Raw genomic sequence first — 114,223 nt, forward strand, 5'->3', positions numbered from 1 at the left:
CGAATAAATCTTTCCAATTCTTCCCACGTATGTTTACTATTTGAACGCATAAAAACTCCCCCAAAAGTAGTTTTACTTTTTCAGCGTCTACTTTAGGGGGAGCATATCAATTTAGTTACTTGGTCTTTTTTTGTTGCGTAAACTCACATCGTGCTTCATACAGGTGACTTTGTTGAGGTGGCTGAAGTTGAAGATGAGTGGGTTGACATTATGGAGCAATCACGCGAATCATTCTTACAAGTAGCTTTAACAGTTGCGCCAGGTAATCATGATGAGTATGCTTTATTTTATGGTGATTCTCAGCTTGAAACGAAATTTAAAGAGCACATTAATGTTCCTGCAGAAAAAGACATGACCATGTTATCTCAGCAACATACCCATTACTATTTGTTCTATCTGATGAAAACTTCTCAAATGGTGTATTAGAAGAAGTAGAAACAACAGAAGTTGATGGTGTAACGTATTACAATAATCCAGAAGGAACAGTATTCTTATTACCAAATACAGGTGGTACGAAGGGATATGATGATATTTATAGTAAAGGTTTAGATCATGTTCTTAATGTACGTCCACGCTTAGACTGGATGACTGAAGAAGATGCTGAATACTACAACAACTTATTTGCGTTTAGGAACCAACCACAACAATCTGAAAGTATCGGAACATCTCATTCAAACAACCGTGACTCAGCGATTCAAAACTTTGCTGTTTATACAATCGAAGGAAAAGAATTACAAGTAGAGTTGTATCAAATTCAAGGTGAATTATTAGAAGGCGAAGAAAGAACGGTTGAATTAGTTTATAGCTTTGGTATTACTAAAGACTCTGAATAATTAAATCGTAAATAGCCCTCTGTCAACTGGCAGAGGGCTTTAATTATTTTATTTAAACAGTCCAGGCTAGTTTATTTAAGAAATCGACTACTGAAGCCTGAAATTCTTTGTATTCTTTACTAATGGTAATCACATGAGTGCTTTCTGGAAAGGATTCAAATGTTACATCGGCATTCACTAAAGCGTTTTTTAAATCAACCATCGATTGTGGGTCGATTAATTCATCTTTTTGGGATTGGGCAATATAAAAGGGAATGGTTATCTTGTCTAAATTGTTTCGCGTAACTTGATTGAACGCTTCGATTTCTTCCAATTGCACAAGCACTTCCGATTTAACAGTTTCCATTTCATCAGCAATCGTTTGTGGATCTAAACCATTTTTTTCTTTTTGCAGTTCAGCCGTTTTTAAAAAATATCTGTGCACACGACTGCCTTCATTATTATGGTCCGTTATATTAGAGTTGAAAACACCTGCGCCAACAGTGGTTATTTGGTCTATCGCAGCTCGAGTAGCAAAAGCACCACCTAAAGATAGGCCTAAAATAGCGACTTCAGGATAGCCTTCCTCATGTAAGAATTCCACTGCTTTTTTTACATCTTCATACCATTGTTCAGGGTTAGACGCGAGAATATTTTCCATACGATTCGTACCATGTCCGGTTAAATTAAAGCTGTATACGGTATAATTTTCTTTTTGAATGGCACGTGCTGTACGACGGATATCCGCAATACTACCTGTATACGCATGAAGAAGTAGGACAGCACGTGAGCTTTCTTTAAAATATAATTCTGAATCTGACATATGAACGTCCTTTCAATATAAATAAATAACTATATATAAACAGTTTAACATAAATGGGGCATAAAAATTGAACCGCATTGCTGTGGGAAGACAAAAAGGCGGTTCAATGTGATATTTATTTAAAGGATACTTTTTCACCTGCTTTTAAGATTTGGCAATCGATATCGGAATTGATTTGATCCTTAAAGTTTTGTGGATTTTGTTGGATAGGTGGGAAAGTATTGTAATGGATAGGTACCACGATCGATGGTTTGACGAATTCGTTGGCCGCATATGAAGCATCATCGACGCCCATTGTATAATGGTCTCCAATTGGAATGAATAATACATCAATGGGACCATTGCGGTCTGCGATTAATTTCATATCGCCAAATAACCAAGTATCTCCTGTGTGATAGATTGTTTTATCCGCGATTTTTAGTATGAGCCCGGTTGCCACTCCCATATAATGGACTTGGCCTTCTTCTTCGTAACTCGAGCTATGATGGGCTTGAACGAATTTTACGCTTCCGAATGAATAGTCTCCGCTTCCTCCCATGGTGTTAATTCCTTTTTCGGATAGAAAATTAGCCACTTCAAAGGGGGCAATAACCGTAGCATGATTACGTTTAGCAATTGAAACAGTATCGCCTAGGTGGTCGTTGTGGCCGTGGGTCAGTAAAATAAAATCTACTTCAATCTCATCGGCCTTTAAATCGCTCAGGTCATTGCCAGTAATAAAAGGGTCGATGATCGTACGGATGCCGTCATGTTCAATTAAAACACACGACTGACCATGAAAGCTAATCTTCATAGGGATGCTCCTTAATATTTATTTTAGTGCATTAACGATAGCTTCATTAAATGCAGGTAAGTCTTCTGGTGTTCGACTTGAAATAAGTCCGGATGGGTCAATGACGACTGCTTCGTCAAAGAAATTAGCACCAGCATTTTTAACATCAACAGCAACTTGTTTAACGGCGGTGACATTGCGACCATTTAACACTCCGGCATTAACCAGTAATTGTGGGCCGTGGCATATTGAAAAAATTGGTTTTTGGTGTAGAGCGAAGTGACGAGTAAAGTCTAAAAAGCGGTCGTCTTTACGTAATTGGTCTGGTGAAAAACCACCAGGGATAAGCAATGCGTCAAAATCGGCTGGATCAACTTCATCGATTCCTTTGTCGATTGTAACAGTTGCTTCACCTTTTTTACCTTCAACGCTTTCTCCTGCTGTAAAACCGATGGTTGTTACTTCGTGACCGGCCTCAACTAATGCTTCTTTAGGAGAAGTGAATTCTACATCTTCAAATAATTTTGTAATAACAGTTGCGACTTTTGCCATATAAAAAACCTCCAGTTTTTTTGGTTATAATTAGTATAGTTAAAATATTTTTATGAGGCAAAGAAAATGCTTACTAGGATGCCTGTAGTCTATAAATAAAGTTTAATAACAATATTATTATTTTTATATAAAAGGCTTGACAAAAATAAAATTTGTATTTTTTTTATAGTCTGCTATACTGTTAACACACACAATATATAGTGGGTAAAAGTTATGAAAACCCTATATATTGTAGATAAAGCTTTGTTATAAGCGTTTTAAGAGGAAGGTTAATATGGAACTAAAAACAAAGAAAACCATTGAGTGGAATAAAGACCAGTTAAATGAAGCAATCAAAAGCTTTTCGCAAGTTCATCCGATTGAAGAGGATATGCAAATCACACATAGTGGCATATCACGCTTAGTTATGTTGGATCGTTATGCGTTTAAAGATACCACCAAAGGAACGTTACAAGTTGGAGATTTAGTTGTATTAACGGTTAAAGATGATCCTCAGTACCCAGCTCGCGGTGTGGGAATTGTTCAAGCTCTTGATGACAACCAAGTTCAAATTTGGGTTGAAGAAGCTTATAGAGCATCATTAGAAAATCCAGAAGAACTCGAAACAGGTTTAGTTGTCCGTGATATTGAAACAATTGATAAGCCATTAGAAGTCTATTATGAGCAAATCGCTAAACGTAATGCCACAGGTTTATCTGAAATTGAAGCGACAGAAGATAAGCAAGCAGAGTCTTTTGATGCCTTTTATCGCGAACTTTCTGAAACGAATTTTGTTCCCGCAGGTCGTGTTTTGTATGGAGCTGGGTCTAATACCGATGTGACGTATTTTAACTGTTATGTAATGCCGATGATTCCTGACTCAAGAGGTGGTATATCTGATCACCGTAAAGAAGTGATGGAAATTATGAGCCGGGGTGGTGGTGTTGGAACAAACGGATCAACATTAAGACCGCGTAATACACTGGCACGAGGTGTTAATGGTAAGTCATCCGGTTCTGTTTCTTGGTTGAATGACTTAGCTCAGTTAACACACTTAGTTGAGCAAGGTGGCTCACGTCGTGGAGCTCAAATGATTATGTTAGCTGATTGGCATCCAGATATCATTGAGTTTATTATTTCGAAAATGCAAAACCCGCGTATTTTGCGTTTCTTAATTGAGCAAACAGATGATGAACAAATTATTCGCTTAGCAAAAGAGAAGTTGAAATTTACAGCTCTTTCAATGTCAGAAATTAATATGTATGAAAATATTGTTCGCTACAAGTCAATTCCTGGATACGGTGGTTTTGATGAAGCGGTTATTGAAGATGCTCAACAAAAATTAAAAGATGGCGGAACTTATTCAGTCCATAATCCAGAGTTTTTAACAGGCGCTAATATTTCCATTACATTAACCAATGATTTTATGGAAGCTGTTGAAAATGATGGCGATTGGGAACTGCGTTTCCCAGCTGTAGAAACGTATAGCCAAGCTGAAATGGCAGCCTATAATGCCGAGTGGCCAGAAGTAGGCGATGTTCGTGAGTGGGAAGAAAAAGGCTATGAGGTTCGCGTTTACCGAACAATCAAAGCCCGCGAATTATGGAAGTTAATTAATATTTGTGCGACTTATTCAGCTGAACCAGGTGTTTTCTTCATTGACAATGCCAACAATGATACAAATGCTAAAGCCTATGGACAAAAAGTAGTTGCAACCAATCCTTGTGGTGAGCAACCCCTAGCTCCATATTCAGTATGTAACTTAGCAGCGATTAACTTAGCTCAAATGGTTAACAAGGAAACACACACAGTTGACTACGATAAATTAAAACAAACGGTTCGTACAGGGGTTAGAATGCAAGATAATGTTATCGATGCAACGCCTTATTTCCTTGAAGACAACCGTAAACAAGCCTTAGGCGAAAGACGAATTGGTTTAGGTGTTATGGGTCTGGCTGACTTATTAATCTACACTGAACATCGCTATGGATCACCTGAAGGCAACAAAATTGTCGACAAAGTCTTTGAAACCATTGCTGTAACAGCTTATGAAACGTCAATTGAGTTAGCTAAAGAACGTGGATCTTTCCCGTTCTTATTAGGTGAAACAGAAGACCAAACACAACAATTACGTCAAGCCTTTACAGAAACAGGCTATGTCAGCCGCCTGCCTCAACACGTAAAAGATGGCATTCTTGAGCACGGAATCCGCAACTCCCACTTATTAACTGTTGCACCAACGGGAAGTACAGGAACAATGGTGGGTGTTTCAACAGGTCTTGAGCCTTACTTTGCCTTTAAATACTACCGTAGTGGTCGTTTAGGTAAATTTATCGAAGTGAACTCTGAAATTGTTCAAGAGTACTTAGATAATCATCCAGAAGCAGATGCTAATAATCTACCTGACTACTTCGTTTCAGCAATGGAATTATCACCAGAGGAACACGTGGACGTACAAACTACTATTCAACGTTGGGTGGATAGCTCTATATCTAAAACAGTTAACGCACCAAAAGGCTATACGGTGAACCAAGTAGCTGGTATTTACGAACGCCTATACAAAGGTGGCGCTAAAGGTGGAACGGTTTATGTGGACGGCTCGCGTGACTCGCAAGTTTTAACACTTGATGCAGAAGAAAATGAAATTGACAATAAGATTACTTTATTTGATGTAGAAGACGCACGGGTTGTATCTGATCCGGAAGAACTACGTCAACTTGTTAACCAAGCTCACAGCGAACACTATCTACAACAAGGCCATACAGACGATGTTGTCTACGGCTCAGAAGTTGGCGATACCTGCCCAATTTGCCGTACCGGGATTGTTGAAGATATTGGTGGCTGCAACACTTGTACCAATTGCCAAGCCCAATTAAGATGTGGCTTATAATAAATATCACTGCAAAAACCGCCATAAACGTTAATTTAAACGTTTATGGCGGTTTTATAATTTTGTCTTAATCTTTACTGATCAATGTGTGCTTTTTATAATATTTGCGAATCAGCGGTGATATGACTGGATCTAAAATGATATAAAAGATAGCATTTCCAACGGCATGAGCCAAGTCGAAAGAAACACCTCTTAAATAATAAGCCCAAAAATTATTAATGCCATAAATTTGGACACTAAAAATGGAAATAATAAAACCATATAGTAGGCCTATCAAAAAAGCATAAGCTGCAAAAAAGATACGGTTGTATTTATTTAGAGGGCGGTAAAAATGTTTAGCAATGAGCCCTGTAAAACCAATCAAAATTATATAGGTCACAATTTGAGCGATTGTCCAAGGCCCCATCCCAAGCAGCGTATTGGACAAAATAATCGATAAAACAGCCACAATGACCCCGTCAATAGCCCCGGTGTTTAATGTAATCAACAAAATAATAACGGTCATCGGCTGAACATTAGGGATAAATTGAAAAGCAATTCTGCCAACATAGGCTAAGGAAATAAATATCGCTAAAATTGCGATACGTTGGACTGAAAATCTCTGCCGTGATCTACTCAAATGGAGCCAGACTCCAGTCAACAATATCATCAGCTTTCAGTTCTAATTCAGCCGCTCCAACTTCTGCCATTTCTCCATTGACATCAAACAACCAATATAAGCCAGCATCAGGATCTTGCTCGTAGCCTTCAATAGAAGTGATGAAACCATCTTCATCAACCACATCAAAGTTTTCTTTCATAATATCTAATAACATGGCTCCTTCTTCAATGGTGATTTCTTTTGAAGATTCAAAATCTTCACCAGGAACAGATAAATTGATGGTGACGGCAAGCGCATCTGCATCCGCGTCGGCTTCAGATGATGCTTGTGTGCTTTCGACGGAAGTGGCTACTTCCTCAACAGATTCAGCTTCTTGAGTGGTGTTAGCACATGCGGCTAAAATAAAAACGCTACTGAACAATAAAAAACTTTTTTTCATTACTTTTCCTCTTTTCTTATGATAAAAACAAAAAAACTAGGCACTGAGGCCTAGTTAAATACAATGTGACATTTTGCCTCGAAATGACCACATAAAAAGTCTAATATTTTTCGACCTGACTCCAGTCAATCGACTGATTACAGTGGCGGGACCGTATTGGGATTAAACCAAACTTCCAAAAAATATAAGACATTCGATTAAATTTATATATCTATCATAGCAAATTCCAGAAGGCTTGCAAGACCAAAGTTGAACTGAGGATAATTGTGTGAAGAAATCTCTTGTATGCTATGCTATAATAGTGAAAGCAATCAACACTTAGGAGGCACTCATTCGTGACGAATCAAACAAATAATAAAACATTTTTTGTAACAACACCTATTTATTATCCAAGTGGTAAACTCCACATTGGTAATACTTATTCAACCGTTTTAGCAGATGCTATTGCACGCTACAAACGTCTAATGGGCTTTGACGTTTTCTTTAATACAGGAACTGACGAACACGGTCAAAAAATTGAACAAGCTGCAGAAAAATTAAATAAAGATCCCAAAACCTATGTCGATGAAATGGCAGAAAGCATTAAAGAATTATATGCTTTAATGGATATTTCTTATGATCGTTTTATCCGGACAACAGATGAAGCACATGAACTGGCAGTTCAAAATGCTTTTGAACAACTGTTAGAACAAGGAGATATTTATTTAGGGGAGTATTCAGGTTGGTATTCTGTCAGTGATGAAGAGTATTTTACTGAAAGTGAAATGCAAGAGGTTTACCGTGATGAAGCAGGTAATATGACAGGAGGTATTGCGCCAACTGGTAATGAAGTGCAGTGGGTGAAGGAAGAATCTTACTTCTTTAGAATGAGCCGTTATGCAGACCGATTGATGGAATATTATGAAGCGCATCCTGATTTTATTGTTCCTGAGTTCAGAAAAACAGAGATGATTAATAACTTTATTAAACCAGGTTTAGAAGACTTGGCTGTTTCGCGAACAACATTTTCATGGGGTGTTCCTGTAAAATCGGATCCTAAACATGTCGTTTATGTATGGATTGATGCCTTGATTAATTATATTACGACGCTAGGATATGGGACGGATAATACAGAAAATTACGAGAAATTCTGGCCAGGTGACTTACAAATTATTGGGAAAGATATTACGCGTTTCCATACCATTTATTGGCCAACATTGTTAATGGCATTAAATGTTCCAATCCCTAAACAAATTTTAGCCCACGGATGGCTTGTGATGAAAGATGGGAAAATGTCTAAATCTAAAGGAAATGCGATTTATCCAGACGTTCTTATTGACCGTTATGGTTTGGATGCAACGCGCTACTACTTACTAAGCGAAATGTCGCAAGGTAACGATAATGTCTTTACACCTGAAGACTTTGTTAAGCGAACAAACACCGATTTAGCTAATGATTTAGGGAATCTATTAAATCGTACAATCGCTATGATGAATAAATACTTTGATGGTCATATACCGACTGATTTATCTGAACATGATGCGACCGTTGTGGACTCTGAGTTTGAAAACTTTATCACAGATCGCTTAGAGCGTTACCACCAAGCCTTTGATGACTTAAAAATTACCTATGCAACTGAACAAGTAATGGAGATTGTTTCAAGAGCCAATAAATACATTGATGAAACAACGCCATGGGTATTGGCTAAAGATGAAGCGCAACAAGGGCAATTAAAATCAGTTATGTACCATCTGGCGGAAAGTCTCCGCATTATTGCACATATCTTGCGTCCGTTCTTAACGCAGGCACCAACGGAAATATTAAGCCAATTAGGTCTGAAAGAACAAATGGACTTAAATATGGTTGAATTAGCTTGGGGCGGTATGCCTGAGACTGCCAAAGTGATTGAAAAAGGTGTCCCTATTTTCCCTCGTTTGGATGCTGAAGAAGAAGTTGCTTTTATAGCAAGTCAAATGAATGCGGGTAAAGGCGTAAAAGAAGAAGCAGTAGATGAAGCCTGGGATCCAAATGATACTGAACTTCTGTTTGAAGAAACTGAACATGTTGACTTTGATGGATTTATAAAAGTAGAAATGAAAGTTGCAGAAGTTATCGACGTTGTTCCAGTTGAAGGATCAAATAAATTACTGAAATTCAGATTGGATGCTGGCGATAAAGGACATCGTCAGATATTATCTGGTATTGCGAAATTCTATCCGGATCATGAAGCCTTAATTGGGAAAAAATTATGTATTGTGGCTAATTTAAAGCCAAGAAAAATGATGGGGCACGTTAGTCAAGGAATGATTTTATCAGCTGAAAAAGATGGTCAGTTAAGCCTTGTCTTCGCACCACAAGACATGCCGAATGGCGCTTTATTAGGATAATACAAACAAAGCCTTGGAAGGATCCGAGGCTTTGTTTATTTATTAAATCTTAAGGGTAGAATTATAAAATGAAATTGCATAAAATGAAAGCACAGTGGACAGCAGTGGTATTTATTATGATGAAGGAGAATGAATGTGAAGTTATTTGATACCCACACCCATTTAAATGCGGAACAATTCGATGGGGTTGAAGATCAAGTGGTCCAAGCCGCTTTAGCTAATGATGTGGCTTATATGGCGGTCGTTGGTTTTGATTATCCAACGATTAAAAAGACATTGGCATACAGTGAACGATATGCCAATGTCATTAGTGTTATCGGATGTCATCCGACCGAAGCCAAGCATTTTGATGCGGATTTTGAAAAACAATTAAATGAATGGCTTGAACTACCTAATGTCTATATGTTAGGTGAAATAGGTCTGGATTATTATTGGGATACATCAGCTAAATCCGTTCAAGAAAAAGTATTTCGCCGTCAAATAAATATCGCTAAAGAACACAATTTACCGATTACCATCCATAATCGAGATGCGACTGCTGATGTCTATCGTATTTTAAAGGAAGAAGGTGTTCCTAAGGCTGGTGGAATTATGCATAGTTTTGGGGGGAGTCCCCAAGAGGCTTCGCAGTTTTTAGACTTAGGGATGCATCTATCATTTTCAGGTGTTTTAACCTTTAAGAAAAGTGAGGATGTCCGTCAAGCGGCTCAATTAGTCCCCTTAGATCGGTTGTTAATTGAAACGGATGCCCCTTATTTAGCTCCTGAGCCTAAGCGGGGTAAGCAAAATGAACCTGCCTTTGTGCGTTATACAGCCGAACGCTTAGCGGAAGTTAAAGGCATAGCTATAGAAGAATTAGCGGCTATTACAACAAATAATGCCTTTGATTTATTCAAATGGTATCCAGAACTAGGTCGCCAAAATGGATAATCAATCAGTCATTGTCCCTGAGGAAGTCATTGTTGTTGAAGGTAGAGATGATAGTAAACGTTTGATGGAAGTTTATGGTCAAAAGATTAAGTTAATTGAAACAGGCGGTTCAGCGATTGATTCAGAGACGATTCAAAGAATTCAACAAGCAGCGGAACAATTTGGCGTCATTGTATTCACTGATCCTGATATCCAAGGGCAAAGAATTAGGCAAATCATTACGCAGTCCGTACCGAAGGTCAAACAAGCCCATCTGAGTAGAGATGATGCGAGGCCTAATTCTTTGTTAAAAAGTTTGGGCGTTGAACATGCGAGTGATGAAAGTATTAAAAATGCCCTGGCGGATGTAGCCACTCCTTCTGATGGGCATGTACAAAAGGAACTGACCACACGAGAGTTAATGCAATTAGGCTTGACCAACCACCCCAAGGCAGCCCAGAGACGGCAGGCTGTAGCAGACCGATATCGTTTAGGGCATGTCAATACTAAACAATTACAAAAGCAACTAGCCTTATACCAGGTAGATTATGTTGATTTGGCTAAGTTTATTAAGGAGTTGAATGAATGTGATGAGAGATGACAGACCGATTTCCAATCCTAATCGTACCATTGAAATCATGAAGCAATATGATATTAAAATGAAAAAAAGTTTAGGGCAAAACTTTCTCGTAGAGCCACAGATATTAAGTAAGATGGTCGATGTAAGTCAAGTTAACGAAAAGTCCACGGTCATTGAGATTGGTCCAGGAATAGGTGCTCTAACAGAGTTTTTAGCTCAAAAGGCAAAAAAAGTGCTAGCTTTTGAAATAGATCAACGGTTTGTAGATATACTAGCAACGACTTTGAGCCCGTATGATAATGTTGAAGTTTTTCATCAAGATATATTGAAAGTAGATTGGACCGCTGAAGAGTTCTCATTTCTCCAAGCAGAAGAAGACTTAGTTGTGGTTGCTAACTTACCTTATTATATTACGACACCTATTATCATGAATCTGATTGAGAGCCAATTACCATTTAAACGGTTGACAATGTTAATGCAAAAAGAAGTGGCTGAGCGAATGACAGCACAAGTGGGGACAAAAGCTTATAACTCATTAACTATTGCGATTCATTATCAAATGGATGCCAAAATCTCCTTTATTGTGCCTAAAAGCGTGTTTATACCCAAACCTAATGTGGACTCGGCTGTTCTAATTTTAGAACGACGCCAACATCCAAGAGTTGAAATTGATAATATAAATACTTTTCAAGCTTTTGTGCAAGCTGCCTTTACCCAAAGAAGAAAAACGATTTGGAATAATTTGCGTCATTATTATACAAGTGCCAATCAAGAAATAGAACTAGCGGATCAATTTATTGAAGCGGAAATTGACCCACAAAGGCGATCTGAAACATTATCTATTGAAGAATTCGCACATTTATATAAGATAATCACTAAATAAATAAAAAAATGATGAGAATACAACATAAGTCTTGCGGGCCATGCTCTTTTATGATATCCTTGATAATTTTATAATTTTATGTTATAGTATTAGTAAGAGGTGAGGGCATGCCAAAAGATTTGGTTGAAATTAAAACTTATCTAGATGATAAAGTTGGTCAAGAAATCGTGGTTACTGTTCAAATGGGTCGTAAGAAGAGAAAAGAAAGACGAGGCATTTTAGAAGAAACGTATCGTTCTGTTTTTGTTGTAGCGCTAGACCAAGATGAGAATGCATTTGATCGTGCTTCTTATAGTTATCGTGACATTTTAACAAATGCTATCGAACTGCAATTTATTTAATTTATTATTTCTGAGCATTTAAATACGACAGCTTTTAAGGCTGTCGTATTTTTTGTCGTTATTTATAGTTAGTATTGATTAATCGTGTAAGCTAGCCATTCCGTCAGCTAAAACTTTTTTAAGTGTATTCGCAGATAATTCCATCTTAGCTTGTTCTTGTTCATTAAGCGGTATTTCAATAATCCTTTCAATTCCGTTACGGCCAATAATGGCTGGAGCCCCGATATAAATATCTTCTTGGCCATATTGTCCGTCTAAATAGACTGAAAGTGGGAAAATGGACTGTGTATCAGCGAGAATGGCATGGCAAATCCGTGCGAGAGCAACGGCGATCCCGTAATAAGTTGCTCCTTTTTTCTCAATTATTTCGTATGCGAGATCACGGACTTTGAAAAAGATATTCACTAAGGCTTCTTCATCTGTGTCGGGATTATCCTTAATCCATTCATAAATTTGTAAGCCACCAATATTGGCATGGGACCAAACGGGGAATTCTGTATCTCCGTGTTCCCCTAGAATATAGGCGTGGACATTACGGGCATCCACATTGACAATTGAAGCTATTTCTTGGCGGAAGCGAGCGGTATCTAAAGATGTTCCAGAACCAATGACGCGTTCTTTTGGAAAACCACTAAATTTCCATGTCGCGTAAGTTAAAATATCAACAGGATTTGTGGCAATTAAGAAAATACCGTCAAAGCCTGAATCGACGACATTCGTGACAATCCCCTTAAAGATACGAAGATTTTTGTTAACTAAATCGAGCCGTGTTTCACCTGGTTTTTGAGCAGCTCCAGCCGTAATCACAACAATATCAGCGTCATGGCAATCACTGTAATCAGCTGAATAAATATATTTAGGATTCGTGAAAGCTAACGCAGAAGATAAATCTAATGCATCACCCACTGTTTTGTCTTTATTAATATCGATGATACCTATTTCGCGACCAATATCTTGTGTGACTAAAGCAAAGGCAAAACTTGAGCCGACTGCGCCGTCTCCAATAACGATGATTTTGTTTTTGGAACTTTGTTTGCTAATTTCCATGCCATCACTCCTATAAATTTGTTAAGTATAGTATACCATACAGCTTGTGAAGAATAAAGCAAAGAATAAACAAAAATAAACATCTGTTTGATAGTTATAATAGTGAATTTTTAATTAATATATAACAGTTTCTTGGTTACAATGATACAGATAAAATTTTGTAAATTTATAGAAAATGTAAAAAAGCTACCGAAACGATTTGCTTCTCAATCAGAAAAATTATGGTATAATTAACACTCGAGAAAACAATGCTAGGGTGAATTGAGTGAAGTTAATAATTGGATTAGGTAATCCAGGTGAGAAATACGATGGAACAAGACATAACATTGGGTTTGCGGTTATAGATGAATTGTTAAGGCAAAAACAACTAACCATGACAGACCAAAAATATCGCGCCGATTATACAATCTGGCGAAATAACAATGAACGTATTTATTTGTTAAAACCATTTACCTATATGAATTTATCTGGAGAAGCCGTTTTACCTTTTATGTCCTATTTCGGCATTGGGATGAAAGATATTATCGTCGTTTACGATGACTTAGATTTAGCAGTAGGCAAAATACGATTAAGACAATCAGGCAGTGCCGGTGGTCATAATGGAATGAAAAGTATTATTGAAATGTTGGGGAGCGATCAATTCAACCGCATTCGGATTGGAATAGGTAGGCCGCAACACGGATGGAAAGTTGTTGACCATGTGTTGGCTCCTTTTACGAAAGAAGACCAAGTTTCTGTGAATTCAGCAGTTGAACAAGCTGTGAGTGCTTTATCAGACTGGGCAGATGGAGCGAGTTTTATATCTTTAATGAATCAATACAATTAATTAAATAATTTTTAGAACTAACTGAGGGGTCATCTTTTGAGCCCTCTTCGAGTTGTTTGTAAGTATAGAATAGGAGCGTTTTTGTGGAAAGTTTGTATCAGTTTCCTTTTAAAGAGACAGTTCAATCAATCAATCAACACTTGCATGATGAGCATGCGCAACTTGTAACGGGCATAGATGGGAGTGCCCGTTCTGTTTTGCTTACCCAATTATTTCAAGCAGACCCTAAACAATTTATCGTTGTTGTACCCATTGCAACAGCGTTAAATCAAATGTATGAGGATTTACAAAACATGCTTCCGGATACGCCTGTTTTAGTGTTTCCAGCAGAAGAATCGCCTGCGATTGAATTTTCAGTCTCATCATTTGATAATCAAGCAAAAAGGATTGAAGTGTTAGAAACATTGGATTCCGGTCATCCGTGTATTGTTTTAACTTCGGTTGCCGGTATACGTAAACGTGTGACCTCCTTTCAAACTTGGCGCCAAGAAATCGTTGAGTTGACATTAGGAGCTGAGATTGAACGGAATCTATTAGAACAAAAACTAAATTTATTTGGCTATAAACGTCAAACAATGGTTCAATCGCCAGGAGAATATAGTGTTCGGGGGAGCATTGTAGACTTTTATCCCCTAGATTTAGAAAATCCTGTTCGGTTAGATTTTTTTGACGTTGAATTAGATTCGATTCGTATGTTTGATAGTGAAACCCAACAATCCTTAGAAAACATTGATAAATTAACATTGAAACCCATCAAGGATTTAATTTTTCCGTTAAATGAGCAACAATCGTTGTCGCATGAATTAAAAAAACTTTTAGATAAGCAATTAAAGAAAATTCAAGACGAAGAAATCCGTTTAAATGTTGAACGTGGGATGAAAGAACAGCTTGAGCTGCTTGATCAAAGTGAACCTCTAAAATATCCGGATGCTTATGTGAGTCTCTTAAAGTATAAAGACCACTCCATTATTGACTATGCACAAGGGTCTTTAAATTTAATTATGTTGGAATTTGATAAAATCCAACAACAAGAGCGACTATTAGCTGATGAAGACCAGTTCTGGATTGAACATGAAACGTCGATAGGAACACTTATGCCAGGGATGGAATTACGTCATCGCGCCGTTGAACTCATTCGAAGCATAGCGGTGCCGAAAATTTATTTATCGACCATCCAAAGAGGATTTGCTTATGTGACTTTTAGTCAGCTGTACCACTTCCAATATCGGAGTATGAATCAGTTCTTTAACCAATTGCCTTTAGTAAAAACAGAAGTAGACCATTGGTTGAGACAAGAGAAAATGATTCAAGTTGTCGTTAATTCGCATCAACGAGCGATTAAAGTGCAACAACTATTTGAAGAAAATCAAATTTTACCTGTGAATATCCAAGCAGGTAAAGAACCTTTAGACGCCCATATCAACCTAGTGGTGGGGCAACTAGCGAGTGGTTTTGAACTACCGCTAGAAAAATGGGTTGTATTAACAGAAAAAGAGTTATTTAATCAAATAAAACGTAAAGTACCAAAACAACAAAAATTAACGAATGCCGAAAGAATTAAATCCTACAGCGAACTTGAGGTAGGAGATTATGTCGTCCATAACAACCACGGTATTGGGAAATACACGGGAATGGAAACCATGGAAATTAATGGGGTCCACCGAGACCTATTGGCGGTTGAATATCAAGATAATTCACGTTTGTTAATTCCAATTGATCAAATTCATTTGATTCAAAAATATGTTACCTCTGAAGCAAAAACACCTAAATTAAATAAATTAGGTGGGACAGAATGGGCTAAAACAAAACGTAAAGTTGCTAGTAAAATTGAAGATATTGCAGATGAATTAATTGAGTTATATGCTAAACGTGAAAGTGAAAAAGGCTATGCCTTTAGTGAAGATACTCCTGAACAAATTGAATTTGAAAATGCCTTTGAATACGTTGAAACAGATGACCAATTAAAAAGTACAGCCGAAATTAAGAAGGATATGGAAAGAGCGCGTCCGATGGACCGCTTGTTAGTTGGAGACGTAGGTTATGGAAAAACCGAAGTGGCGATGCGGGCTATTTTTAAAGCGGTAATGGATGGTAAGCAAGTAGCCTTTTTAGTACCAACAACGATTCTAGCTCAGCAACATTATAATACGATTGTCCAACGCTTTGCTGAATATCCATTTGAGATTGGGCTCTTAAGTCGTTTTGTCAGTAGAGCTAGACAAAATGAAACGATTAAAAACTTAGAGTCAGGCTTTTGTAATATTGTTGTCGGCACACACCGCTTATTATCGAAAGATGTTGTTTTTCAGGACTTAGGTCTTTTGGTGGTGGACGAAGAGCAACGGTTTGGTGTTAAACATAAAGAAAGACTAAAACAGTTAAAACAAAGTGTGGATGTGCTCACGTTAACAGCGACCCCTATTCCAAGGACATTGCATATGTCGATGATTGGTGTTCGTGATTTATCTGTTATCGAGACGCCACCGAATAACCGTTATCCTGTCCAAACGTATGTGTTGGAAAGAAATGAAGTGGCAGTGAAATCTGCTATTGAAAGAGAATTAGCTCGTGGTGGGCAAGTCTTCTACTTATATAATCGTGTTGCAACCATTGATCAAAGAGCGATGGAAATAAGTGATTTGGTGCCAGAAGCCCGCGTCGGTGTTGCCCATGGTCAAATGAATGAACTTGAACTAGAAACCGTGTTAATGGACTTTATTCAAGGCAATTACGATGTGCTAGTCACAACAACAATCATAGAGACAGGGGTAGATATCCCCAATGCTAATACTTTATTTATTGATAATGCCGATCATATGGGCTTATCAACCTTATATCAATTGCGTGGGCGGGTTGGACGGACGCATCGAATTGCTTTTGCTTATTTAATGTATGAACCGAATAAGCAATTAAGTGAAGTGAGTGAAAAGAGACTTAAGTCTATACGTGAATTTACGGAATTAGGATCAGGTTTTAAAATCGCCATGCGGGATTTATCTATTCGTGGGGCTGGGAATTTGCTTGGAAAACAACAATCTGGCTTTATTGATTCCGTCGGTTTCGACTTGTATTCACAAATGCTTAAAGAAGCGGTTGATATTAAACGCGGGAATAAGCATGTAGACAAAGTGACAAAGGGACATCAATTAGAGTGGGATGTTGCATTTGATGCTTACCTACCTTCCTTCTATATTGAAGACGAGCGGCAAAAGATTGCTTTATATAAGTCGATTCAAAATATTGATTCGATTGAATCTTATCGTGATTTACAAGATCAGTTGATTGATCGCTTTGGTGAGTTTCCTGATGAAGTAGCGAATTTATTGGAAGTCGCTTTAATTAGACACTTTGGGCAAGAAGCAGGTATTATGCATATTAAACAACAGGGAGTCTGGTTGAATGTAACCTTTACTCCTGAAGCGAGTTCGTTTTTCGTAGGACCAAATATTTATGAAGCCTTGCAAAATGTGCCAACCAAAGTGAAAGTCAATTATGATAATGATGTCTTAAGTGTTAAATTGCTGATTCAAGGTAAAGCCGTTGACCAATGGTTGAGTGATTTAAATAAATTTGCCCAACAAGCAGATGCAATTATTAACAAAACAGTAGAAAACGAGGTGATATCATGAGACTCGACAAGTTTTTAAAAGTATCCCGTATTATAAAAAGACGTACAGTTGCTAAAGAAGTAGCTGACCAAGGAAGAATTACAATTAATGGCAAAGTGGCAAAATCAAGTTCTGAGGTAGCTGTATCAGATGAGTTAGCGATTCGTTTTGGTAACCGATTATTAACAGTAGTAGTTAATGAATTGAAAGATACAACTAAAAAAGATGAAGCCGAAAATATGTATACCATTCTTTTAGAAGAAAGATTAAATGATGAAGTATAATATTATTTGGAAAAAAGTTAGTGCTTGCTAGATATTTAAGCAGTTTATTGATATACTCGATTATGAATGGGAGGTGAGCGTTTTGGACAATCATTATGAACAAAAGTATGCTAAAAAAGAAAAAATTATTCACTTAGATCGTCAAAAAAACCAGCGGATACCAGATGGACAATCGAATCAGAAAAAAGCTCACTCACTTCGTGGGGTTGCCAAAGTGTTGTTTTATATTGGACTGTTAGTTGTCCTAAGTCTATTTGTTGTTCCTTTATATAAGACTTATGAGCAGTCTCAACTGGCTCAACAGCACTATGAACAAGCGTTAAGCGATAACCAAAAAGCTATCGAACGATATCAAGCGGTAAGTAATGAATTTCAGTTATTGCAAAACCCTGAATATCTAGCAGAAATTGCACGTAGAGACTATTACTATTCAAAACCGAATGAAATCATTTTTGATTTAGGAGATAGCAACCAAACCAATCATTCGATTTTTAATGAAAGCATTCCAGAGTAATGTTTAAAAAAAGTTAAGGCTTGACCTTAGCTGAACAATATCTCATAATACAAGAAACCGAATACTTAAGGAGGAAATTAGGTTATATGTCAGTCGAAGTAGGGCAAAAGGTTCAAGGCAAAGTAACAGGTATTACAAATTTTGGGGCGTTCGTTGAGTTACCCGACAATAAATCAGGATTAGTTCACATTAGTGAAATCTCGGACAGTTACGTAAAAGATATTAATGATGTCTTAACAATGGGACAAGAAATTGAAGTAAGAGTATTATCAATCGCTCCAGATGGAAAAATTAGTTTAAGTTTAAGACAAGCGAATGAGTCTAGTGAGAGTAAGTCAGCTCCTCGAACAAATCGAGATGGATTTCAATCGCAAGCCAACCATAACCGTAAACCTAAATTTGAATCCAAAGATAATAATTACAACCAAAATAAATCATTTAAACCATCTACTAGACCATCGAATTCAGATAACTATTCTAAGCCGAAGGAAACACCGAAAGCGGATGATTTCGATGCGTTAATGAGTAGCTTCTTAAAAGATAGTGAAGATCGCCTATCGTCATTACGTCGTAACACTGAAGGGAAACGCGGGGGACGTGGCGGGCGTCGTAATTAATACTTAAGGGTATTTCTGATTCTGAAATGAATTTTTCATTTCGGAGTCTTTTTGTTTAGCTTTTTTTATTTATTCAGCTAGATGATGCGTATAGAGTAGGAGTAGATGTAATGGATACATTAATACATCAAATTTCAAATCAATTAAAACAAAATCCGACATGGACAAAGTCTAATACAGCGATTCTAGCTATTTCTGGTGGCGTTGATTCCATGGCTTTGTTAGAGGTATTTATTCAGCTGAATAAGGCGCTTGAAGGGAGCAATAAGCAGTTGGTCGTTGCTCACTTTGATCATAATGTCAGAGAGGATAGTTATCTAGATGCAGCTTTTGTGCAGAAAAAAGCCGAAGAAGCAGGTTTAATTTATTTTGTGCAAAAGTGGAAAAACCCCGCTCAAAAGGATTTTGAAGCTAGGGCACGTCGTGCGAGATATCGTTTTTTAGCAGAAGTTGCTCGCTCAATGGACACTAACATTGTTGTAACTGGCCATCATTTGAATGATCATATTGAAACAATAATGATGCGGTTCGTCAGAGGGACGTCTATTCGCGGTATCCGTGGCATCCAATCGGAACAACAATTACCAGTTAAAATCGATCGTTTTGGAAAAGCGCTGAATCTTCATTTAATACGACCATTTCTAGATGTGTCTAAAGAAGAACTCTATCGCTTTGCTAAGCGCGAACAGATAAACTTTCGTGAAGATTCAAGTAATCTGAATCCTATCTACTATCGTAATAGAGTCAGACATGAGTTAATGCCTCTATTAGAAAAAGAGAATCCAAATGTACTTAAAAATATCCAACGCTTGGTTGAACAGGCAAATATTAGTTATCAATCCCATTTGTATGATTTTTGGGAGGAAGAATTATATTGGTTAAAAAGGCTGAATAAGAAGGAGTGGCAAATTCACATTCCATTTCTTGAGCAGTTAAATTCGGCTAAGCAATGCATTTACTTAACGATATTTTGTGAGGAGTTATTTATTAAAGAATACCCTCAATTAAGTAATGATGTTCCTAGTTTGTTAAACCAAATGATTGAGAAAGAACAAAACGCTAATTATAGCATTCAACTTGGAAGTAATTGGGTGGCTGTTAGAGAATATGACACCATCTATATTCGACAAGATCAGCCTACTCTAGTCTATTCACAAGAGGAAACTCAACTTCAGACAATCAATCACTGGTATCCATTAGGAGAAGGCTATCAATTGGGCTTTTTCCAAGAAGATGAAGTAACCGAAGCGATGTATGAAATGGCTGATGCTCATTTAACTGTTGAATTAAGTGCTGATGAAAAATTTGATTTTTCAATTCGACATCGTAGAGCGGGTGACTTTATGCGTTTGGGGACTGTACAAAATCCTTTCCATAAGAAAATTAATCGTATTATGATAGATAATAAAATTCCTAAAAGCATTAGAGAATCTAAATGGCTCTTATTAAATAAGAAAGATATCATATGGTTAATACCTGATACAAAGTCGTTATTGTATCAATCTCAACAAACTGATACAATAAACTATGTGTTTTTATTCCAACCAATTTTTGATTAAAAATATGCTTCAACTAGAAGCATGAATAAAGGAGAAAAAATGTTAGATAAGGATATTCAAAAAGTTTTAGTCACAGCTGAAGAGATTAAAGAAGCAACAAAACGTTTAGGGGAACAATTAACTAAAGATTATGAAGGAAAAGAAGTAGTTGTCGTAGGGATTTTACGTGGCGCTGCTTTATTTATGGCGGATATTATTCGCGAAATGGATACTTATCTAGAAATTGATTTTATGGATGTTTCGAGCTATGGTGACGCTTTTGTATCCTCAGGGGAAGTAAAAATTCTAAAGGATTTAGATACACCGGCAGAAGGCAGACATTTTTTAATTGTGGAAGATATCATTGATACGGGTAGAACCTTAAGGTATATTGTAGATTTATTAAAATATCGTAAAGCGGCTTCCGTAAAGGTGTGTACTTTATTAGACAAGCCAGAACGTCGATTGGTAAAAGATTTAACAGCAGATTACGTTGGAATACAAGTTCCTAATGAGTTCGTAGTCGGCTATGGACTTGACTATAAACAGAAATATCGTAATTTACCATATGTTGGGGTTTTAAAACCAGAAATTTATGAAGAGACGGCTGAATAGCTTTTTGCTTCTTAACTATGGTAAAATAGCCTAGATGCAAAGTAATTATTTTAAATAAATTAAAATGAGTAGGAGGGAGATATTACTCATGCAGAACCCAAATCCAAATCGTAATTTTTTTGGTGGAACACTATTTTATATCTTGATTTTTCTAGCGATTGCTGGGATATTTCAAATATTTGTGGGCGATTTTAATTCCGCCGTTCGTGTTGAAGAAATATCATCGACGGAATTTATTGAAAACTTAAATGATGGTGAAATTGATAATTTTACGATTCAGATTGGCTCAGGAGCCTATAATATTACGGGAGAATATGTAAGTAGCACTTCCGTTAATGAAGAAGAGGAGAATTTCTTCCAAATTTTCCAAGGATCTAATGCCAACAGACAGTTTGAAACCCGAGTGCTAGGTAACGATACGACCTTAGCGTATATTACCCAAGTCGCTTTAACGACAGAAACCGAGTTTGAAACTTTGTCTGAATCAAGTGCAGGCCTATGGCTTAGCATCATACCTTTTCTAATCTTAATGGTTCCCGTCTTTTTCTTAATGTTCTCCATGATGCAATCTGGTGGAGCAGGCGGAGGAAAAGGTGTCATGAATTTTGGTAAAACCAAATCAAAAGATGTCTCTAAGCAAAAAGTTAAAGTTCGCTTTGATGACGTTGCTGGAGCAGAAGAAGAGAAACAAGAATTAGTTGAAATTGTTGAATTCCTTAAAGATCCTAAACGTTTTACCGCTTTAGGTGCGCGTATACCCGCTGGTGTCCTTTTAGAAGGGCCTCCAGGGACAGGGAAAACCTTATTAGCTAAAGCTGTAGCCGGTGAAGCGGGGGTTCCATTCTTCAGTATTTCTGGTTCTGAATTCGTTGAAATGTTTGTCGGTGTGGGTGCGAGCCGTGTACGTGATTTATTTGAAAATGCGAAAAAGAATGCCCCCGCCATTGTATTTATTGATGAGATTGATGCAGTAGGTCGTCAACGTGGCGCTGGAATGGGTGGCGGTCACGACGAGCGTGAACAAACACTTAACCAACTCTTAGTTGAGATGGATGGTTTCGAAGGTAACGAAGGTGTTATTGTTATCGCGGCAACCAACCGTTCTGATGTTCTTGACCCAGCTTTACTGCGTCCAGGACGTTTTGACCGTCAAATCTTAGTGGGGAATCCTGATGTTAAAGGCCGTGAAGCGATTCTAAAAGTGCATTCACGCAACAAAAAATTAGCCAATGATGTTGATTTGCGTGTCATTGCACAACAAACACCAGGCTTTTCAGGTGCCGATTTAGAAAACTTATTAAACGAAGCAGCTTTAATTGCGGCTCGTTTTGATCGAACAGAAATTACTGCTGTTGATGTGGATGAAGCGCATGACCGTGTTATCGCTGGTCCAGCTAAGAAAGATTCAGCCATTTCAGAAAAACAACGTAAAACAATTGCTTATCACGAAGCAGGGCATACTGTTGTAGGAATGGTTTTAAGTGAAGCGAGAACCGTACATAAAGTAACCATCGTTCCACGTGGACGTGCAGGTGGATATGCGATTATGTTACCTAAAGAAGATCGCTTTATTGTGACTGAAAAAGAACTTTACCAACAAGTGGTAGGCTTACTAGGTGGACGTGTAGCTGAGGAAATTGTCTTTAATGCCCAATCTACCGGTGCAAGTAATGACTTTGAGCAAGCAACACAAATTGTTCGTAGTATGGTAACCGAATATGGGATGTCTGATAAATTAGGGACCATCCAATATGAAGGTAATCAAAAAGTGTTTGTCGGACGTCAATATGGCCAAAACGCGCACTATTCTGAACAAGTGGCTTATGAAATCGACTTAGAAATCCGTCGCATTATGGGCGAAGCATTGGACGAAGCCTATAAAATTATTGAAGCCCATCGTGAACAATTAAATATCATTGCTGAAAAACTTCTTGAAGTTGAAACATTAGATGCGCGTCAAATTAAGTCTTTATTTGAAACAGGCAAAATGCCAACGTTTGAAGAAGATGATAACAATGAACCAATCGAAGATGCGGATACTTTCGAAGAAGCGAAAGAAAAAGCTGAACAAGAAGAGTTAGCTGATCGCCGTGATGATGATAACGATGATGACTTACCGCCAACAGGCACATCAAGTGAAGAATTGTCTGGGTCGAAAGTAAGGAAAACGCTCGAAAATGATGAGCCGATTATTTCTGAGAAAGATTCTGAATAAGATGGATATAGAATAATTAATAACAAACGTTCTGTTAAAGCATGCAAGTGCCAACTCTAGCAGAACGTTTGCTTTTTGTTTACAAGATGGCGAATTTAATTATATTTATTTAAAGGAGAAATTTATGACTGATAAGTTACTAAAGGCTTTGGCTTTTGATAAGCAAATCCGTGTGTATGTGCTGGATGCGACACAAATGGTTACCGAAGCACAAGAAAGACATCAAACTTGGCATACTGCAACAGCGGCTCTAGGAAGAACGTTAGTAGCAACAACGATTCTAGCTGGAACTTTAAAAGGTGAAGATCGTATGACAGCTGAAGTTTTAGGAAGTGGTCCAGTAGGACATATCATTGCGGATGGAAATGCGAAAGGTGATATCCGCGGATATGTTGCAAATCCAGAAGTTGCCTTGGAGTTAAATGCTGATGGCAAATTAGATGTAGCTGGAGCGGTAGGTTTACCAGGTTCATTGGTTATTAGAAAGTATATTAGTGATACTGAACCTTTTAGTGGACAGGTTCCGTTAATTAGTGGTGAATTGGCTGAGGACTTTACTTACTATATGGCCCTATCTGAACAGACCCCTTCATCGATTGGCTTAAGTGTGTTGGTTAATCCAGATGAATCTGTCAAAACAGCTGGAGGTTTTATGCTTCAAGTCATGCCGGGGGCAACAGAAGAAACCATTTCAACTTTAGAAGCTCGTTTGGAAAAACTAGGTCGTTTTTCAGATTTGCTTGAAAAAGGTTTAACGCTTGAAGAATTATTAATCGAATTAGTTGGTGAAAACCAATATGAAATTTTAACAGAAATGCCGGTTCGTTTTTATTGCGACTGTAGTAAAGAACGCTTTGCTAAAAGTTTAATGACCGTAGGACGTGAAGAAATTGAAGCTATGATTCGTGAAGACCACGGAGCAGAAGTAGTGTGTCATTTCTGTAACGAACATTATCAATTTAGTGAAGCAGACTTACAAGAGCTAATCAATTAATCATCCATAAATTGTCAATGGATAAGTAAATATGACTTTTAATCTTATGTCAGTTAAAATATAATAAAGTGGAATGCCTTTAAATTGCAGAGGAGTGAAAAGATGACAGAACATCATGAAGAATTAAACGATCAGCTGATTGCCCGTAGAGAGAAAATCGAAAAGATGCTAGCCGAAGGAGTCCAACCCTTTGCATCTGGTTTCCAAAGAACCCATCTTTCAATGGACCTTCATCAAGAATACGACCATATAGAAAAAGAAGACTTTTCAGATGGAGAAGACCGTATTCGTGTAGCCGTAGCAGGAAGAATAGTCTCCAAGCGTGGCAAAGGTAAAGCTGGCTTTGCCCATTTACAAGATATGCAGGGACGAATTCAAATTTACGTCCGTCAAGATACCGTTGGAGATGAAATGTATCCTTGGTTTAAAGTGGCAGACTTAGGTGATATCGTTGGAGTTAATGGCTATTTATTTAAAACAAATACAGGAGAATTATCCGTAAGGGCAGAAGAATTTGTGCCTTTAACGAAAGCTTTACGTCCTTTACCTGATAAATTCCATGGCTTAACAAATATTGAACAAAAATATCGCCAGCGTTATTTAGATCTCATTAGTAATGAAGATAGCCATGATCGTTTTGTTAAACGTTCTAAGATCATTAGTGAAATTAGACGTTACTTAGATGATCAAGGCTACTTAGAAGTGGAAACCCCAGTACTTCATAATTTAGCTGGTGGTGCGAATGCCCGTCCATTTATTACCCATCATAATGCTTTAGATATGGAATTATACATGCGTATTGCACTTGAGCTTCACTTAAAACGTCTTGTTATTGGTGGCATGGAGCAAGTGTATGAAATCGGCCGCGTTTTCCGTAATGAAGGGATTGATACTACCCATAATCCTGAATTTACCATGTTAGAAGTTTATACAGCTTATACTATTTATACTGATATTATGGATTTAACCGAAGGGTTGATTCGCACGGTTGCTGAGCGTGTCTTAGGCAAAACTGTTTTGGAATATGATGAACATCAAGTTGATTTAGGACAAGCTTGGCATCGTGTTCACATGGTCGATTTAATTAAAGAAGTAACGGGTGTGGATTTTTGGCAAGAGATGTCATACGAAGAAGCTAAGGAATTGGCTAAAGCCCACCGTGTAAAAGTAGATGATCATGACTATTCAGTTGGGCATATTATTAATAATTTCTTTGAAACATTTTGTGAAGAGAAGTTAATCCAACCAACCTTTGTCTTTGGTCATCCAGTAGAAATCTCGCCTCTAGCGCGTAAAAATGAAGAAGACCCTCGCTTTACAGATCGCTTTGAGTTATTTATTGTAGGGGATGAATATGCTAATGCCTTTACAGAGTTAACCGATCCAATTGATCAAAGAGAACGTTTTGAAGCGCAGATGGCTGAAAAAGATGCCGGTAACGACGAAGCACATCCAATTGATGAAGACTTTATTGAAGCGTTAGAGTACGGCTTCCCGCCAACTGGAGGACTAGGTATCGGAATTGATCGCTTAATTATGTTATTAACCAATTCACAATCAATCCGTGATGTTTTACTATTCCCAACTTTAAGAAATAACTAAAAATAAATATTTAATTATCAATTATAGAAGGGAGGTTTTAAGATGAAATTCGAAAGAAAAGACGATGCACTTGTTGCCCACGACGAAAACGGAAAATTAATTGCTGAAATCACCTTCCCGCCAACTTCTGATCCGATGATTGTTAATGCGAACCACACCTTTGTCGATCCTAGCTTAAGAGGTAAAGGTATTGCAGGGCAGTTAGTTGACGCAATGGTTGAAGAAATGAAAGCTGAGGGCAAAAAGATTAAAGCGACTTGCCCTTATGTAGTTGATAAATTTAATGATGAACCAGATAAATATGACTTTATTAATGCAGACCGTTAATAAAATCATAAGTGTATAGGTAATAGAAGTCATTGCTTAGAAAAAAATGTTTTTGTTCTGGTTAAATGGTTGACGAGAAACAAAAAACATGTTATAGTAACCAAGGTGTTTTTATTGACAGATCCCTGATATTCAGTCGTGCTGACTGCTATAGGAGCGCCCGGTCAGAGCAATGGACTTCATTGCCTATCTTTTTAAACAAAAATGACACACTTGGATGTGTGGACTAAGAAACAACGAGGGAGGAGGACACTAAATGCCTACTATTAATCAATTAGTAAATAAACCACGTAAATCAAAATCAACGAAATCAAATTCACCTGCGTTGAATAAAGGATATAACAGTTTCAAACGTACACAAACTGATACTTTATCTCCTCAAAAACGTGGTGTTTGTACTCGTGTGGGTACGATGACACCTAAAAAACCTAACTCAGCTTTACGTAAATACGCTCGTGTTCGTTTATCTAACTTAATGGAAGTAACTGCTTATATTCCAGGTGTTGGACACAACTTACAAGAACACAGTGTTGTATTAATTCGTGGTGGTCGTGTTAAAGACTTACCAGGGGTACGTTACCATATTGTTCGTGGTGCGTTAGATACAGCTGGCGTTAACAACCGTAAACAAGGACGTTCTAAATACGGAACTAAAAAACCTAAATAATAAATAACTTATATTGAATTACTAAATTTTCGAAAGGAGGATTTTTTATGCCTCGTAAGGGAGCCGTTCCAAAACGCGAAGTTTTACCAGATCCGATTTATAACTCTAAATTAGTAACCCGTACAATTAACCGTATCATGGTTGATGGGAAACGTGGTAAAGCTGCAACTATTTTATATGCTGCATTTGATATTGTTCGTGAACAAACTGGACAAGATCCAATGGAAGTATTCGATCAAGCAATTGAAAACATTATGCCATTACTAGAAGTTAAAGCTCGTCGTGTAGGTGGGTCAAACTACCAAGTACCAGTTGAGGTGCGTCCAGACCGTCGCTACTCATTAGCTATTCGTTGGTTAGTAAACTATGCACGTCTACGTGGAGAAAAAACTATGGAATTACGTTTAGCACGTGAAATCATGGATGCTTCAAACAATACTGGTGCTTCAGTTAAAAAACGTGAAGATATGCATAAAATGGCAGAAGCTAACAAAGCCTTTGCACATTACCGCTGGTAAGATTTATAATGGTACTGTCAGCTTAATTAGGCTGGCAATGTCAAACATTGACATCTACTCAATTATATGAAAGAGGGGTAAACTTAGATGGCAAAAAGAGAATTTTCTCTTGAAAGAACACGTAATATTGGTATCATGGCCCACATTGATGCCGGTAAGACGACAACTACTGAACGTATCTTGTACTATACAGGTCGTATCCATAAACTTGGTGAAACTCACGAAGGTGCTTCACAAATGGACTGGATGGAACAAGAACAAGAACGTGGAATTACCATTACATCTGCAGCAACAACTGCTCAATGGGATGACCACCGTGTTAACATTATCGATACTCCTGGACACGTGGACTTTACTGTAGAAGTAGAACGTTCTTTACGTGTGCTTGATGGAGCAGTTGCTTTACTTGATGCCCAATCAGGTGTAGAGCCTCAAACTGAAACTGTATGGCGTCAAGCAACGACTTACGGTGTTCCTCGTATCGTTTTTGTAAACAAAATGGATAAAGTAGGTGCAGATTTCTTATATTCTGTAGGTACTATTCACGATCGTTTACAAGCAAACGCACACCCAGTTCAAATCCCAATTGGTGCTGAAGATAACTTTACTGGAATCATCGATCTAGTTGAAATGAAAGCTTATAAATACAATAATGACGAAGGAACGGATATTGAAGAAATTGAAATTCCTGCAGATTACCAAGAACTAGCTGAAGAATGGCGTGGTAAATTAATCGAAGCAGTAGCTGATACTGATGAAGATATTATGATGGCCTATTTAGAAGGTGAAGAAATTGATGTTGAAACACTAAAAGCTGGAATTCGTAAAGCAACTATTAGTGTTGATTTCTACCCAGTATTCTGTGGTTCAGCCTTCAAAAACAAAGGTGTTCAATTACTATTAGATGGTGTTATTGATTACTTACCATCTCCATTAGATGTACCACCAATCGTTGGTACTGTTCCTGGAACTGGAGAAGAATTAGAGCATCATGCAGATGATTCTGAAGCCTTTGCTGCTTTAGCGTTTAAAGTAATGACTGACCCATTCGTAGGTCGTTTAACATTCTTCCGTGTGTATTCTGGTACTTTAGAAGCTGGATCATACGTACTAAACGCAACTAAAGATAACCGCGAACGTGTTGGACGTATTTTACAAATGCACGCAAACTCTCGTCAAGAGATTCCAGTTGTATATTCTGGGGATATTGCAGCAGCTGTAGGATTGAAAAACACAGGTACAGGTGACACTTTATGTGACGAAAAAACACCTGTTATTTTAGAATCAATGGAATTCCCTGAACCAGTTATTAACGTAGCTATCGAACCGGATTCTAAAGCTGACCAAGATAAAATGTCTATCGCTTTAGGTAAATTAGCTGAAGAAGACCCAACATTCCGTGCTACAACTGACCATGAAACAGGTCAAACCATTATTGCTGGTATGGGTGAGTTACACTTAGATATCATTGTTGACCGTCTAAAACGTGAATTTAAAGTTTCTGCTACTGTTGGTGCGCCGCAAGTTTCGTACCGTGAGACATTCCGTGCTTCAACACAAGCTGAAGGTAAATTCGTTCGTCAATCAGGTGGTAAAGGTCAATACGGTCACGTATGGATTGAATTTACACCTAACGAAGAAGGTGCTGGTTTTGAATTCGAAAATGCTATCGTTGGTGGGGTTGTTCCTCGTGAATATATTCCTGCGGTCGAAGCTGGTTTGAAAGATGCATTAGAAAATGGTATCTTAGCTGGATTCCCTATGGTTGATATTAAAGCTAAACTTTATGATGGTTCATATCACGATGTCGATTCATCTGAAACTGCCTTTAAAGTTGCAGCATCAATGGCGTTGAGAGCAGCTGCTAAAACAGCGCAACCAACAATTTTGGAGCCGATGATGGCTGTGGAAGTAACTGTACCTGAAGAATATTTAGGTGATGTTATGGGACACATTAGCTCACGTCGTGGTAGAATTGAAGGTACTCAAGCCAGAGGTAATGCACAAATCGTTAAAGGTATGATTCCATTATCTGAAATGTTTGGTTATGCAACAACACTACGTTCAGCAACACAAGGACGTGGAACGTTCTCAATGACATTTGATCACTATGAAGATGTTCCAAAATCTATTGCTGATGAAATTATTAAAACTTATGGTGGTAAATCTGAAGCGTAGGCTTGAGAGTTGAACACAAAAATATTTGTAAGGCAATAACTCTTTCTTAAGATTGAATTTTAATTAAGAGATAAGTATAATATAAGGTGATAGATTGTTATAAATCTATAGCCTTAGACAAATTTTTAGGAGGAATTATCTAAAATGGCAAAAGAAAAATTCGAACGTACGAAACCGCACGTTAACGTTGGTACTTTAGGACACGTTGACCACGGTAAAACGACTTTATCTGCAGCAATCGCAACTGTATTAGCTAAACAAGGTCACGGTGTTGCTCAAGACTACGCTTCTATCGATAACGCACCTGAAGAAAAAGAACGTGGAATCACAATCAATACTTCACATATCGAGTATGAAACTGAAAACCGTCACTACGCACACGTTGACTGTCCAGGACACGCGGACTACGTTAAAAACATGATCACTGGTGCTGCTCAAATGGACGGCGCAATCTTAGTAGTTTCTGCAGCTGATGGTCCAATGCCACAAACTCGTGAGCATATCTTATTGGCTGGTCAAGTAGGGGTTCCTTACTTCGTAGTATTCTTAAACAAAGTTGACATGGTTGACGACGAAGAATTATTAGAATTAGTTGAAATGGAAGTTCGTGATTTATTAACTGAATACGACTATCCAGGTGACGACGTTCCTGTTATCGCTGGTTCAGCTTTAAAAGCTTTAGAAGGCGAAGCAGAATACGAAGAAAAAATTCTTGAATTAATGGCTGCGGTTGACGAGTATATTCCAGAACCACAACGTGACACTGACAAACCATTCATGATGCCAGTTGAGGACGTATTCTCAATTACTGGTCGTGGTACAGTTGCTACTGGTCGTGTTGAGCGTGGTACAATTAAAGTTGGAGATGAAGTAGATATCGTTGGTATCGCTGATGCAATCTCTAAATCAACTGTAACTGGTGTTGAAATGTTCCGTAAATTATTAGACTACGCTGAAGCAGGAGATAACGTAGGTACTTTATTACGTGGTGTTACACGTGAAGATATCCAACGTGGTCAAGTTTTAGCTAAACCAGGAACAATCACTCCACATACTAAATTTACAGCTGAAGTTTATATCTTATCTAAAGAAGAAGGTGGACGTCACACGCCATTCTTCTCAAACTACCGCCCACAATTCTACTTCCGTACAACTGACGTAACTGGTGTTATCGAGTTACCAGAAGGAACAGAAATGGTTATGCCTGGTGATAACATTGCAATGACAGTTGAATTAATTCACCCAATCGCGATTGAAGATGGAACTAAATTCTCAATCCGTGAAGGTGGACGTACTGTTGGTGCTGGTGTTGTTTCAAGCATCGTCGGTTAATCTTAACTTAATCAATTTTATACCAAAGCGAAACTTACATCGCTTTGGTATTTTTTTTCGAAAAAATTTGATTAATTTCAACTTTATTCAATTGAATGATATAATCAATTGAAAATATTATATATGGAGGGTTGGCAAATGGAAATTCAGGAACTATTCCGAACGTTTATCGCTGCATTACCTGGGATTTTAGGTGCCTTGTTACTGCTAATCATTGCGATTGTGTTGGCGCATGTCATAAAAGGATTGACCATCAAAGGTTTAAATAAAATAGAATTTGGTCAAAAATTACAAGAATGGGGTGTTTCGAAAAACGATCAAGAAAGTATTACTTTTCTAGAGACAATTGGAACCTTTATGTATTTCCTTGTAGTTTTAATATTCTTGCCGTTTGTACTGAATGGGTTGAATTTATCGGGAGTCGCAGATCCTATCGTAAGTATGTTTAATCGCTTCTTTCAATTTATTCCTAATATCATTGCTGCGATTATTATTTTAATTGTAGGTCTTTATTTTTGTCGTTTTGTTAGAAATTTAGTTCAGAATCTATTTGAAGGCTTAAATATTGATAAATGGTACGCTAAAGTCACTGGACAAGTGATTGAAGGAGAAATCCATGAAACACGCTTAGCAGAAGTGTTAGCCAATGTTGTCTATGTATTGATATTTATTCCGATCTTAACTGTAGCTTTAGAAACTTTAGGTATTGAAAGTATTTCAACACCGATTATTAGTGTTTTAAATCAAATATTGGCTGCGATACCAAATATTTTAACAGCCTTAGTTTTGGTTGTGCTAGGAGCTTTTATTTCTAATCTTGTCGGTGATTTGCTCGAAAGTCTCATTCGCACGTCAGGCATTGATCGTTATTCAAACTATTTGAATTTTAAAGGTGAATCTCATTTGCGGATTTCTACCGTAGCAGCTCAAATTATAAAAACAATTTTATTAATTTTCTTTGTGGTAGAAGCTTTAAATGTCTTGCGTTTAGAAGTGTTGAATACGATTGGCACAGCTGTAATTTCATATATGCCTCTTGTGATTAGTGCGATATTTATTTTAGCAATTGGTATTATTGGCGGGAATATATTAGCTGACTTTTTAACAAAAGTGTCAGGTAGTAAGGTTTTTGGAGAGTTTGCCCGCTATGCCATTATTGTCTTGTCTATTTTTATGACTTTGGATCAATTACAATTTGCTCAAACAATTGTCAATTCGAGTTTTATTATCATTTTAGGCGCGATTGCGGTAGCTTTCGCCCTTGCCTTTGGAATTGGCGGAAGTGATTTTGCTGCTAGACAGTTAGAGAAAGCGGATAAGGCGCTTGAAGAGGTTGAAGAAGAGCCCGTAACTGAATTAATTGAAGAAAGACAGCAAAAAGAGTTAAAATAGAAGTAAATTTAACGAAAGAATGTGATTAAATGAAATTTATTTTGATCATCGTATTCGCTGTAATAGGTTTCGTAATGTTTCTACCGTCAGGACCGATTAACGGTTTGATTGGTTTGTTTATAGGAGCAGCTATCGGGGGAGCCTTTAGTTTAACTGGCAGAAATAAGAAGCAATAATGAATAGAGAAAACCCACTAAAACATTCACCTGCTTTAAGGTGATGAAATTAGTGGGTTTTTTATGAATATTAAAAGCCGATTCCTAATTCTGATTTCAACTTAAGAAATTCATCGTAGGTCATGCATTCTACATCACTCTCGCTAGTCACTTGTTCTTGTGTGGGTGCGAAAGTTGTCTGTAATTCGAACGAATCAGAAACAGATAATCTGTAAATTCAGGATCGAGTATTGATTGGGGATCTGCATTTGAACGGTAATAGGCAACTTGGTCTAAAAGCGTTTTATCTGGAAAAGTACAAGAGCTGTATTCTATTTCCCAACGATAGCCAAGAATTCAGTGTAAAAAGCTTCTTGTTGATTATCAGCGATAGAGTTAATAAAATAAGTCCCTCTAATATTGAATTCCAACTTCTTCAGTTAAGGCGTTAAATTCTTCGGTGGTCATGTATTCAATCTCACTCTCGGCTGGTACGCGTTCATCTGTAGGAGCGTAAGTTGATGTAATTTCAATTAATTCAGGTAAAGATACTGAAATGCCTAGTGTTTCTCCAGACTCTTCGGTTTCTTCATTTGGTATAGTCAATGTAACGTTTTGTGTGACGACTTGCTCGTTAGGGTTAATAACGAATTCGATTGTTAACTCTGATTGGTCGTTAGGAGTAATTATAGATGAACCAATAAATTCGCTTAATTGATCACCAGTTAAGACAGCACTAGCTGTCACAACGCCTCCGTCATTCGTATAGTTAATTTCTGTAGGGAGTTCTAAAAACGAATCGATAGACTGTAATTGTTCCGTTATTTCAACATCCTCTGGTGTTTGTTCAACAAGACGTCCGTTAGTTGCTTCTTCAAGTGCTTTCAGTTTATCAGAAAATTCAGGATCCATACTTAACAAAAACTCTTCGCTTGCTCGGTAAAATCCAACTTGATCGACTAACATTCTATCAGGATATGTATAGGCGATGTAATCAACTTCTCCTTCGGCATTGAGAAATTCCGTTAGGTATGCTCCTTGGGTATTATCTATAATAGAACGAATGGAAGTTGTCCCTCCGAAAGTAATATTACTTTCAGTTATATAAGCATCGACTTCTTGAAATTGCGATAAGACATAATCAACATATTCTTCATCACTTCTATCCCCTTGTTCAAAATCAAGGTTTGATTGGGCGAAAATGGTCAATGGTTCAGACATGTGACTGGATGTTAAAGAGTTCAAAGTAGAAAAACCAATACTTCCAAGACTTACAATACTTAGAAACGAAACAACTACCTTTTTCATGAAACTCGCCTCCATAATTTTGTTAATTATATTTTCAGTATACATGAAATGGTCTCCTTATCAATAAAAGTGACTTAACAGAAATAAAAAAGAATTTTATCTTCTATATATATAGTAGAAAACAGCTATTAAAAAGCATGGGAAAATCCTCAGAAATAATTTTCAAAAAAATAGATATTTCCCTTGCAAGATATAAAGTTTTTCGTTATAATAGTCGTTGTGCCTAAAGAACTATTTGTGCGCAAATTTTTAGGTATATCCCCTCTATTTTACTGAGGGACAGCTATGAAGCGAGAGGTTGTGACACGCTCGGACGAGTTGCCAAGAGGGTGTTGTTAGAAATTCTTGTGGAGCAAGTCATGTTACAAATTTGACGAAGGAGGAAAACAAATGGCAAAACAAAAAATTCGTATTCGTTTGAAGGCTTATGAGCACCGTGCTTTAGACTTATCAGCGAATAAAATTGTAGAATCGGCAAAAAGAACAGGAGCAAAGATTGTAGGTCCAATTCCATTACCAACAGATCGTTCGCTCTATACAGTTATTCGTGCAACACATAAGTATAAAGATTCTCGTGAGCAATTCGAAATGCGTACTCACAAACGTCTAATCGATATCGTAGACCCAACTTCAAAAACAGTTGATGCGTTAATGAAATTAGACTTACCAAGTGGCGTTGACATTGAAATTAAATTATAAAAATTAAAAATATAGGAGGTGTACTCATGACCAAAGGAATCTTAGGTAGAAAAGTAGGTATGACACAATACTTCACTGAAAATGGTGAATTAATCCCAGTAACAGTAATTGAAGCTACTCCAAACGTAGTTTTACAAGTTAAAACAATGGAAAATGATGGTTACGAAGCAGTTCAAGTTGGATATCAAGAATTACGTGAAGTGTTGACAAACAAACCTGCAAAAGGTCATGTAGCAAAAGCAAATGCTACTCCTAAGCGCTTCATTCGCGAATTTCGTGATGTCGAGCTAGGAGATTACGAAGTAGGACAAGAACTAACAGTGGAAACATTCACTGCAGGTGACATCGTGGATGTCACGGGTACATCAAAGGGTAAAGGATTCCAAGGTGTTATTAAACGTCATGGTCAATCACGCGGCCCAATGTCTCATGGTTCTAGATTCCACCGTCGCCCAGGTTCAATGGGTATGGCGTCAGATGCTTCTAAAGTATTCAAAGGCAAAAAACTAGCTGGTCAAATGGGTGGCGAACGTACAACCATTCAAAACTTAGAAGTAGTAGCAGTGGATCCAGAAAACAACATTATTCTTGTTAAAGGAAATGTACCTGGAGCTAAAAAATCATTAGTTGAAGTTAAACAAGCAATTAAAACAGTTAAATAATGGAAGAGGGGAGGAGCGAGAAGATGCCAAAAGTTACATTATTCAACCAAGATGGATCATCAGTAGAAGAAGTAGAATTAAATGAAGCAGTATTCGGTATTGAACCAAATGAAGCAGTAATCTTCGATGCAGTTATTATGCAACGTGCGTCATTACGTCAAGGGACACACGCTGTTAAAAACAGAAGCGCTGTTCGCGGAGGCGGCCGTAAACCATGGAGACAAAAAGGAACAGGTCGTGCACGTCAAGGTTCAATCCGTTCACCACAATGGGTTGGAGGTGGAGTTGTCTTTGGTCCAACACCTCGTTCATATGGTTATAAATTACCACGTAAAGTTCGTCGTTTAGCTTTACAATCAGTACTTTCACAAAAAGTTGCTCAAGGCGACTTAGTATTAGTAGATAGCTTAACATTTGAATCTCCAAAAACTAAAGAATTCAAAGCAGTATTAAGTAACTTATCTATCGATGCTAAAGTGTTATTGATTTTAGAAGGCGACAATAACAATGCATACTTTGCAGCACGTAACTTACCAAATGTTAAAGTAATTGACGACAACAATGTCAATGTTTTAGATTTAGTAAATTACGATAAAGTATTAATTACCAAAGCTGCACTTTCTACAGTAGAGGAGGCTTTAGCATAATGCAACTATCTGAAGTAGTATTAAGACCTGTTATTACGGAACAATCCATGTTAGGCATTGATGAGCGTAAATACACGTTTGAAGTTGATCGTCGTGCAAACAAAACACACATCAAACAAGCAGTTGAAGCTATGTTTCCAGGTGTAAAAGTTCAAAAAGTTAACACAATTAACGTTGACGGAAAAGCTAAACGTATGGGTCGCTATACAGGCTTTTCACGTAAATACAAAAAAGCAGTCGTAACATTAACTGAAGATTCAAGTAATATCGAATTATTCGGAGAAACTGAATAATACCCCAAATAACTAATATAGGAGGGAAAAATAGTGGCAATCAAACATTACAAACCGATTACTAACGGTCGTCGTAATATGACTGGCTATGATTTCTCTGAAATCACAACGAATAAACCAGAGAAGACTTTATTAGACCACCAAAAACAAAAAGCAGGTCGTAATAATCAAGGTAAAATCACTGTTCGCCATCAAGGTGGCGGTAACAAACGTGCTTACCGTATTATTGACTTTAAACGTAACAAAGATAACGTTATTGGAACCGTAGCAACTATCGAATACGATCCAAACCGTACAGCAAATATTGCTTTAATCCACTATGAAGATGGAGTTAAAACATATATCCTTGCACCAAAAGGCTTAAAAGTTGGCCAAAAAATTGAATCTGGCGAAAATGCTGACATTCAAATTGGTAATGCATTACCTTTATTAAATATCCCTGTAGGTACTGTTGTTCACAATATCGAATTAAAACCTGGTAAAGGTGGACAATTAATCCGTTCAGCAGGTACAAGTGCTCAAGTGCTAGGTCACGAAGGTAAATATACCCTTATCCGTCTACAATCAGGTGAGGTTCGTATGATTTTATCTACTTGTCGTGCAACAGTAGGGACTGTTGGTAATGAGCAACATGAATTAATTAACATTGGTAAAGCAGGTCGCTCTCGTTGGTTATCTAAACGTCCAGCAGTTCGTGGATCTGTAATGAACCCTAACGATCACCCACACGGTGGTGGTGAAGGACGTGCTCCAATTGGACTTCCATCACCAATGTCACCATGGGGTAAACCAACTCTTGGTAAGAAAACTCGTAAAACTAACAAAAAATCAAGCAAGCTAATTATTCGTTCACGTAAAAAATAAGTCGTATAATTAGATAATTTTGAAGGGAGGCTACACTGTGAGTCGTAGTTTGAAAAAAGGACCTTTTGTCGATGATCATTTGATGAAAAAAGTTGAAGAACAACAAAATAACTCAAAGAAACAAGTCATTAAAACATGGTCACGTCGTTCTACAATTTTCCCTAATTTCATTGGGTTAACAATTGCTGTATATGACGGACGTAAACATGTACCAGTGTACGTGCAAGAAGATATGGTTGGACATAAATTAGGCGAATTTGTCCCAACTCGTACATATAAAGGTCACGCAAGTGACGATCGTAAAACACAAAGACGCTAATAAGAGGAGGGAATAAAGATGACAGAACAAATCACATCTGCAAAAGCAATTGCTAAAACCGTACGAATTGCTCCTCGTAAAGTTCGTTTAGTAGCTGATCTTATTAGAGGTAAACAAATCGGTGAAGCTATTTCAATTTTAAAATTCACTCCAAATGCGAGTGCACCAGTAATTGAAAAAGTTTTAATGTCTGCAATAGCAAATGCTGAACATAATTATGATTTAGATATTGAAAGCTTATACGTAAGCGAAATTTATGTGAATGAAGGACCCACTATGAAACGCTTCCGTCCAAGAGCAAAAGGTTCTGCTTCACAAATTTTAAAACGCACTAGCCACATCACAGTTGTGGTATCAGAAAAAGAGGAGGTTTAATAAATGGGTCAAAAAGTACATCCGATTGGGATGCGTGTTGGCATCATCCGTGACTGGGATGCTAAATGGTACGCTGACAAAAACTATGCAGATTTCTTACATGAAGATATTAAGATTCGTGAGTATCTATATACTAAACTTTCTGATGCTTCTGTTTCGACAATTCAAATTGAACGTGCAGCTAATCGTGTCGTTATTTCAATCCATACTGCTAAACCAGGAATGGTTATCGGTAAAGGTGGATCTGAAGTTGATGCAGTTCGTGCTGAGTTAAACAAATTAACTGGCAAGAAAGTACACATCAATATCGTTGAAATTAAAGAGCCAAATCTAGATGCAAGATTAGTTGCTTTAGATATTGCTAACCAATTAGAAAACCGTGTTGCTTTCCGTCGTGCACAAAAGCAAGCTATCCAAAGAACAATGAAAGCTGGAGCTAAAGGAATTAAAACTCAAGTTTCAGGTCGTTTAAATGGTGCAGATATGGCACGTACAGAACACTATTCAGAAGGAACTGTTCCATTGCATACATTACGTTCAGATATTGATTATGCATGGGAAGAAGCCGATACAACTTATGGTAAATTAGGAGTAAAAGTTTGGATTTGTCGTGGGGAAATCTTACCTACCAAATCGAATGCTTAGAAAGGAGGGAACTAATCAATGTTAGTACCTAAACGTGTAAAACACCGTCGTGAGTTCCGTGGGAAAATGCGCGGAGAAGCAAAAGGTGGAAAAAATATTGATTTTGGAACTTATGGTTTAAGAGCGGTTGAATCAAAATGGATTACAAACCGTCAAATTGAAGCTGCACGTATCGCTATGACTCGCTTCATGAAACGTGGTGGTAAAGTGTGGATTAAAATCTTCCCTCACAAATCCTACACAGCTAAAGCTATTGGGATTCGTATGGGTAAAGGTAAAGGGGCACCTGAAGGTTGGGTAGCACCAGTTAAACGCGGAAAAATTTTGTTTGAAATTGATGGGGTATCAGAAGAAGTGGCACGCGAAGCATTACGTTTAGCTTCTCACAAATTACCTATCAAAACTAAATTCGTTAAACGTGAAGAATATGGTGGTGAATCGAATGCAAATTAATGAAATCAGAGAACTTACCACTGCAGAAATGGTTGAGAAAGAAAAAGAATTCAAAAAAGAATTATTTAATCTTCGATTCCAATTAGCAACAGGTCAGTTAGAAAACACTGCCCGCTTACGTCATGTACGTAAATCAATTGCTCGTATCAAGACTGTCTTGCGTGAGCAAGAATTAGCTAAGTAATCTAGCAAGGGAGGCAAATTAAAATGACTGAAGAACGTAATAAACGTAAAGTATACCAAGGTCGGGTAGAATCAGACAAAATGGATAAAACCATTACAGTTGTTGTAGAAACACGTAAAACACATCCAATTTATGGTAAACGTGTAAAATATTCTAAAAAATATAAAGCACACGATGAAAATAATAGTGCTAAAGTAGGCGATATCGTTCGTATTATGGAAACACGCCCATTATCTAAGACGAAACGCTTCCGCTTATTAGAAATTGTTGAAGAAGCAATTATTATCTAATTAAACCAGCTAAGTTCGGAAGGAGGAAAATCAAATGATTCAAACAGAAAGCCGATTGAAAGTCGCTGATAACTCTGGCGCCCGTGAAGTCCTTGCGATTAAAGTATTGGGTGGTTCTGGACGTAAAACAGCTAATATTGGTGACGTAATTGTTGCGTCCGTAAAACATGCAACACCAGGTGGGGTTGTCAAGAAGGGTGACATCGTAAAAGCTGTCATTGTTCGTACTAAAACAGGAGCTCGCCGCAAAGATGGATCTTATATTAAATTCGATGAAAATGCATGTGTCATTATTCGTGATGATAAGAGCCCTCGCGGTACGCGTATCTTTGGACCAGTTGCACGTGAATTACGTGATAACAACTACATGAAGATTGTTTCTTTAGCTCCAGAAGTTCTGTAATTAATAACGAAGGAGGAAAGTATTCATGCGTATCAAAACAGGCGACAAAGTACAAATTATTGCAGGGAAAGATAAAGGCCAACAAGGAACTGTATTAAAAACTTTTCCTAAGCAAGATAAAGTAGTTGTTGAAGGGATAAACATTGCTAAAAAGCATACAAAACCAACACAAACAGCTACAGGTGGAATTGAAGAATTTCCAGCTCCAATTCATGTATCAAACGTTAAATTAGTCGATCCTACTTCAGGTGAACCAACACGTGTAGGTTATCGAATCGAAGATGGTAAAAAAGTTCGTTTTGCTAAAAAATCAAACGAAACTATTAACTAATTAACGAAGGGAGGATATTATTAATGGATAGTCGTTTAAAGGAAAAATATACTAACGAAGTATTACCAAAATTAGTTGAACAATTTAACTACAGTTCAGTAATGCAAGTACCAAAAATTGATAAAATTGTTATCAACATGGGTGTTGGTGATGCTGTATCTAATGCGAAAAACTTAGATAAAGCTGTTGATGAATTAACATTAATTTCAGGACAAAAACCAATCGTTACTCATGCGAAAAAATCAATTGCTGGATTCCGTTTGCGTGAAGGAATGCCAATTGGTACGAAAGTAACATTACGTGGAGCAAGAATGTATGACTTTTTAGATAAATTAATTAGTGTTTCATTACCTCGTGTACGTGATTTCCAAGGTGTGAGCAACAACTCATTTGATGGCCGTGGTAACTATACGTTAGGTGTGAAAGAACAATTAATTTTCCCAGAAGTATCATATGACAATGTAGACCGTGTTCGCGGTTTAGATATTGTTATTGTTACAACTGCTCAAACAGACGAAGAATCACATGCTTTGTTAAAAGAACTTGGCATGCCATTTAAAAAATAATTAAGGAGGCGAATCTACTGTGGCAAAAACATCAATGGTGCAAAAAAACAAACGCAATCCGAAATTTAAAGTACAAGAATATACTCGTTGTGAACGTTGTGGACGTCCGCACTCAGTTTACCGTAAATTCAAGCTTTGCCGTATTTGCTTCCGTGAATTAGCATATAAAGGTCAAATTCCAGGTGTAAGGAAAGCAAGCTGGTAATTTCAACTTAAAAATATAAAGGAGGTAAAATCCGAATGGTTATGACAGATCCAATCGCTGATTTTTTAACAAGAATCCGTAATGCAAGTAGCGTAGGACATAAAACAGTTTCTTCACCTTCATCTAATATGAAAGTTTCCATCGCTGAAATTTTGAAACAAGAAGGTTTTATCAAAAATTATGAAGTGACTGAAGATGACAAACAAGGAGAAATCAAAATCTTCTTAAAATATGGTCGTAATAATGAAAAAGTTATTACTGGTATTAAACGAATTTCTAAACCTGGATTACGTGTTTACGCTAAAACCGAAGATTTACCAAAAGTACTTAATGGCTTGGGAATTGCAATTATTTCAACATCAACTGGTGTTGTAACAGATAAGCAAGCTCGTCAAGCAGGTATTGGTGGAGAAGTATTAGCATACGTTTGGTAATCCAAACATTATTCATATAAAATAAGGAGGTGCAGCCCTGTGAGTCGTATCGGAAGAAAACCAATCGAAATTCCAGAAGGCGTAACCATTGAAATCGACGGTCATACAGTGACTGTTAAAGGACCTAAAGGCGAATTAACTCGTACTTTACATCAAAACATTGCATTAGAGTTAGAAGACAATACTTTAACTCTAACTCGTCCAGATGATTCAAAAGAAAACCGTTCATTACATGGAACAACACGTTCACTTGTATCGAATATGGTTGAAGGTGTATCAAATGGATTTAAGAAAGAATTAGATTTAATCGGTGTTGGTTACCGTGCTCAAAAACAAGGCGATAAATTAGTTTTAAACGTTGGTCTTTCTCACCCAGTTGAATTTACTGGATCAGAAGGTGTAGGTATTGAAGTACCATCAAACACGAAAATTATCGTTGAAGGATTTGACAAAGAAAAAGTTGGTGCATTAGCAGCCAATATCCGTGCCGTACGTCCACCAGAACCTTATAAAGGGAAAGGTATTCGTTACACAGACGAATTTGTACGTCGTAAAGAAGGTAAGACAGGTAAATAATCGAATTCGATTAATCTATCTGATATTAAACTAATATAAAGAGGTGACAATTGTGATTACTAAACCAGATAAAAACAAAGTACGTTTGAAAAGACACCAACGTGTCCGTAATAAAATCTCTGGTACTGCTGAGCGCCCACGCTTGAATGTATTCCGTTCGAATACACACATCTACGCTCAATTAATTGATGACGTAGCGGGTGTGACGCTAGCAAGTGCCTCTAGTAATGAAGCATCAATTGAAAAAGGAACGAAAGTTGAACAAGCTGCAGCTGTAGGTAAATTAGTAGCTGAACGTGCAGTCGAAAAAGGCTATAAAGTTGTAACATTTGATCGTGGTGGATATGTATACCATGGTCGTGTACAAGCCTTAGCAGACGCAGCACGTGAAAACGGCTTAGAATTTTAGGAAAAGGAGGACACCGATTCATGGAAATTATCAATGCAGAAAATTTAGAAAATCTAGAAGAACGCGTTGTTGCCATCAACCGTGTAACAAAAGTTGTTAAAGGTGGACGTCGTTTACGTTTCTCAGCATTAGTGGTTGTTGGAGATCGTAATGGTCACGTTGGTTTTGGTACAGGTAAAGCTCAAGAAGTACCAGAAGCAATCCGTAAGGCTGTAGAAAATGCTAAGAAAAATCTAATTACTGTACCAATGACTGGAACAACAATTCCACATGAAGCTATTGGAGAATTTTGTGGCGGTCGTGTATTATTGAAACCAGCTACTGCAGGTTCTGGAGTTGCTGCTGGAGGTCCTGTCCGTGCCGTTGTTGAATTAGCTGGATTAGCTGATATTACATCTAAGTCATTAGGATCAAACACACCAATTAATATGATTCGTGCAACAGTTGATGGATTAATGCAATTAAAAGTTGCTGAGGACGTAGCTGCTTTACGTGGCAAAACTGTAGAAGAATTATTAGGATAAGGAGGACGAGAGCATGGCAAATTTAACTATTAAATTAACTAGAAGCTTAATCGGTCGTCCAAAAAATCAAATTGAAACTGCTAAAGCTTTAGGTTTAACTAAAACAAATAAATCAGTAGTAAAACCTGACAATGATGCAATTCGTGGTATGATTAAAACGATTGTTCATTTAGTAGAAGTAGAAGAAACAGAAGCTTAATTTTGAATTTTAAATAAGGAGGTGCCAATGCATGAAACTTCATACACTTCAACCTGCAGAAGGTTCACGTAAAGAACGCAACCGTGTTGGTCGTGGACAAGGATCTGGTAATGGTAAAACAGCCGGTCGCGGACAAAAAGGTCAAAAATCACGTTCAGGCGGTGGTGTACGTTTAGGTTTTGAGGGTGGACAACAACCTCTATTCCGTCGTATTCCAAAACGTGGATTTAATAATATTAACCGTAAAGAATATGCGATTGTTAATTTAGATGTATTAAATCAATTTGAAGATGATACAACAGTTACACCAGCTTTATTATTAGAAGCAGGGATTGTTAAAAAAGAACTATCAGGAATTAAAATTTTAGGTGAAGGTCAACTTGAAAGAAAATTAACTGTACAGGCAGCTAAATTCTCCAAAAGCGCGGAAGAAGCAATTACTGCCGCTGGTGGAACAATCGAGGTGATTTAATGTTTACCTTTATTAAAAATGCATTTGCTGTTAAGGATATTCGTAATCGTATTTTCTTTACACTTTTCATTTTTGCTATTTATAGATTAGGTTCTCATATCCCCGTTCCTGGTGTTGATCCAACTGCCATCCAGACTTTTGCAAGTAGTGGGTTATTTGGCTTATTGAACACCTTCGGTGGAGGAGCTTTATCAAGGTATTCTATCTTCGCTATGGGGGTTTCTCCATACATTACAGCTTCGATTATTGTTCAGTTATTGCAAATGGATATTATTCCAAAATTAACTGAATGGGCCAAACAAGGTGAAGTTGGTCGTCGTAAACTCAACCAAGTAACAACATATACAGCTATTGTCTTAGGTTTTGTACAATCAATTGGATTATCAGTTGGATTTAATCAATTATCTGGGTTAGGTCTTGTAATTAATCCAGGTACAACGACTTATTTGACGATTGCTTTAGTCTTAACGGCTGGTTCAATGTTCTTAATCTGGTTGGGTGAACAAATTACACGTAATGGTATTGGTAATGGTGTATCAATGATTATCTTTGCTGGTATCGTTGCAGAAGTTCCAAAAGACTTTTATGGATTTTTCCAGACGAGTTTAAAAAATGCAACAGGCCAAGAATTAATCAATAATATCTTGATTTTAATTGGCGTCATTGCGATTTTAATCATCTTAATTGTTATTGTTGTTTTAATGGAACGTGCACAACGTAGAATTCCGATTCATCACTCAAAACGAGCTTCGGGAGCTAAACATACAGCGCACTTACCATTAAAAATTAATTCAGCAGGTGTTATTCCCGTTATTTTTGCAACTTCATTCTTATCAACACCGTCAACAATTATGGGATTCTTTAATTGGTCTGATCAAGGTGGTTGGCGTGAAGTCGTGTTTAATATCTTTAATCTACAACATCCTTATGGAGCTGTATTTTATACAATCTTATTAATCGCCTTTACTTATTTCTATTCACTGATTCAAGTGAACCCAGAAAAAGTTGCTGAGAACTTGCAAAAACAAGGAGCATATATTCCTAGTGTTCGTCCTGGTAATGACACTGAGAATTTCCTTACAACCTTAATTAACCGATTAAGTGGTGTAGGTGCCTTGTATTTAACACTAATAGCAGTATTGCCATTAGTCTCTGGATTTATTTGGGAAGTTCCAATAAATATTTCACTAAGTGGTACAAGTTTACTTATCGTTGTTGGTGTTGCCATTGAAACAGCTAAGCAAATCGAAGGACGTATGGTTAAACGTCGTTATGTCGGTTTTCTTAATCTTTAGTACTTAAGCTTTGAACAAAGGAAGGTATAATGATGAATATTTTAATAATGGGTTTGCCGGGTGCTGGTAAAGGTACACAAAGTGAACTAATCGTCAATGACTACCATGTTAAGCATATTGCTACGGGGGACATCTTTAGAGAAGCGATAAAAAACGAAACACCGCTTGGAAAAGAAGCAAAAGCTTATACTGATCAAGGAAATCTTGTTCCGGATGAACTAACGAATGCTATCGTGCGTGAAAGACTCGCTCAAGATGATATCAAAGAGTCTGGCTTTATGTTAGATGGTTATCCACGTACATTAGGACAAGCTGAAGCACTTGATCAAAATCTCACTGATCTTCAGACGAAGATTGATGCTGTGATATTTATTGATGTCGATCAAGAGGTTTTAAAAGATCGCCTCAGTGGGCGTATCATTTGTCGTAATTGTGGTGCAACTTATCATAAGATTTATAACCCGCCGAAAGAGGCAGGCATTTGTGATAATTGTGGGGCCAATGATTTCTATCAACGTGAAGATGATAAGCCTGAAAAAGTTGCACACCGTATTAATCTTCAAATGGAATCCATTCAACCAATTCTTGATTATTATTCAGAACATGGCTTATTACACAAAATTGATGGTAATCAATCGATTGAAGATGTTTTTCGTTCCATCCGTAATATATTAGGATAAAACTCATATTAATGTGTATAAAAGGAGGAAGTTAGAATGGCTAAAGATGATGTTATTGAAGTTGAAGGTACAGTCATTGAAACTTTGCCAAATGCTATGTTTAAGGTCGAATTGGAAAACGGACACGAAATTCTTGCACATGTATCAGGTAAAATTCGTATGAATTATATTCGAATCTTACCAGGAGATAAAGTAACGATTGAACTCTCTCCATATGACTTAACACGTGGTAGAATTACGTATCGTTTTAAATAGTCATTCCAATATTTTTGAGGAGGGTTATAAATGAAAGTTAGAGCATCAGTAAAACCGATGTGTGAAAAATGCAAAGTTATCCGCCGTAATGGTAAAGTAATGGTAATTTGCGAAAATCCAAAACACAAACAACGTCAAGGATAATTTAAAAGGAGGTGCTGTAAAGTATGGCTCGTATAGCAGGAGTAGATATTCCACGTGACAAACGTGTTGTCATCTCATTAACGTATATTTTTGGTATTGGTAAGAAAACAGCAAGCAAGATTTTAGCTGAAGCAGAAGTTTCTGAAGATACTCGTGTACAAGATTTGACTAACGATGAATTAGACCGCATTCGTAGTATTATAGATACTTACCGTGTTGAAGGTGACCTTCGCCGTGAAGTAAGTCTTAATATTAAACGTCTACAAGAAATTGGATCTTACCGCGGAATGCGTCATCGTCGTAACTTACCCGTTCGTGGACAAAACACAAAAAATAATGCTCGTACCCGTAAAGGTCCGAAAAAATCAGTTCAAGGTAAAAAATAATAGAGGGAGGTTGACAGTTTAATGGCAAGAAGACAACAAACTCGCAGACGTCGTCGCGTAAGAAAAAATGTTGAGCGTGGTGTTGCGCATATTCGTTCTACATTTAACAACACAATTGTGATGATTACGGATGTTAATGGTAATGCAATTTCATGGTCATCAGCTGGATCATTAGGATTCCGTGGATCAAAGAAATCAACTCCATTTGCTGCCCAAATGGCTTCTGAAGTAGCCGCTAAAGGTGCAATCGAACATGGTATGAAGACCGTTGAAGTAACCGTTAAAGGTCCTGGTTCAGGTCGTGAATCTGCTATTCGTTCATTACAAGCAACTGGTTTGGAAGTTACTGCAATTCGTGATGTAACACCTATTCCACATAACGGATGCCGTCCTCCAAAACGTCGCCGTGTATAATAATCAGCACTATTTGTTAAATGACAGTGATGCTGCTTGATTATCATTGAAAGAAACGTTTTGAAAGGGGATTACAATCAATGATCGAAATTGAAAAGCCAGAGATAAAAACAATTGAAGTCAGTAACGATTCGAAATTTGGTAAAATTGTTATTGAACCACTAGAGCGTGGTTATGGAACAACCCTTGGTAACTCATTACGTCGTATTTTATTATCTTCATTACCTGGAGCGGCTGTTACAAGTATTCAAATTGATGGCGTGCTACATGAATTCGCTACAGTAGAAGGTGTAGTGGAAGATGTCCCAACCATCATCTTGCAACTAAAACAACTTGCATTGAAGCTTCATACGGAAGAAGATAAAATAGTGGAATTAAATGTCACAGGTCCTAAGACAGTTACAGCTGCTGATATTATTCATGATAATGAAGTACAAATTTTAAATCCTGATTTACATATTTGTACATTAGCAGACGGAGCTGAGTTGAATATGCAACTAAATGTCTCTAATGGTCGTGGTTATGTTCGTAGTGAGCATAATAAGCGCGATGATATGCCAATTGGTGTTTTACCAATCGATTCAATTTATACACCGATTAAAAAAGTAAACTATCAAGTTGAAAATACGCGTATCGGACAAAAAAATGCATATGATAAATTAACCTTAGATATTTGGACAGATGGATCCATAAGTCCTGAAAAATCTTTAAGTCTTGCAGCTAAAATTTTAACCGAACATCTTAACATATTCGTTAATTTAAGTGATGAAGCTCGTCAAGCTGAAATCATGGTTGAAAAAGAAGAAGCTGAAAAAGAAAAAATGTTAGTAATGACAATTGAAGAACTAGACTTGTCTGTACGTTCTTACAACTGTCTAAAACGTGCTGGAATTAATACAATTCAGGAATTAACTAATAAATCTGAAGCAGAAATGATTAAAGTACGTAATCTTGGACGTAAATCGCTAGATGAAGTGAAACAAAAATTAGCGAACTTAGACTTAACCTTACGTCAAGACGATTAATAATTTAGAGAGTAAAGGAGGAAGCTGAATATGGCATACCGTAAACTAGGACGTACAAGTTCACAACGTAAAGCACTTTTACGTGACTTAACGACTGATGTAATTGTTTATGAACGTATTGAAACAACAGAAGCACGTGCTAAAGAAGTACGTAAATTTGTTGATAAAATGATTACTTTAGCTAAAAAAGGTGATTTATCTGCGCGCCGTCAAGCAGCAAGCTTTTTACGTAATGAAATTGCTGATGCTAGAATTGAAGACGACGAAGTTGTTATTGAGCGTGTATTAAATCGCTTGTTTGATGACTACGCAACGCGTTACGCTGATCGTAATGGTGGTTACACACGTATACTTAAAAAAGGACCAAGAAGAGGCGATGGCGCTCCAATGGTAATTTTAGAATTAGTATAAAATAAAAGACGATACTGCATAAGATATCACTTTTAAGATGGAGAGTGTTACGATTGATAAGAAAATTCTTATTGGTCTAGCTCTGAGCACAGCTATTAGACGAATGTAATAGCTTTAGATTGAGACAAATCATAGACTTTGTCTCAATCTGTGTGCTATTCATCATAAAAGTGTTTTTTATTTTTAAGTAAGTTGTTTCTTGTAAAAAGAAACAATTTATTTAAAAGTTAAAATTCACATCTTAAGGAGTTAGAAAATGGCAGAACCAATTATAAAAGTAAATAATCTCTCTTTTTCTTATGTCGATGGTGAAGATGATGCATTGCGTAATGTGAGTTTCGAAGTTAATAAGGGTGAATGGATTGCGATGGTTGGACCAAACGGGTCAGGGAAATCAACCTTAGCCAAGATGCTCAATGGCTTATTAATTCCTGATACCGGTGAAATTTATATCAATCAGCTCTTATTAAATGAAGATACGGTTTGGGATGCGCGTCGAGCGGTTGGTATGGTTTTTCAAAACCCCGATAATCAGTTTGTCGGTTCAACGGTTGAAGATGATGTAGCTTTTGGTTTGGAAAATGCTGGAATCATGCGTGAAGAAATGATTGTGAGAATTCAAGATGCACTTGAACAAGTTCGTATGTCCGATTTCTTGAAAAAAGAACCTGCCCGTCTTTCAGGTGGCCAAAAACAAAGAGTAGCATTAGCTAGTGTTATTGCTCTTAGACCAGATGTTATTATTTTAGATGAAGCGACATCTATGCTAGATCCTCAGGGGCGGATGGAAGTCATTGAAGCGATTATTAAGTTAAAAGAAACATATAATTTAACACTTATTTCTATTACACATGATATTGATGAAGCGAGTCGTGCAGACCGTATTATGGTCATGAATAAAGGGGAATTAGTTCAATCGGATACCCCAGCTTCTATTTTTTCGCTCGGAAATGAACTTGTTGCAATGGGATTAGATGTACCTTTTGCCCAAAAACTTAAAGAAGCATTAGCTAATAGGCAAGTCGATATTCCACAAGGCTATTTAACAGAGGAGGCGTTGTATTCATGGATAACAACATCGTATTTAAACAAGTAAATTACACTTATAATGCCAATACACCTTTTGAATTTCCTGCCTTGAAAAATGTTAATCTGACCATCCCAGCTAATCAAGTAACAGCGATTATCGGCCATACAGGCTCAGGGAAATCAACCTTACTCCAACATTTAAATGTTTTAGTTAGACCAACTTTAGGATCCGTTATTATTGCAGGTGAAGAAGTAACGGCAGAATCTAAACATGATTCTTTGAAAGCTTTGCGTAAAAAAGTAGGTGTGGTATTTCAGTTTCCTGAAGCACAGCTTTTTGAAGAGACGGTGTTAAAAGATGTGATGTTTGGGCCTTTAAACTTTGGTGTAACAGAGGAAGAAGCAGAACGCATTGCTGAGGAAAAATTATCCTTGGTAGGTATAGATCCTGCTTTATACAAACGGTCTCCTTTCGATTTAAGTGGAGGTCAAATGCGAAGGGTTGCGATTGCGGGCGTTTTAGCTTTGGAACCGGAAATCCTTGTTTTAGATGAGCCGACAGCTGGGTTAGATCCTTTAGGACACGTCCAGATGATGGAAATGTTTATGGAATTACAAGCCAATGATCAACTAACCTTAGTCATTGTCACCCATCAAATGGAAGATGTTGCTAGATACGCTGATCATGTGATTGTGATGGAAAAAGGAACGGTTGTTCGGCAAGGACCGCCTAGTGAAATCTTTGCTGTTTCCCAGTGGTTAGAAGATAGGCAATTAGCCCTACCTCAGTCCATTCAATTTTTAAACCGTTTAGCACAAGATGTTATTTTACCTGATTATAAAGAGCAACCACCACTGACTGTTGATGCTTTAGCTGATTTTATTGTGGCAGCTAAAAAAAGTCAATTAGGAAGGGAGGAGCGTTAAGATGTTGGATAAAATGTTGTTAGGTCGTTATATCCAAGGTAACTCATGGGTGCATCGCCTAGATCCAAGGACGAAACTTCTGGCGAGTTTCTATTTTATTATTATCATTTTCTTAGCCAATAACTGGGTGACCTATGCGCTTTTAACTTTATTTACTTTATTAGCACTCTATTTAAGTGATATTCCATTGAAGTTTTTTGTTAATGGTGTCAAACCCATGATATGGATTATCTTATTTACGGTTGTATTCCAAATGTTATTTACGACAGGTGGAACGGAATATTTTCGTTGGGGACCGATTGTTATTAGTTCTTTAGGGATCACCAATGCGGTTTATATTTTTATACGTTTAGTTTTAATTATTTTTATTTCAACCTTGCTTACTCTAACAACGGCACCTTTAGAATTAACAGATGGGATTGAACATCTGTTTAGACCTTTAGCCCGTTTTGGTTTTCCAGCTAACGAACTCGCCCTAATGTTATCTATAGCCTTACGCTATGTTCCAACATTGATGGATGAAGCAACGAAGATTATGAATGCTCAACGCTCACGAGGCGTCGAATTTGATCAAGGTAATTTAATTGATCGAATGAAATCAATTATTCCCATTCTAGTCCCACTGTTTGTCAGTGCCTTTAATCGAGCGGAAGAAATGGCATCGGCTATGGAAGCTAGAGGCTACCGTGGGGGAGAAGGCAGAACCAAGTATCGTCAATTAAAATATCACTCGGGGGATGCCCTTGTTTTGTTGGTCATGATCGCATTAACAGCAATCTTGTTCTTATTACGATCATAAGAATTTCATTAATAGACAAAATCATATAGGAGTCGTTTAAATGGCTAGATTTGCAGCAAAAATTGAATACGATGGCACGTCCTATGTAGGCTATCAAGTCCAACCAAATGGTTGGACCATTCAAGCTGCTATTGAAGAAGCTTTAGTTAAAATGGCGAAATTGCCCAAGGGTGAACATATTCCTACTTCCAGTTCAGGCCGAACAGATTCGGGTGTCCATGCACTGGGTCAAGTCATTCATTTTGATTATCCTGCTCCAATTAAAGCCGATAATATAAGACGTGCTATGAATAGCTTGTTAGACCCATCGATCCGTTTTTTAGAAGTGGTCGACGTTAACGATGATTTTCATGCACGATATAGTGCGACAGCCAAGCAATATATTTACCGGGTGGATACCCAGCAATACCCCGATCCCTTCAAGCGGCTCTATAGCTTACATCATCCCTATCGTTATGACTTGGAGAAGATGTCAAGGGCTTTAGAATCAGTTGTAGGCGAACATGATTTTACCAGCTTTTGCTCAACAAAAACAGATAAAGAAAATAAAGTGCGCCATATTTATGAAGCTGATATTACAGAAGATAAAGAGAATTCAGAACTCCAATTTCGCTTTTATGGCAATGGTTTTTTATATAATATGATTCGTATTCTCGTAGGTACAAGCTTACAAATCGGCAATGGTCTTAAACCAGAAAATGAACTGCAACGCCTTTTAGAGGTTAAAAACCGAAAGGAAGCTGGACCAACTGCCCCTCCTCAAGGTTTGTACTTACAATTTGTTGAATATAAAAACAATCCTTTTAGGAATAAATAATTTTTAGAGGTGCCAAATGTACATACGCAAAACACGTATTGAAGAAGTAGAAACAGTTGTATCCATTTTTGATTTTGGTAGAAGCATTCAACGCGCAACCGGTAATCATGACCAATGGAATAATGGTTATCCAAATGCTGAAGTGGTCATTGACGATATAGCAAAAGGCCAAAGTTATGTTTGTGTTTCTGACGCAGCAGAAGCAGATTTATTTCCGGAAGAAACGCTATTAGCCACTTTTTGTCTGCAAGAGGGCATAGATCCCACCTATACAAAAATAGATGGCGCTTGGTTAAATGACGAACCATATGTGACCATCCACCGTATCAGCACCAATGGAAAACTTAAAGGCGCAGGCCGTAAAGCAGTTCAATGGGTGATGGAACAACACAACAATGTGCGTACTGACACACATGAAAAAAACACCCTCCTTCGCCGCCTGGTAGAATCACTTGGCTTCAGTTATTGCGGAGTCATCTATCTAGCGGACGGTAGTCCTCGTGTAGCTTACCAATCTTACCGCCCTTAAAATAAATAGCTCTACAAATCAAATAGATGAGTATAGCATCCGAATGTTTAATGCCAGTGGAACCAACTTGGAACACTAACATAAGCAATTCGGATTTTTTCGATAAATTTTTCTTTAATTACGCAAAATATAAAATTATAATATTCGAATAAGATTGCATACTATTAGGGATTTGTTTAAAAACGTGCTACACTTTTATAAATGAAGACTAGAAGTTTATTGAAAGAAGATGATTGGATGTTAGAAAGTTTTGATTTTAAACAGGAAGCAGGTAACTATGATTCCTTTAAGCGGTCAGAACTTGGAGAGAAGCTTGACCGCTTACAACGAATCGTTTCGAATTTAGATATACCGGTTTTAATATTAGTGGATGGATGGGAAAGTTCAGGTAAAGGCTTTGTCATTAATGACTTAACACGTGAATTAGATCCTCGTTTTGTCCGCGTAGAAGTATTTGAAGAAGCAACCGATGTTGAAAAGAAACATCCAAGTGTTTGGCGTTTCTGGCAAAAAATCCCAAGTCATAATGAAATCGCTATCTATGACCGTAGTTTTTACTACCAAGTATTTAATAAAGATAAACGAACCAACAAAATGTTAAAGCAAAGAACACAAGAGTTACTAAATCTAGAAAAAATGCTTTTAGATGATGATACAATCGTCATAAAATTCTTTTTAAATATCTCTGAAGCTACCCAGGAAAAACGAATTAAAAAGTTAGAGAAATCAGAAAACCGCTCATATTTATTAAGCGATGAAGATTATGAACAAAACAAGCATTATGAAGAACATCAAATGTGGTTTGATAAAGTACTAAAAGCAACCGATTTACAGGAAAGCCCTTGGCATATTATTAATGCTGAAGATCGTAAAGTGGCCTCAAAAGAAGTTTTGGCTATAACACTTGATAAAATCAATGCTGGAATCGAACGCATAACGAGAGAACGTAAAGAAACGCAAGCGGTTAAACGTGATTTTTCTTTAGAAAAAGATCAACTCTCATTAGTCAATCTAAGTCAATCCATTTCAGATAAAGATTATGACAAGCAATTAGAAAATTTACAACAAGAGGCGGCAGAACTGGTTTACAAATGTTATTTAAATAACACTGCCATTATACTCGCTTTTGAAGGTATGGATGCAGCAGGTAAAGGTGGGGCAATTAAGCGACTCACTCGTTATATTGACCCACGTAGTTATAAAATACATGGGATTAAAGCACCAAATACCATTGAAAAAGACCATCATTATTTATGGCGCTTTGAACAAAATTTTCCAAAAGATGGCGATATGGTTATTTTTGATCGATCTTGGTATGGACGTGTCCTGGTCGAACGTGTTGAAAATTTTGCCACTCAAAAAGAATGGGAAAGAGCTTATGACGAGATTAACCAAATGGAAAAAGTTCAAACAGACCATGGTTCCATCGTAATGAAGTTTTTCTTAGTCATCGACAAGAATGAACAAAAAGAACGGTTTGAAGATCGTGAAAATGAAATCGACAAAAATTATAAGATAACAGATGAAGATTGGCGTAATCGAGGCAAATGGGATGCTTATTATGATGCATTTAATGAAATGCTTCAAAGAACAAATACAGAAAATGCCCCTTGGTTTGTTATTGCTGCAAATGACAAAAAATTCGCTCGTATTCAAGTGTTAAAACATTTTATTGAACATATCAAAGCACATATTTCAAAAGAAGATAAGAAAGGAGCCAGAGTGAATGTTTGATTTGTCAACTTATGAATTAAATAACGGTCTATTTATTCCCAAAATTGGCTTTGGAACTGCAAGTTTAGACGGTGAACGAGATGCAACTGAAATAATTCGTTACGCCTTAGAGGTAGGTTATCGTCATTTAGATACAGCTCAGTCTTATAATACTGAAAAAAATGTTGGGCAAGCACTTATAAAGAGTGGCTTGAAAAGAGAAGATGTCTTTATTACAACTAAAGTGCATCCCCATCATGTAACCTACGACTTAGCCAAGCAATCGATTGAGGAGTCATTGGAGGCCTTACAGTTAGAATATATTGACCTATTGCTTATTCATTGGCCCAATCCAGCTGCCTATCGTCAAGCTGATGCTTGGCAAGAGGCTAATCAAGAAACTTGGCGTGCAATGGTTGAAATGTATCATCTAGGCAAAGTGCGTAGTATCGGTGTTTCAAATTTTATGATTCATCATTTGGAGTCATTAATTGCGGGCAGTGATGTACTACCGACTGTGAATCAAGTGCTACTCGCTCCAGGTTGTAAGCAAGATGAATTGGTTCAATTTTGTAAAGCAAAAAATATTCAACTAGAAGCCTATAGTCCCTTAGGTTCAGGAAAAATATTTAGTAATGAGAAGGCTCAAGCTATTGCAGACCGTCACCAGCGTTCAATTGCACAAATAGCCATCCGTTGGTCATTGCAACATGAGTTTCTACCGATACCGCGTTCGTCTAAAGAAGAACACATAAAAAATAATTTTGAGGTGTTTGACTTTGAATTAAGTCAAGATGATATGAATGTGTTAGATCAATTAACTGGCGTTGCTGAACAAGCAAATCCAGACACTGTCGGACATTAGTGACATTTATTATCTCTAAATTTAATATGACAAACATAGTTTTTTTGCGTGAAATAAGGTACAATTAAAGCTTGGCCGATTAAGTAAAAGACAATAATTTCTAAATTGAAGGTGAAAAAAATGGTAACCATAAATGATATTGCAAAACAAGCGGGGGTTGCCAAGAGTACTGTATCACGTTATTTGAATGGTGGATCCATCAGTAAGCGTACAGCTGCTAAAGTCGATAAAGTAGTGAAAGAGACTGGGTATATACCCAATAGTTTTGCACAAAGTTTAAAAGCAAAAGAAACTAAAATGATTGGTGCTATCGTCCCGAGACTCGATTCTTATTATTTGAATTCTGTTATAGATGGGGCAGATACCTATTTATATAATAATGGCTACCGCTTAATGTTTTTCCACACACAGATGAACGATCGCCGTTCCGAGGATGCCATGCGTCTATTTATAGCAAATAAAGTCGATGGGATTATTTATTTTGGGGATAAGATTGACGAAGATAATCCAGCTTCCAAATTAAAATCGCCTCCTATTGTTACGAGCCAGCAATTTGTTGATGAGCAGTTATACAAAATTCAAGTTCAATCAGCTGAATTAATGGCGGACTATTTGTATGAAATGGGGCATCGACGTGTAACCTTTGTTGATGGTGGTGATCATTCCTTGGATTTTGATATTGCCACACAGTTTAAAAAAGCTTTCTTTAATTATAAAGGCACTTTTTGGCAGGAAACCCGTTTTGATTTTGAAGATCGTGAAAGTATTAGCAGTCTTTTAGCCGATAGCCCACGATTAATTGTCTGCTCTGATGATATTTTGACCTTAACACTTATGAAAGAATGTTTAGACCGTGGAATTGACATTCCCAAAGACATTAGTTTTGCTAGTTTCGGCAACCATCCAACAGCCGAAATATTTTATCCAGGTTTAACAACCGTACACTATCCATATTTTGAATTTGGAGAGCATCTGGCAGCAGAACTCCTTAATATTATTCAAAATAAAGATTCAGAGCACAACGAATATGAGAATCCACAACTCGTAGAGCGTCAATCCATCTTATACATCAGTGAAGATTAAAATAAATATCACTTTATTAAATACCATTTATTAGTAATTTTTCCCAAAGCTAGTAAATGGTTTTTTTTATTTACCGCATTTTATAAGAAAACGAAATCATTTAAAAAATTACAAATACATATTGGAAAGATTAGAAAATAATGATAAAATGGTGAAAGATTATTATTTATTCAAAGAAATGCTAGAAAAGAGAAAGGATAATCTAATATGCAATTATTACAGCAACTCACGCAACAACTCATTAATGGTTTAGCATTAGGGAGTATCTATGCATTGGTCGCCTTAGGTTATACCATGGTTTATGGTACGATTCGACTAATCAACTTCGCACATGGCGATATCTTTATGATGGGGGCTTTCTTTGGTTATTATTTAGTAACCGTCCTACAAATGAATGTCTTTTTATCAATGGGATTGGCAATGATTTTTTGTGCGATTTTAGGTGTTATTATTGAAAAAGTAGCTTACAAACCTTTACGAAATTCAACACGAGTCGCTGCTTTAATTACAGCTATAGGGGTTTCTTACTTACTACAAAATTTGATGGTTTATTTCATTGGACCTGAAGTACGAGCCTTTAATAGTGATTTTCCGAATATGATTTTCCGGATTGGCAACTTGATTATTTCTTCTAAGCAAATCTTTGTTTTTGTCACAACACTGGTTCTTGTTGTTGTTTTACAACTGATTGTTCAGAAAACAAAAATGGGGAAAGCCATGCGTGCGGCAGCTGTGGATGGCGAAGCTGCACAACTGATGGGAATCGATGTTGACCGGGTTATTTCATTTACCTTTGCGCTAGGATCAGGTTTAGCGGGAATTGCCGGTGTGCTAGTAGGAGTGTATTATAATTCAGTTTCTCCTTTAATGGGAGTCGGTTACGGTTTGAAAGCTTTCGTCGCAGCCGTTATTGGCGGGATTGGTAGTATTCCAGGAGCCATGGTTGGGGGATATTTAATTGGGTTATTAGAATCCTTTGTAACCTTTTTAGGTTTATCCACTTATCGAGATGCTGTGGTGTATGGCTTATTAATTGTCATCTTACTAATATTACCAGCTGGATTGTTTGGGAAAAATGTGAAAGAGAAAGTGTAGGGGATTTCGATGGAACGATTTCATAAACGTAACTTTGCCTGGGCTTTTTTGATTATAGTTGTTTTCTTTGTCTTGTATTATTTAGTTGAATCCAAAGTCATCAACAATTATTATCAAATAACGCTTGTTTCAATTATGCTTAATATCATTTATGCCACTGGTTTGAATTTGGTTCTAGGGATAGCAGGTCAATTTTCACTCGGTCACGCCGGCTTTATTGCGATTGGTGCTTACAGTGGCGCTATTTTTGCTAAGCAGTTTGATAACAGTTTTGCTGGTTTACTGGTGGGGATGTTAGTCGGGGTGATTATTTCGATTGTTGTGGCTTTAATTGTTGGGATTCCTACTTTGCGATTAAAAGGCGATTATTTAGCGATTGCAACACTGGGAGTGGCAGAAATCATCCGTGTTATTATCAATAACATGCGATCGATTACCAATGGTCCAGCTGGGATTAGTAATATTCCAACCATTACTGAATGGCATATTGTGTATGTCTTTTTGGTATTAACGACCATTTTTATTTTAAATTATGTCTACAGTAGTGCTGGCCGAGCGACGTTTTCAATTCAACAAGATGAAATTGCCTCTGAGTCCATGGGAGTCAATGTCACCAAATATAAAGTATTGGCTTTTGTTTTAGGAGCTGTGACGGCTAGTATTGGAGGCTCTTTGCAAGCAACTTTCTTGGGAATTATTACCCCTGGTGAGTATACCTTCAACCGGTCAATTGATGTTTTAATCATTGTTGTATTCGGCGGTATTGGCTCTTTTACAGGAACATTTCTAGCAGCTATCTTGCTTGGTTTAATTAACTTAGTTTTACAAGACTACGGTCAACTACGGATGATTATTTATGCCCTAGTTTTAATCTTAATAATGGTATTTAGACCAGGTGGTCTAATGGGAACTAATGAATTCCGCTTTGGCTCTTGGGCAACGAATTTATTTTCTAAAAGAAATAAGGAGGCAGCTAAATGAGTCTTTTAAAAGTAAATGAATTAACTAAAAACTTTGGTGGATTAGCAGCTGTTTCCAATGTTTCGCTGGAAATAAACCACAATGAATTAGTCGGTATCATTGGTCCGAATGGGGCTGGTAAAACAACCTTCTTTAACTTAATTACTGGTGTATATGAGCCGAGTGAAGGACTGATTGAATTAGAAACGTCAAGCGGAGTCAAAACTTTGAATGGCATGAAACCTGATAAAATTAATGGTTACGGCATTGCGAGAACCTTTCAAAATATTCGTTTATTTAAAGATCAAACTGTTTTACAAAATGTTTTGGTAGCCATGCATCGTGAAAAAGGGAATTCAATTTTATCCAGTTTAATTCGTAGTGCAGCCTTTTATGAAACAGAAGACCGCTTGCGTCAAGAAGCAATGGAACTCTTAGAAATTTTTAACCTTGGGGCGGTAGCCAATGAAAAAGCACGTAATTTGTCATACGGCCAGCAGCGCCGCCTTGAAATTGTCCGTGCTCTAGCAACTAATCCAACTGTTCTATTCTTGGATGAGCCTGCAGCCGGTATGAATCCGAATGAAACAGTAGAGCTAACGGATTTGATTGCGCAAATTCGTCAACAATTTAATTTAACGGTTGTCTTGATCGAACATGATATGTCATTAGTTATGAAAATATGTCAACGGATTTACGTACTCGAATATGGTCGCCTAATTGCACAAGGTACTCCTACTGAAATTCAGAAAAATCCTGATGTTATTAAGGCTTACTTAGGAGGGGACTTGTAATGTTATCGATTAATAATTTAGTAGTGAACTATGGTATGATTAATGCAGTAAGAGATGTAACTTTTGAAGTCAACCAAGGTGAAATTGTTACTTTAATTGGCGCTAACGGAGTAGGTAAAACAACGATTTTACGTACCATTTCAGGTTTAGTTAAATCTGCCAGTGGAGAAATTATTTATGAAGGTGAAAATATAACTACATATTCACCACGAAAAATCGTTGCTTCCGGTATTGCACATGTTCCCGAAGGGCGTCATGTCTTTAAAGGGATGACCGTTTTGGAAAATCTAGAGATGGGGTCCTTTTTAAGAAATGATAAAGAGGGCATCCAAGAAGATATTGACCGTGTTTTTGATCATTTTCCGATTCTAAAAGAGCGAGTTAATCAAGATGCCGCAACTCTTTCGGGCGGCGAACAGCAAATGTTAGCGATGGGGCGTGCTTTAATGGCTAAACCTCGTTTAATCTTGTTGGATGAACCATCAATGGGATTAGCACCTTTATTTATTAAAGAGATTTTTAATATTATTGAACTGATTAAGTCGGAAGGGACAACTGTTCTGTTAATCGAGCAAAATGCGAAGATGGCTTTAACTGTGGCAGATCGGGGTTATGTTTTAGAAACTGGGAAGATTGTCTTAAGTGGAACTGGAGAAGAATTGCTGAATAGTGATGAAGTTCAAAAAGCTTATTTAGGAGGTTAAAAATGTACGTTAAGGATTATATGTCGACCGACTTAAAAACCATTCAACCGTCAACAACCATTATACAAGCGAGTGACTTAATGAAGCGTCATGATATCAAACGTCTGCCTGTGATGGAAAATAATCATTTGTTAGGTCTTGTGACGCGTGATTTGATTGATAAAAACTTACCTTCTGCCGCAACCAGCTTAAGTGCACATGAAGTCAATTATTTATTAGAAAAGACAAAAGTGTCTGATTTTATGCTGAAGAAAGTGGATAGTATTGCACCGGATAGTTTGTTAGAAGAAGCGGCTGTTATGATGCGGACCCGTGATATTGGTGTGTTGGTCGTAAAAGAAGGCAATCAACTGGTGGGGATATTAACGGATAAGGATATTTTTAGAGCCTTTGCGGATATTTCAGGTTATAATTCGGAAGGTACCAGTATTGTTCTAGAACTAGCCCAAGATCGTAAAGGGGTCATTGAAGAGGTTGGAGATGCTCTTTTAGCAGCCGATATCAATTTAACTCATATGACGGTTTACCACAATGAAGGTGGCATTCGGGTGGTCATGCACGTCGAAGCAGCTGATGTTAATGCCCTACTTGATTTATTGAAGAAAGACGGTTACCAAGTACAAACCGTTCAAAAGAAAACCATTAGTAGGTAAAATAAAACAGGGAAAGTTTAGAAAAACTTTCCCCGTTTTTATGTAGCTGATTATTTAATTGTATTTTCGTTTGTTATGCCATAAAGTCACTAAAATCAAAGCAATATTTATTATAAAAAATGCTAAAAGTCCAATAGTAATCCAATCCAAAATGTTTCCACCTATATAGAAAATGTAGAGTTTGTTTTACATTTACAAAGTATAATATGGTGTGGAAAATGTCAAATTATTTTTACTTTTAAATGAAGTCTAAAAAAAATCCGAAAGTCTAGATGATGACGCTCGTCTAAACTTTTGGATTTTTGCAGTTTATAAATGGAAATGGACCTTACAACAATTTTTCAATATCTTTGACCATATTTTTGGGTTCTGTTTTTGGAGAATAGCGTTTAATGACATTACCATCACGGTCAATCAGGAATTTTGTAAAATTCCACTTGATGTCTGATGTTAAAATGCCGCCTTTTTCCGTTTTTAGCCAAGTAAATATCGGTGCTTCATCTTTACCATTCACAAATATTTTTTCATGCATAGGAAAGCTAACGCCATAATTTAAACGACAAGTTTCTTCCATATCTCCATCGGCAACATCTTCTTGCTTAAATTGATTACTTGGGAAGCCTAACACCACGAACTTTTGGTCTTTATAGTTTTGATATAATTCTTCTAGGTCTGGAAATTGACCAGCAAAACCACATTGCGTAGCAGTGTTAACTACTAAAATAACGTAATCATTATAGTCATTAAAAGAGTATGCAGAACCATTACTTTTAACTAGGGTAAAATCAGGTAAGCTCATGGAATCACTCCTATCTCTCATGGCTTGTGTTTATTCTTCCTCTAAATCCACATTATGGTAAACACGTTGGACATCTTCATTACTTTCTAAAACATCGATTAAGTTCTCAAATTGTTTTAAGTCATCACCGGTTAAAGTTACTTCAGATTGAGGCACTAAATCAATTTCGGCCACTTCAAATTCAGTGATGCCATTGGCCTCAAGAACTTGGCGAATATGATCAAATTCACTTGGTTCCCCTAAAACAACCACTTGATCATCTTCTTGATTGACTTCACGCATATCGACATCATCTTCTAAGAGCAGCATCATAATTTCATCTGCATCTTCGTGATTAAAGACAAATACAGCGGTCGATTCAAATAAATAACTGACAGAACCACTTACGCCCATATTCCCGCCATTTTTACCATAAGCAGCTCGAACATCCGATGCGGTTCGGTTAACATTATTAGTTAATGCATCGACTATAATCATGGATCCATTCGGTCCAAATCCTTCATAGCGTAAGTCTTGGAAGTTTTCTTCGTCGCCACCTTTAGCTTTATCAATCGCTTTGTCAATAACGTGACGTGGCACATTATAGGTTTTAGCTCGATCAATAACAAATTTTAGTTTTTGATTCAATTCTGGATCAGGTTCTCCAGATTTTGCAGCGGCATATATTTCAATACCAAATTTTGCATAAATGCGTGATGTATCGCGGTCAGCTTTTGCTTTCTTTTCTTTGATATTCATCCATTTACGTCCCATATTCTCACGCTTCCTTTATAAATTCATACAACTATTATAATACTTAGACTAACAATTGTTAAGTTAGAAATCAGTAAGAGGAAAACAGAAAAACCTAATAAATATCTCAATGGGAAGTGAAGAGATATTTATTAGGTTTGTTAAAATTCAAATTGTCTTAGCGGTCTCCGTTGAAGATACTATTACGTACAATCACATAATCTACTGTACGGATAGATTCTAAGTCATTTCCACCCGCGTAAGAAATCGATGATTGCAAATCTTGTTCCATTTCAAGTAATGTATCGGCTAAACGGCCACGGTTGGCAATCATTTCAATTTTACCTTCGATATTTTTACGCTCACTTTTTTGGTATTCTGAAGCACTACCAAAGTATTCTTTGTAGATTTTCCCATCAATTTCACGTGAACGACCAGGACTTTCTTCGTGAGCAGCTAAAAGTGATCCAATCATAACCATTGAAGCACCAAAGCGATAAGCTTTAGCAATATCACCGTGATGGCGAATACCACCATCAGCAATAATTGGTTTTCTGGCTGCTTTTGCACATTGACGAACAGCGGCTAATTGCCATCCACCAGTACCAAATCCTGTTTTAAGTTTTGTAATACATACACGACCTGGGCCTACACCAACTTTTGTTGCGTCTGCACCAGCATTTTCTAAATCTCTAACGGCTTCTGGTGTTGCCACATTTCCAGCAATCAAGAAGGCTGATGGCATTACTTCTTTAATAAAACGAACCATATCCATAACATCTTCAGAATGGCCATGAGCAACGTCAATTGTAATATAATCAGGAATTAAGTCTTCTGAAACCAATTCACGGATAAAATCAAATTCATAAGGTTTAATTCCAACACTAATAGATGAGTATAGATTTTTTTCACGCATCTTTTTAATAAAAGGTTTACGCGCTTCTTCATCAAAACGGTGCATAATATAGAAATAATCATTTTCTGCAAACCATACAGCTAAATCTTCATTAATTACAGTTTGCATATTTGCAGGAACAACAGGAATTCTAAATGTTCTTGGTCCAAATTGTATTTGTGTATTACACTCTGAACGGCTACTAACGATACATTTATTAGGGATCAGTTGAACATCTTCGAAATCAAAAACTTCCATTGAATAAATACTCCTCTATGTAAAAAAATTTTATACATACATTGCTGCAACACGTGCTTGTGATTCAGCATTTTCCATATACTCGCCATAACGTGTATCCATACGATCAAAAGCACCTGTTGGGGTTAATTCAATCACGCGGTTACATGTTGTATCTAAAACTTCGTAGTCATGAGATGCGATTAAAATAGCACCTTTAAACTTAATTAAACCTTCGTTTAAAGCCGTAATCGACTCTAAATCCAAGTGGTTGGTAGGTTGATCCATTACTAAGACATTGGCTTTAGATAACATCATTTTTGATAAGAGACAGCGTACTTTTTCTCCACCGGATAAGACGTTAACAGGTTTCATTACATCATCACCTGAGAATAACATACGGCCTAGGAAACTTCTTAAGAAGGTATTATCTTGCTCTTCTTTATCAGCGTATTGACGTAACCAGTCTACGATAGATAAGGTTACATTATCAAATTCATCCGCTGAATTACGTGGTAAATAGGTTTGTGAGGTAGTAATTCCCCATTCAAATGTCCCTGAATCTGGCTCCATTTTCCCCATAATAATTTCAAAGAAAGCTGTTACTGCATTATCGTTACGGCTCAAGAAAGCAACTTTATCATCACGGTTTAATGTAAAGGTAACATTGTCTAAAACTTTTTCCCCATCAATTGTTTTTGAAAGACCCTCAACTCTTAGAAGATCATTACCAATTTCTCTAGCAGGAGAAAAGCCAACGAATGGGTAGCGACGTGATGATGGTTGAATATCATCTAAGGTAATTTTATCGAGCAATTTTTTTCTAGATGTCGCTTGCTTAGATTTAGAGGCATTAGCTGAGAAACGAGCAACGAAAGCTTGTAACTCTTTAATCTTTTCCTCTTTTTTAGCATTTTGATCGGCTTGTAGTTTCGCTGCTAATTGACTTGATTGTAACCAGAAATCATAGTTACCTACATATATTTTAATTTTACCAAAGTCAACGTCTGCCATATGTGTACAAACACGGTTTAAAAAGTGACGGTCATGCGAAACAACAATAACAGTGTTTGGAAAATCTAAAATAAAATCACATAACCAATCGATGGATTGTGAATCTAAACCGTTAGTCGGCTCGTCTAGTAATAAATTATCTGGACGACCAAATAAAGCTTGAGCGAGTAAAACTTTAATTTTATCCGCTTCTTCTAATTCACTCATTTGGCTATATAGTAGTTTGTTATCAACGCCTAAACCTTGTAACAAGTTACTAATTTCAGCTTCAGCTTCCCATCCACCCATCTCAGCAAAAGCCGCTTCTAATTCACCTGCACGAACACCGTCTTCATCGGTGAAGTCTTCTTTCATGTAGATAGCATCTTTTTCTTTTTGGATTTCATAAAGCTCTTTATATCCCATTAATACTGTATCGATAACAGTATATTCTTCATAACCAAAGTGGTCTTGACTAAGAACAGCTAAGCGTTCGTTAGGGTCCATTGAGACAGTACCAGTAGTTGGAGAAACGTCACCAGAGAGAATCTTTAAGAAAGTAGACTTTCCAGCCCCGTTAGCCCCTATTACACCATAACAATTTCCGGGTGTAAAAGTGATGTTGACGTCATCAAACAGTTTGCGGTCAGGAAACTGTAGGCTGACATTTGATACATTGATCATTGTTTTTCCTCCTAGAACCTTATAGGCTGCCTATGAATAGACATACAGTATAATAATAACATATTTTTGAACATTAGGGACTATAAAATGAATAAGAATACCTAAAATTATATTTTATATCATATATTTATCAAGTAATTGAAATGCTTTTTACGATGTAAATTCATTGAAAATTCATATTCATTCGTTATAATGAATACATCAAAGGGAGGAAGTACAACATGAAATTGAAAAAAACATTTTTTAGAAGTGCCTGTGCACTAGCATTGATAGGTGCAGGAGTTTCTCCAGTTCTTTCGAATTTTGTTAGTCCTCAGATTTCGACTGTGGTTCAGGCGCAACAAGATGACACATTAAGTGCTGAAGAGCAAAATCGTGTAGCAGTTATTAAAGATAATGTTGCTGGTTTTGAACCTGTAAACTTAGAACAACTATTAGAAGTATCTGATCGTGATTTATTAGATTACGATAACATTGCCCAATCACAATCAACGGATGTTTATGATGTTTGGGGTTCAATTTATAATCAAATAGCTGAAAATTATCCTCATTTAAATTTATTAAGAGGAGAGGATTATGAAGCTTATGAGCGTGCGGCTGAAGCTATTTCAGAACGTTCTGAATATACTTATTCAGATTTAAATATGGCTTTACCTCGTTTAACATTGGAAAGATATCGTTCAGCAATGGCTAATAATGAAGATAATGTCGACAATGCTGTCGCAGAAATCTTACCTGCTATTGAACAAACAATCGATGAGTATATTGTACGTCGTGAAGAACGTCAAAAAGATGAAGATGATAATTCCGATGAAGAAGCAGCTCAAAATTTACGTCAAGAATTAATTGGTGGTACACCAATGTTACAAAACCAATTAAATCAATTTGATGATGCGACCTTAGTGGCACTAGCTGATGAATTGAATCAAACTGGTGGCGATATTTCGACATTGTATAACCGTCTAGTCGAAGATTATCCAGAAGTATTTGCCTCAGAGTCACAAAGAATGCGTGATGCATTAGTGAATGAGTTTAATTTAAATGAAACTGAATTAGACGCTGTTTTAGATGCCGAACTTTTCTGGGAAGAACTTACTATTTTCAATGATGGAAATGTTGAAAACTTTGAGCGTTTAGCGCAAGTAATGGAAGAAAAATATAATGTCAGTCGTACTGATGACGAATCAGAATCAGAAGATGATTCACAAGCAACAGAAAATCTGCGTAATGAATTAATTGGCGGCACACCAATGCTACAAAACCAATTAGATCAGTTTGATGATGAAACTTTATTAGCATTAGCTGATGAATTGAATCAAGCTGGTGGCGATATTTCTTCATTATATAACCGTCTAGTCGAAGACTATCCAGAAGTGTTTGCTTCAGAGTCACAAAGAATGCGTGATGCATTAGTGAATGAGTTTAATTTAAATGAAGCTGAATTAGATGAAGTTTCAGATGCCGAACTTTTCTGGGAAGAGCTAGCTATTTTCAATGATGGAAATGTTGAAGACTTTGAACGTTTAGCACAAGTAATGGAAGAAAAATATAATGTTAGTTCAACGGATGAATCAGAGGAAGATGATACACAAGCAGCAGAAAATCTGCGTAATGAATTAATTGGTGGTACACCAATGCTTCAAGCTCAATTAGATCAGTTTGATGATGAAACTTTATTAGCATTAGCTGATGAATTGAATCAAGCTGGTGGCGATATTTCTTCATTATATAACCATTTAGTAGCCAACTATCCAGACGTATTTGCTTCAGAGTCACAAAGAATGCGTAATGCTTTAGTGAATGACTATGGTTTAGATGAAGCAGCCTTAAGTAATGTTTCAGATGAAGAGTTATTCTGGGCTGAATTTGCAGTCTTTAATGAAAATAATAAAGTGGAAGATTTTGGAGCATTAGCTAACCGTCTTGCAGAAGAATTTAATATTCCACGTGAATCGCAATCAGAATCTGAGTCAGAATCACAAAGTGAATCAGAATCAGAAGAAGCAAGTCGTTCTGTTTCAATTGAAACCAGTGTGGAAAGTAACGAATCAAGCAAAACTGAAAGTGGCGATTTGTTACCAGAAACCGGTGAAACAAGTTCAACATGGTTAATTGTCCTCAGTGTGATTTTATTAGTTGCAGCTGGATTCTTAATCTACCGTGGAAGAAATAAAGTAAACTAATTTAAATATTAGCCTTAAAAGCTGTATGGCATTGCCTGCAGCTTTTTTGTATGGATTTTTTTAATTGTAGATGAAAATGTTGACTTCAAAAAACATGCATATTTTTCCTTTGGTCTCGTTTAGATCTGTCCAGTTTATAGGTTCCAGTTTATTCCGACGAGTTTAAAACATTAGCCTCGTTCCTTCAATAAGCATTTGTCGTAAATTAATACTTTCATTTTAAGCAGTGATATTTATTAAAAATTAAACAGTTGCGGTTAGTGAGTGGAGGTGTTGTGTGTTATGATTTAGTTATTAATTGGAATTGTGGAGGGGTGTTGTCATGAATGGTAGAGATGATCGTTTGGATCGTTTGGTGATTAAATATTTAATTATTATTGCGGTTTTGGCGACGGTTGTATTGAACTATCATACGGTCATTGCTTATTTATCAACCATTTGGCGGGTTTTATCGCCCATTTTATCTGGTTTTGTTTTTGCCTTTATACTTAATTTATTGATGTCAAATATTGAAAAATATCTTTTTATCGGTACAGAAAATGAGCGGCTTATTAAATTACGGCGGCCGTTGGCTATTTTAATGACCTTGTTCATTGTTTTGCTTAGTGTGAGTGTGATTTTATGGTTAATCATTCCACAATTGATTTCTGCTATTCGGATTACGATTGAGTCTTTACCTCTTGTTTTTAATATGTTCCAAAGGCTGTTAAAAAATCTTGAGGAGATTTATCCGGAATATAATTATAATGCCTTTATTACGCAAGCAGGCTTAAATTGGGACACGGTTGCGGGGGAAATTACCTCTTTTGCCAATGGTTTGGTTGAATCCATGATTTCGGTAGTGGCGAGCTTGAGTTCATATGCTTTGAATTTGGTGATTATTTTAGTTGTGAGTGTTTATGCTTTGTACTCAAAAGAAAAATTAATTTCACAATTTAAGCGGATTGGGAAAGTCTATTTAAGTGCTAAAATGTATGCGCAATTGACCTATGTTTTGCGTGTGACTAATGAATCTTTTTCAAATTTTATTACAGGGATGCTGATAGAAGCGGTTATCTATGGTTCGATGGTAGCAATTGGTATGTGGATTTTCCAATTTCCTTATGCCGCTATGGTGGGGACGATCTCAGGTGCTTTAGCTTTGATACCTATGGTTGGTGCACTTATTTCAGCCTTTATCGGTGCCTTGTTAGTGATGACGCAATCTTTCTCGCAGGCTATCTTTTTCCTGATATTTATTATTGTGGTTCAACAGTTGGAAAGTAATATTATTTATCCAAGGGTTGTCGGTGGCTCAATTGGTTTACCGGGCATTTGGACCTTCATTGCTGTAACGGTAGGGGGCGGTCTTCTTGGTGGACTGGGGTTTTTAGTGGGGGTTCCGATCGCTTCAACCATCTACAAATTGTTGCGGAAAGATGTGGAGACGAGAGAACATATCGATGCCATTATCCATGAAGAGCAATTGAAAGAGATGAATGGCGTTGTCAGATCTTAATCAATACAAAAACGATTCAATCTCAGGAGTTTTTTTCCAGGAATTGAATCGTTTTTTAGTCGTATTTTATTTATTGAAAGCGACGGAGGATTCGGGCAAACCATCCTTCTTTTACGGTTCTTTGTTCTTGTTTTTCTTCAATTTCTTGATTAAGTTGAGCGCTGCGGGCTTGAGCATCTTTAATCATTGCTTCTTGTGAGTTTAATTTCACTGTTTCACGATTTGGGCGTTCGTATAAGCCATTTGACTGTAATACTCTCGCTTTTAAGGTATCTTCTAACTGCATTTTTAAAATATCAACAATATTATCTTCTATTTGTTTATCTAAGATTGGGAATTCAATTTCAACTCTTTGTGTCATATTTCTCGTCATCATGTCAGCAGAGGATAAGAAGAGATGATTTTCATTGTTCCGGTTGAAATAATAGACTCTAGAGTGTTCTAATAGTCGTCCCACAATACTCCTGACACGGATTGTCTCGGATAACCCTTCAACGCCTGGTTTCAAACAACAAATTCCCCGAATAATTAAATCAATTTGCACCCCTACTTGACTGGCTTCATATAGCTTTTTGATGATGGTTTTATCGGTTAAGGAGTTCATTTTAGCTACAATTCGTCCGTTGCCAAATTCTTTTTGATAACCAATTTCTTCATCAATGTAATCGAGAAGTGAATCACGAATTTCAAAAGGTGATACATGTAGATGCTTGTATTCTGGTCTTTGACTATAGCCACTTAAGTAATTAAAAAATTTAGAAGCATCTTCAGTTAATGCCGGATCGACAGACATAATCCCCATGTCCGTATATAAGCGAGCCGTTTTTTCATTATAGTTACCTGTGCCCAGATGGACATATTGTTGGATACGGTCGTCTTCTTTTTTGATGACTAAGGAAATTTTACTATGTGTTTTTAAGTCACTAATTCCATATAGGACATGGCAACCTGCTTCCTCAAGCTCGCGTGCCCAAAAGACATTGTTTTCCTCATCAAATCGTGCTTTTAATTCAACTAATACCGTTACTTCCTTTCCATTGTCTGCAGCGCGTTTAAGAGCGGCAATAATTGGTGAGTTTTTGGAAACTCGGTATAAAGTTTGTTTAATGGCAATGGTTTTAGGGTCGTTTGCTGCGGATTCGATTAAAGATACAACTGGTTGGAATGAGTCATAAGGATGGTGGAAGAACAAATCTTGTTCTTTGATTGAATCAAATAACTCAAGTCCAAGATGCTTAGGATTTAAGTAAGGCTCAAACGGTTTATAACTCAGTTCAGGGTGTTTATCCCTTAATAAATCAATTAAATCAAATAAATAGGTTAAATCTAAAGGTCCATTAATAAGATAAACATTAGTTTTTTCTAACTCTAAGACATCACTTAAAAAGTTAATGGTAGGTGAGTCAACGGCAAGGCCATAACTGGTGTCAATTTCTAAACGGATGGCCATCCCATTTCGTCTTTGTTTGACATAGTCTTCAATGAGAACTAATAAATCAGAAGCCCCTTCTTCACGAATATTAAAATCGGCATTACGTGTAATTCTAAAAGGAAAGGCTTCGACGACTTCGTAACCTTTGAACATGCTATCGATGAAATGAGCGATAATATCTTCTGTAAAAACTAAAGTGCGTTGGTTAGTGGCGGTTAAAATTTTATAACGGTCTAATAAAGGCGGGATTGGAACTAAGGCATGAAAGCTTTTACCATTTTTTTCAAGTACAACCATAATGTTTAAGGCTTTATTGATTAAATGAGGAAATGCCTTATATGCATCAATTCCAATGGGTGATAAAGTTGGTAAAATCATATTATCGAAATAGTCCTTAACCGATGCTAATTCTGCTTCGTTTAAAGTAGCGATCCGTTTAATTTCATAATTATAATTCGATAAATAATAGGTTAATTCATGATAACGTCGATATTGTTCCGTAATATTACGTTGGTTACTTTTTTGAATTTCATCCAATAATTCTTTCGGTGACATATAAGTTTTGTTTTCAGAAATTTCAACACCTGCTAAATATTGATCATAAACTCCAGCCACACGAACCATGAAAAATTCATCTAAGTTCGAGCTACCAATGGCTAAAAAATTCAACTGTTCTAAAAACGGATTATCTAAATCATTTGCTTCATCAATCACACGATAGTTAAAATCTAGCCAACTTAATTCGCGATTAAAATAATATTCCGGTTGATCATAGGGATCTTTTTCTTGAATTTCTTCAAGGGTAAAAGATTTTTTGAGAGGTTTTTCGTCAGTTTTATTTTTTTTGTTTTTGCTAGCCATATCGCTGTCTCGCTCCTTATTAAATTCGCTTTAATTTAGATTAATAACTAGATATGAAATTTAAACTCAATTGTCCATCAAGTGCTCGTTCTAAATGTTTTGCATGTCGTTCAGCCCGATATTTTTCTGCAATAATCGGTTTATGGTGATAAATATCTAAGCGGTAATTGCCATCGGATAAAGCATTTAATTTTAATGCATTAATCGGTCCGGTTTGTGAGTCGTTTAAGGCTTCGGAAAACTTAAGGATACCACCTAAAAGTTGTAATAATGTTTCTTCATCTTTAGTAAACCAACCTTCAAAGTCTTCTAAATATTGGTTGAATAAAGAACGGTTACGATAACTACTCAATAAAGCTAAGCGCAAACGTTTGAGATGACTATAACCGGGTAAATTCATGTTGGATAAGAGATAAAAAGTATGTTGTGATTCGGCATCAATATCAATAAATGAACCAAATTGATACAAATAAGCGGCGAACTCTAATTCCTCATGTATCTCGTATGTAAATGAGAGTTGATTCAATTCGCATAATTGCTGGTATAAACTCAAAGCATAGTTGATGCGAAGATAATTTCTTGATGTATCAATAGGGAATTGGTGGCCGATACCACGAATGGTACGAGCTTGAACTAGACTTACATCAATTGGCGTGTTGTAGGTTTCATTGATATATTTTAAAATAATCCCTTCACGTAAACCATGTGTAGAAACACTTAAAAAGGGCGTTTTAACCATTTTATATAGTTCCTGAAAAACAATGGTTGCTGGGATGATAATGTCTTGTCGGTCCGTACTCAAACCGTCAATATCATCTAGTCGATTAGCATCGGTTGTAACAAAGGTGGTCAAAGTCTCTTCAATGGCTTCCGCGACCATACCATAACCATGTAAGCCAGCTAAAGGATAATGGATCAGACGTTGATGAACGTTTGCTACGTTACGCGCCGATCCACCAATCGCAATGATTGGTAAGTTAGCTTTTTTAATCCAAGAAAATTCTTTAAATTGTTTGCGTACAAATTTCCTAACAGCTTCCATCGCTTTCGGGTCATTGTGGGCTTTACCATTAAAAAAATCTTTTCTTAAGCTAACCGCACCAAATGGGAAGCTATGGTAATGTTTCATTTCTTTATTTTCATAATGGGTAATTTCACAACTGCCTCCACCAATATCAATCGTAATGGCATTTTCAATGGTAGAGGAATGAAGCACGGCATATTGTCCATATTCTGCCTCTTCTTGTTCGGTCACGATTTCAATTTTAATGCTTGTCGCCATTTCTACTTGTCGTAAGATATCATCTTTATTAGAAGATTGACGAATAGCGGCAGTTGCTTTCGGTAGAACTCGATCGACTTGATAACTTTCAATCACATAGTTAAAACTATCTAAAGCAGCGATTAATTTATCGATACCGGCTTGGTCTAAAAACGCCTCTTCTTCTACATAATAAATATTTTCAGATAGACGCGCAGGGGTTTTAATGTTTTGGATTTCAACAAAGTTAAACTCTTGATCAATCCCATAAATAACTAAGCGCAGGGAGTTTGACCCGATATCAATGATAGCAACTTTTTCTTTGAACATGAGAAGACTCCTTTAAAGTGAACGATTTAATAATTCTTTGATGGCAGAGCTTACTTTATCAGAAGCATTCACTACGACACCATTCGATTTAATTAAGCCAACGACATATAAATTGACATAAGGAAATTGGGATTCAGCGACTTCTTTTAAAGCATCTAACTTAGCTTGATTATCACTACCTTGTTGACGGGTATCGGTATAGAGTCCCACGATCGGGATATTTGCTTGATATGCCACACCGACTTCAGCTGCAACACCAGGATCCATTTGCAGTCCATCTAAGACAGCTAACATCACATCAGAAGCTAATAGAGCATCAGTATCATATCGAGCAATCGCAATCGAATCAGCATATTCATTTTTATCATTTATTTCAGCTTGTTCTTGAGGTAAATAAATATCTAAATCTGGAATGGCTTGACGAATTTTTTCAGCCAACATAGCATTAAAGCTTAATTCCATTTCATTAAATAGAGGACTTGCAAAGTATAATTTAGGCATAACAGACTTCCTTTTCTTTGTTGTAATTTCATTATAGCCGACCCTCACTATTGAAACAAATATAAATATAATAAATAAATATTTTTATTGAAATAACTTATGAAAGCAAAGTGTTATAGACAATGTTTAGTGGTCATTATGCTATAATAAAGATAACAACTTTATTAAGATAGGAGATTTGTATGTTTAGAACAAGAGAAAGTAAATGGGGTAATATCATTATGGGTATTATTATGTTAGTGCTCGCGTTTTTAACCTTCAATAACCCTATGTCTACGCTAGCTTCTGTTGTTATTTTTATTGCTATCGGAGCTATTTTAAAAGGCTTGTTTGAAATCACAACCCGTCGTAAAATGGCGCAATCGATCAATGCTCCAACTTGGCCAATGTGGGTGATTGGTATTTTAGATATTATTATAGGTATTTATTTATTAATGAATGCTGGTTTTGCTTTGGCGGCTTTACCATTTGCGTTTGCTACATGGTTTATCATCGACTCTATCGGTGCAATTGGTACTTCCTTTATGATTCGCCGTGTGTCAAATTCAAGTTTTTGGCTGACATTAATCTTTGGTATTATAGGTTTGTTGGTTGGTTTTAGTTTACTTTCTAAACCACTTACAGCTACTTTGACCCTCGTCAATCTATTAATTATTTATTTTGTTATTTCAGGTGTTGGGCATTTGATTGCAGCTTTTACACAACACGATTAATATTAAACGATAAAAAAAGCTTCTGCTATCCAGTTGATAGCGAGAAGCTTTTTTCTATATTACGCCTTACGTAGTCGTAAAGCATTTAATAAGACTGAAACGGAACTTAGACTCATGGCAAGGGCAGCAAACATTGGGTCTAATAAAGGACCGTTAAAGAATAAGCGTAATAATCCCATAGCGATCGGAATACCAATCACATTATATGCAAAAGCCCAGAATAAGTTTTGCTTAATATTACGAATGGACTTGTTACTCAAATCAATTGCTTGTACAACATCTTCCAAATCATCATGCATTAAGACGATATCAGCTGATTCCATCGCAATATCTGTCCCTGATCCAATTGCCATTCCGATATCAGCTTGAGCTAGGGCAGGGGCATCATTGATACCATCTCCAACCATAATCACATGCTTACCTTCACTTTGAAGTTGTTTTACCATGTTAGCTTTATCTTCTGGCATGACCTCGCTAAAGACACGGTTAATGCCTGCTTTTTTAGCAATTGTTTCAGCAGTAAATGAATTGTCTCCCGTAATCATAATCACTTCAAGCCCTAATTCATTCAAGCGTTCTACAGCGGTGATACTTGATTCCTTAATCGGATCTGAAACGGTGATTATTCCAGCAAAATGATCATTGATGGCAAAATACATAGGGGTTTTGGCATCTTGAGCAAAAGCTTGCGCTTGTTCTTGAGCGGCCTGCGTAAAATTCGTTACGTCTTGCATTAGCTTTTTGTTACCCACTTTAATAGTATGATCTCCAATAACAGCGACAATACCTTGTCCAGTGATACTGTCGAATGAATCAACAGATAATAAAGATAATTGTTTTTCATTTTCGGCGTATCTAACAATGGCCTCTCCTAACGGATGTTCAGAAACAGATTCAGCTGAAGCAATTAAACGCAAGGTTTCAATTTCATCTCGATCATCCATGACTACAAAATCATTCACTGTAGGCTGACCTTTTGTAATTGTTCCTGTTTTATCCAGGAGAATCGCATCTGCATGATGCGTATTTTCTAAGGCAACACCACTTTTGAATAAGATCCCTTTTTGAGCGGCATTTCCTGTCCCCACCATAATCGCTGTTGGTGTCGCTAAACCTAAGGCACACGGACAAGCAATAATTAAAACACTAATAAATATATTCAGGGCAAACGGAAGGGTTTCACCTAATATAAAATACCACATTAAAGCAGATAGGATTGCAATAATAATAACGGTTGGAACAAAATAAGCAGAGATTGTATCGGCTAATTTAGCAATCGGTGCTTTACTTCCTTGGGCATCTTGAACCATTTGAACTATTTGTGCTAACAAAGTATCTTGACCGACACGGGTTACTTTATAAGTAAAACTCCCTGTCTTATTAATACTGGCACCTGTCACTTGATCGCCAACTCTTTTTTCAACCGGCATACTTTCACCGGTTAACATAGACTCATCAATACTTGACTGTCCGCTGACGATCTCGCCATCAACTGGCAAACTTTCACCTGGTCGAACTTGGATGAGGTCGCCTAGTTGAATTAATTCAACCGCTACTGTTTCCACACTGCCATCTTCATTGACACGGCGGGCTACATCCGGTGTTAAATCCATCAAGTTTTTAATCGCTGAACTTGTCTTACCTTTAGCAAGTTCTTCCATATAATTTCCTAAAGTGATTAGGGTAATGATAACAGCGGCTGATTCAAAGTACAGATCGGGATGACCATGCGTAACCAGATTGCCTGTAACTAAAAGGAAAGTAATAACAAGGCCTTGGATAAAGGCAGCACTAGTTCCCACAGCAACTAAACTATTCATGTTAGGGTGTAGGTTAAATAAAGCCTTAAATCCAGTTTGAAAAATGCCTCGACCTAACCACATCACCGGTATTGTGAGTGCCAACTGTAATAAAGCATTGTTAATTGGGTGAGTGCTCATGTCAAGAAATTGCGGTAAAGGCATCCCAACCATATGTCCCATTGTTAAAATAAATAACGGTACCGTAAAGACAGCCATCCAAATCACGCGGTTTTTGATTGCTTTTAATTTACCTTCTTTTTTCGCTTGAGCTTGTTCGTATCGATCATTGGCTGATAGAACTAGGGAAGCTTCATAGCCAGCTTTATCAACGGTATCTCTAATTAAATCAGGATCAATTTTCTCAGCGCCATCCCAAACAACTTGCATTTGTTCAGTCGTTAGATTTACAGCGGCTTGTTTAACTGCATCCAATTGATTAATGGCTTTTTCAACTGTTTGTGCACAAGAAGCACATGTCATCCCATCAATGGCATAGGTTTGAACTGTTGAAGCATTATTAAGGTTAATCCAGCCTTCATTTTCTTCTTTAACCACATCGTAACCACTTTGTTGTACAACACGCTGAACTTCTTCAAACGATAAGGCTTGATCAGCAAATGTTAAAGTAGCTTCTTCCGTTGTTAAGTTGACAACGGCATCACTTACACCGTTGGTTTTCTTTAGTGCTCTTTCGACAGTTTGTGCACAAGAAGCACACGTCATCCCTTCTATCTTATAACTTTCTTTCATGAAGGTTCCTCCTTATTCTACTAATTCGTAACCAGCATCAGCTACAGCTTTAACCATCTCAGTTGTTTGAATTTTAGCACCATCATATTGAACGCTTGCTGTTTTGTTTTGTAAGCTAACATCCACTTTTTCTACTCCATCAAGTTTATTAAGTGCTCTTGTAATTGTATTAGCGCAGTTTTGACAACCCATTTTCTTAACATTAAATATTTTTTCCATAATCATTCTCCTTTGTTGTTTAAGCTAATTTTGTATGTAAATGACAATGACATTGTCCCGGAGGACATTGACAAGTGACTTGTTGAGGCGCTGTTTGACGTTTATTGTCTAAGGTATTTATTAAAGTATCAATGTCTGTTTGCGATAAGCTGTTACTATTTATGAGATGAAGAATAATATCTGCTCGGTCACGTGTACAGGTTTGGTCGACTAAATCGTTAGTCCGCTGACGTGTGGCATCCATTAAACTAATCAATGGATAGTAGAAATATGGGGTGGTTGAATCGTTTTTTCCAATGGCTTCTTTTTGGATCAGGCGATTTAACAAAGATTTAATCGTGCCTTCTTTCCAATCTTTGATTTGCATTAAGGTATCGATGATTTCGCGACTCGTTATTGTTTCATTCGCCCATACGACACGCATAACTTCCCATTCAGCATCACTGATGCTTGTTTGCTTTGTATTTAAGGTCATCATTATGCCTCCTTTTTTGTAGTTACAAATGTAATCTATCTATAGTTTACATATGTAACCTAGATGTGTCAAGTTATATTTATTTATTTTGTGAAAATGAATATAATTAGCAGGGATTGTTTAGTTGATTCAATAGAATAAAGGCTTTCCTATTGATAGATAAATAACAAACACAATATATAGGGGTTTAAAAAACAGTCAAACACATCATTTAGTGTTTTCGGGGTTTGCATGTCAAAGTTTTTATGGTATGATTTAGTCCATATATTTAAGAAAGAAAGAGGTGAAGGAGAATGTTACTGGTATATATGTCATTAACTGGTCAAACAAGAAAGTTTATTGACAAATTTGACTGGCCTAGTCTAGAGTTGACGCCAGATAATGCCTTTACCGAAATCCATGAACCTTACGTCATTGTTGCACCCACATATGAGCGTGAAGTAACGGATATTTTATTTGATTTCATTGAGACAGGCAACAATGCTTCTTATTTGCAAGGGGTGGCTGGGGGAGGGAATCGAAATTTTAATACACTATTTTGTTTCACAGCCAAAGACATTGCTGAAGAATTTAATGTTCCATTACTCCATGTGTTTGAGTTTCAAGGGTCTGATAACGATGTAAATATAATGAAAGAGCAGGTGGCATGCCTTGGACAAGCCGGTATTAAGTAGCAAACCAAAAGAAGTATCTTACTTTAAGTTAAATAATGAATTAAATCGACCTGTGGATAATAAAATACCTTTAAATAAGGACCGAGAAGCGGTACGTGCTTACTTTTTAGAGCATGTTAACCCTAATACAGTATTTTTTTATACTTTAGATGAGAAGATTGATTATTTAATTACAAATGATTATTTAGAACGTGAATTTATTGAAAAATATGATCGATCATTTATTAAAGAATTAATGACAACGACTTATGACATGAAATTTCGCTTTAAATCATTTATGTCAGCTTTTAAATTTTATACCCAATATGCCTTAAAAACGAATGATGGTAAACGGTATTTGGAGCGTTATGAAGATCGTATTGTTTTTGCTTCATTATTTTTAGCCGATGGTGATACGGAATTAGCAACGAGTCTAAGAGATGAAATGATTAGCCAACGATATCAACCAGCAACACCGACTTTTTTAAATGCTGGTCGTAAAAGACGTGGGGATCTTGTTTCATGCTTTTTAATTCAACTAACGGATGACATGAATAGTATCGGACGTGGAATTAACTCAGCCTTGCAATTATCAAGAATTGGAGGCGGTGTTGGAGTTAATTTATCTAACTTACGAGCTGCTGGAGATCCAATTAAAAAGATTGAAAATGCCTCAAGTGGTGTTGTGCCTGTTATGAAACTTTTAGAAGATAGTTTTAGTTATTCTAACCAATTAGGTCAAAGAAATGGTGCTGGCGCTGTCTATTTAAATGTCTTCCATCCAGATGTTGTGTCATTCCTTTCTACTAAAAAAGAAAATGCCGATGAAAAAATCCGTGTCAAAACCTTGTCGCTTGGTTTAGTTGTCCCTGATAAATTTTATGAATTAGCCGCTAAAGATGAGCCGATGTATTTATTCAGTCCCTACGATGTGGAAAGAATTTATGGTAAACCTTTTTCTTATGTGGATATTACGCAAGAATTTGATAATTTAGTGAATAACCCGGAAATTCGTAAGTCTAAAATCTCAGCCAGAGAATTAGAAAATGAAATTAGTAAATTACAACAAGAATCAGGTTATCCTTATATCATTAACATTGATACAGCCAACAAGTCCAATCCAATTGATGGAACAATTACCATGAGTAATTTATGTTCTGAGATTTTACAAGTTCAACAGCCTTCTTTAATTAACAACCGTCAAGAATATGAAGTGTTAGGTACGGATATTTCATGTAATTTAGGGTCGACCAATATTCCTAATATGATTCAATCACCTGACTTTGCTAAATCAGTTGATACGGCTGTTCGTGCTTTAACCTATGTGACAGATAATTCTAATATTGAAGCTGTACCAACCATTAAAAACGGAAACGATCAAGCGCATACCATTGGTTTAGGTGGCATGGGACTGCATACTTTATTTGCTTTGAACCAAATGTATTATGGTTCGCCTGAATCGATTGAACTCACTGAAGCTTACTTCTATGCTTTAAATTACTACACACTCGTTTCTAGCAACAAAATTGCAAAGGAACGTCAAACAAGCTTTGTGAATTTTGAAAAGTCTGCCTATGCAGATGGTAGTTATTTTGATAACTATATTAATAATCCATTTGAGATTAAAGATCTAAAAGTAGCTGAAATTATGAAAAATGTTCCTATGCCGACAGCTGAAGATTGGGCACAATTAAAAGCCGCTGTTGACGCAGATGGTTTATATCACCAAAATCGTATGGCAATTGCACCAACAGGTTCCATTTCTTATGTAAATGAAACAAGTGCTAGCTTACACCCAATTACGCAATTGATAGAAGAGCGTCAAGAAAAGAAAACAGGAAAAACCTATTATCCTGCGCCACATTTATCTAATGACACTATTAAATATTACCAGTCTGCTTATGATATCGACATGCGTAAAGTCATTGATATTTATTCAGTGGCTCAAAAACATATTGATCAGGGGATGTCTTTAACTTTATTCATGCGTTCAGAAATTCCTGAAGGGATGTATGAGTGGAAAGAAGGGCGTACGAATAAGATGACAACGCGTGATTTAAATATTTTACGTCACTATGCTTGGAAAAAAGGGATTAAGTCGATCTATTATGTGCGGACTTATACAGATGATGGCGAAGAAGTAGGCAGTAACGCTTGTGAAAGTTGCTCGATTTAGAAGGGGAAATGAGGATTTATAATGACTATGACATCTGATTTCAAAAACACACCGAATTATTATGCCATTAACTGGAACAATATCGAAGACGTCATCGATAAATTAACCTGGGAAAAACTAACCGAACAATTTTGGTTGGATACGCGTATTCCGTTATCCAATGACTTGGATGATTGGCGGACATTGTCTGCCCATGAAAAAGATATTATTGGTAAGGTATTTGGAGGCTTAACATTACTTGATACATTACAATCGGAGGATGCGATTGAACGTTTGCGTTTAACGGCGCGGACGCAACACGAAGAAGCTGTTTTAAACAATATTCAATTTATGGAATCTGTGCACGCAAAAAGTTATTCTTCTATTTTTTCAACATTAAATTCTAAAGCCGAAATTGAAGAGATTTTCCGTTGGACAGATTCTAATGAACTGATTCAATTTAAAGCCTTGAAAATCAATGATATTTATAAAAATGGGACAGATTTACAAGCCAAGGCAGCCAGTGTGTTGCTAGAATCTTTCCTTTTCTATTCAGGTTTTTTTGCGCCTTTATATTACTTAGGGAATAATAAATTAGCGAATGTGGCTGAAATCATTAAGTTAATCATTCGCGACGAATCGGTGCATGGAACGTATATTGGTTACAAATTCCAATTAGGCTACAATGAGTTGCCGCAAGCGGAACAAGATGACTTGAAAGCATGGGTTTATGAAGTGTTGTTTGAGCTTTACCAAAACGAAAGTCAATTTACCCAATTGATTTATGATCAAGTAGGTTGGACTGAAAAAGTGAAGGTATTTATTCGCTACAATGCCAATAAGGCGCTACAAAACTTAGGTTTTGATCCGCTTTTTCCGGATACCGCTGAAGATGTTGATCCGATTGTGATGAACGGTATTTCAACGGGAACCAGCAACCATGACTTTTTCTCGCAAGTTGGGAACGGCTATCTCTTAGGGGCTGTTGAAGCCATGCAAGATGATGACTATACAAAATGGATGAATTAAAATAAATATCACCAAAATAAGCCAATAGTGAAGGGTCTCAGCCTTACTATTGGCTTGTTATTTGTCTCGTGGGTGGTTAAATAGACGGTTTGTAAGTGCAAGTTCGATAGAGTCCATATAATTGTGTAAAAACCACGAAAGGACGAGACTAAAGTTTCTCGTAGCAATGAAGACACTTTTAGTATTCGTTGAGGAAACGATTGTCTACTTCATGTCTACGATAACTCAATTATTGATTCCATTTCTATGACTTGCTCTCGCGGTCGTTTGAAAAGGTGATTTCATCCGAGCGGTTAGTGCGCGGTCGTTTTAAATAGTGGTTTCATCCGAGCGGTTGATGTGCGCTCGTTTGAAAAGATGGTTTCATCCGAGCGGTTGATGCGCGCTCGTTTGAAAAGATGGTTTCATCCGAGCGGTTGGTGTTCGGTCGTTTGAAATAGTGATTTCATCCGAGCGGTTGGCTCGCGCTCGTTTGAAACAGTGATTTCATCCGAGCGGTTGGCTCGCGCTCGTTTGAAAAGGTGGTTTCATCCGAGCGGTTGGTGTGCGGTCGTTTGAAAAGGTGAATTCATCCGATGTATATTAACACAATAAGCCAGAACTGATTATATACTTATCTACTTTTCGACACTAAAAAACCTCACTAACATGTTGTAAAACAACATATTTAGCGAGGTATTTACTTTGATCCTAAGGGAATAGGATGGCCTCAAAGCCAGCTTGTAGTTCCATGTTTTCAGTTGGTGTGAAGTGAATTAAGCCATCTGGCATACCTTGATTTTGTTGGCTATGTAAAACAACGCCTTCTTTCGTCACATCATTATAAGTAAAGAGATAGAAGTGAGGCAAGCTGTAGCCTTCCACTGTTTCACGTAAATATTCTTGGTCGGTATAAGCAGCTAAAATGCGATATTCATGGGAATCATCACTGCTGTAATACCATTCAGCTGTAACAGCCTCACCATTAACAGCCAGTACATCGATCACGTCTGTAGGGAATTCTATACCCCACATGCTGGTTGTATTATATAAATCATAAGCTTTATAGTATTGACCCATGCTTTCGCCCCAAGAATCCATAAATTCACTTAAAGCAGCCGCTTTAACTTCACCCCAAGCCACTTCTACTTCTTCTGTCCCGTCACGGTAAACAATTGGATTTTCTTCAATCATAGAAAAGTCATAAGCATCGACTAAATATCCATGTGTTGCGGCATCTGGATAGGCATTATCTCCAACGAATGATTTGATACTTACAGTTCCTGCTTCGGTACGGATGAGATCCCAGTATGACCCTTCACCATTTTCATTAGCTAAATAAATAACTATGGCACCTTCACGTAAGTTTTCAACATCATAAACACTCCAGTTAGAACGGTCGTAATTTTCGATATTTACATAACTTTCATCAAATGGTGGGTTTAAAATTGATGCTTCCCAGAAGTCAACGGCACTTTCTAGTGTCCAAGTAGATGAAGTTGAGTCTTCAATTTGTTGAGCTGTATCATCATCTAAAGCTACTTCTGATTGAGCATAATCGAGTGCAAATGCAACAAATTTTGCTCTTGCATTTTCATCAATCACAAGATCGTTTTCGCTTTGGTAATTTGTAAGAATCTGATCTACTAAGACAGTTACATCTTCATCACTTAAAGCACCATTAGCAATTAGGCTAGTACTAATTGCTTGTTTGATTAATGCTTGGATTTGATTAATCGTATCATCGTCTAATCCAGCTTCTTCTTTAATGGTTTCTACCAGTGATATTTCTTTTTGTGCTAATTCAATATTTGCTTGGCTTAACTGTTGACCTGTTGACTCATATAGACGATAGACACCCGTTAATGCTCCTTCACCTGTAACAGGCTCAACGGCTGCAATTTTAATGAGAACATTTGAAGCGCCAGCTGTGATGGCAGCATTTTGATAGGTTTGAGATGCTACCGATAAAATTGTGTTAGGTGTTAAAATCTGAACTTGAACACCGTAGCCTTCACCACGTGGCTCAATGGCAACCGATGAATAGACAGGCGTCGCATCTGTTGAACCGTCAGCTAAATATTGATTAATTAACGAACCGTTAATTTCTATTAATTCATTCGTTGGAACAGCGTGCGCTCCTAAAATAGAAAGAGTTTGTTCTGCTTGACTTTCATTCAGTGAGCCACCTAAAGCAACAAGTGTTTTTGATTCTGTTATTTGGCTTTGAGCATGAATGGCATCAATAGAAATGTTACCAAAAAATTGTGTCATTGGGGCAGCAACCAATAGACCTCCAAGAGCAATAGCAGTGAATGATTTAAATAATTTCATGAAACAAGTCTCCTTTATAATGAATTGTGTTACAAAAGTGTTACGTTTATTACATATACATGTTATCATGTTACAAAATTAAAACAATGAATATAAAAATAACAAATGATGAATATTCTGTGAATTCATCTAAAATATTTAAAGATGAATAAAAAAGAAGGGCTTTTAAACAGTGCAATCATTAGGTTTTCAAGTTTTTGCATAGTATAATAATGACAACCATACAGGTTAATGAATGCCTAAGGAGGCTGAGGTAAAATGAAAAAGTGGTTAGTTGTAATTGCAGGAAGTTTGTTTCTCGCAGCTTGTGGCAACACAAACTATAATCAAAATCAGATGACAACAAGCGAACCGTATACTGAGGAAATGAATCGAAGTGCGGTTGATTTAAATTTGGATTCTGATGCAAGTTATTATGAAGATGGGAATGCTACAGACACACGCTATTTAATCCATACGGCATCAGTAGGCTTGCAAACAGTCGATTATGCAACCTCTAAACAACGTCTATTTGATTATATCGGTAGTTCGGATGCTTATATTCAGTATCAAAATGAGTATACATCTAGTAGCTACAGCCAAGACGTTCGAGGTTTACAAAGCTTAAGTTTAACGATACGTGTCCCTCAAGATTCATTTGAAGAAGCCTTAACAAGCATAACCAGTGGAGACATTGGTGAAGTGGTCCAAAATTCACGTGGGTCAGAAGATGTGACGCGTTCAATGACTGATTTAGATATTCGGATTGAATCCGTTGAAGCGCGCATTGATCGTTTAAATGCTTTATTAGAAGAAGCAACGCTTATCGCAGATATTATTGAAATTCAAAATAGTGTTGAAGAAGCTATACTTGAAAGAGATCAATTATTAAGTGACCAAGCCACTTTAGAAGACCAAGTAAATGACTCGACAATTTCACTAGAATTAAGAGAAGTGCGTCGTCTGGATGATGGGATTACAAGTAATCAAAGCTTCTGGGAACGCGTACAAAATGCTATAGTTGATACAGGCTACCAAACAATCATTGTACTTCAAGAAGCATTATTGTCAGTGATTTTTCTTTTGCCGTATCTTTTACTTCTATTGATTATTGTGATTTTGTATTTCTTATTAATTCACCCATTTGTTAAACGTCGAAGAAGAAATAGAAAGAAAAAAGTCATTAAGGAACAGGAAACTATAACAGATAATACAGAAAATGTTACACAGGAAAAAGTCGTATTAACAGAAGAAAATACAAATAATTCAACAAAAGACTTGCATAAAGACGAAAAAGATGTAAACTAAAAGTAACACAGTTTTGGGAGGAACGAAACAATGGACATGTTTACAGAACTATCGCAAAAAATTGAAGGCAAAAATATTACAATCGTATTTCCAGAAGCCAATGACAAGCGTGTATTAGGTGCAGCTGTACGTTTACAAGGTGACAGATTAGCTCAACCAATCTTATTGGGTGATGAAGAAGAAATTAAAGCTTTAGCAACTGAAAATAATTGGAATATTGATAATATGGAAATTATCAATCCATTAACTTATGATGATGCAGCTTTTGATGAAATGGTAGCATCTTTTGTTGAACGTCGTAAAGGTAAAGCAACAGAAGAGCAAGCGCGTGAAATCTTAAAAGACCGTGCTTACTTTGGAACAATGTTAGTTTACATGGATAAAGCTGATGGTCTAGTAAGTGGTGCTGTCTATTCAACAGGTGATACAGTTCGCCCAGCCCTACAAATTATCAAGACTAAGCCAGGTGTAAGTCGTACGAGTGGTGCCTTTATTATGGTGCCTAAAGAAAATGATGGCAAAAAATTAGTTTTTGCTGACTGTGCGATTAATATTAATCCAACTGCACAAGAATTGGCTGAAATTGCGGTTGATACAGCTAAAACGGCTGAACTATTCAATATTGATCCTGTAGTAGCTATGTTAAGTTTTTCAACTAAGGGATCTGCTGCTTCTGAGGAAGTTGATAAAGTTGCTGAAGCAACACGTATTGCACAAGAATTAGCACCAGAATATAGAATTGATGGTGAATTCCAATTTGATACGGCTTATTCACAAACCGTTGCGGCACAAAAAGTTCCTGGAAATGAAGTTGCAGGTAATGCGTCAGTTTATGTATTCCCAGACTTACAGTCAGGAAACATTGGCTATAAGATTGCACAACGCTTAGGTGGCTACCAAGCAGTTGGCCCAATCTTACAAGGTTTAAACAAACCTGTTTCTGACTTATCGCGTGGTTGTGTGGAAGAAGATGTCTACAAAGTAGGGATCATTACAGCCAACCAGGCTCTCCAAAACAAAGCCTAATTTATTAATAAATATCACTGCCCGCTATGTCGGGCGGTTTTTTTATGCACAAAAAAACTGAGACTAATGAAAGTCTCAGTTGTGGTAGTGATATTTATTTGAATTATTCTTCTGCTGGTATAATGTTGACTGGGATTTCATCGATTGTTCCAAAGTACCAATCAATTACATCGTCTTCAGATAGGGTTTGTGATACAACTCCTAATTCAGCAAACTCACCATTTAATAAATAAGTCCAAGTTTCGCCTGTTTCATAATCATTTGCGATACCATCGATTTCGTCGATGACACCTTCGTCTTCGTTAAAGTTAAATTCTAAATCTTCGATCGATTCCATGGCTTCCATCACTGATAAACCATCAGCATCAACCGCTACAAAAGAATTTGTTTCTTCGCCATTTACATATAAAGTAAAGACGATGCCTTCTTCATTTGCTTCTTCTTCGCCATCAGTGCTTTCTTCCGTTGATTCAGCAGATTCATCTGCATCGTCACTAGAAGTAGATTCTTCCACTGATTCTGATTGATTTGTTGCGGCACTTTCTTCTACTGACTCTACAGTTGACTCAGGTTCTTGTGATTCCACAGAAGTTGTCTCAGTTCCTTGATCTCCACAAGCGACTAAAAATAATGCAATCAAAGGGATAGCTAAAGATCTTAAAAATTTCTTCATTCATTTTACCTCCTAACAATATAAAAACATGTAATAATGATAGTTCTAATCTAACAATAATTAGACTTAAAGTCAAATGATTAGCTGTATTATCAGCCTTTGTAATGGCGTTTTTCTTAAAAAACATTAATAAGTTTGAGATGCAAACACAATGTTTGTAACCTAACAGATACTTCGATACAATAAGATAAAGATATTTATTTGAAAGTAGGGAAAGATTATTTTAACGGTATCGAGTAAAGAACAAACACAAGCATTAGCCAAGAAATTAGCAACTTTATTGCCAATGGGGTCTGTTGTTACTCTGGAAGGTGACTTAGGCAGTGGAAAGACAACTTTTGCGCAAGGATTTGCTAAAGGATTAGGTATCGAACGCGTGGTTAAAAGTCCTACTTACACGATTGTACGTGAATATCCAATCAATGATGATGAAGAATTTATCCATATTGATGCTTACCGTTTAGAAGAAGGTGGCGCAGAGACAGTTGATTTTGATTATTTAATGCATGACAAGACAATTGTTTTAATTGAATGGGCAATATTTATGCAAGATTTTTTACCAAAAAATTATATTAACATTTCATTTAAACCGCTAGAAGATAATGAATCACGCTTAATTGAAGTTGAAGTGATTGGCTCAAACAAAAATCCTTACCATGATATCGTTCAACGTTGGTTAAACGAATAGAAAGGAATGGCACTATGGCACATAGTTCAGATCAATTTCAAGAAATAGAAGTCGATGTGATTATTAGACAAGCAAGCCAAAATGATGCGAAAGCAATCTTAGCCCTTTATAGAGAAATTGGAAGAGAGACGGAGTTTTTAACGTTCGATGAAAAAGGAATTGAGATAAGTGTTGAAAAAGAAGTCGAGTTGATTCGCCGTTTTGAAGTAGCCCCGACAAGTATTATGTTAGTTGCAGAAGTTGATGACCAACTCGTGGGTATTGCCAATTTAGCTGCTTTTGATGCCTATAAGCAAAGTCATGTTGCAGAATTAGGTGTGAGTATTGTTAAGGAATACTGGGGTTATGGGATAGGAAGTATTTTAATGGAAGCAATGATTGATTTTGCTGAAGAAGTAGACCTAAAAGTCATTACATTAGAAGTTGTTGTTGAAAATAAACGTGCCATTTCTTTATATAAAAAATTTGATTTTGAAATTGTCGGTGAGTTAAACAAGCGTTTAAAAGTCGATTATCGCTATTATAATTCGTATATTATGGAACGACTCATTTAGTTAACTCTATTAAAGTAGACTTATTATGATAAGGTTAAACAAGTATTAATAATTAGATCCATATTTAATTAAATAGTAACTTTACAATCTTAGCTTTTTTTCATAAAATAGGTGAGTATTACTTTATGAGGAGCTATGTATTTTTATGATGGAATTAAATCGAATAGTAAATGAGTTGCCTCATTTAAATGTTAAATTAAACGAACCATTATCCAACTATACTTTCACTAAAACAGGCGGAAACGCTGATGTTATTATCTTTCCCAAAAATCAAGAAGAAGTTATTGAAGTGACAAATTGGACTCGCACCAACAATCAGCCACTAACGATCTTAGGAAATGCTAGTAATTTAATTGTAAGAGATGGTGGAATTAGAGGTGTTGTGCTAATTTTAACTGAAATGAAGCAAGTGATTGTTGATGGAAATGGAATTATTGTTGAAAGTGGCCGTGCGCTCATTGATGTCAGTTATTTAGCGCTAGAACACGAGTTAAGTGGTTTAGAATTTGCCTGTGGCATCCCTGGAAGTATTGGTGGAGCCGTCTATATGAATGCCGGTGCTTATGGAGGGGAAGTCGTGGAAGTCATTGACTGGGTCGAAGTGGTGACGTCAGAAGGCGAGGTTAAACGCTATAGCAATGAAGAATGTGAATTTTCATACCGCCACAGTATTTTCCAAACGAATGATGATGTGATTTTAAGTGTTAAATTTACGCTTAAAAAAGGAAATCATCAGGAAATGAGTGAGCATATGGATCACCTGATGGATTTACGCCGCAGCAAACAACCCTTAGAATACCCATCTTGTGGAAGTGTCTTTAAGCGTCCGGTTGGTCATTTCACAGGCCAGTTGATTCAAGAAGCAGGACTCCAAGGCTATCGTATCGGTGGGGCTGAAATATCCAAAAAACATGCTGGCTTTATTGTCAATGTTGATGGCGCAACCGCTACTGACTATGTAGAATTGATTCAATTCATTCAAGAAACAATCTGGGAACGCAATCAAGTGCGTCTAGAAACGGAAGTTCGAATCATTGGTGAAGAAGTCCGTTAACCCCACTAATAAATACTACTATTAAGATCTTATGTCTTTTTCAACAGACATAAGGTCTTTTTTTATGATTGAATTCACAAACAATCTGTTTCATTTTATGACCATATCTTCACAATCGGTCATAATAATAGTGTGCAGTTTAATAAGTATCTTCGTTCTATAAACAAATGTAAGCGTTATGAGGTCAACAATAACGATAAATAGAAATCATTGATATTTTTTTCACAGTTACTGTTTTCAAATAGAAAATTATCTGTTATAATAAGTTCAGTAATTCACAAAAGCGGGTAAAGAGATATTTCATTAATGAGATCAATCGGTGAGCAAATATCTGAATGTGGATTGGTTTGATTATTTAATTGTTTAAGACTAGGAGTGGTACTAAAATCATTAAAACTATAGGCACATTTGCTCAAGATATCACAATCGTATTATATAAAAAACTTAACCGTTAGGAATGGTAGTTAGAAAGTTTACTCGAGAAACTTTCTAGCTACTTTTTTGTTATCTTGAAAGCAGAATTTTAGTAAATACCAAACAGTTTATGTCAAATTTATTACATTTAGAAAATTGCAAGAACAGATTGTTAATCAAAAAATTAACTGATATAATTCATTCTCGTAGGAGTCTTTACTTTTACAAATCGGTCTCAAAGGGGTCAATAATTGACAAAACATCCATAAAGGAGAATGCATATGCAAAATCAAGATTATAGTGTCGTTCTAAAGGGAGTTACAAAAACTTACGATGATGACACACAAGTATTAAAGAAAATTGATATGGAGCTTGAAAAAGGTAAGTTTTATACCTTGCTAGGTCCATCTGGTTGCGGAAAGACAACAATATTGCGAATCATTGCTGGCTTTACAGACGCTTCATCTGGTGAAGTTTATTTAGATAATCAAGCTGTGACGAGCATTCCAGCTAACAAACGAAAAGTTAATACAGTCTTTCAAGACTATGCACTGTTTCCTCATATGAATGTTTACGACAATGTTGCCTTTGGACTCTCGGTTAAAAAAGTAGATCCAAAAGTGATCAAAGAAAAAGTCAATGAAGTACTGCAATTAGTTCAACTGAAAGGCTTTGAGAACAGAAATATCTCTGAAATGTCAGGGGGACAAAGACAACGGGTAGCGATTGCACGTGCCTTAGTCAATGAACCTGAAGTATTACTGTTAGATGAGCCTCTTTCAGCATTAGACTTAAAATTAAGAACAGATATGCAATATGAATTGCGCGAATTACAAAGACGTTTGGGGATTACCTTTGTCTTTGTTACCCATGATCAAGAAGAGGCTTTAGCGATGTCAGATTGGATTTTCGTTATGAGAGAAGGCGAAATTGTTCAATCAGGTACACCGCAAGATATTTATGATGAGCCTGTTAACCGCTATGTAGCAGATTTCATTGGAGAAAGTAATATCATTCCTGCACGAATGATTGAAGATTACAAAGTGGAATTTGTTGGTAAAGTATTTGATTGTGAAGATGCCGGGATTCCAGCAAATGAAAATGTAGAAATTGTTATTCGTCCTGAAGATGTGATTTTAACGACGCCAGAGCAAGGACATTTAGTTGCCAAAGTTGATTCACAGCTATTCCGTGGGGTATTTAATGAATTAATTGCCTACGACGAAGATGGCAATGAGTGGATGGCTCATACAACAGGTAAAGTGGCAGTCGGTTCGCAAATTGGACTACGCTTTAATCCGGATGCCATTCATGTTATGCGTTTCAATGAATCTGAAGAAGACTTTGATGCCCGCCTAGAGCAATATGAAGACTAGGAGGTCAAATTATGGAAACGAAAAAAAATAACGCCTTTGCTATTCCTTATTATCTATGGATAAGTTTTTTCGTTATTGCGCCTTTAGCGTTATTAGTATATCGATCTTTTTTTGATATTAATAATCGCATAACGTTAGATAACTATATCCAGTTTTTTACTTCAGGTAATTATATCAGAATGACTTTAAGTTCATTTTTATATGCTTTTTTAGTGACTTTAGCAACCTTTATTTTAGCTTATCCCATGGCTTATTTATTATCAAAAACCAAACATAAGCAACTATGGTTATTGTTAATTATTTTGCCAACATGGATTAATTTACTGTTAAAAACATACGCTTTTATTGGCTTATTAGGTCGTACAGGTCCGATTAATCAATTATTAGAATCAATTGGCATTGGCAGTATCCAACTTTTATTTACCAACTCTGCCTTTATTATCGTTGCGGCTTATATCGAATTGCCTTTTATGATTTTGCCAATATTTAACTCAATTAACGAAATACCAGACTCTTTAATTGAAGCAAGTAATGACTTAGGGGCATCACACTGGGAAACATTGAGACGAGTGATATTCCCATTATCCTTACGTGGTGTACGTAGTGGGATTCAAGCAGTATTTATACCATCATTATCTCTTTTCATGTTGACGCGTTTAATTGGAGGAAACCGTGTTATTACACTGGGAACAGCGGTTGAACAACATTTCTTGGTAACGCAAAACTGGGGAATGGGATCAACAATCGGTGTGGTTTTAATGGTGTCAATGGTCATTGTGATGTTACTTACGCGTGAGCGCTCAGCAACTAAAGGGGGGGCACGTTAATGAAACAAACATTTAAATGGTCCAATCTATATATCTTTATTGTGTTTATCTTAATGTATTTACCAATCGCTTATTTGATTTTTTACTCATTTAATGAAGGTGGGGATATGACAAGCTTTACCGGTTTTACCTGGGAGCATTATCAAACCCTATTTGAAGATACCCGTTTGATGACTTTCATCCTTAATACCTTTATTATCGCCTTATTGTCTGCTTTAATTGCTACTGCCATCGCCACTTTTGGTGCGATAGCGATTTATTATTTCAGACACGAAAGCACACGTTCATCTATTTTAAATTTAAACAATATATTAATGGTAACGCCGGATGTTATGATGGGAGCAAGTTTCTTAATCCTATTCTCTGCCATTATCCCAGTTCCACTTGGGTTTTGGTCTGTTTTGCTCAGCCATATTGCATTTAGTATTCCGATTTGTGTCCTCATGATTTTACCGCGTTTATTTGAGATGAGTCCGTCAATGGTAACCGCTGCTCTTGACTTAGGTGCCAACCATCGTCAAATTTTAAGCCGGGTTATTTTACCAAGCATTACCTCAGGTATACAAGCTGCTTTCTTTATGGCATTTACCTACTCACTCGACGATTTTGCGGTAACCTTCTTTGTAACAGGGAATGGTTTTTCAACCCTTTCGATTGAAGTCTATTCACGGGCAAGAACAGGGATTAGCCTTGAAATCAATGCTTTGAGTACCATGATGTTCTTAGTTGCTCTTATCTTAGTCGTTGGTTATTACTACTTACAAGTAGGGGAACAAAGACGTAAAGCTGCAGCGATTAAGAACGAAAAGGCGGTGATGTAGATGAAGGGACTTACAAGAGCTACATTTGGAATATTAGTTGTTGTTGCATTGTTGTTTGGTCTACGTAGCTACCTTGAATCTGTTTCAGGTTTATCAGCGAATACCATTGTTTTTTATAACTGGGGAGATTACATCGATCCCGATATTTTGACTCAGTTCGAAGAAGAAACAGGTTATAGCGTCACTTATGAAACCTTTGATTCCAACGAAGCCATGGTGGCAAAAGTCGAACAAGGTGGAACCGTCTATGATATTGTTGTACCAAGTGAATATATGGTTGAGTACTTAGTTGAAACCGACCTGTTACTTGAACTGGATCATTCTAAGTTGCCTAATTTACAGTATATTGATGAAGATTTCTTAAATCACGATTTTGATCCTGACAATCAATATTCCATCCCATATTTCTGGGGGACACTCGGAATTATTTATAATACGGCTGTCATCGAAGAAGGAACGATTAATGTTTGGGACGATTTATGGAATGAAGACTTCCGAAATCAAATTATGATTTACGATGGGGCTCGTGAAGTGATGGGGATTGGTTTACAGTCCTTAGGATACTCATTGAATGATTCCGATAGTGCGCATTTACAAGAAGCATCCAATAAGTTAAAACAACTTATGCCAAATATTATTGCCTTAGCAGCGGATGAAATTAAAATGCATATCGTACAAGATGAAGCGCCGATTGCTGTCACCTTCTCTGGAGAAGCAGCCACTGCGATTGATGAGAATGAAGATTTAGCCTATGTAGTCCCAGATGATGGTTCCAACTTATGGTTCGATAATATCGTCATTCCAAAAAATGCCCGCAATATTGAAGGGGCTTATGCCTTGATCGACTATTTAATGGATCCTGAAATTGCAGCGCAAAATGCCGAATACATTGGTTATTCAACACCGAATCAAGCCGCCCTTGAAATAATGGATCCAGAAGTGACTGAAAACGAAGCCTGGTATCCTTCTCAAGAAACCATTGACCGCCTAGAGGTCTACCGTGGTTTAGGCCAAGCAAAATTAATTGAATATAATGATTTATATCTCGATATTAAAATGCAACCCAAATAAATATCACTGCCTTAACACCCCTATATAGAAAGGTTTTCTATATAGGGTTTTTTAATTGCTTAAAGTTAATATATTTACAAAATATTTACAATAATCACAGACTAAAATTCATAATCGCTTGGTAATATATACATATGAAGGATAAGGAGGGCAATGATGTATTTAGCTGAGCAAACAATAGGAATAACACCAAAAGAAATGTCAGATAAACAGTTTGTAATTGAGCGCATCCATGTGCCTCAAAATCTAGTAGGAATTAACATTTTGATTGAAGTCGACCCTGGCCCGATTAACTTCATTTTAGTCTATGATAGTTTATATAACCTAAGGGCAGAGTATCAGGATGTTAAGAATAAGCAAAGAATTGTGATTCATCAAGAAACGGTTAAGTCAGGCATTGAAACAAAAGCCGGTGACATTCTGGCTGGAGAGTGGATCATTGCCTTAGAAATTCCAACGCACAACAAGACAGACGTTTGGACATGTCATTATTGTGTGATGGGCGAGTTAAAGTCAATCAAAGAAATGTAAACGGATTTTAAAAGTAATTCCTAATAAATAATCTGATTTTTCGAAGATAGCTATTGGATAAAAATAGCTACTAAGTGGAAATTCAGATTTTTTTATTTCGCTCTTCAATATAATTTCATAATTTTTTAGCGATTTATTTAAAGTAATTAGCAGACAGAGTATGCTACAATAAGAATATTACTGAAAGTAAATAGAGGAATTCATATGAAAACTTTTCAACAATTATTTCGCTTTGCAATCGTGGGTGTCCTAGCGACTGCGATTGATTTTGTTATTTTGTATTTCTGTTATCATCTAATTGGCATGAATTACTTAGTTGGGACAACTTTAGCCTTTATCATATCAACGGTGTTTAATTATTGGGCAAGTATGTCGTTTGTTTTTGTCAGTAAATATGAAGCAGCACAAAAGCACCAAGAGTTTTTAGTGTTTTTAATATTAAGTATTATCGGACTCATTTTAACGAATGTTCTCATGTATTTAGCCGTCGATTTAGGAAATATTCCCGTCATGATAAGCAAAATACTGGTCACGGTTGTTGTAATGATATTTAATTTTGTGAGTCGTAAAATATTTATCGAAGGTCATCCTAAAAAGACGATGTCTGTAAGAGATGATGCGCAAGAATATAAGACAGATTTTAATGATTGAGGTGGCAAAGGCCAGTGCAAGAAAAAATAACACTTGTTGTACCCTGTTACAACGAAGAAGAAACCGTAGGTTTGTTTACACAAGCGATTATTGACGTTCAACAGCAGCTACCAGATGCTTTCTTAGAAATTTTATTCATTAATGATGGTTCAAAAGATAATACCTTAACGAAAATAAAAGAACTACAAATCCAATACCCTGATCGGGTATACTACCTCTCTTTTTCACGAAACTTCGGAAAGGAAGCAGGCTTAATTGCCGGCTTGCAACACGCTAAAGGTGATTATGTAACCATTATGGATGTTGATTTACAAGATCCCCCAAGTATTCTGATAGAAATGTACCATAAAATTAAAAATGAAAACTACGATGTCGTCGCGACACGACGTGTCAACCGTGAAGGTGAGCCGCCTGTTCGCTCATTTTTTGCAAAACTGTATTATCGTTTGAACAACTCAATTTCCGAAGTGAAATTGGAGGAAGGGGCGCGCGATTTTCGAATGATGACCCGCCAAGTCGTTGATGCAGTTTTGAGCTTACCAGAATCCAATCGCTTTTCGAAAGGTATTTTTTCGTGGGTTGGTTTTGATGTTGCATATTTGGAATATGAAAATATCGAGCGCTCGGCAGGGAATACCTCTTGGTCTTTTACACAATTATTTAATTATGCAATTGAAGGACTCATAAGTTTTTCCGATGCCCCTCTAACGATTGCCAGTTATGTCGGCTTATTTACCTTTCTATTTGCGGTCATTTATGGAGCTTACATTATCGTGAAAACCTTAATGTTTGGTGATAGCACTCCAGGCTGGCCTTCGCTTGCGGTCCTCATTGTGGGAATGGGCGGCTTGCAGTTGCTCAGCCTAGGCATTGTCGGCAAGTATATTGCCAAAATTTTCAACGAAACCAAACACCGCCCGCTCTACATCATTAAAGAAAGCAAATTACCAGAAGCCTCACATTCCGCAACACCACTACCAAAAACCCGTCGAACCCCTGACAAATAAATATCACTGCTACTATCCGGTTGCAATGAAAAAGGCTTTGAAGATTGAAATCCGTCAATCTTCAAAGCCTATTTTGTTGTGTGGGCTTGTGGTTGGGGTGTTGGTTGGTAAAGGTGAGAATGGGGTGTGGCCAACTTGAAATAGACATTTGAAGGTGAAGGAGTTGTCTAATTAGCTTGTGAATAGGCAGTTGGGATCACTTAAGCTGTCTATTTCGAGCGATCAGACGCTTTAGGACTCTCGATTCGTCTAATCGGCCGGCGATCAGACGGTTTTGGACTCTCGATTCGTCTAATCAGCCAGCGATCAGACGGTTTTGGGCTCTCGATTCGTCTAATCAGCCGGCGATCAGACGGTTTTGGGCTCTCGATTCGTCTAATCAGTCAGCAATCAGACGCTTTTAGTCTCTCGATTCGTCTAATCAGCCAGCGATCAGACGGTTTTGGACTCTCGATTCGTCTAATCAGCCAGGGATTAGACGGTTTTATGCTCCCAATCCGTCTAATCAGTCAGCGATCAGACGCTTTAGGCCGCTCGATTCGTCTAATCGGCCAGCGATCAGACGCTTTAGGACTCTCCATCCGTCTAATCAGTCATCGATCAGACGCTTTTGGGCTCTCGATTCGTCTAATCAACCAGCGATCAGACGCTTTAGGCCGCTCGATTCGTCTAATCAGCCAGGGATCAGACGGTTTTATGCTCCCAATCCGTCTAATCACCCAGCGATCAGACGCTTTAGGCCGCTCGATTCGTCTAATCAGCCAGGGATCAGACGTCTATAAGCTTCAAACGATAAGGTCTATAAAATTTAGACAAAATGATAAAGAAAATAAAGAACTCAGACATCACAGAACCCAGTTGAAAGATAAAAAAAGAACTTCTCTTCCCTCAAATAAATCATTGAGAGATGAGAAGTTCTATTATTGCTTCCTACTTATCCTTTTGCGCATCTTTACTTGCTATTTGAATAGCCCAGTTGTAATTAATGAGTTGGAAATCACCTTTACGGTTATCTTCCAAATCTTTTTTAAATTTATTTTGCACAAAATCAAGTAAAGTTTCATGGAAGTCTACTAATAGCTGTTCTTTATCCGTGGTATACATGATTTTGGCTTTTTGCGTATTAGGGTCCATATAGAAGTAGCGTCCTTTTACTTGTTCATCAGGTTTTTCTTTAGAGAAAATACCGTCTGTTAATAATTTTACAAGTTCCACTTCGATGTCTTTGTATTGGTTATCAAAAATTTGAATTTTTTCTAATAATTCAGCACCTGAAAGGACGATTCGTAAATGATAATCATCTAAAGAAACAGCTTGCTTTTGTTTTAAATCATCTAAAATTTCTAATGTCTGTTCTTTATTTTTGACATAATCAGGAGCTAAGTAGATTAATAGGCGATGATCGGGATCGTGGTATAACATTTGATAATTGATGACCCGCTTTGCACCACATTGATCACATTCAAATAAAAAATTTTTGCCTTCAAGCAATTCTTTTTTTAACTTAGGTTGTGTTTTGGCGTTAATAGCCGCATTAACTTTCATCTTATTTTGGTCATTACATACGGGGCAAGTTAGATTTAACGTTTGAGCCATTGCAATATCTCCTCCTTTTGGGATGAGGCAAATTAAAAGTTGTGTATGAAAAGGTGTGCCACATCTATTTTAGTATATCAAAAATATACAAAAAAAACGATACTCGAAGCTACAACATTATTTGAATATGTTATACTAGATGTGTAAAAATACCGAACGGAGGTGAGTGATAAAAATGATTGTCATTTATGGATCAACTTATGGCTCAACAGAAAAGTATGCTCAAAGCATTAGCCACCGATTGAAATGTACAGCTATTGATAGTAGAGATGTTGAAACCAAATCTCTTGACGGCTATCAGACGATTATACTAGGTGCTTGTATTTTAGAAGCGCAAATTATTGAAGCCGCTTTGTATCAACATTGGATTGAAAGTTATCCAGATAAAAATTGGATTTTATTTACGGTTGGATTATCTAACCCCGAATTGACAGATTTTAACCGTCTCCTTCGTTCAAATTTTAAAGCAGAAATTTTAGATAAAGTGCAGTTTTTCCATTTTAGAGGTTCCATTTCCCATAAACGTTTAAGTTTCATGGATACAATGTCACAAAGTGCCATAAGTCAGCATTCTTCAGTTGATTTTGTTAATTTAAAATCAGAAGATCATGAGTTACTAAAAAGATACGGGACAACCTTAGACACTCAAGATGAAGTCACAATCACTCCGTTAATAGATTTTGTAAAAAGAATACAATCAACGAATGAATCGGGAGGTAAAGATGGTTAATCCTAAGGAAGTTGTAGGTCGTAGAGCAGCAGATTATGTTGAAGATGGCATGGTTGTGGGGCTTGGAACAGGGTCGACAGCCTATTGGTTTATAGATGAGATTGGCTTACGTTTTCAAGAAGGAACATTAGGTCATATTGTTGGTGTGGCGACTTCAAAACAATCGGAAGAACAAGCGCGCAAAATGGGTATCCCTGTAGTAGACATCGACGAAGTGAGTCATATTGATGTTCTGGTCGATGGGGCAGATGAATGTACACGTGACTTTTCTGGTATTAAAGGCGGCGGTGGAGCCCTGTTAATGGAAAAAATCGTTGCCCAACATAGCCGAAAGATTATTTGGATTGCCAATGAAGAGAAAATGGTTGAGACTTTAGGCGCATTCCCTCTTCCCGTAGAAATCGTACAATATGGTAGTTGGAAGCTTTTTCGTCAGTTTGATCAAGCGGGCATGCATCCTACCTTTAGAAAAAAAGGCGTGGATTCCATTTTTATTACCGATCAAGGGAACTATATTATTGATTTACATCTCGAAAACATCCCGAATCCACAACAAGTTGCCTTTGAGTTGAAAAATATGGTCGGCGTGGTAGAGCATGGGTTATTTATTAATTATCCAGATGTTATTTTAACCGTCAATCATGAAGGCGAAGTTACAGAATATACGCATTAAAAGTTGGTTTGATGAGGAGTTCAAGTTATGAGAATGATAGATTTAATTACTAATAAACAAAATAAAGCTGAATTAACCGAAGAAGAAATTCGCTTTATAGTCGAAGGCTACACTCAAGGCAGTATTCCAGATTACCAAATGAGTGCCTTTGCGATGGCAGTCTACTTTATGGGAATGACCCATGAAGAAGCCTCACATTTGACCATTGCCATGGCAGAAAGTGGCGATCAAATGGATTTATCTGCCATTGAAGGCATTAAGGTCGACAAACACTCCACAGGCGGGGTGGGCGATACAACCACTTTAGTTTTAGCTCCTTTAGTAGCTAGTTGTGGTGTGCCGGTAGCGAAAATGAGTGGACGTGGTTTAGGTCATACAGGCGGGACCATCGACAAACTTGAAGCCATTGCTGGCTTTAAATATGAATTGCCAATTGAAAGATTTATTGATTTAGTGAATAAAAATAAAGTCGCGGTTGTAGGACAAACCGGTAATTTAACACCGGCTGATAAGAAATTATATGCACTCCGTGATGTGACGGGAACTGTTCAATCCATACCTTTAATTGCTTCTTCGATTATGAGCAAGAAAATTGCAGCTGGAGCTGACGCCATTGTCCTTGATGTGAAAATCGGAGCAGGAGCATTTATGAAAACCGTTGAAGAAGCGGAAGAATTAGCTCATCTCATGGTGCAAATCGGACAGCAACTGAATCGGAAAACCTTAGCCGTTATTTCAGACATGAACCAACCTTTAGGTTATGCTATTGGGAACGCCCTTGAAGTTAAAGAAGCAATTGAAACCTTACAAGGCAAAGGTCCGGAAGACTTAACCGAATTGTGTCTTGTTTTAGGTTCACAAATGTTACTTGCGGCTGAAACAGTTAGCAGTCTTGAAGAAGGAAAAGAATTATTACAGAGCAAAATCGATAATGGTGAAGCGCTAGAAAAATTCAGACAAATGATTGATGCTCAAGAAGGCGATAGTTCCGTAATCGATCATCCTGAAAAACTTGTCCAAGCTAAATATCAAATCCCTCTATTAGCAACACAAGACGGTGTTCTTTCGGAATGGATTGCCAACGAAGTCGGCGAAGCAGCAATGATGCTAGGGGCAGGCCGTGAAACCTTAGAAGATACAATAGATCCTTCCGTAGGCATGATTTTACATGCCAAAGTTGGTGACAAAGTAACAAAAGGTCAACCATTACTAACGATTCATTCTAATCGTGAAAATGTTGACGATGTGATGGCTAAATTGCAACAAGTTTATACAATTAGCACAGCAGCAGAAGCACCAACCTTGATACACAAAGTTATTACAGATTAAGGTATAGCAAGCGATATTTATTTAAAAAAGCGATGGGTAATTTTGTAGGAGGAACTACCAATGATTACAATTAATATGTTTTCACAAGCAGAATCCGTGAAAGGTCAAGGTGTAGGAAGTGCCTATGTGGAATTGATTCAAATGCTGAAAAAGCATTATAGCGATCTTTTTCAAATAAATATCAACGAATATGGCCCAAGTGATATTTCGCATTATCACACGATTAACCCGCAATATTACTTATCGACCTTTTTAAAATCTAGACGCGGAAAAACCGTGGGCTATGTCCACTTTTTGCCGGATACGCTCGTGGGGAGCTTAAAACTGAATAAAATTTCACAAAAGATTGCGGAAAAGTATGTTTTGAGTTTTTACCGTCGGATGGATCAGTTGGTGGTAGTTAACCCTGTTTTTGGTAAAGAGCTTGAAAAATATCATTTTTCTGCCGATAAAATTACTTACATTCCTAATTTTGTTGCGAAAGAACATTTTTTCCCAATTTCCAATGAGGCTAAGACAGATTTTAGGGCACAAATTGGTATCGATAAAGAGGCTTTTGTGGTGATGGGAGCAGGGCAAATCCAGAAACGTAAAGGGGTAGACGATTTCTTCCAATTAGCCCATGATAATCCGGACATTCAATTTATTTGGGTGGGTGGTTTTTCGTTTGGCCGTTTAACTGATGGCTATGAAAAATATAAAATAATCTATGATAATCCGCCGGCTAATTTAATTTTCACAGGCATTGTAGACCGTGAAGATATGAATAAATACTACAATATTGCAGATGTTTTCTTGCTACCTTCATATAGTGAGCTATTTCCAATGAGTATTTTAGAAGCTTTTTCATCTGGGACACCAGTTATGGTACGAGATTTAGAGTTATATCGTGCGATTATTGATGGCTATTACATTGCAGCGGAAGATCGAGAGGATATGCAAAAAAACTTACGTACTTTGGTTACCAACCCCAGTTCTTTGGAAGTTTATCAGGAAAAATCATTAGCCGCCTCAGAATATTATTCAGAAGAAAATGTCGCGAAGATGTGGCGCGAATTTTATGAAGGCTTATTAGAAAGCTAAATTTAAAAGACCAAGTTGATATGCCAGACAGCAATCAACTTGGTCTTTTGATGTAAAATTAATGGGATTGGCTTCGATTGGCAAAGTGATCCGCGTCGATTTGACGGAGCTGAGCCCAATCGAGTAAATTCCCTGATAAAATAAGATCTTTATGTTGTAATGACTGAATATTTTTGGCTTCCAGCATGAGCATCATTAATTGTAAGCTTTCACGCCAATTGTGTACCATTTCAACCGTTCCATCGACACCAATATCATTGACGCTCGCAAGAAATCTTCCCGACAGACCAACAGCAGAAGCGCCTAAGGAGAGAGCTTTTAAGATGTCAAATGGTTGGCGAATGCCACCAGAAGCTAAGAGCGTAACTTGATTTCTTTCGATCAGGTCTTGAACAGCATGAGCTTCGACCAGTGATTCAGCGGTTGTTTGACCCCACTCACCCAAAGCAGAAAAATCAAGTCGGTTATTACGATCGTCTTCAATACGAACAAAGTTTGTTCCGCCTCGTCCGCTCACATCAATATTTGCCACACCTAAAGAAATAAGTAATTCGATTGTTTCACGACTCATCCCAAAGCCAACTTCTTTTACAATGACCGGGACACCTAGATTTTCAACCATAGCTTGGATATTTTCTGCCCAATTTGAAAAATCACGGTCACCTTCTGGCATTACAATTTCTTGTGGTACATTGAGATGGATTTGCAGAGCATCGGCCTTAAGTAAGTCAACGGCACGTTTAGCATTTTCTAACGAATGGTGTGCCCCAAGATTAGCCATGACAAAACCATTAGGATTGACTTCGCGCATGATTTGAAAAGAATCATTTAAGGAGGGATCCTTTAAGGCAGCGCTGACTGAGCCAGTAGCAATTGCCAATCCTGTTTGAGCGGCTACTTGACCTAATTTTTCATTAAACTGTTTAGTAAATTTTGAACCGCCTGTCATGCCATTAATATAAAAGGGCATTTGATGCGTGTGTTGTGCCCAAACAGTTTGTACATCGACTTGGTCAAACGCCATCTTACTAAATGAATGATGGACGAAACGGATATCATCAAAAGATGAATGTTGTTTTTCTTTTTGCTGTTCAAGCGCTAAGTTTACATGATCGTCTTTACGTTGTTGATTTAACTGAGATGGATCTAATGTCATTTTGGCGAAAACTCCTTTGTAAAGCTGATAGTAATTAAAATTGTTTAGGTGCGACTTGTAAGTTAAGTGGAACAATCCCTATGCGACGCCATTCATCTAATAATTGGGTGGTCTTTTGGTTGCTTTCACCCACTGCTATGCCGCAGTCGCCACCACCAGCACCACTGGATTTGGCTTCGAATTGATAGGCTTGCGACAGTTGAATAAATTGTTTCAACTTATCTGTTTCGATTTCAATGTTAAAATGGCCACTTAATTTGAGTAATAAATGGCGATAGTTGGCCATTTCCTCTTGGATTTGCATAATGTCACCGTTATTAAAAGCTTCCTCCATCCGTTGAACGCAGAATTTAGTTTTGTCTAAAAACGTCTGAAATTCGGCTTCGTTTTCAGGTAAATGCTCTTTGAGTTGCTGAACAAGATTTTGCGTAGAAGCACTAGATTGGGTCCAGCCTACTAAGACGGTCATATGATTAATCGCTTCTAAGTACTTGGCTTCAAGTTGTGGCCAGTCATTTTTTAAAAGATCCGCAATCATTGTTTTTTTAGCTAAAGTTGTTTTGAGCCATTCACGATCAAATGATCGATAATAAACCCAACTTCCGAAACTAATGGCGGCAACATCTCCCATACTACCATTTGAACCTGCTCGAATGAGGGCAATGGCTGCTAACTTGAACAAAACAATGGGAGCTTTAATTTCAATCCCGTAAAAAGCTAAAAGTGCTTTAATAGTCGCAATTGTAACAGCTGCACTTGAACCTAAGCCGTATTTTGAGCCATCTTCAGCGACTAAATCGGATGAGTATTGAATATGATAATCTTGAACGGGTCGACCCAATTCTTCTATCAATTCTTCCACGACCCGAATACCTTCAATCACATAAGCCCAAGCTTTTTCCAAATCATTTGAATAATCATCGTCTGAGTTTCTCGTTGATAATGTAACACCTTCTTGATGACGGCTATAATTTAGGGCAGGTAGGTCTTGTAATGATGTTTGGAGTGAGCCTTTATGTGGCGAAAGAGACAATGATACCTGACAAGATAAATATTGATTGACTGCAAATAGAATCGCTGCATTACCTGGATGTAAAATAGCATACTCTCCAACAAAATATAATTTGCCCGGCACTTTTTGAGTGCTCGTTTGAAAAGTTAAAGAAGGATTTAAATCAAATAGATCAGCCATCATCGTCGTGAATATCATTGAATCCCTCCTTTAAAGCTCTAATTTTAGGGGGCCATTCCCCGTCTTAGCTAATATCAACTGATCGGCTGCAAAGTCTTGTTTAAAACGCGCTATAATTTGGTCCATTTGACTTAAACGTCCCAAAACTTTGACATTCGGTCCAGCGTCCATTGTAACATAGCAAGGAATCCCTTCTTCACGTAATTCCTTTACAATTTGCATGGCTACTAATGATTCAGGCTCAAAATAAGTAAAGCTCGGATTAGAAGCCAAAATACTCGCATGCATTTTCATGGCATTATGTTCGGCAATAGCCCCGACAGTTTCGAAATCATGTTCTTTAATTGCCGGAATAATCTTTGCTAAATCATTTTCCACTTCACTTGGCCATAGTTGATAAAAAGGCGAAGTATTACGTGTATGAGCCATCCCTTGTCGGCTTGAAATTTTCTTTTCCTTAGCATTAACCACAACAAACAACATACCAATATCCCAATCCGCATCATCAATTGATTCAGCATAAGAAGATTGCGAATCATCATCCTCGCCCTTGTGCCAAATGACAAAGCCACCAAACAAACTACGCGTCGCGCTCCCTGACCCTTGGCGGGCATAAATCGATAATTCCCGATTATCCAAACCTAAGTTAAGAGCAGCGTTACAAGCCGAAGCTAAGGCAGCAAAAGCTGAAGACGATGAAGCAAGACCCGCTGCTGTCGGCACATGATTGACACTAGTGACCTTCACCCTTAATGAAATATTGGCAGCCTCCCTAAACAAGTCAACAAAACGCCCAACCTTTTGCGTTTCTTCAAGCCCCTGTTCAACCCCATTCAAAATAAATATATCTGCTTCAAATTCAGGATTGAATTCAACCGTTGTGTCGGTGTAAAAGGCATCTAAGGTTAGTGATAAACTGGAGGTTAAAGGTAAAAAAAGCGATTCATTGCGTTTGCCCCAATATTTAATTAAGGCGATATTGGTAAAAGCCCGATAAGAAGCTTTATATGATTGCGTCATACAGATTTTTTCACTCCTTATGTAATGGGATATACCACGATTGGACGGCTCCAGCAACTTGCATAGCTTGTGCAATGGTGATGGCTTCCGCTTTTGTTTCAGCTAAAGCAATGACACAACCACCTAAACCACCACCGGTTAGTTTTGCACCAAGAGCCCCTGCTTGCCAAGCAGCACTCACAATAACATCTAAGTGTTCATTGGATACCCCTAATTGATTTAAATAATAATGATTGTAGGTCATTAAACGACCTAAACTTTGAACATCGCCTTTTGAAATGGCATCAAAAGCTTGGGTCACAAATTGACCAATCGCAGTCAAAATCTTTTGTGAGAAGTCCGGATTGTCTTTCCGTCTTTTCATCACTTTTTTAACAGCTAACTTTGTTTGTCCTGCCTGACCACTATCTGCGACAACTAAATAAGCATTTAACTTTAATGAAAATCGCACAGCTGGTTTGCTTTTTCGATAAATAAATGGTTGATTACTACTTGCCAGTAAAGTATCCAAACCACTGGTTGATTCGTGCGCAATAACTTCTGCTTGATTAGCAATATATTGCAACTGCTGATCATCAAGCGGTTGATCGAACAAATTGTATAAAGCACGAATAACAGACACCGCAACCGCAGCTGATGAACCCATTCCACGCTCTTGCGGAATAGTACTTTCAATCTGGATATGGACAGGGATATTTACTTTGAGGCTTTGTAAACTTATATCGATCGCACAGATGACATTTTTTAAAGATGTTGGTGCTTTTGAAAGTGGGCCTGTAAAATACATGCAGTCAATGGAAGAGACATCGTCCTTTGATTTTGTGGCGATACTATGAACTTGCACCCCGCTAAAGGGAAGCGCAATGGCAGGAAAGTCGTAAACAACCGCATGCTCGCCCATTAAAATAATTTTACTATGAGCATAGCCATGGCCGATGGCATTGATTGCTTCGGCTTTTTCGCCTAGCTTATTATTTAACTGAGTTTCTTGTTCCAGTAAAAATTCTTCAAACTCATTCACGAAACGATCCTCCGTTCAAATTAAATATGTACATTCCAACATATTCTACCGATTTATTGAACAAAAGGCTATCTAACCCTTAAATTTTAACTATTTTTAATAGATTCTATACTACAATAAAGAAATAATAAAACATACTTTTAGCGAAAAGGATATGATAAAATAAACGAATAAGTGAATTGTTTTATTTATTGGAGGAAAGGAGAAAAATATGGATTCAAAAACCTTCATACGTTTTAGTCGTGAAGAATGGCAAAAGTTCCACCAGGATGGAACTGAAATTGAGCCGATTGAACAGCTTGCTGAATTGGTTTCTTTAAATGACCGTCTTTCCCAAAACGATGTGCGTGCTATTTATGGACCGATGATGCATTATTTAGACTTGCTGATTCAACAGCAAAATAAGGCTAATCAACAAAAACAAGCTTTTTTTGGCCAAGAAAATCGAACTGTTCCATTTATCATTGGGATTTCAGGGAGTGTCGCTGTTGGAAAAAGTACGACGGCCCGTGTTCTGCACCAATTACTTGAGCGTTTATACCCTCATAAAACAATTGAGTTGATGACAACGGATGGTTTTTTATATCCCAATGCTGAACTCGAGCGTCGAAATATCATGCATCGCAAAGGCTTCCCCGAGTCATATGACATGCAACATTTACTTGATTTTATGATTCAGCTCAAAACGACGAATGAACCTGCGGCTTTCCCGGTATATTCACATGAAATTTATGATATTGTTGAAGGTGAGTATCAGGTGATGAATCAGCCAGATATTGTCATTGTAGAAGGGATTAATGTTTTACAACTACCTGAAAATCAAACGATTTATGTGAGTCAATTCTTTGATTTTTCTATCTATGTGGATGCTCATTATAAAAAAATTCGTCAGTGGTTTTATGAACGTTTTGAAATGCATTTAGATAATGCTGCAAGCGATCCGGAGAACTACTATTATCGCTTTAGAGACTATACTGAAGCTGAGCGAATTGAGTATGCGGATGAAGTATGGTACACCATCAACCATTTAAACCTTTTGCAATATATTTTACCTACCCGTGAGCGGGCAGATCTAATTATACATAAAACAGATCATCATTTTATTGATGAGATATTTATTCGAAAATATTAGTTTATGCAAGGAGTGAAGCGTTTGACAGCAAATTTATTTGATTTAGAAAAACTAATTGTTCTGGATTTTGGAAGTCAATACAATCAACTCATTACCCGCCGGATTCGTGAATTTGGTGTGTATAGTGAACTATTGCCCAATGATACAACAGCTGAAGAAATTAAAGCCTTAGGAAATGTAAAAGGGATTATTTTATCGGGTGGCCCCCATAGTGTCTATGCTGAAGATGCTTTTACGGTTGATCCAGCTATTTATGAATTGGGTCTGCCTATTTTAGGTATTTGTTATGGCATGCAATTAACGACACATCTGTTAGGTGGGAAGGTTGAAAAAGCTGCAAAACGTGAATTTGGTGTTTCTGCAATCAATGTAACAAAGACTGAAAGTGGTTTGTTCGAAGAATTAAGTGAAACGGAACAAGTACTCATGAGCCATGGTGATCTTATTTCTGAGATACCGGCTGATTTTACGGTTACGGCCAGCAATGAACATTGTCCCGTTGCTGCTTTTGAAAACCAAGCGCGTCAGATTTATGGTGTTCAATTCCATCCAGAAGTACGCCACACTTTAAACGGAAGTCAAATACTCCGTAACTTTACATTTAATATTTGCCAAATGACCGGCGATTGGACGATGGACAATTTTATCGACCTTCAAATAAATACTATCCGTGAAAAAGTAGGCGATCGTAAAGTCTTACTTGGGTTATCCGGTGGGGTAGATTCAAGTGTTGTAGGTGTTCTCTTACAAAAAGCCATTGGCGATCAATTAGTGTGTATTTTTGTTGATCATGGTTTGTTGCGTAAAAACGAAGGCGACATGGTGATGGAAGCCTTAGAATCTTTTGGATTAAATATCATCCGTGTCAATGCTAAAGAGCGCTTTTTCAGCAAGTTAGCAGGTGTTTCTGATCCTGAAGAAAAACGTAAAATTATTGGAAATGAATTTATTTATGTGTTTGACGATGAAGCGGCTAAATTAGAAGGCATTGACTTTTTAGCGCAAGGAACTTTATATACTGATATTATTGAATCAGGGACGAAAACAGCTCAAACCATTAAGTCGCATCATAATGTCGGTGGTTTACCGGAAGATATGACCTTTGAGTTAATCGAACCTTTAAGTACCTTATTTAAAGATGAAGTACGTGCTCTGGGAACAGCTTTAGATATGCCGGATTCCATTGTTTGGCGCCAGCCATTCCCTGGACCTGGTTTAGGGATTCGTGTCTTAGGTGAAATTACAGATGAGAAGGTTGAAATTGTGCGTGAGTCGGATGCTATTTTGCGTGAAGAAATTGCTAAGCATGGTTTAGACCGTGATGTGTGGCAATATTTTACTGTTTTACCTAATGTGCGTAGTGTAGGTGTGATGGGCGACGGGCGTACGTATGATCATATGATTGGTATTCGGGCGGTAACGTCAATCGATGGTATGACGAGTGAGTTTGCGCGTATTGACTGGGAAGTTTTGCAAAAGATTTCGACTCGAATTGTCAATGAAGTGGAACATGTTAATCGGGTGGTTTATGATATCACGGGGAAACCTCCTGGAACCATTGAATGGGAGTAGAATTAATCACAAGTGATTAATTCTACGTCCGTCCAACGATTGCCGAGTTGATAAGCGAAAGCAGAGTTGTTGACGGCCCATCTGCGTATCAAGAACAGAAATGTGACGAATAGGAACATTTCGTGACTTGAGGAGAAGAGTGGGAGTAAACATATAAAGGCTATAAACCTTATTTTAATAAGGTTTATAGCCTTTTTATTTTTATATAAGACTCAAAAATGACCCAATTCTACAATAATTTAATTGAAAATCATCCAGATTTAAAAAATATTTACGGTAACAATTTAAAAGGGTGATAATGATGAGCTTTCAAAGTAAAAAAAATAAATCGTAGAGCAACTAAAATAAATGTAAAAAAACTCTATCAACTTCAATTTCCCAAATCTAATTTTTTAACATTTTATGAGATAGCAAATTTAAAGGAAGTAGACTTTTTTATAATCGTGAACAGAGATTAAAAAAGTAATATGACGGATATTTTTTTAAAAAGTTTAAAATGTTGTGTAAATGAAGATTCAAATTATCGTGACTATGTCTTAAATTTTTGATAGTATTAATATCGGTCATTGTTAGCATTCTTTTCTACCTCCAAGTAAAAGTGTCGGAACTTAAACTTTAGAGGATAATTGGATAGCTAACATGACGAAAATATCAAACAAATTATACTAGTTTTTCTATACATAATAATTATAGTGAGGAGAAGATTAATGAACAAAAAAGGAAATCTATTTATGGTTGGTGTTTTATTAGCTAATATTATTATCCAACCATTATTTAGTTTACAGTCTGTTTTTGCAGAAGGTGAAGAAGTGGCAATAGAAAGTCACCAAGAAGTATATGAAGATGTTGAATTAGTAACTGAAGAATCAGGTGATTTAAATATAGTCCCACCATCAGAACAAGAAAATCTTGTTGAAGAGGTGGTCACAGAAGAAGAGATAAATAGTGAATATGACGAAATATCAGATGATGATAATTCAAATTTAGAGGAGAATTTGGAGTTTGATGAAACTGAAGTTGAATCAGTTGAAGAAAATGCATCATCAAATGTGGTTATTTCTTTTATTCAACAAACGTATGAAAGTGAAGCCGTTGGTTATACTAGTTCGTTGAAATTTAATATAGCGAATATTGGTAATGCTGCTGCAGAAAACGTAGTTGTAAGAGTTCAGTTACCTGTAAATTATATTGAAGAATATAGTAATATTTCTGACTACTTCTATAATCAAGGATTAACTAATTTATCACAACACTACGAAGGTAATAATCTCTATGTTAATTGTAACATCGGTGATTTACCTACTGGATACAATAAAGATTTCTCATTTGAATTCAAAACGATTACTGAAATTCAAGAAGAAAATATTACAGTTCCCGTAACAGCACAAGTTTTAGAAAATGGTAATACAGTTGACCAAATTGGTCCTGTAGTATATAATTTCGTAAATCCAAACATCATTTATCCCGAAGAAGATGATGAAGATAGCGACAGTATGAAAGTAATGGCAATAGGAGCAACAAGTGATGCTTTCTATGCATTAGAGCCAGAATATAATGAAGAAACAGGTGAATTTGCACTTCGCTTCCAATACGATTTAACTAAATTGTCTGGAGGAGAAGAATTCACTATTGAAATTGATCCTAATTTCGTTGAGTTGAATGAACTCCAAGATAATGTAAGTTATACAGGCGAAAAAGAGGGTAACGTATATAAGATAAAATTTAAAGATAGTTTAAGTGGTAATAACCAAGGGATTATAAGCATTAGATCAAATGTAAAGCAAGTTGAAGAGTCAAAAGAGTACACCATCTCATGGAAACTAGATGGAGTAACGACTGAGACGCTCATTTTTATAAAAAAACCTGGTGATTCTGAGAGTGATATTAAAGAGGAAAAAAGCAGTAAGAATGTTCAAAGTTATATATGGGATCTAGGAAATAAAATTAAAGGCGAAGTAAATGAAGATGGAGAGCAATTTATTACTGTCGAGGATGATATTACCTCAGTAAATATTCCTTATACCTTAGTTTATCAAACTACTACAGGTGGAATTCTTAACATTAAGGATGAGTTAGATGATTTATTAACCTATAATGAAGGTAGTTTTACAGCAACTTTAGAATCATGGGATTCAAACGGATGGAATAAAGAAAACACTACTGTTGATTTAACTGATTACTTAACAATCAATGGTAATACATTTAGTATTGAAGGCTATGAGCTACCACCTAATAGTCGTATTACGATTAACTATAATGCAAATGTTAATGATGCGAAAGCTTTAGAAACTCATCTTAATCAATTATTAGAGAATGAACAATTAGATGGCGAAGAAGGTTCTGTATCATATGTTTTCAATAATAAAGCAAAGATTAATGATGAAGATAGAGATGGTAAGTATAGTGGTAATGTTAATGTTCCTGGTGAAAAACCTGAAGTTATACCAGAATACCCTAGCAATGTGTTAGAGAAGTATGTTGATCCAACTACTGCTAATGCAACGTTTGATAATGAAGGTAATTTAATCCCGATACCTGTGACTTATACTCTTAAATTAAATATGTCAAAATTTAAAGAAGAAAATAGTAAGCAACTAACAGAAAATCTCGTTTTAACTGATAATTTGGACCCAAATCACAAAGTTGAATTTGAATTATCTGATGTGACGATCACATCGGATGGAGGAGTTACAGTACAAGTAGGAACAGTAGATAACACAGATGAAACAATCGGTAACTACTCAATCGAGAATAAACAATTCAAATTTAATGCTGGAAAAGAGCCAGCTGATTATACAATTATTTTAAAAGGTAATATTACTGCATTAAATAATCAAAAAGATTATTGGTCGCCAATACCTGCCTTTGATTACTATAGTTATAAAAATACAGCAGTCGCAGAGGCCGGAGATTTCAAAGATACTGGAGAAGCGACGACAACTGTAATTGACCGAAAAGGTCAAACAACAATAACTGATAGTAACGTATTTAATAAAACTCAAACTACAAATCCAAGCACACCTGTTTTAGGTGAACCATTTAAAGTTACATATACATTCGTTGTTAATGATTGGAATGCTGGAGTAAATGCGGTTGATATTTCAAAATCAACGATAACGGATGTTCTGGATCCAATTTTTGATTTAGATGCAGGTTATGATATTTCTTTATCTGATAATTGGAATGGGCAAAGTACAGATTATATTACTACTAATCTGAATGATGGAGTTCTAACTTTAGATTTTGATGATGCTATGCCAGAAGAAATAAAAAAAGCGCGTTGGGTTATTAACGTAACTTTAACAACAAAAACGATTACTGATCAAAGTCAAGCGTTAATTAGAAACAATGCCAGTTTAACAGGAACTGACACAAGAATCGACTATACATCGTCAACACAAACATCAGGAGAAACCACTGGTGGAGAGTTGTATGTTCGTAAAACTGTTACTGATTTAGATAAAATTGATTATGTTAAAAACTATACATTAGAATTAGATGCAGAAGGTAAACTGAAACATACAGAGTTTAACTACAAAATTGATTTAATTCCACAAACCGATTTTTATAATACAACAATTATTCCTTTAGAGGATATTATTCCTAATCAACTTGAGTTTATTGGGTTATTATCATCATGGGATGCTGATTCAGCAACTCCAACAAACGGAACTCAGGGTACTTATACAAACTCAGGAGGACAAGTTGATGTTGTATTTGAAGAAGGAGTCCTAAAAATTGCCAATAATGGAACTAGATTTGGTACGGGACCAATTTCATTAAGATTTAGAGTCAAATTAAAAGAAGGTATTGATCTTAAAGCTGGAGACACTATTTCAAACGTTATAACTAAAACAGATCCACCAGCTAACATTACAATTGTAGATCCAGGTACTTATCCATTAAATATCTCAAAAGTGGATAGTGTGACTGGAGAGAGAGTTCTAGATGAAAATCAAGTTGCTCAATTTAAACTTGAAAAAGTTGAAGATGACGGAAATGTAACTATCTTTGATGATATTAGAATTGCTAATGGTCAACTTGTAAATGGGGAAGATAATAAAACATTAACAGTGAAAAGCATAGGTTCTTATTTACTAACGGAGTTAGTTGCTCCTGAAGGCTATATCCTATCACCTGAGCCAATTACTATTAGAGTTTCTGAAAATGGTACAACACCTAGTTCTATTGTTTTCCAGAATACACCTGGCGAAGATCAACCAGAACCAGAAAAAACATCTGTAACGGTCACAAAAGACTGGCAAGATGGTAATAACCAAGACGGTAACCGTCCAGAGAGTATCCAAGTTCAATTAACAGCAGACGGTGAATTGATTGATCAAACAGCTGAATTGAATGCAGAGAATAACTGGACAGCAACTTGGTCAGGCTTACCATTAAATGCAGATGGAACAGAAATTAAGTATTCAGTTGTTGAGTCAAATGTACCAGAAGAATTTACAGTAGAAGTAAATGACGCAGATCGCGGAAATATTATTCTGACAAACACTTATACACCAGAAGTTACAGACTTAACGGTGAATAAAGTTTGGAATGATGAAGAGAACCGTGATGGTTTAAGACCAGAAAGTATCGAAGTACAATTAGTCGCTGATGGTCAAAACCAAGGTGAGCCTATTGTTCTAGACGAAGCAAATAACTGGTCATACACTTGGACAGATCTAGCAGTGAACACCGCCGGTGAAGCCATCGCCTACACAGTCGCAGAAGTTAATTTACCTGAAGGGTATACATCAACAATTAGTCCAATTGAAGAAAATACAATCACGGTAACAAACTCTCATGACGTGGCTGTCAATGATATTAACGTCAGAAAAGTATGGGATGACGCTAATAACCAAGATGGCAACAGACCAGAAAGTATCCAAGTTCAATTAACAGCTAATGGTGAACTATACGGTGAGCCGGTTGAATTAAATGCAGCTAACGATTGGGTATATGCTTGGACGGACTTAAAAGTCAATGAAGCTGGCGCAGCAATTAACTATGCCGTTTCTGAATCAAATGTTCCTGAAGACTATGAAGTTGTTGTTAACGCAGAAGATCCAACGAATGTTGTGATTACGAACAGCTATACACCAAAAGTCACACAAGTTGCAGTAGAAAAAGCTTGGGATGATGCAGACAATCAAGACGGTCTACGTCCAACAAGCGTAACGGTTCAACTAATGGCCGACGGTGAAGCATTAGGCGATCCGGTTGAATTAAATGCAGAAAATGCATGGGCACAAACTTGGACTGAATTACCAGTCAACGTCTCAGGAACAGCCATTGAATATACGGTTGAAGAAACAACTATTCCTGAAGGTTACGAAGCAACGCAAGAAGTTGTTGAGGGTGTGAATGTTATAACGAACACTCATACACCTGCAGTTACAGATATCCCAGTAAGTAAAGTTTGGGACGATGCAGACAATCAAGATGGTTTAAGACCAGAGAGTATCACTGCTAATTTATTAGCGGATGGTGAAGTCGTTGATACAGTTGAATTGCACGACGCAAACGATTGGGCTACAGTATTTGAAAATCTTCCAGTTTACAACAATGGTGAAGAGATCACTTATACGATTACAGAAGACGCAGTCGAAAATTATTCAACAGACATTGTTGATGGTGTCATTACGAATCGTTATACACCAGAAAAAACATCTGTAACGGTCACAAAAGACTGGCAAGATGGTAATAACCAAGACGGTAACCGTCCAGAGAGTATCCAAGTTCAATTAACAGCAGACGGTGAATTGATTGATCAAACAGCTGAATTGAATGCAGAGAATAACTGGACAGCAACTTGGTCAGGCTTACCATTAAATGCAGATGGAACAGAAATTAAGTATTCAGTTGTTGAGTCAAATGTACCAGAAGAATTTACAGTAGAAGTAAATGACGCAGATCGCGGAAATATTATTCTGACAAACACTTATACACCAGAAGTTACAGACTTAACGGTGAATAAAGTTTGGAATGATGAAGAGAACCGTGATGGTTTAAGACCAGAAAGTATCGAAGTACAATTAGTCGCTGATGGTCAAAACCAAGGTGAGCCTATTGTTCTAGACGAAGCAAATAACTGGTCATACACTTGGACAGATCTAGCAGTGAACACCGCCGGTGAAGCCATCGCCTACACAGTCGCAGAAGTTAATTTACCTGAAGGGTATACATCAACAATTAGTCCAATTGAAGAAAATACAATCACGGTAACAAACTCTCATGACGTGGCTGTCAATGATATTAACGTCAGAAAAGTATGGGATGACGCTAATAACCAAGATGGCAACAGACCAGAAAGTATCCAAGTTCAATTAACAGCTAATGGTGAACTATACGGTGAGCCGGTTGAATTAAATGCAGCTAACGATTGGGTATATGCTTGGACGGACTTAAAAGTCAATGAAGCTGGCGCAGCAATTAACTATGCCGTTTCTGAATCAAATGTTCCTGAAGACTATGAAGTTGTTGTTAACGCAGAAGATCCAACGAATGTTGTGATTACGAACAGCTATACACCAAAAGTCACACAAGTTGCAGTAGAAAAAGCTTGGGATGATGCAGACAATCAAGACGGTCTACGTCCAACAAGCGTAACGGTTCAACTAATGGCCGACGGTGAAGCATTAGGCGATCCGGTTGAATTAAATGCAGAAAATGCATGGGCACAAACTTGGACTGAATTACCAGTCAACGTCTCAGGAACAGCCATTGAATATACGGTTGAAGAAACAACTATTCCTGAAGGTTACGAAGCAACGCAAGAAGTTGTTGAGGGTGTGAATGTTATAACGAACACTCATACACCTGCAGTTACAGATATCCCAGTAAGTAAAGTTTGGGACGATGCAGACAATCAAGATGGTTTAAGACCAGAGAGTATCACTGCTAATTTATTAGCGGATGGTGAAGTCGTTGATACAGTTGAATTGCACGACGCAAACGATTGGGCTACAGTATTTGAAAATCTTCCAGTTTACAACAATGGTGAAGAGATCACTTATACGATTACAGAAGACGCAGTCGAAAATTATTCAACAGACATTGTTGATGGTGTCATTACGAATCGTTATACACCAGAAAAAACATATGCAGTTGGGGATTATGTTTGGATAGATGCAGATAAAGATGGCGTTCAAAATGATTCAGAAGTATTACCAGGAGTAACTGTTGAATTATTAGACGGTGAAGGTACTGTAGTCGCAACAACGACAACGGACGAAACTGGCTACTACTTATTTGATGAATTAACAGCAGGCAACTACAAAGTTAAATTCACTTTAACAGCGGAACAAGCTGAGCAATATGAATTTACTACACCAGATGCAGGCGATAATGATGCAGCGGATTCAGATGCAGATTCTGAGGGTTATACAATTGAGTTCACATTAGATGAAACC

At 37.0% G+C, this 114,223-nt stretch carries 115 protein-coding genes and 1 riboswitch; of the genes, 91 read left to right on the top strand and 24 right to left on the bottom strand.

What is annotated here, in order from left to right; translation table 11 throughout:
* Positions 1-177 precede the first annotated feature (177 nt).
* Both ACTQ54_RS08480 and ACTQ54_RS08485 read left to right on the top strand, forming a co-directional pair.
* Entirely contained in the window at positions 178-426 is a 249-nt protein-coding gene (locus ACTQ54_RS08480; protein WP_441755925.1) for a hypothetical protein, read from the top strand.
* A gap of 158 nt (positions 427-584) precedes the next feature.
* Positions 585-833 carry a hypothetical protein gene (locus ACTQ54_RS08485; RefSeq protein WP_441755927.1) on the top strand — a complete coding sequence of 83 codons (249 nt, stop codon included), beginning with the start codon at positions 585-587 and terminating at the stop codon, positions 831-833.
* A gap of 52 nt (positions 834-885) precedes the next feature.
* Here ACTQ54_RS08485 and ACTQ54_RS08490 read toward each other — a convergent pair whose 3' ends face one another.
* The 3 genes from ACTQ54_RS08490 to ACTQ54_RS08500 all read right to left on the bottom strand — a co-directional run bounded on the left by ACTQ54_RS08490 (position 886) and on the right by ACTQ54_RS08500 (position 2,959).
* On the bottom strand, positions 886-1,635 hold the full coding sequence (locus ACTQ54_RS08490; protein WP_441755929.1) for an alpha/beta hydrolase: 750 nt from the start codon (positions 1,633-1,635) through the stop codon (positions 886-888).
* 115 nt (positions 1,636-1,750) lie between these two features.
* The gene (locus tag ACTQ54_RS08495) at positions 1,751-2,428 is read right to left on the bottom strand and encodes a metal-dependent hydrolase (RefSeq protein WP_441755931.1); all 678 of its coding nucleotides are present in this window, start codon (positions 2,426-2,428) and stop codon (positions 1,751-1,753) included.
* Between the two features lie 18 nt (positions 2,429-2,446).
* Entirely contained in the window at positions 2,447-2,959 is a 513-nt protein-coding gene (locus ACTQ54_RS08500; RefSeq protein ID WP_441755933.1) for a type 1 glutamine amidotransferase domain-containing protein, read from the bottom strand.
* Between the two features lie 274 nt (positions 2,960-3,233).
* On the opposite strand from ACTQ54_RS08500, the gene ACTQ54_RS08505 reads away from it, so the two are divergent.
* Positions 3,234-5,828 (top strand): vitamin B12-dependent ribonucleotide reductase, encoded by a 2,595-nt coding sequence (locus tag ACTQ54_RS08505; protein WP_441755935.1) that lies wholly within the window; start codon positions 3,234-3,236, stop codon positions 5,826-5,828.
* Between the two features lie 67 nt (positions 5,829-5,895).
* On the opposite strand, the gene ACTQ54_RS08510 is transcribed toward ACTQ54_RS08505, so the two are convergent.
* Together ACTQ54_RS08510 and ACTQ54_RS08515 are read right to left on the bottom strand one after the other, a co-directional pair.
* On the bottom strand, positions 5,896-6,447 hold the full coding sequence (locus tag ACTQ54_RS08510; RefSeq protein ID WP_441755937.1) for an ECF transporter S component: 552 nt from the start codon (positions 6,445-6,447) through the stop codon (positions 5,896-5,898).
* Positions 6,440-6,868, bottom strand: a complete 429-nt coding sequence (locus ACTQ54_RS08515) for a DUF4430 domain-containing protein (protein WP_441755939.1) — start codon at positions 6,866-6,868, stop codon at positions 6,440-6,442. The genes ACTQ54_RS08510 and ACTQ54_RS08515 overlap by 8 nt, the downstream gene beginning before the upstream one ends.
* 61 nt (positions 6,869-6,929) lie before the next feature.
* Positions 6,930-7,072: riboswitch (adenosylcobalamin (AdoCbl) riboswitch) on the bottom strand.
* Positions 7,073-7,203: 131 nt separating this feature from the next.
* On the opposite strand from ACTQ54_RS08515, the gene metG reads away from it, so the two are divergent.
* The 5 genes from metG (at position 7,204) to ACTQ54_RS08540 (ending at position 11,947) form a co-directional block, all read left to right on the top strand.
* Positions 7,204-9,234: a methionine--tRNA ligase gene (gene metG / locus ACTQ54_RS08520; protein WP_441755941.1), complete on the top strand. Its 2,031-nt coding sequence runs from the start codon at positions 7,204-7,206 to the stop codon at positions 9,232-9,234.
* Positions 9,235-9,369: 135 nt separating this feature from the next.
* Positions 9,370-10,164 carry a TatD family hydrolase gene (locus ACTQ54_RS08525; RefSeq protein WP_441755943.1) on the top strand — a complete coding sequence of 265 codons (795 nt, stop codon included), beginning with the start codon at positions 9,370-9,372 and terminating at the stop codon, positions 10,162-10,164.
* On the top strand, positions 10,157-10,744 hold the full coding sequence (gene rnmV / locus ACTQ54_RS08530; protein ID WP_441755944.1) for a ribonuclease M5: 588 nt from the start codon (positions 10,157-10,159) through the stop codon (positions 10,742-10,744). Before ACTQ54_RS08525 ends, rnmV begins: the two co-directional genes overlap by 8 nt.
* Positions 10,734-11,606, top strand: a complete 873-nt coding sequence (rsmA, locus tag ACTQ54_RS08535) for a 16S rRNA (adenine(1518)-N(6)/adenine(1519)-N(6))-dimethyltransferase RsmA (RefSeq protein WP_441755946.1) — start codon at positions 10,734-10,736, stop codon at positions 11,604-11,606. Before rnmV ends, rsmA begins: the two co-directional genes overlap by 11 nt.
* 107 nt (positions 11,607-11,713) lie before the next feature.
* Positions 11,714-11,947 carry a Veg family protein gene (locus tag ACTQ54_RS08540; protein WP_441755948.1) on the top strand — a complete coding sequence of 78 codons (234 nt, stop codon included), beginning with the start codon at positions 11,714-11,716 and terminating at the stop codon, positions 11,945-11,947.
* 78 nt (positions 11,948-12,025) lie between these two features.
* On the opposite strand, the gene ACTQ54_RS08545 is transcribed toward ACTQ54_RS08540, so the two are convergent.
* On the bottom strand, positions 12,026-12,994 hold the full coding sequence (locus ACTQ54_RS08545) for an L-lactate dehydrogenase (RefSeq protein ID WP_441755950.1): 969 nt from the start codon (positions 12,992-12,994) through the stop codon (positions 12,026-12,028).
* Between the two features lie 265 nt (positions 12,995-13,259).
* On the opposite strand from ACTQ54_RS08545, the gene pth reads away from it, so the two are divergent.
* The 16 genes from pth to ACTQ54_RS08625 all read left to right on the top strand — a co-directional run bounded on the left by pth (position 13,260) and on the right by ACTQ54_RS08625 (position 32,221).
* Entirely contained in the window at positions 13,260-13,820 is a 561-nt protein-coding gene (gene pth, locus ACTQ54_RS08550; RefSeq protein WP_441755951.1) for an aminoacyl-tRNA hydrolase, read from the top strand.
* Between the two features lie 83 nt (positions 13,821-13,903).
* Positions 13,904-17,449 carry a transcription-repair coupling factor gene (gene mfd / locus ACTQ54_RS08555; protein ID WP_441755953.1) on the top strand — a complete coding sequence of 1,182 codons (3,546 nt, stop codon included), beginning with the start codon at positions 13,904-13,906 and terminating at the stop codon, positions 17,447-17,449.
* Positions 17,446-17,712, top strand: a complete 267-nt coding sequence (locus ACTQ54_RS08560) for an RNA-binding S4 domain-containing protein (protein ID WP_441755955.1) — start codon at positions 17,446-17,448, stop codon at positions 17,710-17,712. Before mfd ends, ACTQ54_RS08560 begins: the two co-directional genes overlap by 4 nt.
* Positions 17,713-17,794: 82 nt before the next feature.
* Positions 17,795-18,226 carry an FtsB family cell division protein gene (locus tag ACTQ54_RS08565; RefSeq protein WP_441755957.1) on the top strand — a complete coding sequence of 144 codons (432 nt, stop codon included), beginning with the start codon at positions 17,795-17,797 and terminating at the stop codon, positions 18,224-18,226.
* Positions 18,227-18,312: 86 nt separating this feature from the next.
* The gene (locus ACTQ54_RS08570; RefSeq protein ID WP_441755959.1) at positions 18,313-18,843 is read left to right on the top strand and encodes a S1 domain-containing RNA-binding protein; all 531 of its coding nucleotides are present in this window, start codon (positions 18,313-18,315) and stop codon (positions 18,841-18,843) included.
* Positions 18,844-18,953: 110 nt separating this feature from the next.
* On the top strand, positions 18,954-20,402 hold the full coding sequence (gene tilS / locus ACTQ54_RS08575) for a tRNA lysidine(34) synthetase TilS (RefSeq protein WP_441755961.1): 1,449 nt from the start codon (positions 18,954-18,956) through the stop codon (positions 20,400-20,402).
* A 39-nt stretch (positions 20,403-20,441) separates the two neighbouring features.
* The gene (gene hpt / locus ACTQ54_RS08580) at positions 20,442-20,996 is read left to right on the top strand and encodes a hypoxanthine phosphoribosyltransferase (RefSeq protein WP_441755963.1); all 555 of its coding nucleotides are present in this window, start codon (positions 20,442-20,444) and stop codon (positions 20,994-20,996) included.
* Between the two features lie 88 nt (positions 20,997-21,084).
* A complete protein-coding gene (ftsH, locus tag ACTQ54_RS08585; RefSeq protein WP_441755964.1) occupies positions 21,085-23,211 on the top strand; it encodes an ATP-dependent zinc metalloprotease FtsH in 2,127 nt (708 codons plus the stop codon).
* 124 nt (positions 23,212-23,335) lie between these two features.
* Positions 23,336-24,205, top strand: coding sequence for an Hsp33 family molecular chaperone HslO (hslO, locus tag ACTQ54_RS08590; RefSeq protein WP_441755966.1), 870 nt, complete (start codon positions 23,336-23,338; stop codon positions 24,203-24,205).
* A 102-nt stretch (positions 24,206-24,307) separates the two neighbouring features.
* Positions 24,308-25,807 (top strand): lysine--tRNA ligase, encoded by a 1,500-nt coding sequence (gene lysS / locus ACTQ54_RS08595; RefSeq protein ID WP_441755968.1) that lies wholly within the window; start codon positions 24,308-24,310, stop codon positions 25,805-25,807.
* A gap of 42 nt (positions 25,808-25,849) precedes the next feature.
* The gene (locus tag ACTQ54_RS08600) at positions 25,850-26,134 is read left to right on the top strand and encodes a GNAT family N-acetyltransferase (RefSeq protein WP_441755970.1); all 285 of its coding nucleotides are present in this window, start codon (positions 25,850-25,852) and stop codon (positions 26,132-26,134) included.
* 256 nt (positions 26,135-26,390) lie between these two features.
* Positions 26,391-26,801: a 30S ribosomal protein S12 gene (gene rpsL / locus ACTQ54_RS08605; protein ID WP_441755972.1), complete on the top strand. Its 411-nt coding sequence runs from the start codon at positions 26,391-26,393 to the stop codon at positions 26,799-26,801.
* A 47-nt stretch (positions 26,802-26,848) separates the two neighbouring features.
* Positions 26,849-27,319 carry a 30S ribosomal protein S7 gene (rpsG, locus tag ACTQ54_RS08610; RefSeq protein ID WP_441755974.1) on the top strand — a complete coding sequence of 157 codons (471 nt, stop codon included), beginning with the start codon at positions 26,849-26,851 and terminating at the stop codon, positions 27,317-27,319.
* An 87-nt stretch (positions 27,320-27,406) separates the two neighbouring features.
* Positions 27,407-29,497, top strand: a complete 2,091-nt coding sequence (gene fusA / locus ACTQ54_RS08615) for an elongation factor G (protein WP_441755976.1) — start codon at positions 27,407-27,409, stop codon at positions 29,495-29,497.
* 144 nt (positions 29,498-29,641) lie between these two features.
* A complete protein-coding gene (gene tuf / locus ACTQ54_RS08620; protein ID WP_441755978.1) occupies positions 29,642-30,829 on the top strand; it encodes an elongation factor Tu in 1,188 nt (395 codons plus the stop codon).
* Positions 30,830-30,967: 138 nt separating this feature from the next.
* Positions 30,968-32,221, top strand: a complete 1,254-nt coding sequence (locus ACTQ54_RS08625) for a mechanosensitive ion channel (RefSeq protein ID WP_441755980.1) — start codon at positions 30,968-30,970, stop codon at positions 32,219-32,221.
* Positions 32,222-32,790: 569 nt separating this feature from the next.
* Here ACTQ54_RS08625 and ACTQ54_RS08630 read toward each other — a convergent pair.
* Entirely contained in the window at positions 32,791-33,684 is an 894-nt protein-coding gene (locus ACTQ54_RS08630) for a hypothetical protein (protein WP_441755982.1), read from the bottom strand.
* Positions 33,685-34,074: 390 nt separating this feature from the next.
* Here ACTQ54_RS08630 and rpsJ point away from each other — a divergent pair, with 390 nt between their 5' ends.
* The 42 genes from rpsJ (at position 34,075) to ACTQ54_RS08840 (ending at position 59,812) form a co-directional block, all read left to right on the top strand.
* Positions 34,075-34,383 carry a 30S ribosomal protein S10 gene (gene rpsJ / locus ACTQ54_RS08635; RefSeq protein ID WP_441755984.1) on the top strand — a complete coding sequence of 103 codons (309 nt, stop codon included), beginning with the start codon at positions 34,075-34,077 and terminating at the stop codon, positions 34,381-34,383.
* Positions 34,384-34,409: 26 nt separating this feature from the next.
* A complete protein-coding gene (gene rplC, locus ACTQ54_RS08640) occupies positions 34,410-35,045 on the top strand; it encodes a 50S ribosomal protein L3 (protein ID WP_441755986.1) in 636 nt (211 codons plus the stop codon).
* A 23-nt stretch (positions 35,046-35,068) separates the two neighbouring features.
* A complete protein-coding gene (gene rplD, locus ACTQ54_RS08645) occupies positions 35,069-35,692 on the top strand; it encodes a 50S ribosomal protein L4 (protein WP_441755988.1) in 624 nt (207 codons plus the stop codon).
* Entirely contained in the window at positions 35,692-35,985 is a 294-nt protein-coding gene (gene rplW / locus ACTQ54_RS08650; protein WP_441755990.1) for a 50S ribosomal protein L23, read from the top strand. The genes rplD and rplW overlap by 1 nt, the downstream gene beginning before the upstream one ends.
* A 33-nt stretch (positions 35,986-36,018) precedes the next feature.
* The gene (rplB, locus tag ACTQ54_RS08655) at positions 36,019-36,849 is read left to right on the top strand and encodes a 50S ribosomal protein L2 (protein ID WP_441755991.1); all 831 of its coding nucleotides are present in this window, start codon (positions 36,019-36,021) and stop codon (positions 36,847-36,849) included.
* Between the two features lie 37 nt (positions 36,850-36,886).
* Positions 36,887-37,168 carry a 30S ribosomal protein S19 gene (rpsS, locus tag ACTQ54_RS08660; protein WP_313792366.1) on the top strand — a complete coding sequence of 94 codons (282 nt, stop codon included), beginning with the start codon at positions 36,887-36,889 and terminating at the stop codon, positions 37,166-37,168.
* An 18-nt stretch (positions 37,169-37,186) separates the two neighbouring features.
* A complete protein-coding gene (gene rplV / locus ACTQ54_RS08665) occupies positions 37,187-37,543 on the top strand; it encodes a 50S ribosomal protein L22 (protein ID WP_441755994.1) in 357 nt (118 codons plus the stop codon).
* 3 nt (positions 37,544-37,546) lie between these two features.
* A complete protein-coding gene (gene rpsC / locus ACTQ54_RS08670) occupies positions 37,547-38,188 on the top strand; it encodes a 30S ribosomal protein S3 (RefSeq protein WP_441755996.1) in 642 nt (213 codons plus the stop codon).
* A gap of 18 nt (positions 38,189-38,206) precedes the next feature.
* Entirely contained in the window at positions 38,207-38,641 is a 435-nt protein-coding gene (gene rplP / locus ACTQ54_RS08675) for a 50S ribosomal protein L16 (RefSeq protein ID WP_441755998.1), read from the top strand.
* A complete protein-coding gene (gene rpmC, locus ACTQ54_RS08680; protein ID WP_441756000.1) occupies positions 38,631-38,825 on the top strand; it encodes a 50S ribosomal protein L29 in 195 nt (64 codons plus the stop codon). Before rplP ends, rpmC begins: the two co-directional genes overlap by 11 nt.
* A 23-nt stretch (positions 38,826-38,848) precedes the next feature.
* Complete coding sequence (gene rpsQ / locus ACTQ54_RS08685; RefSeq protein WP_441756001.1) at positions 38,849-39,115, top strand: 30S ribosomal protein S17; 267 nt, start codon at positions 38,849-38,851, stop codon at positions 39,113-39,115.
* Between the two features lie 34 nt (positions 39,116-39,149).
* A complete protein-coding gene (gene rplN, locus ACTQ54_RS08690) occupies positions 39,150-39,518 on the top strand; it encodes a 50S ribosomal protein L14 (protein ID WP_441756003.1) in 369 nt (122 codons plus the stop codon).
* 25 nt (positions 39,519-39,543) lie between these two features.
* The gene (gene rplX, locus ACTQ54_RS08695) at positions 39,544-39,849 is read left to right on the top strand and encodes a 50S ribosomal protein L24 (protein WP_441756005.1); all 306 of its coding nucleotides are present in this window, start codon (positions 39,544-39,546) and stop codon (positions 39,847-39,849) included.
* 23 nt (positions 39,850-39,872) lie between these two features.
* Complete coding sequence (gene rplE, locus ACTQ54_RS08700) at positions 39,873-40,415, top strand: 50S ribosomal protein L5 (protein WP_441756007.1); 543 nt, start codon at positions 39,873-39,875, stop codon at positions 40,413-40,415.
* A gap of 19 nt (positions 40,416-40,434) precedes the next feature.
* Entirely contained in the window at positions 40,435-40,620 is a 186-nt protein-coding gene (locus ACTQ54_RS08705) for a type Z 30S ribosomal protein S14 (protein ID WP_441756009.1), read from the top strand.
* A 35-nt stretch (positions 40,621-40,655) separates the two neighbouring features.
* The gene (rpsH, locus tag ACTQ54_RS08710) at positions 40,656-41,054 is read left to right on the top strand and encodes a 30S ribosomal protein S8 (protein ID WP_441756011.1); all 399 of its coding nucleotides are present in this window, start codon (positions 40,656-40,658) and stop codon (positions 41,052-41,054) included.
* A gap of 39 nt (positions 41,055-41,093) precedes the next feature.
* The gene (rplF, locus tag ACTQ54_RS08715) at positions 41,094-41,630 is read left to right on the top strand and encodes a 50S ribosomal protein L6 (protein WP_441756013.1); all 537 of its coding nucleotides are present in this window, start codon (positions 41,094-41,096) and stop codon (positions 41,628-41,630) included.
* Positions 41,631-41,682: 52 nt separating this feature from the next.
* Complete coding sequence (gene rplR / locus ACTQ54_RS08720) at positions 41,683-42,039, top strand: 50S ribosomal protein L18 (RefSeq protein ID WP_441756014.1); 357 nt, start codon at positions 41,683-41,685, stop codon at positions 42,037-42,039.
* Between the two features lie 20 nt (positions 42,040-42,059).
* The gene (gene rpsE / locus ACTQ54_RS08725; RefSeq protein ID WP_441756016.1) at positions 42,060-42,563 is read left to right on the top strand and encodes a 30S ribosomal protein S5; all 504 of its coding nucleotides are present in this window, start codon (positions 42,060-42,062) and stop codon (positions 42,561-42,563) included.
* Between the two features lie 13 nt (positions 42,564-42,576).
* Entirely contained in the window at positions 42,577-42,762 is a 186-nt protein-coding gene (rpmD, locus tag ACTQ54_RS08730) for a 50S ribosomal protein L30 (protein ID WP_441756018.1), read from the top strand.
* Between the two features lie 31 nt (positions 42,763-42,793).
* Positions 42,794-43,234, top strand: a complete 441-nt coding sequence (gene rplO, locus ACTQ54_RS08735; RefSeq protein ID WP_441756020.1) for a 50S ribosomal protein L15 — start codon at positions 42,794-42,796, stop codon at positions 43,232-43,234.
* Entirely contained in the window at positions 43,234-44,529 is a 1,296-nt protein-coding gene (gene secY, locus ACTQ54_RS08740; RefSeq protein ID WP_441756022.1) for a preprotein translocase subunit SecY, read from the top strand. Before rplO ends, secY begins: the two co-directional genes overlap by 1 nt.
* Positions 44,530-44,561: 32 nt before the next feature.
* Positions 44,562-45,209 (top strand): adenylate kinase, encoded by a 648-nt coding sequence (locus ACTQ54_RS08745; RefSeq protein ID WP_441756130.1) that lies wholly within the window; start codon positions 44,562-44,564, stop codon positions 45,207-45,209.
* A 36-nt stretch (positions 45,210-45,245) separates the two neighbouring features.
* Positions 45,246-45,464 (top strand): translation initiation factor IF-1, encoded by a 219-nt coding sequence (infA, locus tag ACTQ54_RS08750; protein ID WP_023391463.1) that lies wholly within the window; start codon positions 45,246-45,248, stop codon positions 45,462-45,464.
* 30 nt (positions 45,465-45,494) lie between these two features.
* Positions 45,495-45,608 carry a 50S ribosomal protein L36 gene (gene rpmJ / locus ACTQ54_RS08755; RefSeq protein WP_006417732.1) on the top strand — a complete coding sequence of 38 codons (114 nt, stop codon included), beginning with the start codon at positions 45,495-45,497 and terminating at the stop codon, positions 45,606-45,608.
* A gap of 23 nt (positions 45,609-45,631) precedes the next feature.
* Positions 45,632-45,994, top strand: coding sequence for a 30S ribosomal protein S13 (gene rpsM, locus ACTQ54_RS08760; protein WP_441756025.1), 363 nt, complete (start codon positions 45,632-45,634; stop codon positions 45,992-45,994).
* Between the two features lie 21 nt (positions 45,995-46,015).
* Positions 46,016-46,408 (top strand): 30S ribosomal protein S11, encoded by a 393-nt coding sequence (gene rpsK / locus ACTQ54_RS08765; protein ID WP_313792348.1) that lies wholly within the window; start codon positions 46,016-46,018, stop codon positions 46,406-46,408.
* Positions 46,409-46,488: 80 nt separating this feature from the next.
* Positions 46,489-47,433 carry a DNA-directed RNA polymerase subunit alpha gene (locus ACTQ54_RS08770; RefSeq protein ID WP_441756027.1) on the top strand — a complete coding sequence of 315 codons (945 nt, stop codon included), beginning with the start codon at positions 46,489-46,491 and terminating at the stop codon, positions 47,431-47,433.
* 30 nt (positions 47,434-47,463) lie between these two features.
* Positions 47,464-47,844 (top strand): 50S ribosomal protein L17, encoded by a 381-nt coding sequence (rplQ, locus tag ACTQ54_RS08775; protein ID WP_441756029.1) that lies wholly within the window; start codon positions 47,464-47,466, stop codon positions 47,842-47,844.
* A gap of 256 nt (positions 47,845-48,100) precedes the next feature.
* Positions 48,101-48,940: an energy-coupling factor ABC transporter ATP-binding protein gene (locus tag ACTQ54_RS08780; RefSeq protein WP_441756031.1), complete on the top strand. Its 840-nt coding sequence runs from the start codon at positions 48,101-48,103 to the stop codon at positions 48,938-48,940.
* Positions 48,910-49,800 carry an energy-coupling factor transporter ATPase gene (locus ACTQ54_RS08785; protein WP_441756033.1) on the top strand — a complete coding sequence of 297 codons (891 nt, stop codon included), beginning with the start codon at positions 48,910-48,912 and terminating at the stop codon, positions 49,798-49,800. The genes ACTQ54_RS08780 and ACTQ54_RS08785 overlap by 31 nt, the downstream gene beginning before the upstream one ends.
* Before the next feature lies 1 nt (position 49,801).
* Positions 49,802-50,599 (top strand): energy-coupling factor transporter transmembrane component T family protein, encoded by a 798-nt coding sequence (locus ACTQ54_RS08790; protein ID WP_441756035.1) that lies wholly within the window; start codon positions 49,802-49,804, stop codon positions 50,597-50,599.
* Between the two features lie 40 nt (positions 50,600-50,639).
* Positions 50,640-51,416, top strand: coding sequence for a tRNA pseudouridine(38-40) synthase TruA (truA, locus tag ACTQ54_RS08795; RefSeq protein WP_441756037.1), 777 nt, complete (start codon positions 50,640-50,642; stop codon positions 51,414-51,416).
* A gap of 16 nt (positions 51,417-51,432) precedes the next feature.
* Positions 51,433-51,945, top strand: coding sequence for an N-acetyltransferase (locus tag ACTQ54_RS08800; protein WP_441756039.1), 513 nt, complete (start codon positions 51,433-51,435; stop codon positions 51,943-51,945).
* 237 nt (positions 51,946-52,182) lie between these two features.
* On the top strand, positions 52,183-53,679 hold the full coding sequence (locus ACTQ54_RS08805; RefSeq protein WP_441756041.1) for a phosphate:AMP phosphotransferase: 1,497 nt from the start codon (positions 52,183-52,185) through the stop codon (positions 53,677-53,679).
* 1 nt (position 53,680) lies between these two features.
* Positions 53,681-54,523, top strand: a complete 843-nt coding sequence (locus ACTQ54_RS08810) for an aldo/keto reductase (protein ID WP_441756132.1) — start codon at positions 53,681-53,683, stop codon at positions 54,521-54,523.
* Between the two features lie 120 nt (positions 54,524-54,643).
* Positions 54,644-55,606, top strand: coding sequence for a LacI family DNA-binding transcriptional regulator (locus tag ACTQ54_RS08815; RefSeq protein WP_441756043.1), 963 nt, complete (start codon positions 54,644-54,646; stop codon positions 55,604-55,606).
* A 207-nt stretch (positions 55,607-55,813) separates the two neighbouring features.
* Positions 55,814-56,701, top strand: a complete 888-nt coding sequence (locus ACTQ54_RS08820; RefSeq protein WP_441756045.1) for a branched-chain amino acid ABC transporter permease — start codon at positions 55,814-55,816, stop codon at positions 56,699-56,701.
* Between the two features lie 9 nt (positions 56,702-56,710).
* On the top strand, positions 56,711-57,682 hold the full coding sequence (locus tag ACTQ54_RS08825) for a branched-chain amino acid ABC transporter permease (protein WP_441756047.1): 972 nt from the start codon (positions 56,711-56,713) through the stop codon (positions 57,680-57,682).
* Positions 57,679-58,455, top strand: coding sequence for an ABC transporter ATP-binding protein (locus ACTQ54_RS08830; RefSeq protein ID WP_441756049.1), 777 nt, complete (start codon positions 57,679-57,681; stop codon positions 58,453-58,455). Before ACTQ54_RS08825 ends, ACTQ54_RS08830 begins: the two co-directional genes overlap by 4 nt.
* Positions 58,455-59,159, top strand: coding sequence for an ABC transporter ATP-binding protein (locus tag ACTQ54_RS08835; protein WP_441756051.1), 705 nt, complete (start codon positions 58,455-58,457; stop codon positions 59,157-59,159). Before ACTQ54_RS08830 ends, ACTQ54_RS08835 begins: the two co-directional genes overlap by 1 nt.
* A 2-nt stretch (positions 59,160-59,161) precedes the next feature.
* Positions 59,162-59,812 (top strand): CBS domain-containing protein, encoded by a 651-nt coding sequence (locus ACTQ54_RS08840; protein WP_441756053.1) that lies wholly within the window; start codon positions 59,162-59,164, stop codon positions 59,810-59,812.
* Positions 59,813-60,140: 328 nt separating this feature from the next.
* Here the strand turns inward: ACTQ54_RS08840 and ACTQ54_RS08845 are convergent, their stop codons facing one another.
* From ACTQ54_RS08845 to ACTQ54_RS08860, 4 genes are all read right to left on the bottom strand, one after another.
* Entirely contained in the window at positions 60,141-60,611 is a 471-nt protein-coding gene (locus tag ACTQ54_RS08845; protein ID WP_441756055.1) for a glutathione peroxidase, read from the bottom strand.
* Between the two features lie 30 nt (positions 60,612-60,641).
* Entirely contained in the window at positions 60,642-61,364 is a 723-nt protein-coding gene (locus ACTQ54_RS08850) for a YebC/PmpR family DNA-binding transcriptional regulator (protein WP_441756057.1), read from the bottom strand.
* A gap of 157 nt (positions 61,365-61,521) precedes the next feature.
* Positions 61,522-62,496, bottom strand: a complete 975-nt coding sequence (gene guaC / locus ACTQ54_RS08855) for a GMP reductase (protein WP_441756059.1) — start codon at positions 62,494-62,496, stop codon at positions 61,522-61,524.
* A 30-nt stretch (positions 62,497-62,526) separates the two neighbouring features.
* Complete coding sequence (locus ACTQ54_RS08860) at positions 62,527-64,152, bottom strand: ABC-F family ATP-binding cassette domain-containing protein (RefSeq protein WP_441756060.1); 1,626 nt, start codon at positions 64,150-64,152, stop codon at positions 62,527-62,529.
* 221 nt (positions 64,153-64,373) lie between these two features.
* Here ACTQ54_RS08860 and ACTQ54_RS08865 point away from each other — a divergent pair, with 221 nt between their 5' ends.
* Together ACTQ54_RS08865 and ACTQ54_RS08870 are read left to right on the top strand one after the other, a co-directional pair.
* Complete coding sequence (locus tag ACTQ54_RS08865; RefSeq protein WP_441756062.1) at positions 64,374-66,335, top strand: LPXTG cell wall anchor domain-containing protein; 1,962 nt, start codon at positions 64,374-64,376, stop codon at positions 66,333-66,335.
* A 322-nt stretch (positions 66,336-66,657) separates the two neighbouring features.
* Positions 66,658-67,833: an AI-2E family transporter gene (locus tag ACTQ54_RS08870; protein ID WP_441756064.1), complete on the top strand. Its 1,176-nt coding sequence runs from the start codon at positions 66,658-66,660 to the stop codon at positions 67,831-67,833.
* Positions 67,834-67,903: 70 nt separating this feature from the next.
* Here ACTQ54_RS08870 and ACTQ54_RS08875 read toward each other — a convergent pair whose 3' ends face one another.
* From ACTQ54_RS08875 to ACTQ54_RS08885, 3 genes are read right to left on the bottom strand one after another with little or no spacing between them, the layout of a single operon-like run.
* A complete protein-coding gene (locus tag ACTQ54_RS08875) occupies positions 67,904-70,126 on the bottom strand; it encodes an RNA degradosome polyphosphate kinase (protein ID WP_441756066.1) in 2,223 nt (740 codons plus the stop codon).
* A 40-nt stretch (positions 70,127-70,166) separates the two neighbouring features.
* On the bottom strand, positions 70,167-71,717 hold the full coding sequence (locus tag ACTQ54_RS08880) for a Ppx/GppA phosphatase family protein (protein WP_441756068.1): 1,551 nt from the start codon (positions 71,715-71,717) through the stop codon (positions 70,167-70,169).
* A gap of 12 nt (positions 71,718-71,729) precedes the next feature.
* Positions 71,730-72,218 carry a nucleoside 2-deoxyribosyltransferase gene (locus ACTQ54_RS08885; RefSeq protein WP_441756070.1) on the bottom strand — a complete coding sequence of 163 codons (489 nt, stop codon included), beginning with the start codon at positions 72,216-72,218 and terminating at the stop codon, positions 71,730-71,732.
* A 182-nt stretch (positions 72,219-72,400) separates the two neighbouring features.
* Here ACTQ54_RS08885 and ACTQ54_RS08890 point away from each other — a divergent pair, with 182 nt between their 5' ends.
* On the top strand, positions 72,401-72,931 hold the full coding sequence (locus ACTQ54_RS08890; protein WP_441756072.1) for an HdeD family acid-resistance protein: 531 nt from the start codon (positions 72,401-72,403) through the stop codon (positions 72,929-72,931).
* Between the two features lie 59 nt (positions 72,932-72,990).
* Here ACTQ54_RS08890 and ACTQ54_RS08895 read toward each other — a convergent pair whose 3' ends face one another.
* From ACTQ54_RS08895 to ACTQ54_RS08905, 3 genes are read right to left on the bottom strand one after another with little or no spacing between them, the layout of a single operon-like run.
* Positions 72,991-75,483, bottom strand: coding sequence for a heavy metal translocating P-type ATPase (locus ACTQ54_RS08895; RefSeq protein WP_441756074.1), 2,493 nt, complete (start codon positions 75,481-75,483; stop codon positions 72,991-72,993).
* Between the two features lie 12 nt (positions 75,484-75,495).
* Positions 75,496-75,702 (bottom strand): heavy-metal-associated domain-containing protein, encoded by a 207-nt coding sequence (locus ACTQ54_RS08900; protein WP_441756076.1) that lies wholly within the window; start codon positions 75,700-75,702, stop codon positions 75,496-75,498.
* A gap of 19 nt (positions 75,703-75,721) precedes the next feature.
* On the bottom strand, positions 75,722-76,177 hold the full coding sequence (locus ACTQ54_RS08905) for a CopY/TcrY family copper transport repressor (protein WP_441756078.1): 456 nt from the start codon (positions 76,175-76,177) through the stop codon (positions 75,722-75,724).
* 293 nt (positions 76,178-76,470) lie between these two features.
* Here ACTQ54_RS08905 and ACTQ54_RS08910 point away from each other — a divergent pair, with 293 nt between their 5' ends.
* From ACTQ54_RS08910 to nrdF, 3 genes are read left to right on the top strand one after another with little or no spacing between them, the layout of a single operon-like run.
* On the top strand, positions 76,471-76,851 hold the full coding sequence (locus ACTQ54_RS08910) for a ribonucleotide reductase stimulatory protein (protein WP_441756080.1): 381 nt from the start codon (positions 76,471-76,473) through the stop codon (positions 76,849-76,851).
* Positions 76,829-79,006: a class 1b ribonucleoside-diphosphate reductase subunit alpha gene (nrdE, locus tag ACTQ54_RS08915; RefSeq protein ID WP_441756082.1), complete on the top strand. Its 2,178-nt coding sequence runs from the start codon at positions 76,829-76,831 to the stop codon at positions 79,004-79,006. The genes ACTQ54_RS08910 and nrdE overlap by 23 nt, the downstream gene beginning before the upstream one ends.
* A 27-nt stretch (positions 79,007-79,033) precedes the next feature.
* Positions 79,034-80,014 (top strand): class 1b ribonucleoside-diphosphate reductase subunit beta, encoded by a 981-nt coding sequence (gene nrdF / locus ACTQ54_RS08920; RefSeq protein WP_441756134.1) that lies wholly within the window; start codon positions 79,034-79,036, stop codon positions 80,012-80,014.
* Between the two features lie 690 nt (positions 80,015-80,704).
* Here the strand turns inward: nrdF and ACTQ54_RS08925 are convergent.
* On the bottom strand, positions 80,705-82,327 hold the full coding sequence (locus ACTQ54_RS08925) for a DUF1002 domain-containing protein (protein WP_441756084.1): 1,623 nt from the start codon (positions 82,325-82,327) through the stop codon (positions 80,705-80,707).
* A gap of 258 nt (positions 82,328-82,585) precedes the next feature.
* Between ACTQ54_RS08925 and ACTQ54_RS08930 the strand changes: the two genes are divergently transcribed.
* Both ACTQ54_RS08930 and pta read left to right on the top strand, forming a co-directional pair.
* Positions 82,586-83,614 (top strand): DUF4349 domain-containing protein, encoded by a 1,029-nt coding sequence (locus ACTQ54_RS08930; RefSeq protein ID WP_441756085.1) that lies wholly within the window; start codon positions 82,586-82,588, stop codon positions 83,612-83,614.
* 30 nt (positions 83,615-83,644) lie between these two features.
* Complete coding sequence (gene pta, locus ACTQ54_RS08935) at positions 83,645-84,640, top strand: phosphate acetyltransferase (protein ID WP_441756087.1); 996 nt, start codon at positions 83,645-83,647, stop codon at positions 84,638-84,640.
* Positions 84,641-84,743: 103 nt separating this feature from the next.
* Here pta and ACTQ54_RS08940 read toward each other — a convergent pair whose 3' ends face one another.
* A complete protein-coding gene (locus ACTQ54_RS08940; protein ID WP_441756089.1) occupies positions 84,744-85,313 on the bottom strand; it encodes a DUF4430 domain-containing protein in 570 nt (189 codons plus the stop codon).
* 220 nt (positions 85,314-85,533) lie between these two features.
* Here ACTQ54_RS08940 and tsaE point away from each other — a divergent pair, with 220 nt between their 5' ends.
* The 10 genes from tsaE to ACTQ54_RS08990 all read left to right on the top strand — a co-directional run bounded on the left by tsaE (position 85,534) and on the right by ACTQ54_RS08990 (position 94,307).
* The gene (tsaE, locus tag ACTQ54_RS08945) at positions 85,534-86,001 is read left to right on the top strand and encodes a tRNA (adenosine(37)-N6)-threonylcarbamoyltransferase complex ATPase subunit type 1 TsaE (protein WP_441756136.1); all 468 of its coding nucleotides are present in this window, start codon (positions 85,534-85,536) and stop codon (positions 85,999-86,001) included.
* Positions 86,002-86,015: 14 nt separating this feature from the next.
* Positions 86,016-86,555 (top strand): GNAT family N-acetyltransferase, encoded by a 540-nt coding sequence (locus ACTQ54_RS08950; protein WP_441756090.1) that lies wholly within the window; start codon positions 86,016-86,018, stop codon positions 86,553-86,555.
* A 148-nt stretch (positions 86,556-86,703) separates the two neighbouring features.
* Positions 86,704-87,609: a UDP-N-acetylmuramate dehydrogenase gene (murB, locus tag ACTQ54_RS08955; RefSeq protein WP_441756138.1), complete on the top strand. Its 906-nt coding sequence runs from the start codon at positions 86,704-86,706 to the stop codon at positions 87,607-87,609.
* A 695-nt stretch (positions 87,610-88,304) separates the two neighbouring features.
* Positions 88,305-89,399, top strand: a complete 1,095-nt coding sequence (locus ACTQ54_RS08960) for an ABC transporter ATP-binding protein (RefSeq protein WP_441756092.1) — start codon at positions 88,305-88,307, stop codon at positions 89,397-89,399.
* An 11-nt stretch (positions 89,400-89,410) separates the two neighbouring features.
* Positions 89,411-90,226 carry an ABC transporter permease gene (locus ACTQ54_RS08965; protein WP_441756094.1) on the top strand — a complete coding sequence of 272 codons (816 nt, stop codon included), beginning with the start codon at positions 89,411-89,413 and terminating at the stop codon, positions 90,224-90,226.
* Positions 90,226-91,047, top strand: a complete 822-nt coding sequence (locus ACTQ54_RS08970; protein WP_441756096.1) for an ABC transporter permease — start codon at positions 90,226-90,228, stop codon at positions 91,045-91,047. Before ACTQ54_RS08965 ends, ACTQ54_RS08970 begins: the two co-directional genes overlap by 1 nt.
* Entirely contained in the window at positions 91,048-92,118 is a 1,071-nt protein-coding gene (locus ACTQ54_RS08975) for an ABC transporter substrate-binding protein (protein WP_441756098.1), read from the top strand.
* Positions 92,119-92,274: 156 nt separating this feature from the next.
* Positions 92,275-92,649, top strand: coding sequence for a hypothetical protein (locus ACTQ54_RS08980; RefSeq protein ID WP_441756100.1), 375 nt, complete (start codon positions 92,275-92,277; stop codon positions 92,647-92,649).
* A 204-nt stretch (positions 92,650-92,853) separates the two neighbouring features.
* Entirely contained in the window at positions 92,854-93,300 is a 447-nt protein-coding gene (locus ACTQ54_RS08985; protein WP_441756102.1) for a GtrA family protein, read from the top strand.
* A gap of 14 nt (positions 93,301-93,314) precedes the next feature.
* Positions 93,315-94,307, top strand: a complete 993-nt coding sequence (locus tag ACTQ54_RS08990) for a glycosyltransferase family 2 protein (RefSeq protein WP_441756104.1) — start codon at positions 93,315-93,317, stop codon at positions 94,305-94,307.
* A 930-nt stretch (positions 94,308-95,237) separates the two neighbouring features.
* Here ACTQ54_RS08990 and ACTQ54_RS08995 read toward each other — a convergent pair.
* Positions 95,238-95,903, bottom strand: coding sequence for a CpXC domain-containing protein (locus ACTQ54_RS08995; protein ID WP_441756106.1), 666 nt, complete (start codon positions 95,901-95,903; stop codon positions 95,238-95,240).
* A gap of 175 nt (positions 95,904-96,078) precedes the next feature.
* Between ACTQ54_RS08995 and ACTQ54_RS09000 the strand changes: the two genes are divergently transcribed.
* From ACTQ54_RS09000 to ACTQ54_RS09015, 4 genes are read left to right on the top strand one after another with little or no spacing between them, the layout of a single operon-like run.
* Complete coding sequence (locus ACTQ54_RS09000; protein WP_441756108.1) at positions 96,079-96,633, top strand: flavodoxin domain-containing protein; 555 nt, start codon at positions 96,079-96,081, stop codon at positions 96,631-96,633.
* Complete coding sequence (rpiA, locus tag ACTQ54_RS09005) at positions 96,626-97,306, top strand: ribose-5-phosphate isomerase RpiA (RefSeq protein WP_441756110.1); 681 nt, start codon at positions 96,626-96,628, stop codon at positions 97,304-97,306. The genes ACTQ54_RS09000 and rpiA overlap by 8 nt, the downstream gene beginning before the upstream one ends.
* Before the next feature lie 27 nt (positions 97,307-97,333).
* Complete coding sequence (locus ACTQ54_RS09010) at positions 97,334-98,635, top strand: pyrimidine-nucleoside phosphorylase (protein WP_441756112.1); 1,302 nt, start codon at positions 97,334-97,336, stop codon at positions 98,633-98,635.
* A 60-nt stretch (positions 98,636-98,695) separates the two neighbouring features.
* Complete coding sequence (locus tag ACTQ54_RS09015) at positions 98,696-99,718, top strand: glycosyltransferase family 4 protein (protein WP_441756114.1); 1,023 nt, start codon at positions 98,696-98,698, stop codon at positions 99,716-99,718.
* 58 nt (positions 99,719-99,776) lie between these two features.
* Here the strand turns inward: ACTQ54_RS09015 and fni are convergent, their stop codons facing one another.
* From fni to mvk, 4 genes are read right to left on the bottom strand one after another with little or no spacing between them, the layout of a single operon-like run.
* Positions 99,777-100,874 carry a type 2 isopentenyl-diphosphate Delta-isomerase gene (gene fni / locus ACTQ54_RS09020; protein ID WP_441756116.1) on the bottom strand — a complete coding sequence of 366 codons (1,098 nt, stop codon included), beginning with the start codon at positions 100,872-100,874 and terminating at the stop codon, positions 99,777-99,779.
* A gap of 34 nt (positions 100,875-100,908) precedes the next feature.
* Positions 100,909-102,084, bottom strand: coding sequence for a phosphomevalonate kinase (locus ACTQ54_RS09025; RefSeq protein ID WP_441756118.1), 1,176 nt, complete (start codon positions 102,082-102,084; stop codon positions 100,909-100,911).
* Positions 102,085-102,096: 12 nt separating this feature from the next.
* Complete coding sequence (gene mvaD / locus ACTQ54_RS09030) at positions 102,097-103,086, bottom strand: diphosphomevalonate decarboxylase (protein WP_441756120.1); 990 nt, start codon at positions 103,084-103,086, stop codon at positions 102,097-102,099.
* A 10-nt stretch (positions 103,087-103,096) separates the two neighbouring features.
* Entirely contained in the window at positions 103,097-104,107 is a 1,011-nt protein-coding gene (gene mvk, locus ACTQ54_RS09035; protein WP_441756122.1) for a mevalonate kinase, read from the bottom strand.
* A gap of 211 nt (positions 104,108-104,318) precedes the next feature.
* Here mvk and coaA point away from each other — a divergent pair, with 211 nt between their 5' ends.
* The 3 genes from coaA to ACTQ54_RS09050 form a co-directional block, all read left to right on the top strand.
* Positions 104,319-105,239, top strand: a complete 921-nt coding sequence (gene coaA, locus ACTQ54_RS09040; protein WP_441756124.1) for a type I pantothenate kinase — start codon at positions 104,319-104,321, stop codon at positions 105,237-105,239.
* Between the two features lie 3 nt (positions 105,240-105,242).
* The gene (guaA, locus tag ACTQ54_RS09045; protein WP_441756126.1) at positions 105,243-106,811 is read left to right on the top strand and encodes a glutamine-hydrolyzing GMP synthase; all 1,569 of its coding nucleotides are present in this window, start codon (positions 105,243-105,245) and stop codon (positions 106,809-106,811) included.
* A 707-nt stretch (positions 106,812-107,518) separates the two neighbouring features.
* Positions 107,519-114,223 (top strand): Cna B-type domain-containing protein (locus ACTQ54_RS09050; RefSeq protein WP_441756128.1); only part of this gene is annotated, 6,705 nt, incomplete at its 3' end.

Source organism: Fundicoccus sp. Sow4_H7 (genome assembly GCF_052115865.1).
Lineage (GTDB): Bacteria > Bacillota > Bacilli > Lactobacillales > Aerococcaceae > Fundicoccus_A.

What these genes read in the sequence shown, in the direction of transcription:
- ACTQ54_RS08485 (WP_441755927.1), top strand. Translation starts at nt 585, where the DNA reads ATGACTGAAGAAGATGCTGAATACTACAACAACTTATTTGCGTTTAGG.
- ACTQ54_RS08490 (WP_441755929.1), bottom strand. Translation starts at nt 1,635, where the DNA reads ATGTCAGATTCAGAATTATATTTTAAAGAAAGCTCACGTGCTGTCCTA.
- ACTQ54_RS08495 (WP_441755931.1), bottom strand. Translation starts at nt 2,428, where the DNA reads ATGAAGATTAGCTTTCATGGTCAGTCGTGTGTTTTAATTGAACATGAC.
- ACTQ54_RS08500 (WP_441755933.1), bottom strand. Translation starts at nt 2,959, where the DNA reads ATGGCAAAAGTCGCAACTGTTATTACAAAATTATTTGAAGATGTAGAA.
- ACTQ54_RS08505 (WP_441755935.1), top strand. Translation starts at nt 3,234, where the DNA reads ATGGAACTAAAAACAAAGAAAACCATTGAGTGGAATAAAGACCAGTTA.
- ACTQ54_RS08515 (WP_441755939.1), bottom strand. Translation starts at nt 6,868, where the DNA reads ATGAAAAAAAGTTTTTTATTGTTCAGTAGCGTTTTTATTTTAGCCGCA.
- rnmV (WP_441755944.1), top strand. Translation starts at nt 10,157, where the DNA reads ATGGATAATCAATCAGTCATTGTCCCTGAGGAAGTCATTGTTGTTGAA.
- rsmA (WP_441755946.1), top strand. Translation starts at nt 10,734, where the DNA reads ATGAGAGATGACAGACCGATTTCCAATCCTAATCGTACCATTGAAATC.
- ACTQ54_RS08540 (WP_441755948.1), top strand. Translation starts at nt 11,714, where the DNA reads ATGCCAAAAGATTTGGTTGAAATTAAAACTTATCTAGATGATAAAGTT.
- ACTQ54_RS08545 (WP_441755950.1), bottom strand. Translation starts at nt 12,994, where the DNA reads ATGGAAATTAGCAAACAAAGTTCCAAAAACAAAATCATCGTTATTGGA.
- ACTQ54_RS08560 (WP_441755955.1), top strand. Translation starts at nt 17,446, where the DNA reads ATGAGACTCGACAAGTTTTTAAAAGTATCCCGTATTATAAAAAGACGT.
- ACTQ54_RS08570 (WP_441755959.1), top strand. Translation starts at nt 18,313, where the DNA reads ATGTCAGTCGAAGTAGGGCAAAAGGTTCAAGGCAAAGTAACAGGTATT.
- tilS (WP_441755961.1), top strand. Translation starts at nt 18,954, where the DNA reads ATGGATACATTAATACATCAAATTTCAAATCAATTAAAACAAAATCCG.
- hpt (WP_441755963.1), top strand. Translation starts at nt 20,442, where the DNA reads ATGTTAGATAAGGATATTCAAAAAGTTTTAGTCACAGCTGAAGAGATT.
- ftsH (WP_441755964.1), top strand. Translation starts at nt 21,085, where the DNA reads ATGCAGAACCCAAATCCAAATCGTAATTTTTTTGGTGGAACACTATTT.
- hslO (WP_441755966.1), top strand. Translation starts at nt 23,336, where the DNA reads ATGACTGATAAGTTACTAAAGGCTTTGGCTTTTGATAAGCAAATCCGT.
- lysS (WP_441755968.1), top strand. Translation starts at nt 24,308, where the DNA reads ATGACAGAACATCATGAAGAATTAAACGATCAGCTGATTGCCCGTAGA.
- ACTQ54_RS08600 (WP_441755970.1), top strand. Translation starts at nt 25,850, where the DNA reads ATGAAATTCGAAAGAAAAGACGATGCACTTGTTGCCCACGACGAAAAC.
- rpsL (WP_441755972.1), top strand. Translation starts at nt 26,391, where the DNA reads ATGCCTACTATTAATCAATTAGTAAATAAACCACGTAAATCAAAATCA.
- rpsG (WP_441755974.1), top strand. Translation starts at nt 26,849, where the DNA reads ATGCCTCGTAAGGGAGCCGTTCCAAAACGCGAAGTTTTACCAGATCCG.
- fusA (WP_441755976.1), top strand. Translation starts at nt 27,407, where the DNA reads ATGGCAAAAAGAGAATTTTCTCTTGAAAGAACACGTAATATTGGTATC.
- tuf (WP_441755978.1), top strand. Translation starts at nt 29,642, where the DNA reads ATGGCAAAAGAAAAATTCGAACGTACGAAACCGCACGTTAACGTTGGT.
- ACTQ54_RS08625 (WP_441755980.1), top strand. Translation starts at nt 30,968, where the DNA reads ATGGAAATTCAGGAACTATTCCGAACGTTTATCGCTGCATTACCTGGG.
- ACTQ54_RS08630 (WP_441755982.1), bottom strand. Translation starts at nt 33,684, where the DNA reads ATGAAAAAGGTAGTTGTTTCGTTTCTAAGTATTGTAAGTCTTGGAAGT.
- rpsJ (WP_441755984.1), top strand. Translation starts at nt 34,075, where the DNA reads ATGGCAAAACAAAAAATTCGTATTCGTTTGAAGGCTTATGAGCACCGT.
- rplC (WP_441755986.1), top strand. Translation starts at nt 34,410, where the DNA reads ATGACCAAAGGAATCTTAGGTAGAAAAGTAGGTATGACACAATACTTC.
- rplD (WP_441755988.1), top strand. Translation starts at nt 35,069, where the DNA reads ATGCCAAAAGTTACATTATTCAACCAAGATGGATCATCAGTAGAAGAA.
- rplW (WP_441755990.1), top strand. Translation starts at nt 35,692, where the DNA reads ATGCAACTATCTGAAGTAGTATTAAGACCTGTTATTACGGAACAATCC.
- rplV (WP_441755994.1), top strand. Translation starts at nt 37,187, where the DNA reads ATGACAGAACAAATCACATCTGCAAAAGCAATTGCTAAAACCGTACGA.
- rpsC (WP_441755996.1), top strand. Translation starts at nt 37,547, where the DNA reads ATGGGTCAAAAAGTACATCCGATTGGGATGCGTGTTGGCATCATCCGT.
- rplP (WP_441755998.1), top strand. Translation starts at nt 38,207, where the DNA reads ATGTTAGTACCTAAACGTGTAAAACACCGTCGTGAGTTCCGTGGGAAA.
- rpmC (WP_441756000.1), top strand. Translation starts at nt 38,631, where the DNA reads ATGCAAATTAATGAAATCAGAGAACTTACCACTGCAGAAATGGTTGAG.
- rpsQ (WP_441756001.1), top strand. Translation starts at nt 38,849, where the DNA reads ATGACTGAAGAACGTAATAAACGTAAAGTATACCAAGGTCGGGTAGAA.
- rplN (WP_441756003.1), top strand. Translation starts at nt 39,150, where the DNA reads ATGATTCAAACAGAAAGCCGATTGAAAGTCGCTGATAACTCTGGCGCC.
- rplX (WP_441756005.1), top strand. Translation starts at nt 39,544, where the DNA reads ATGCGTATCAAAACAGGCGACAAAGTACAAATTATTGCAGGGAAAGAT.
- rplE (WP_441756007.1), top strand. Translation starts at nt 39,873, where the DNA reads ATGGATAGTCGTTTAAAGGAAAAATATACTAACGAAGTATTACCAAAA.
- rpsH (WP_441756011.1), top strand. Translation starts at nt 40,656, where the DNA reads ATGGTTATGACAGATCCAATCGCTGATTTTTTAACAAGAATCCGTAAT.
- rpsE (WP_441756016.1), top strand. Translation starts at nt 42,060, where the DNA reads ATGGAAATTATCAATGCAGAAAATTTAGAAAATCTAGAAGAACGCGTT.
- rpmD (WP_441756018.1), top strand. Translation starts at nt 42,577, where the DNA reads ATGGCAAATTTAACTATTAAATTAACTAGAAGCTTAATCGGTCGTCCA.
- rplO (WP_441756020.1), top strand. Translation starts at nt 42,794, where the DNA reads ATGAAACTTCATACACTTCAACCTGCAGAAGGTTCACGTAAAGAACGC.
- secY (WP_441756022.1), top strand. Translation starts at nt 43,234, where the DNA reads ATGTTTACCTTTATTAAAAATGCATTTGCTGTTAAGGATATTCGTAAT.
- ACTQ54_RS08745 (WP_441756130.1), top strand. Translation starts at nt 44,562, where the DNA reads ATGAATATTTTAATAATGGGTTTGCCGGGTGCTGGTAAAGGTACACAA.
- infA (WP_023391463.1), top strand. Translation starts at nt 45,246, where the DNA reads ATGGCTAAAGATGATGTTATTGAAGTTGAAGGTACAGTCATTGAAACT.
- rpmJ (WP_006417732.1), top strand. Translation starts at nt 45,495, where the DNA reads ATGAAAGTTAGAGCATCAGTAAAACCGATGTGTGAAAAATGCAAAGTT.
- rpsM (WP_441756025.1), top strand. Translation starts at nt 45,632, where the DNA reads ATGGCTCGTATAGCAGGAGTAGATATTCCACGTGACAAACGTGTTGTC.
- rpsK (WP_313792348.1), top strand. Translation starts at nt 46,016, where the DNA reads ATGGCAAGAAGACAACAAACTCGCAGACGTCGTCGCGTAAGAAAAAAT.
- ACTQ54_RS08770 (WP_441756027.1), top strand. Translation starts at nt 46,489, where the DNA reads ATGATCGAAATTGAAAAGCCAGAGATAAAAACAATTGAAGTCAGTAAC.
- rplQ (WP_441756029.1), top strand. Translation starts at nt 47,464, where the DNA reads ATGGCATACCGTAAACTAGGACGTACAAGTTCACAACGTAAAGCACTT.
- ACTQ54_RS08780 (WP_441756031.1), top strand. Translation starts at nt 48,101, where the DNA reads ATGGCAGAACCAATTATAAAAGTAAATAATCTCTCTTTTTCTTATGTC.
- ACTQ54_RS08785 (WP_441756033.1), top strand. Translation starts at nt 48,910, where the DNA reads ATGGATAACAACATCGTATTTAAACAAGTAAATTACACTTATAATGCC.
- ACTQ54_RS08790 (WP_441756035.1), top strand. Translation starts at nt 49,802, where the DNA reads ATGTTGGATAAAATGTTGTTAGGTCGTTATATCCAAGGTAACTCATGG.
- truA (WP_441756037.1), top strand. Translation starts at nt 50,640, where the DNA reads ATGGCTAGATTTGCAGCAAAAATTGAATACGATGGCACGTCCTATGTA.
- ACTQ54_RS08800 (WP_441756039.1), top strand. Translation starts at nt 51,433, where the DNA reads ATGTACATACGCAAAACACGTATTGAAGAAGTAGAAACAGTTGTATCC.
- ACTQ54_RS08805 (WP_441756041.1), top strand. Translation starts at nt 52,183, where the DNA reads ATGTTAGAAAGTTTTGATTTTAAACAGGAAGCAGGTAACTATGATTCC.
- ACTQ54_RS08815 (WP_441756043.1), top strand. Translation starts at nt 54,644, where the DNA reads ATGGTAACCATAAATGATATTGCAAAACAAGCGGGGGTTGCCAAGAGT.
- ACTQ54_RS08820 (WP_441756045.1), top strand. Translation starts at nt 55,814, where the DNA reads ATGCAATTATTACAGCAACTCACGCAACAACTCATTAATGGTTTAGCA.
- ACTQ54_RS08825 (WP_441756047.1), top strand. Translation starts at nt 56,711, where the DNA reads ATGGAACGATTTCATAAACGTAACTTTGCCTGGGCTTTTTTGATTATA.
- ACTQ54_RS08830 (WP_441756049.1), top strand. Translation starts at nt 57,679, where the DNA reads ATGAGTCTTTTAAAAGTAAATGAATTAACTAAAAACTTTGGTGGATTA.
- ACTQ54_RS08835 (WP_441756051.1), top strand. Translation starts at nt 58,455, where the DNA reads ATGTTATCGATTAATAATTTAGTAGTGAACTATGGTATGATTAATGCA.
- ACTQ54_RS08840 (WP_441756053.1), top strand. Translation starts at nt 59,162, where the DNA reads ATGTACGTTAAGGATTATATGTCGACCGACTTAAAAACCATTCAACCG.
- ACTQ54_RS08845 (WP_441756055.1), bottom strand. Translation starts at nt 60,611, where the DNA reads ATGAGCTTACCTGATTTTACCCTAGTTAAAAGTAATGGTTCTGCATAC.
- ACTQ54_RS08850 (WP_441756057.1), bottom strand. Translation starts at nt 61,364, where the DNA reads ATGGGACGTAAATGGATGAATATCAAAGAAAAGAAAGCAAAAGCTGAC.
- guaC (WP_441756059.1), bottom strand. Translation starts at nt 62,496, where the DNA reads ATGGAAGTTTTTGATTTCGAAGATGTTCAACTGATCCCTAATAAATGT.
- ACTQ54_RS08860 (WP_441756060.1), bottom strand. Translation starts at nt 64,152, where the DNA reads ATGATCAATGTATCAAATGTCAGCCTACAGTTTCCTGACCGCAAACTG.
- ACTQ54_RS08865 (WP_441756062.1), top strand. Translation starts at nt 64,374, where the DNA reads ATGAAATTGAAAAAAACATTTTTTAGAAGTGCCTGTGCACTAGCATTG.
- ACTQ54_RS08870 (WP_441756064.1), top strand. Translation starts at nt 66,658, where the DNA reads ATGAATGGTAGAGATGATCGTTTGGATCGTTTGGTGATTAAATATTTA.
- ACTQ54_RS08875 (WP_441756066.1), bottom strand. Translation starts at nt 70,126, where the DNA reads ATGGCTAGCAAAAACAAAAAAAATAAAACTGACGAAAAACCTCTCAAA.
- ACTQ54_RS08880 (WP_441756068.1), bottom strand. Translation starts at nt 71,717, where the DNA reads ATGTTCAAAGAAAAAGTTGCTATCATTGATATCGGGTCAAACTCCCTG.
- ACTQ54_RS08885 (WP_441756070.1), bottom strand. Translation starts at nt 72,218, where the DNA reads ATGCCTAAATTATACTTTGCAAGTCCTCTATTTAATGAAATGGAATTA.
- ACTQ54_RS08890 (WP_441756072.1), top strand. Translation starts at nt 72,401, where the DNA reads ATGTTTAGAACAAGAGAAAGTAAATGGGGTAATATCATTATGGGTATT.
- ACTQ54_RS08895 (WP_441756074.1), bottom strand. Translation starts at nt 75,483, where the DNA reads ATGAAAGAAAGTTATAAGATAGAAGGGATGACGTGTGCTTCTTGTGCA.
- ACTQ54_RS08900 (WP_441756076.1), bottom strand. Translation starts at nt 75,702, where the DNA reads ATGGAAAAAATATTTAATGTTAAGAAAATGGGTTGTCAAAACTGCGCT.
- ACTQ54_RS08905 (WP_441756078.1), bottom strand. Translation starts at nt 76,177, where the DNA reads ATGACCTTAAATACAAAGCAAACAAGCATCAGTGATGCTGAATGGGAA.
- ACTQ54_RS08910 (WP_441756080.1), top strand. Translation starts at nt 76,471, where the DNA reads ATGTTACTGGTATATATGTCATTAACTGGTCAAACAAGAAAGTTTATT.
- nrdF (WP_441756134.1), top strand. Translation starts at nt 79,034, where the DNA reads ATGACATCTGATTTCAAAAACACACCGAATTATTATGCCATTAACTGG.
- ACTQ54_RS08925 (WP_441756084.1), bottom strand. Translation starts at nt 82,327, where the DNA reads ATGAAATTATTTAAATCATTCACTGCTATTGCTCTTGGAGGTCTATTG.
- ACTQ54_RS08930 (WP_441756085.1), top strand. Translation starts at nt 82,586, where the DNA reads ATGAAAAAGTGGTTAGTTGTAATTGCAGGAAGTTTGTTTCTCGCAGCT.
- pta (WP_441756087.1), top strand. Translation starts at nt 83,645, where the DNA reads ATGGACATGTTTACAGAACTATCGCAAAAAATTGAAGGCAAAAATATT.
- ACTQ54_RS08940 (WP_441756089.1), bottom strand. Translation starts at nt 85,313, where the DNA reads ATGAAGAAATTTTTAAGATCTTTAGCTATCCCTTTGATTGCATTATTT.
- ACTQ54_RS08950 (WP_441756090.1), top strand. Translation starts at nt 86,016, where the DNA reads ATGGCACATAGTTCAGATCAATTTCAAGAAATAGAAGTCGATGTGATT.
- murB (WP_441756138.1), top strand. Translation starts at nt 86,704, where the DNA reads ATGGAATTAAATCGAATAGTAAATGAGTTGCCTCATTTAAATGTTAAA.
- ACTQ54_RS08960 (WP_441756092.1), top strand. Translation starts at nt 88,305, where the DNA reads ATGCAAAATCAAGATTATAGTGTCGTTCTAAAGGGAGTTACAAAAACT.
- ACTQ54_RS08965 (WP_441756094.1), top strand. Translation starts at nt 89,411, where the DNA reads ATGGAAACGAAAAAAAATAACGCCTTTGCTATTCCTTATTATCTATGG.
- ACTQ54_RS08970 (WP_441756096.1), top strand. Translation starts at nt 90,226, where the DNA reads ATGAAACAAACATTTAAATGGTCCAATCTATATATCTTTATTGTGTTT.
- ACTQ54_RS08975 (WP_441756098.1), top strand. Translation starts at nt 91,048, where the DNA reads ATGAAGGGACTTACAAGAGCTACATTTGGAATATTAGTTGTTGTTGCA.
- ACTQ54_RS08980 (WP_441756100.1), top strand. Translation starts at nt 92,275, where the DNA reads ATGTATTTAGCTGAGCAAACAATAGGAATAACACCAAAAGAAATGTCA.
- ACTQ54_RS08985 (WP_441756102.1), top strand. Translation starts at nt 92,854, where the DNA reads ATGAAAACTTTTCAACAATTATTTCGCTTTGCAATCGTGGGTGTCCTA.
- ACTQ54_RS08995 (WP_441756106.1), bottom strand. Translation starts at nt 95,903, where the DNA reads ATGGCTCAAACGTTAAATCTAACTTGCCCCGTATGTAATGACCAAAAT.
- ACTQ54_RS09000 (WP_441756108.1), top strand. Translation starts at nt 96,079, where the DNA reads ATGATTGTCATTTATGGATCAACTTATGGCTCAACAGAAAAGTATGCT.
- rpiA (WP_441756110.1), top strand. Translation starts at nt 96,626, where the DNA reads ATGGTTAATCCTAAGGAAGTTGTAGGTCGTAGAGCAGCAGATTATGTT.
- ACTQ54_RS09010 (WP_441756112.1), top strand. Translation starts at nt 97,334, where the DNA reads ATGAGAATGATAGATTTAATTACTAATAAACAAAATAAAGCTGAATTA.
- ACTQ54_RS09015 (WP_441756114.1), top strand. Translation starts at nt 98,696, where the DNA reads ATGATTACAATTAATATGTTTTCACAAGCAGAATCCGTGAAAGGTCAA.
- fni (WP_441756116.1), bottom strand. Translation starts at nt 100,874, where the DNA reads ATGACATTAGATCCATCTCAGTTAAATCAACAACGTAAAGACGATCAT.
- ACTQ54_RS09025 (WP_441756118.1), bottom strand. Translation starts at nt 102,084, where the DNA reads ATGATATTCACGACGATGATGGCTGATCTATTTGATTTAAATCCTTCT.
- mvaD (WP_441756120.1), bottom strand. Translation starts at nt 103,086, where the DNA reads ATGACGCAATCATATAAAGCTTCTTATCGGGCTTTTACCAATATCGCC.
- coaA (WP_441756124.1), top strand. Translation starts at nt 104,319, where the DNA reads ATGGATTCAAAAACCTTCATACGTTTTAGTCGTGAAGAATGGCAAAAG.
- guaA (WP_441756126.1), top strand. Translation starts at nt 105,243, where the DNA reads ATGCAAGGAGTGAAGCGTTTGACAGCAAATTTATTTGATTTAGAAAAA.